The sequence below is a fragment of the Thioclava sp. F42-5 genome, assembly GCF_002213195.1.
Lineage (GTDB): Bacteria > Pseudomonadota > Alphaproteobacteria > Rhodobacterales > Rhodobacteraceae > Thioclava > Thioclava nitratireducens.
In genome coordinates, this window is record NZ_NBNZ01000005.1 from 54,946 (window position 1) to 165,417 (window position 110,472).

The 110,472-nt window shown below is 64.7% G+C and carries 115 protein-coding genes and 1 tRNA gene (1 of these 116 only partly in view); 63 read left to right on the forward strand and 53 right to left on the reverse strand.

Features of this window, described 5'->3' with window-relative positions; all coding sequences use genetic code 11:
- Positions 1–251: the 5' portion of a CidA/LrgA family protein gene (locus B6V74_RS13690; RefSeq protein ID WP_088719809.1), read on the reverse strand. The gene continues 106 nt to the left of window position 1, outside the view; the window shows 251 of its 357 coding nt (coding positions 1–251); its start codon is at positions 249–251; its stop codon lies off the left edge, out of view.
- A 261-nt stretch (positions 252–512) separates the two neighbouring features.
- On the opposite strand from B6V74_RS13690, the gene smc reads away from it, so the two are divergent.
- From smc to B6V74_RS13720, 6 genes are all read left to right on the forward strand, one after another.
- Positions 513–3,971 (forward strand): chromosome segregation protein SMC, encoded by a 3,459-nt coding sequence (smc, locus tag B6V74_RS13695; protein ID WP_088723102.1) that lies wholly within the window; start codon positions 513–515, stop codon positions 3,969–3,971.
- 173 nt (positions 3,972–4,144) lie between these two features.
- Complete coding sequence (locus tag B6V74_RS13700; protein ID WP_075775395.1) at positions 4,145–4,600, forward strand: RidA family protein; 456 nt, start codon at positions 4,145–4,147, stop codon at positions 4,598–4,600.
- Positions 4,597–5,364, forward strand: coding sequence for a glycerophosphodiester phosphodiesterase family protein (locus tag B6V74_RS13705; protein WP_075775394.1), 768 nt, complete (start codon positions 4,597–4,599; stop codon positions 5,362–5,364). Before B6V74_RS13700 ends, B6V74_RS13705 begins: the two co-directional genes overlap by 4 nt.
- Positions 5,365–5,421: 57 nt before the next feature.
- Positions 5,422–6,609, forward strand: coding sequence for a GNAT family N-acetyltransferase (locus B6V74_RS13710; protein ID WP_088723104.1), 1,188 nt, complete (start codon positions 5,422–5,424; stop codon positions 6,607–6,609).
- Between the two features lie 39 nt (positions 6,610–6,648).
- Positions 6,649–7,530, forward strand: coding sequence for a mechanosensitive ion channel domain-containing protein (locus B6V74_RS13715; protein ID WP_075775392.1), 882 nt, complete (start codon positions 6,649–6,651; stop codon positions 7,528–7,530).
- A gap of 57 nt (positions 7,531–7,587) precedes the next feature.
- A complete protein-coding gene (locus tag B6V74_RS13720; protein ID WP_088723105.1) occupies positions 7,588–7,959 on the forward strand; it encodes a 4a-hydroxytetrahydrobiopterin dehydratase in 372 nt (123 codons plus the stop codon).
- Between the two features lie 54 nt (positions 7,960–8,013).
- On the opposite strand, the gene B6V74_RS13725 is transcribed toward B6V74_RS13720, so the two are convergent.
- Complete coding sequence (locus tag B6V74_RS13725) at positions 8,014–8,502, reverse strand: peroxiredoxin (protein WP_075775390.1); 489 nt, start codon at positions 8,500–8,502, stop codon at positions 8,014–8,016.
- An 82-nt stretch (positions 8,503–8,584) separates the two neighbouring features.
- On the opposite strand from B6V74_RS13725, the gene B6V74_RS13730 reads away from it, so the two are divergent.
- From B6V74_RS13730 to B6V74_RS13740, 3 genes are read left to right on the forward strand one after another with little or no spacing between them, the layout of a single operon-like run.
- Positions 8,585–9,784 (forward strand): FAD-dependent oxidoreductase, encoded by a 1,200-nt coding sequence (locus B6V74_RS13730; protein ID WP_088723106.1) that lies wholly within the window; start codon positions 8,585–8,587, stop codon positions 9,782–9,784.
- Positions 9,781–10,344, forward strand: coding sequence for a 16S rRNA (guanine(966)-N(2))-methyltransferase RsmD (gene rsmD / locus B6V74_RS13735; protein WP_088723107.1), 564 nt, complete (start codon positions 9,781–9,783; stop codon positions 10,342–10,344). The genes B6V74_RS13730 and rsmD overlap by 4 nt, the downstream gene beginning before the upstream one ends.
- Positions 10,341–11,009 carry an HAD family phosphatase gene (locus B6V74_RS13740; protein ID WP_088723108.1) on the forward strand — a complete coding sequence of 223 codons (669 nt, stop codon included), beginning with the start codon at positions 10,341–10,343 and terminating at the stop codon, positions 11,007–11,009. The genes rsmD and B6V74_RS13740 overlap by 4 nt, the downstream gene beginning before the upstream one ends.
- A 143-nt stretch (positions 11,010–11,152) precedes the next feature.
- Here B6V74_RS13740 and map read toward each other — a convergent pair whose 3' ends face one another.
- Entirely contained in the window at positions 11,153–11,962 is an 810-nt protein-coding gene (map, locus tag B6V74_RS13745; RefSeq protein WP_075775386.1) for a type I methionyl aminopeptidase, read from the reverse strand.
- 117 nt (positions 11,963–12,079) lie between these two features.
- On the opposite strand from map, the gene B6V74_RS13750 reads away from it, so the two are divergent.
- From B6V74_RS13750 to B6V74_RS13760, 3 genes are read left to right on the forward strand one after another with little or no spacing between them, the layout of a single operon-like run.
- Positions 12,080–12,808 carry a molybdopterin-binding protein gene (locus B6V74_RS13750; protein WP_088723109.1) on the forward strand — a complete coding sequence of 243 codons (729 nt, stop codon included), beginning with the start codon at positions 12,080–12,082 and terminating at the stop codon, positions 12,806–12,808.
- Positions 12,805–13,518 (forward strand): GNAT family N-acetyltransferase, encoded by a 714-nt coding sequence (locus B6V74_RS13755; RefSeq protein ID WP_075775384.1) that lies wholly within the window; start codon positions 12,805–12,807, stop codon positions 13,516–13,518. Before B6V74_RS13750 ends, B6V74_RS13755 begins: the two co-directional genes overlap by 4 nt.
- Positions 13,515–14,483 (forward strand): OmpA family protein, encoded by a 969-nt coding sequence (locus B6V74_RS13760; RefSeq protein ID WP_088723110.1) that lies wholly within the window; start codon positions 13,515–13,517, stop codon positions 14,481–14,483. The genes B6V74_RS13755 and B6V74_RS13760 overlap by 4 nt, the downstream gene beginning before the upstream one ends.
- A gap of 42 nt (positions 14,484–14,525) precedes the next feature.
- Here the strand turns inward: B6V74_RS13760 and B6V74_RS13765 are convergent, their stop codons facing one another.
- The gene (locus tag B6V74_RS13765; protein ID WP_075775383.1) at positions 14,526–15,431 is read right to left on the reverse strand and encodes a LysR family transcriptional regulator; all 906 of its coding nucleotides are present in this window, start codon (positions 15,429–15,431) and stop codon (positions 14,526–14,528) included.
- A 225-nt stretch (positions 15,432–15,656) separates the two neighbouring features.
- Here B6V74_RS13765 and B6V74_RS13770 point away from each other — a divergent pair, with 225 nt between their 5' ends.
- Complete coding sequence (locus B6V74_RS13770; RefSeq protein ID WP_088723111.1) at positions 15,657–17,672, forward strand: NADPH-dependent 2,4-dienoyl-CoA reductase; 2,016 nt, start codon at positions 15,657–15,659, stop codon at positions 17,670–17,672.
- Between the two features lie 120 nt (positions 17,673–17,792).
- Here the strand turns inward: B6V74_RS13770 and B6V74_RS13775 are convergent, their stop codons facing one another.
- Genes B6V74_RS13775 through gatC form a run of 4 tightly spaced genes read right to left on the reverse strand, consistent with a single transcriptional unit; the run spans position 17,793 to position 20,959 of the window.
- Entirely contained in the window at positions 17,793–18,482 is a 690-nt protein-coding gene (locus B6V74_RS13775) for an N-acetylmuramoyl-L-alanine amidase (protein ID WP_240497110.1), read from the reverse strand.
- Positions 18,479–19,195, reverse strand: a complete 717-nt coding sequence (locus B6V74_RS13780) for a hypothetical protein (RefSeq protein WP_088723112.1) — start codon at positions 19,193–19,195, stop codon at positions 18,479–18,481. Before B6V74_RS13780 ends, B6V74_RS13775 begins: the two co-directional genes overlap by 4 nt.
- A gap of 1 nt (position 19,196) precedes the next feature.
- Positions 19,197–20,675, reverse strand: a complete 1,479-nt coding sequence (gene gatA, locus B6V74_RS13785; RefSeq protein ID WP_075775379.1) for an Asp-tRNA(Asn)/Glu-tRNA(Gln) amidotransferase subunit GatA — start codon at positions 20,673–20,675, stop codon at positions 19,197–19,199.
- On the reverse strand, positions 20,672–20,959 hold the full coding sequence (gatC, locus tag B6V74_RS13790; RefSeq protein WP_075775378.1) for an Asp-tRNA(Asn)/Glu-tRNA(Gln) amidotransferase subunit GatC: 288 nt from the start codon (positions 20,957–20,959) through the stop codon (positions 20,672–20,674). The genes gatA and gatC overlap by 4 nt, the downstream gene beginning before the upstream one ends.
- Before the next feature lie 181 nt (positions 20,960–21,140).
- Here gatC and B6V74_RS13795 point away from each other — a divergent pair, with 181 nt between their 5' ends.
- The 10 genes from B6V74_RS13795 to B6V74_RS13840 all read left to right on the forward strand — a co-directional run bounded on the left by B6V74_RS13795 (position 21,141) and on the right by B6V74_RS13840 (position 30,375).
- Complete coding sequence (locus B6V74_RS13795) at positions 21,141–21,833, forward strand: metal-dependent hydrolase (protein ID WP_075775377.1); 693 nt, start codon at positions 21,141–21,143, stop codon at positions 21,831–21,833.
- Positions 21,834–21,920: 87 nt separating this feature from the next.
- Complete coding sequence (locus tag B6V74_RS13800; protein ID WP_075775376.1) at positions 21,921–22,289, forward strand: MerR family DNA-binding transcriptional regulator; 369 nt, start codon at positions 21,921–21,923, stop codon at positions 22,287–22,289.
- A gap of 239 nt (positions 22,290–22,528) precedes the next feature.
- Entirely contained in the window at positions 22,529–22,924 is a 396-nt protein-coding gene (locus tag B6V74_RS13805) for a MerR family DNA-binding transcriptional regulator (RefSeq protein ID WP_075775375.1), read from the forward strand.
- A gap of 26 nt (positions 22,925–22,950) precedes the next feature.
- Positions 22,951–24,726: an acyl-CoA dehydrogenase C-terminal domain-containing protein gene (locus tag B6V74_RS13810; RefSeq protein WP_088719820.1), complete on the forward strand. Its 1,776-nt coding sequence runs from the start codon at positions 22,951–22,953 to the stop codon at positions 24,724–24,726.
- A 165-nt stretch (positions 24,727–24,891) separates the two neighbouring features.
- Positions 24,892–25,251 carry a DUF6404 family protein gene (locus tag B6V74_RS13815; protein ID WP_075775373.1) on the forward strand — a complete coding sequence of 120 codons (360 nt, stop codon included), beginning with the start codon at positions 24,892–24,894 and terminating at the stop codon, positions 25,249–25,251.
- 115 nt (positions 25,252–25,366) lie between these two features.
- Entirely contained in the window at positions 25,367–25,579 is a 213-nt protein-coding gene (locus tag B6V74_RS13820) for a hypothetical protein (protein ID WP_075775372.1), read from the forward strand.
- Positions 25,580–25,595: 16 nt separating this feature from the next.
- The gene (locus B6V74_RS13825) at positions 25,596–26,132 is read left to right on the forward strand and encodes a hypothetical protein (RefSeq protein WP_088723113.1); all 537 of its coding nucleotides are present in this window, start codon (positions 25,596–25,598) and stop codon (positions 26,130–26,132) included.
- A gap of 194 nt (positions 26,133–26,326) precedes the next feature.
- Positions 26,327–26,953, forward strand: coding sequence for a glutathione S-transferase family protein (locus tag B6V74_RS13830; RefSeq protein WP_088723114.1), 627 nt, complete (start codon positions 26,327–26,329; stop codon positions 26,951–26,953).
- A 9-nt stretch (positions 26,954–26,962) separates the two neighbouring features.
- Entirely contained in the window at positions 26,963–28,174 is a 1,212-nt protein-coding gene (locus tag B6V74_RS13835; protein WP_075775369.1) for an acetyl-CoA C-acetyltransferase, read from the forward strand.
- An 11-nt stretch (positions 28,175–28,185) separates the two neighbouring features.
- Positions 28,186–30,375, forward strand: coding sequence for a 3-hydroxyacyl-CoA dehydrogenase NAD-binding domain-containing protein (locus B6V74_RS13840; RefSeq protein ID WP_088723115.1), 2,190 nt, complete (start codon positions 28,186–28,188; stop codon positions 30,373–30,375).
- 180 nt (positions 30,376–30,555) lie between these two features.
- Here B6V74_RS13840 and B6V74_RS13845 read toward each other — a convergent pair whose 3' ends face one another.
- Together B6V74_RS13845 and B6V74_RS13850 are read right to left on the reverse strand one after the other, a co-directional pair.
- Positions 30,556–31,224, reverse strand: a complete 669-nt coding sequence (locus B6V74_RS13845; RefSeq protein ID WP_075775367.1) for a Hint domain-containing protein — start codon at positions 31,222–31,224, stop codon at positions 30,556–30,558.
- A 262-nt stretch (positions 31,225–31,486) separates the two neighbouring features.
- A complete protein-coding gene (locus B6V74_RS13850) occupies positions 31,487–32,134 on the reverse strand; it encodes a sulfotransferase family 2 domain-containing protein (protein WP_088723116.1) in 648 nt (215 codons plus the stop codon).
- A 97-nt stretch (positions 32,135–32,231) separates the two neighbouring features.
- On the opposite strand from B6V74_RS13850, the gene B6V74_RS13855 reads away from it, so the two are divergent.
- Positions 32,232–33,860, forward strand: a complete 1,629-nt coding sequence (locus B6V74_RS13855; RefSeq protein ID WP_088719825.1) for an AMP-binding protein — start codon at positions 32,232–32,234, stop codon at positions 33,858–33,860.
- Positions 33,861–33,910: 50 nt separating this feature from the next.
- Here the strand turns inward: B6V74_RS13855 and B6V74_RS13860 are convergent, their stop codons facing one another.
- The 8 genes from B6V74_RS13860 to B6V74_RS13895 all read right to left on the reverse strand — a co-directional run bounded on the left by B6V74_RS13860 (position 33,911) and on the right by B6V74_RS13895 (position 42,167).
- Positions 33,911–34,261 carry a hypothetical protein gene (locus B6V74_RS13860; protein WP_075775364.1) on the reverse strand — a complete coding sequence of 117 codons (351 nt, stop codon included), beginning with the start codon at positions 34,259–34,261 and terminating at the stop codon, positions 33,911–33,913.
- An 11-nt stretch (positions 34,262–34,272) separates the two neighbouring features.
- Positions 34,273–35,046, reverse strand: a complete 774-nt coding sequence (locus tag B6V74_RS13865; RefSeq protein WP_088723117.1) for a DUF6478 family protein — start codon at positions 35,044–35,046, stop codon at positions 34,273–34,275.
- 150 nt (positions 35,047–35,196) lie between these two features.
- On the reverse strand, positions 35,197–35,856 hold the full coding sequence (locus B6V74_RS13870) for a hypothetical protein (RefSeq protein WP_088723118.1): 660 nt from the start codon (positions 35,854–35,856) through the stop codon (positions 35,197–35,199).
- 73 nt (positions 35,857–35,929) lie between these two features.
- The gene (locus B6V74_RS13875; RefSeq protein ID WP_088723119.1) at positions 35,930–36,565 is read right to left on the reverse strand and encodes an ATP-binding cassette domain-containing protein; all 636 of its coding nucleotides are present in this window, start codon (positions 36,563–36,565) and stop codon (positions 35,930–35,932) included.
- A complete protein-coding gene (locus tag B6V74_RS13880) occupies positions 36,562–38,217 on the reverse strand; it encodes an ABC transporter permease (protein ID WP_088723120.1) in 1,656 nt (551 codons plus the stop codon). Before B6V74_RS13880 ends, B6V74_RS13875 begins: the two co-directional genes overlap by 4 nt.
- 7 nt (positions 38,218–38,224) lie before the next feature.
- Positions 38,225–39,424: an ABC transporter substrate-binding protein gene (locus B6V74_RS13885; protein WP_088723121.1), complete on the reverse strand. Its 1,200-nt coding sequence runs from the start codon at positions 39,422–39,424 to the stop codon at positions 38,225–38,227.
- A gap of 11 nt (positions 39,425–39,435) precedes the next feature.
- Positions 39,436–40,041, reverse strand: a complete 606-nt coding sequence (locus B6V74_RS13890; RefSeq protein WP_088723122.1) for a CDP-alcohol phosphatidyltransferase family protein — start codon at positions 40,039–40,041, stop codon at positions 39,436–39,438.
- Entirely contained in the window at positions 40,038–42,167 is a 2,130-nt protein-coding gene (locus B6V74_RS13895) for a bifunctional TVP38/TMEM64 family protein/FAD-dependent oxidoreductase (protein WP_088723123.1), read from the reverse strand. The genes B6V74_RS13890 and B6V74_RS13895 overlap by 4 nt, the downstream gene beginning before the upstream one ends.
- 134 nt (positions 42,168–42,301) lie before the next feature.
- On the opposite strand from B6V74_RS13895, the gene B6V74_RS13900 reads away from it, so the two are divergent.
- Together B6V74_RS13900 and nagA are read left to right on the forward strand one after the other, a co-directional pair.
- On the forward strand, positions 42,302–43,123 hold the full coding sequence (locus tag B6V74_RS13900; RefSeq protein ID WP_088723124.1) for a BadF/BadG/BcrA/BcrD ATPase family protein: 822 nt from the start codon (positions 42,302–42,304) through the stop codon (positions 43,121–43,123).
- Entirely contained in the window at positions 43,111–44,253 is a 1,143-nt protein-coding gene (gene nagA / locus B6V74_RS13905) for an N-acetylglucosamine-6-phosphate deacetylase (protein WP_088723125.1), read from the forward strand. The genes B6V74_RS13900 and nagA overlap by 13 nt, the downstream gene beginning before the upstream one ends.
- On the opposite strand, the gene serB is transcribed toward nagA, so the two are convergent.
- Entirely contained in the window at positions 44,229–45,101 is an 873-nt protein-coding gene (serB, locus tag B6V74_RS13910) for a phosphoserine phosphatase SerB (RefSeq protein ID WP_088723126.1), read from the reverse strand. The two genes, nagA and serB, sit on opposite strands and share 25 nt — an antisense overlap.
- A gap of 122 nt (positions 45,102–45,223) precedes the next feature.
- Positions 45,224–46,282 carry a glycosyltransferase family 2 protein gene (locus tag B6V74_RS13915; protein WP_088723127.1) on the reverse strand — a complete coding sequence of 353 codons (1,059 nt, stop codon included), beginning with the start codon at positions 46,280–46,282 and terminating at the stop codon, positions 45,224–45,226.
- A 305-nt stretch (positions 46,283–46,587) separates the two neighbouring features.
- Between B6V74_RS13915 and B6V74_RS13920 the strand changes: the two genes are divergently transcribed.
- From B6V74_RS13920 to B6V74_RS13930, 3 genes are all read left to right on the forward strand, one after another.
- Complete coding sequence (locus B6V74_RS13920; protein ID WP_088723128.1) at positions 46,588–47,733, forward strand: phosphoserine transaminase; 1,146 nt, start codon at positions 46,588–46,590, stop codon at positions 47,731–47,733.
- A gap of 70 nt (positions 47,734–47,803) precedes the next feature.
- A complete protein-coding gene (gene serA, locus B6V74_RS13925; RefSeq protein WP_088723129.1) occupies positions 47,804–49,399 on the forward strand; it encodes a phosphoglycerate dehydrogenase in 1,596 nt (531 codons plus the stop codon).
- A gap of 68 nt (positions 49,400–49,467) precedes the next feature.
- Entirely contained in the window at positions 49,468–50,202 is a 735-nt protein-coding gene (locus B6V74_RS13930; protein ID WP_088723130.1) for a metallophosphoesterase family protein, read from the forward strand.
- Between the two features lie 3 nt (positions 50,203–50,205).
- Here the strand turns inward: B6V74_RS13930 and B6V74_RS13935 are convergent, their stop codons facing one another.
- Positions 50,206–51,078, reverse strand: a complete 873-nt coding sequence (locus B6V74_RS13935; RefSeq protein ID WP_088723131.1) for an MBL fold metallo-hydrolase — start codon at positions 51,076–51,078, stop codon at positions 50,206–50,208.
- Between the two features lie 164 nt (positions 51,079–51,242).
- Here B6V74_RS13935 and B6V74_RS13940 point away from each other — a divergent pair, with 164 nt between their 5' ends.
- On the forward strand, positions 51,243–52,418 hold the full coding sequence (locus B6V74_RS13940; RefSeq protein WP_088723132.1) for an acetyl-CoA C-acyltransferase family protein: 1,176 nt from the start codon (positions 51,243–51,245) through the stop codon (positions 52,416–52,418).
- Between the two features lie 143 nt (positions 52,419–52,561).
- A complete protein-coding gene (locus tag B6V74_RS13945; protein WP_088723133.1) occupies positions 52,562–54,775 on the forward strand; it encodes a response regulator in 2,214 nt (737 codons plus the stop codon).
- Here the strand turns inward: B6V74_RS13945 and recQ are convergent.
- Both recQ and B6V74_RS13955 read right to left on the reverse strand, forming a co-directional pair.
- Positions 54,772–56,835, reverse strand: coding sequence for a DNA helicase RecQ (recQ, locus tag B6V74_RS13950; protein ID WP_088723134.1), 2,064 nt, complete (start codon positions 56,833–56,835; stop codon positions 54,772–54,774). The genes B6V74_RS13945 and recQ overlap by 4 nt on opposite strands.
- Entirely contained in the window at positions 56,835–57,134 is a 300-nt protein-coding gene (locus B6V74_RS13955) for a YggT family protein (RefSeq protein WP_075775346.1), read from the reverse strand. Before B6V74_RS13955 ends, recQ begins: the two co-directional genes overlap by 1 nt.
- A 127-nt stretch (positions 57,135–57,261) precedes the next feature.
- On the opposite strand from B6V74_RS13955, the gene B6V74_RS13960 reads away from it, so the two are divergent.
- From B6V74_RS13960 to dxs, 9 genes are all read left to right on the forward strand, one after another.
- Entirely contained in the window at positions 57,262–57,795 is a 534-nt protein-coding gene (locus B6V74_RS13960; protein ID WP_075775345.1) for an acyl-CoA thioesterase, read from the forward strand.
- A 103-nt stretch (positions 57,796–57,898) separates the two neighbouring features.
- A complete protein-coding gene (locus B6V74_RS13965) occupies positions 57,899–59,254 on the forward strand; it encodes an MFS transporter (protein WP_088723135.1) in 1,356 nt (451 codons plus the stop codon).
- Positions 59,251–60,147 carry a penicillin-insensitive murein endopeptidase gene (gene mepA, locus B6V74_RS13970; protein WP_088723136.1) on the forward strand — a complete coding sequence of 299 codons (897 nt, stop codon included), beginning with the start codon at positions 59,251–59,253 and terminating at the stop codon, positions 60,145–60,147. The genes B6V74_RS13965 and mepA overlap by 4 nt, the downstream gene beginning before the upstream one ends.
- On the forward strand, positions 60,120–61,049 hold the full coding sequence (locus B6V74_RS13975) for an esterase-like activity of phytase family protein (RefSeq protein WP_075775342.1): 930 nt from the start codon (positions 60,120–60,122) through the stop codon (positions 61,047–61,049). Before mepA ends, B6V74_RS13975 begins: the two co-directional genes overlap by 28 nt.
- An 87-nt stretch (positions 61,050–61,136) precedes the next feature.
- Positions 61,137–61,769, forward strand: coding sequence for a queuosine precursor transporter (locus B6V74_RS13980; protein WP_075775341.1), 633 nt, complete (start codon positions 61,137–61,139; stop codon positions 61,767–61,769).
- A 347-nt stretch (positions 61,770–62,116) separates the two neighbouring features.
- A complete protein-coding gene (locus B6V74_RS13985; protein WP_088719848.1) occupies positions 62,117–62,512 on the forward strand; it encodes a cytochrome c in 396 nt (131 codons plus the stop codon).
- A 125-nt stretch (positions 62,513–62,637) separates the two neighbouring features.
- On the forward strand, positions 62,638–62,874 hold the full coding sequence (locus tag B6V74_RS13990) for an exodeoxyribonuclease VII small subunit (protein ID WP_088723137.1): 237 nt from the start codon (positions 62,638–62,640) through the stop codon (positions 62,872–62,874).
- Positions 62,875–63,741: a polyprenyl synthetase family protein gene (locus B6V74_RS13995; protein WP_075775338.1), complete on the forward strand. Its 867-nt coding sequence runs from the start codon at positions 62,875–62,877 to the stop codon at positions 63,739–63,741.
- 19 nt (positions 63,742–63,760) lie between these two features.
- Complete coding sequence (gene dxs, locus B6V74_RS14000; protein ID WP_088723138.1) at positions 63,761–65,683, forward strand: 1-deoxy-D-xylulose-5-phosphate synthase; 1,923 nt, start codon at positions 63,761–63,763, stop codon at positions 65,681–65,683.
- 42 nt (positions 65,684–65,725) lie between these two features.
- On the opposite strand, the gene B6V74_RS14005 is transcribed toward dxs, so the two are convergent.
- The 5 genes from B6V74_RS14005 to mbfA form a co-directional block, all read right to left on the reverse strand.
- A complete protein-coding gene (locus B6V74_RS14005) occupies positions 65,726–66,343 on the reverse strand; it encodes an HAD family phosphatase (protein WP_088723139.1) in 618 nt (205 codons plus the stop codon).
- Positions 66,336–66,794, reverse strand: coding sequence for a YaiI/YqxD family protein (locus B6V74_RS14010; RefSeq protein WP_075775335.1), 459 nt, complete (start codon positions 66,792–66,794; stop codon positions 66,336–66,338). The genes B6V74_RS14005 and B6V74_RS14010 overlap by 8 nt, the downstream gene beginning before the upstream one ends.
- Entirely contained in the window at positions 66,791–67,621 is an 831-nt protein-coding gene (fghA, locus tag B6V74_RS14015) for an S-formylglutathione hydrolase (RefSeq protein WP_088723140.1), read from the reverse strand. The genes B6V74_RS14010 and fghA overlap by 4 nt, the downstream gene beginning before the upstream one ends.
- A 10-nt stretch (positions 67,622–67,631) precedes the next feature.
- A complete protein-coding gene (locus B6V74_RS14020) occupies positions 67,632–68,549 on the reverse strand; it encodes an AEC family transporter (RefSeq protein ID WP_075775333.1) in 918 nt (305 codons plus the stop codon).
- Positions 68,550–68,676: 127 nt separating this feature from the next.
- Positions 68,677–69,654, reverse strand: a complete 978-nt coding sequence (gene mbfA, locus B6V74_RS14025; protein ID WP_075775332.1) for an iron exporter MbfA — start codon at positions 69,652–69,654, stop codon at positions 68,677–68,679.
- Between the two features lie 155 nt (positions 69,655–69,809).
- Here mbfA and B6V74_RS19020 point away from each other — a divergent pair, with 155 nt between their 5' ends.
- Positions 69,810–69,974: a hypothetical protein gene (locus B6V74_RS19020; protein WP_157771528.1), complete on the forward strand. Its 165-nt coding sequence runs from the start codon at positions 69,810–69,812 to the stop codon at positions 69,972–69,974.
- On the opposite strand, the gene B6V74_RS14030 is transcribed toward B6V74_RS19020, so the two are convergent.
- A complete protein-coding gene (locus tag B6V74_RS14030) occupies positions 69,971–70,876 on the reverse strand; it encodes a rhodanese-related sulfurtransferase (protein ID WP_088723141.1) in 906 nt (301 codons plus the stop codon). The genes B6V74_RS19020 and B6V74_RS14030 overlap by 4 nt on opposite strands.
- 98 nt (positions 70,877–70,974) lie before the next feature.
- On the opposite strand from B6V74_RS14030, the gene pncA reads away from it, so the two are divergent.
- Together pncA and pncB are read left to right on the forward strand one after the other, a co-directional pair.
- Positions 70,975–71,574, forward strand: coding sequence for a bifunctional nicotinamidase/pyrazinamidase (gene pncA / locus B6V74_RS14035; RefSeq protein ID WP_088723142.1), 600 nt, complete (start codon positions 70,975–70,977; stop codon positions 71,572–71,574).
- Positions 71,575–71,577: 3 nt separating this feature from the next.
- Entirely contained in the window at positions 71,578–72,885 is a 1,308-nt protein-coding gene (pncB, locus tag B6V74_RS14040; RefSeq protein WP_088723143.1) for a nicotinate phosphoribosyltransferase, read from the forward strand.
- 4 nt (positions 72,886–72,889) lie between these two features.
- Here pncB and B6V74_RS14045 read toward each other — a convergent pair whose 3' ends face one another.
- The 7 genes from B6V74_RS14045 to dapF form a co-directional block, all read right to left on the reverse strand.
- Positions 72,890–74,371, reverse strand: coding sequence for an inorganic phosphate transporter (locus B6V74_RS14045; RefSeq protein ID WP_240497111.1), 1,482 nt, complete (start codon positions 74,369–74,371; stop codon positions 72,890–72,892).
- 88 nt (positions 74,372–74,459) lie between these two features.
- Positions 74,460–74,903 (reverse strand): NUDIX hydrolase, encoded by a 444-nt coding sequence (locus tag B6V74_RS14050; RefSeq protein WP_088723144.1) that lies wholly within the window; start codon positions 74,901–74,903, stop codon positions 74,460–74,462.
- Positions 74,900–75,877, reverse strand: a complete 978-nt coding sequence (locus B6V74_RS14055; RefSeq protein WP_088723145.1) for a phosphotransferase — start codon at positions 75,875–75,877, stop codon at positions 74,900–74,902. The genes B6V74_RS14050 and B6V74_RS14055 overlap by 4 nt, the downstream gene beginning before the upstream one ends.
- Positions 75,874–77,136: an aminotransferase class III-fold pyridoxal phosphate-dependent enzyme gene (locus B6V74_RS14060; RefSeq protein ID WP_088723146.1), complete on the reverse strand. Its 1,263-nt coding sequence runs from the start codon at positions 77,134–77,136 to the stop codon at positions 75,874–75,876. The genes B6V74_RS14055 and B6V74_RS14060 overlap by 4 nt, the downstream gene beginning before the upstream one ends.
- Positions 77,126–77,548 (reverse strand): alternative ribosome rescue aminoacyl-tRNA hydrolase ArfB, encoded by a 423-nt coding sequence (gene arfB / locus B6V74_RS14065; RefSeq protein WP_075775325.1) that lies wholly within the window; start codon positions 77,546–77,548, stop codon positions 77,126–77,128. Before arfB ends, B6V74_RS14060 begins: the two co-directional genes overlap by 11 nt.
- A 42-nt stretch (positions 77,549–77,590) precedes the next feature.
- Positions 77,591–78,853 (reverse strand): tRNA (N(6)-L-threonylcarbamoyladenosine(37)-C(2))-methylthiotransferase MtaB, encoded by a 1,263-nt coding sequence (gene mtaB / locus B6V74_RS14070; RefSeq protein WP_088723147.1) that lies wholly within the window; start codon positions 78,851–78,853, stop codon positions 77,591–77,593.
- Positions 78,850–79,650 carry a diaminopimelate epimerase gene (dapF, locus tag B6V74_RS14075; RefSeq protein ID WP_346425922.1) on the reverse strand — a complete coding sequence of 267 codons (801 nt, stop codon included), beginning with the start codon at positions 79,648–79,650 and terminating at the stop codon, positions 78,850–78,852. Before dapF ends, mtaB begins: the two co-directional genes overlap by 4 nt.
- A 142-nt stretch (positions 79,651–79,792) precedes the next feature.
- Between dapF and B6V74_RS14080 the strand changes: the two genes are divergently transcribed.
- A tRNA-Lys gene (locus B6V74_RS14080) sits at positions 79,793–79,868 on the forward strand.
- A gap of 75 nt (positions 79,869–79,943) precedes the next feature.
- On the opposite strand, the gene fliP is transcribed toward B6V74_RS14080, so the two are convergent.
- Genes fliP through fliF form a run of 4 tightly spaced genes read right to left on the reverse strand, consistent with a single transcriptional unit; the run spans position 79,944 to position 83,232 of the window.
- Positions 79,944–80,735 carry a flagellar type III secretion system pore protein FliP gene (gene fliP, locus B6V74_RS14085; protein WP_088723149.1) on the reverse strand — a complete coding sequence of 264 codons (792 nt, stop codon included), beginning with the start codon at positions 80,733–80,735 and terminating at the stop codon, positions 79,944–79,946.
- 1 nt (position 80,736) lies between these two features.
- The gene (locus B6V74_RS14090; RefSeq protein ID WP_075775273.1) at positions 80,737–81,015 is read right to left on the reverse strand and encodes a FliM/FliN family flagellar motor switch protein; all 279 of its coding nucleotides are present in this window, start codon (positions 81,013–81,015) and stop codon (positions 80,737–80,739) included.
- Positions 81,008–81,604: a flagellar biosynthesis protein gene (locus tag B6V74_RS14095; RefSeq protein ID WP_088723150.1), complete on the reverse strand. Its 597-nt coding sequence runs from the start codon at positions 81,602–81,604 to the stop codon at positions 81,008–81,010. Before B6V74_RS14095 ends, B6V74_RS14090 begins: the two co-directional genes overlap by 8 nt.
- Entirely contained in the window at positions 81,604–83,232 is a 1,629-nt protein-coding gene (gene fliF, locus B6V74_RS14100; protein WP_088723151.1) for a flagellar basal-body MS-ring/collar protein FliF, read from the reverse strand. The genes B6V74_RS14095 and fliF overlap by 1 nt, the downstream gene beginning before the upstream one ends.
- A gap of 121 nt (positions 83,233–83,353) precedes the next feature.
- Here fliF and B6V74_RS14105 point away from each other — a divergent pair, with 121 nt between their 5' ends.
- The 10 genes from B6V74_RS14105 (at position 83,354) to B6V74_RS14150 (ending at position 93,205) form a co-directional block, all read left to right on the forward strand.
- On the forward strand, positions 83,354–83,845 hold the full coding sequence (locus tag B6V74_RS14105) for a flagellar basal body-associated FliL family protein (RefSeq protein ID WP_088723152.1): 492 nt from the start codon (positions 83,354–83,356) through the stop codon (positions 83,843–83,845).
- Positions 83,846–83,856: 11 nt separating this feature from the next.
- Complete coding sequence (locus tag B6V74_RS14110) at positions 83,857–84,210, forward strand: hypothetical protein (protein WP_075775269.1); 354 nt, start codon at positions 83,857–83,859, stop codon at positions 84,208–84,210.
- 134 nt (positions 84,211–84,344) lie between these two features.
- Positions 84,345–84,809 (forward strand): hypothetical protein, encoded by a 465-nt coding sequence (locus tag B6V74_RS14115; RefSeq protein WP_146694557.1) that lies wholly within the window; start codon positions 84,345–84,347, stop codon positions 84,807–84,809.
- 76 nt (positions 84,810–84,885) lie between these two features.
- The gene (gene motA, locus B6V74_RS14120; RefSeq protein ID WP_075775267.1) at positions 84,886–85,755 is read left to right on the forward strand and encodes a flagellar motor stator protein MotA; all 870 of its coding nucleotides are present in this window, start codon (positions 84,886–84,888) and stop codon (positions 85,753–85,755) included.
- Positions 85,752–88,058: a hypothetical protein gene (locus B6V74_RS18795; protein WP_146694558.1), complete on the forward strand. Its 2,307-nt coding sequence runs from the start codon at positions 85,752–85,754 to the stop codon at positions 88,056–88,058. The genes motA and B6V74_RS18795 overlap by 4 nt, the downstream gene beginning before the upstream one ends.
- 84 nt (positions 88,059–88,142) lie before the next feature.
- Positions 88,143–88,892 carry a transglycosylase SLT domain-containing protein gene (locus B6V74_RS14130; protein ID WP_088723155.1) on the forward strand — a complete coding sequence of 250 codons (750 nt, stop codon included), beginning with the start codon at positions 88,143–88,145 and terminating at the stop codon, positions 88,890–88,892.
- The gene (gene flhA, locus B6V74_RS14135; RefSeq protein ID WP_088723156.1) at positions 88,892–90,976 is read left to right on the forward strand and encodes a flagellar biosynthesis protein FlhA; all 2,085 of its coding nucleotides are present in this window, start codon (positions 88,892–88,894) and stop codon (positions 90,974–90,976) included. The genes B6V74_RS14130 and flhA overlap by 1 nt, the downstream gene beginning before the upstream one ends.
- Positions 90,973–91,761 (forward strand): flagellar biosynthetic protein FliR, encoded by a 789-nt coding sequence (locus B6V74_RS14140; protein ID WP_088723157.1) that lies wholly within the window; start codon positions 90,973–90,975, stop codon positions 91,759–91,761. The genes flhA and B6V74_RS14140 overlap by 4 nt, the downstream gene beginning before the upstream one ends.
- A complete protein-coding gene (locus B6V74_RS14145; protein ID WP_088723158.1) occupies positions 91,758–92,849 on the forward strand; it encodes a flagellar type III secretion system protein FlhB in 1,092 nt (363 codons plus the stop codon). Before B6V74_RS14140 ends, B6V74_RS14145 begins: the two co-directional genes overlap by 4 nt.
- Positions 92,837–93,205, forward strand: a complete 369-nt coding sequence (locus B6V74_RS14150; protein ID WP_075775261.1) for a hypothetical protein — start codon at positions 92,837–92,839, stop codon at positions 93,203–93,205. The genes B6V74_RS14145 and B6V74_RS14150 overlap by 13 nt, the downstream gene beginning before the upstream one ends.
- Before the next feature lie 48 nt (positions 93,206–93,253).
- Here the strand turns inward: B6V74_RS14150 and B6V74_RS14155 are convergent, their stop codons facing one another.
- From B6V74_RS14155 to B6V74_RS14195, 9 genes are read right to left on the reverse strand one after another with little or no spacing between them, the layout of a single operon-like run.
- Positions 93,254–93,784: a flagellar basal body-associated FliL family protein gene (locus tag B6V74_RS14155; RefSeq protein WP_075775260.1), complete on the reverse strand. Its 531-nt coding sequence runs from the start codon at positions 93,782–93,784 to the stop codon at positions 93,254–93,256.
- A gap of 9 nt (positions 93,785–93,793) precedes the next feature.
- Positions 93,794–94,519, reverse strand: coding sequence for a flagellar basal body L-ring protein FlgH (gene flgH / locus B6V74_RS14160; protein WP_075775259.1), 726 nt, complete (start codon positions 94,517–94,519; stop codon positions 93,794–93,796).
- Between the two features lie 24 nt (positions 94,520–94,543).
- Positions 94,544–94,969, reverse strand: a complete 426-nt coding sequence (gene flgA, locus B6V74_RS14165) for a flagellar basal body P-ring formation chaperone FlgA (protein ID WP_088723159.1) — start codon at positions 94,967–94,969, stop codon at positions 94,544–94,546.
- Positions 94,969–95,754: a flagellar basal-body rod protein FlgG gene (flgG, locus tag B6V74_RS14170; protein WP_088723160.1), complete on the reverse strand. Its 786-nt coding sequence runs from the start codon at positions 95,752–95,754 to the stop codon at positions 94,969–94,971. The genes flgA and flgG overlap by 1 nt, the downstream gene beginning before the upstream one ends.
- A gap of 14 nt (positions 95,755–95,768) precedes the next feature.
- Complete coding sequence (locus B6V74_RS14175; RefSeq protein ID WP_088723161.1) at positions 95,769–96,485, reverse strand: flagellar hook-basal body complex protein; 717 nt, start codon at positions 96,483–96,485, stop codon at positions 95,769–95,771.
- 1 nt (position 96,486) lies between these two features.
- On the reverse strand, positions 96,487–96,753 hold the full coding sequence (locus B6V74_RS14180; RefSeq protein ID WP_088719873.1) for a flagellar biosynthetic protein FliQ: 267 nt from the start codon (positions 96,751–96,753) through the stop codon (positions 96,487–96,489).
- Entirely contained in the window at positions 96,753–97,043 is a 291-nt protein-coding gene (fliE, locus tag B6V74_RS14185) for a flagellar hook-basal body complex protein FliE (RefSeq protein ID WP_088719874.1), read from the reverse strand. The genes B6V74_RS14180 and fliE overlap by 1 nt, the downstream gene beginning before the upstream one ends.
- 18 nt (positions 97,044–97,061) lie before the next feature.
- Entirely contained in the window at positions 97,062–97,454 is a 393-nt protein-coding gene (gene flgC, locus B6V74_RS14190) for a flagellar basal body rod protein FlgC (protein WP_088723162.1), read from the reverse strand.
- A gap of 2 nt (positions 97,455–97,456) precedes the next feature.
- On the reverse strand, positions 97,457–97,843 hold the full coding sequence (locus B6V74_RS14195) for a FlgB family protein (protein WP_088719876.1): 387 nt from the start codon (positions 97,841–97,843) through the stop codon (positions 97,457–97,459).
- Positions 97,844–97,923: 80 nt separating this feature from the next.
- Between B6V74_RS14195 and B6V74_RS14200 the strand changes: the two genes are divergently transcribed.
- The gene (locus tag B6V74_RS14200; RefSeq protein ID WP_088723163.1) at positions 97,924–99,249 is read left to right on the forward strand and encodes a FliI/YscN family ATPase; all 1,326 of its coding nucleotides are present in this window, start codon (positions 97,924–97,926) and stop codon (positions 99,247–99,249) included.
- 3 nt (positions 99,250–99,252) lie between these two features.
- Here B6V74_RS14200 and B6V74_RS14205 read toward each other — a convergent pair whose 3' ends face one another.
- Entirely contained in the window at positions 99,253–100,011 is a 759-nt protein-coding gene (locus tag B6V74_RS14205; protein ID WP_088723164.1) for a TSUP family transporter, read from the reverse strand.
- Positions 100,012–100,179: 168 nt separating this feature from the next.
- Here B6V74_RS14205 and B6V74_RS14210 point away from each other — a divergent pair, with 168 nt between their 5' ends.
- The 4 genes from B6V74_RS14210 (at position 100,180) to B6V74_RS14225 (ending at position 104,562) form a co-directional block, all read left to right on the forward strand.
- Positions 100,180–101,073: a type II CAAX endopeptidase family protein gene (locus B6V74_RS14210; protein ID WP_088723165.1), complete on the forward strand. Its 894-nt coding sequence runs from the start codon at positions 100,180–100,182 to the stop codon at positions 101,071–101,073.
- Positions 101,074–101,139: 66 nt separating this feature from the next.
- On the forward strand, positions 101,140–102,084 hold the full coding sequence (gene accD / locus B6V74_RS14215; protein WP_075775248.1) for an acetyl-CoA carboxylase, carboxyltransferase subunit beta: 945 nt from the start codon (positions 101,140–101,142) through the stop codon (positions 102,082–102,084).
- A gap of 91 nt (positions 102,085–102,175) precedes the next feature.
- Complete coding sequence (locus B6V74_RS14220) at positions 102,176–103,447, forward strand: folylpolyglutamate synthase/dihydrofolate synthase family protein (RefSeq protein ID WP_088723166.1); 1,272 nt, start codon at positions 102,176–102,178, stop codon at positions 103,445–103,447.
- 92 nt (positions 103,448–103,539) lie between these two features.
- On the forward strand, positions 103,540–104,562 hold the full coding sequence (locus B6V74_RS14225) for an LLM class flavin-dependent oxidoreductase (RefSeq protein ID WP_088723167.1): 1,023 nt from the start codon (positions 103,540–103,542) through the stop codon (positions 104,560–104,562).
- On the opposite strand, the gene zapE is transcribed toward B6V74_RS14225, so the two are convergent.
- Entirely contained in the window at positions 104,559–105,650 is a 1,092-nt protein-coding gene (zapE, locus tag B6V74_RS14230; RefSeq protein ID WP_088723245.1) for a cell division protein ZapE, read from the reverse strand. The two genes, B6V74_RS14225 and zapE, sit on opposite strands and share 4 nt — an antisense overlap.
- Before the next feature lie 77 nt (positions 105,651–105,727).
- Between zapE and B6V74_RS14235 the strand changes: the two genes are divergently transcribed.
- From B6V74_RS14235 to lpxK, 4 genes are all read left to right on the forward strand, one after another.
- On the forward strand, positions 105,728–106,549 hold the full coding sequence (locus tag B6V74_RS14235; RefSeq protein ID WP_088723168.1) for a sugar phosphate isomerase/epimerase family protein: 822 nt from the start codon (positions 105,728–105,730) through the stop codon (positions 106,547–106,549).
- Between the two features lie 87 nt (positions 106,550–106,636).
- Positions 106,637–106,894 carry a DUF4170 domain-containing protein gene (locus B6V74_RS14240; protein WP_075775244.1) on the forward strand — a complete coding sequence of 86 codons (258 nt, stop codon included), beginning with the start codon at positions 106,637–106,639 and terminating at the stop codon, positions 106,892–106,894.
- A 7-nt stretch (positions 106,895–106,901) separates the two neighbouring features.
- Positions 106,902–108,140, forward strand: a complete 1,239-nt coding sequence (locus B6V74_RS14245) for a glycosyltransferase N-terminal domain-containing protein (protein ID WP_075775243.1) — start codon at positions 106,902–106,904, stop codon at positions 108,138–108,140.
- Complete coding sequence (gene lpxK, locus B6V74_RS14250; protein WP_088723169.1) at positions 108,140–109,129, forward strand: tetraacyldisaccharide 4'-kinase; 990 nt, start codon at positions 108,140–108,142, stop codon at positions 109,127–109,129. Before B6V74_RS14245 ends, lpxK begins: the two co-directional genes overlap by 1 nt.
- A 48-nt stretch (positions 109,130–109,177) precedes the next feature.
- On the opposite strand, the gene B6V74_RS14255 is transcribed toward lpxK, so the two are convergent.
- Together B6V74_RS14255 and B6V74_RS14260 are read right to left on the reverse strand one after the other, a co-directional pair.
- Entirely contained in the window at positions 109,178–109,855 is a 678-nt protein-coding gene (locus B6V74_RS14255; RefSeq protein ID WP_088723170.1) for a DsbA family protein, read from the reverse strand.
- Positions 109,856–110,404: a DUF721 domain-containing protein gene (locus B6V74_RS14260; protein ID WP_075775240.1), complete on the reverse strand. Its 549-nt coding sequence runs from the start codon at positions 110,402–110,404 to the stop codon at positions 109,856–109,858.
- Between the last annotated feature and the right edge of the window lie 68 nt (positions 110,405–110,472).

The following is a 110,472-nucleotide window of genomic DNA, read 5'->3' on the forward strand; positions in this document are numbered from 1 at the left end:
ACCCCATGCTCGCGCAGCGCGCCGAGATGCGCGACGATCCCCACGCCCGCCGGCACGAAGAGAAGCGACAGGTGCTGCAACACGAACTGGGCCGTGGGGCGCACGATCTGCTGCACCTTGCCCGAGACGCTCATCACGATCAGCAGGAAGATCATCCCCAGAACCGGGCCGGGAAGCGGTAGCTGCAAGGCGCGGGACAGGATCTCGCCGGCGAGTTGGCAGGCGAGGATCAGGGACAGGGCTGGGATCATCGGTCGGCTCCTTGGGTCGCTTTCGATGCTAAGCCTGCCCGCACAAAAGGAAAAGACGGACTATTCAAGAGCTTCAGGCGAAACACGCTTCTCCCGGCTTCGAGGATCCGGAGCGCAAATTGCGCGAAACACCGGCGAGAATACGCCAATATCTTGTGGATAATGCCGCCATCATCTCCAGATGAAGTGTCTTCCCATTGACTCGCAGGCCTGCTCTACGGACACTTCTCAGTACTCATTCAGATTCGGAAAGTTCGGCAATTGCGCTTCTCTCGGCTACGTCTCAATGGTTTCAAGAGCTTCGTGGACCCCACGGATCTCGTGATCCATGACGGGCTGACCGGCGTCGTCGGGCCCAATGGCTGCGGCAAGTCGAACCTCCTGGAAGCGCTGCGCTGGGTGATGGGCGAGAACCGCCCCTCGGCGATGCGCGGCGGCGGGATGGAAGACGTGATCTTCGCGGGTGCCTCGTCGCGGGGCGCGCGCAATTTCGCGGAAGTCGCGCTGCAGATCGACAATACCGAGCGGCTCGCGCCCTCTGGGTTCAACGACAGCGACGGGCTGGAGATCGTGCGCCGGATCACCCGCGATGCGGGCTCGGCCTACAAGGTGAACTCCAAGGACGTGCGGGCCCGAGACGTTCAGATGCTGTTCGCGGACGCCTCGACCGGCGCGCATTCGCCCGCACTCGTGCGGCAGGGCCAGATTTCCGAGCTGATCAACGCCAAGCCGAAGAACCGTCGCCGCATCCTCGAGGAAGCGGCCGGGATTTCCGGGCTCTATCAGCGCCGCCACGAGGCGGAGCTGAAGCTGAACGGCGCCGAGCAGAATCTGACGCGCGTCGATGACGTGATCGAGCAACTCGCCTCGCAGCTGGCTACCCTCGCCCGGCAGGCCCGCCAGGCCGCGCGCTACCGCACCATCGGCGAAGAGCTGCGCCGCGCCGAGGGGATGCTGCTGTATCGTCGTTGGCGCGAAGCCGATCTGGCCCGCACGACCGCCGAAGAGGCGCATCGCGAGAAGGTCACCGGGGCCGCGCAAGCCGAGAGAGCCTCCCGCGAGACGGCGAAAGCCCGGCAGGGCAAGGAAGACGCATTGCCGCCGCTGCGCGAGGAAGAAGCCATCGCAGGCGCAATCCTGCAACGCCTCACCGTACAGCGCGACGCGCTCTCGGATCAGGAAGATCAGGCGATTGCGCGGATCGAGACGCTGAAGGCCCGGATCGACCAGCTCGTGCGCGACATGGAGCGTGAGGCGGGCCTCAATCGCGATGCGGGGGAGACGATCGGGCGGCTCGAATGGGAGCAGGCGCAGATCGCGAAAGCCTCCGAGGGGCATGAAGACAAGCTGGCCGCAGCGGTCGATGCCGCCCATGAGGCCGCGCAGATTCTGCAGGAGCGCGAGGCGCAACTGTCGGAACTGACCGAGGATGTCGCGCGGCTCGCGGCCCGCCACCAGTCGTCGCAGCGTCTGGTGACCGACAACCGCGCAACGGCCGAGAAATCCGAGGCCGCCGCCGCGCAGGCGAAGGAAGCTGCCGAGGCTGCTGCCGCCGCGCTTGCGAAGGCGAATGCGGAATTCGAGGCGGCCGAAGGCGCACAGACACAAGCGCAAGCTGCCGCCGAAGCTGCCGAAGAGTCGTTGGCCGCCGCCGATGACGCGCGCGCCGAGGCGCAGGGCCGCGAAAGCGCAGCCCGGGCAGCGCGCTCGGAGGCCGAGGGCGAAGCGGGGGCCTTGCGCGCCGAAGTCTCGGCACTGGCTCGTCTGGTCGAGCGCGAAGCCTCCAACGGTCAGCAAATTCTCGACCGTGTCCGGGTGGATCGTGGCTACGAGGCGGCCCTTGGTGCCGCCCTCGCCGATGACCTGCGCGCGCCGGAAGTCGGCGAGGATGACGCGACCGGCTGGCAAGCCCTCTCCGACTATCCCACGCCGCAACCCCTCCCCGCCGGGGTAGAGCCGCTCTCGGCCCATGTCGACGTGCCCGACGTGCTGGTCCGCCGGATTTCGCAGATTGGTCTGGTAGAGGATTATGACGAGGGCGCGCGGCTGCAGGATCAGCTGGCCCCCGGTCAGCGGCTGGTGTCGACCGAGGGCGACCTGTGGCGCTGGGACGGCTATCGCGCCGGCGCCGAGGATGCCCCGACCGCCGCCGCGCTGCGCCTGCAACAGCTCAACCGTCTGGTGGAATTGAAGCGCGATCTCGAAGAGGCCGAGGCGCGCGCTTCGGGCGCGAAATCCGCTCATGAGGCGCTGACCGCCGCGCTGGCCGAGGCCACACGCGCCGATGCCAGCGCCCGCGAGGCGCGCCGCGAGGCCGATCGCCGTCTGGCCGAGGCGGGCCGCGCGCTCAGCCGCGCCGAGGCCGATCGTTCCATCGCCAGCTCCAAGCTTGAAAGCGCACAGCTCGCCGTCGCACGCCACGAGGAAGAAGCTAGCAGCGCGCGGATGGCGCTGCGCGAGGCGGAGAATGCGCAATCCTCCCTGCCCGATCTGGACGCCGCGCGCGGCGACGTCGAGGCTGTGAAGATGACCGTCGAAGCGGCGCGGATGACGATGATGACCAAGCGCTCCGCCCATGACGAAATACGTCGCGAGGGCGAGGCGCGGCTGAAGCGTCGGCAGGAGATCACCAAGGAAATCTCCGGTTGGCGGCACCGGCTGGAGACCGCAGAGAAACGCTCCGCCGAGCTGGAAACCCGCAAGATCGAGAGCGAGGCGGAGTTGAAAGACGCCTCCGCCGCCCCTGAGGAATTGGCCGCGAAACGCGCCGAGCTGTCGGAAGCCATTGCCACCGCCGAAGCGCGTCAGGCCGAAGCGTCGGAAAAGCTGTCGGGCGCGGAAACCGCCCTGCGCGAGGCGCAGCTGGCTGAGCGCGAGGCCGAACGTCTGGCTGGCGAGGCGCGCGAAGCCCGCGCCCGCGCCGAGGCCCGCGTCGACGCGGCGCGCGAAACCGTCGCCTATGCCGCCGAACGCATCCTGGAAGAGACCGAGAAGTCGCCGCAGGATCTGCTGGAAAGCCTCGATACCGATCCCGAGAAGATGCCCGACGCGGAGAAGCTCGACGCGGAAGTGAACCGGCTCAAGCGACTGCGCGAGAGCCTCGGCGCAGTCAACCTGCGCGCCGAGGAAGATGCGCGCGAGGTACAGGAAGAGCATGACGCGCTGGTGCAGGAGAAATCCGATCTCGAAGAGGCGATCCGCAAGCTGCGCGCCGGGATTTCGGGACTCAACCGCGAAGGGCGCGAGCGTCTTCTGACCGCGTTCGAGCAGGTGAACGAGAACTTCCGCACGCTGTTCACCCACCTCTTCGGCGGTGGCTCTGCGAACCTGCAACTGGTCGAAAGCGACGACCCGCTGGAGGCCGGTCTCGAGATCATGTGCCAGCCGCCGGGCAAGAAGCTGTCCACGCTGTCGCTGTTGTCGGGCGGGGAGCAGACGCTGACCGCGATGGCGCTGATCTTCGCGGTCTTCATGACCAACCCCGCGCCGATCTGCGTGCTTGACGAGGTCGACGCGCCGCTAGACGACGCCAACGTTACGCGCTTCTGCGACCTGCTCGACGAGATGACGCGGCGCACCGATACGCGCTTTTTGATCATCACCCACCACGCAGTGACGATGGCGCGGATGGACCGGCTGTTCGGGGTGACGATGCAGGAGCAGGGCGTGAGCCAGCTCGTCTCGGTCGACCTGAAGAAGGCCGAGGCGCTGGTGGCGTAACAGCAAGGGGCTCCGCCCTCGTCGCCGTAGGGCGACAAAACTAAAGGGTGAAGGGGCTCCGCCCTGCGCTATCGCGCCCCGGGATATTTTCATCAAGAAGAAGAGAAGCGATTCCGCTTGCGGGAGAAAAGGCGCGCGCCTAGCCTCGCGTCGAATTTCACATGGAGGGCGCAATGGCCAAGATCGAAGCACGTCTCGAAGAGTTGGGGATTCAGCTTCCCGATGCCCCGGCACCGGCCGCGAATTACGTGCCCTTCGTGCGCACCGGCAATCAGCTGTTCGTCTCGGGGCAAATCTCGAACGGGCCCGAGGGTCTGATCCGCGGCAAACTCGGCGACGGCATGGACGTCGAAGAGGGCGCGATGGCGGCGCGTTTCTGCGGGCTGGCTCTGATCGCCCAGGCGAAAGCCGCCATCGGCGATCTCGACAAACTTCGCGTGGTGAAGCTGGTGGGATTCGTGAACTCCACCACTGATTTCACCGATCAGCCCAAGGTCATCAACGGCTGCTCCGACCTGATGGTCGAGGTCTTCGGCGAAGCCGGGCGTCACGCGCGTTCGGCGGTCTCGGCGGCTTCGCTGCCGATGGGCGTCGCAGTCGAGATCGAGGCGATTTTCGAGGTCGCGTGATGGCATTGCATCCTGATTTTCTCCGGCTTCCGATCGCGCATAGGGCTTTGCACGACTACACGCTGGGCCGCCCTGAGAACAGCCGCGGGGCGATCCGCGCGGCAATCGCCGCGGGTTACGGAATCGAGATCGACGTGCAGCTCTCCGCCGATGGCGTGCCGATGGTGTTTCACGACTACGCGCTGGACCGGCTGACCGCAGAGCGCGGCCCGGTACGCCAGCGAACGGCGGCGGAGCTGGGTGCGATCCATCTGAGCGGCACGGAGGAAGGTATTCCGACCCTCGCCGAAGTGCTGGAGATCGTGAAAGGCCAAGTGCCGCTTCTGGTCGAGATCAAGGATCAGGACGGGGCTCTCGGTTCGCAGATCGGCGCGCTGGAGGAGGCGACGGCGCTGTTGCTGCGCGATTACGAGGGCCCGGTCGCAGTGATGTCCTTCAACCCCCATGCGGTGGCGGCTTTCGGCGAATTGGCCCCGGACGTCGCTGTCGGTCTGACAACCTCGGCCTACCAGCCCAATGACTGGGCTCTGCTGCCCGCGGCGCGCGGCGACGAGCTGCGCCACATCCCCGATTTCGATCGCGTCGGGGCGGCCTTCATCTCGCATGAGGCGAAGGACCTGAACGCGCTTCGGGTGACCGAGCTGAAATCGCTCGGCGTGCCGGTTCTGTGCTGGACGATCCGCTCCGTCGACGAGGAGGCGCTGGCGCGGCGGGTCGCCGATAACGTGACCTTCGAAGGCTACCTCTCGGCGCTTCCGGCTTGACGCGGAGCGCGCGGGGCACAGATTCAGGCAAAGGATCGCCTAACCTCCCGGGATGAAATGGATCAAAGCGTTGAAATCACGCTTTATTCGGATATTTCCGAAATAAGTGAAGAAGAGTGGAATGCCTGCGCCTGCCCCGAAACCGGGGATGGGGAACGGGCGTTCGACCCGTTCACCACGCATCGGTTTCTTGCCGCCCTCGAGGCCTCCGGCTCGGTCGGGCCGGGCACGGGCTGGGATGCGCGGCATCTGGTGGCGCGGATGGGCGATCGGATCATCGGCGTCGCGCCGCTCTACGTGAAATCGCACAGTCAGGGCGAATATGTCTTCGATCACGGCTGGGCCGATGCGTTCGAGCGCGCGGGCGGGCGCTATTACCCCAAGCTGCAATGCGCGGTGCCCTTCACCCCAGTGGCCGGGCGGCGTCTGCTGGTTCTGCCGGGGCTGGAAGAGGCCGGGGGCCGCGCGCTTCTGGCTGGCATGGCGCAGATCGCGGAAGGGGCCGGGGTTTCCTCGGTCCATATGACGTTTTGTACCGAGGACGAGGCTGAGCTTGCCGCCGAAGCGGGCTGGCTGCCACGGATCGGGCAGCAGTTCCATTGGTTCAACGAGGGGTATGAGAGTTTCGACCAGTTCCTCGGCGAACTGAGCTCACGCAAGCGCAAGGCTTTGCGGAAGGAGCGTCAGCGGGCGCAGGCCTTCGGCGGCGAGATCGTGCAGCTGACTGGCGACGACATACGGCCCGAGCATTGGGACGCGTTCTGGCAGTTCTATCAGGACACCGGCGCGCGAAAATGGGGCCGCCCCTACCTGACCCGTGCCTTCTTCGATCTTCTGCACGAGATGCGCGACGACGTGCTTCTGGTGCTTGCGATGAACGGCGACCGCCCGATCGCCGGTGCGCTGAACCTGATCGGGCGCGAGGCTCTGTTCGGGCGCTACTGGGGGTGTATCGAGGATCACCCCTTCCTGCATTTCGAGCTTTGCTACCATCAGGCGGTCGATTACGCGATCGCGCACAAGCTGAGCCGGGTCGAGGCCGGCGCGCAGGGCGAACACAAGCTGGCGCGCGGCTACCTGCCCGTCGCCACCCATTCGGCGCACTGGATTGGCCATCAAGGTCTGCGCGGCGCGGTCGCGGAGTACTTGGAAGCCGAACGCGCCGCCGTGGACGAAGATATCGAGATACTGACCGAAATGGGCCCGTTCCGGAGCCCCTCGGGTGGCAGCGATGAGCAGGCGTGATAAGTAGCAGTGTTAAAGGACGTATGACGGGAGCGATGAATGAATTTCAATGACCTGACCGATGTCAGCGCGTGGCTGACGCAGGATCGGATCGATGCGGCCATCATGGTTGCGGTGAATGTGGTGGCTGCGCTGGTGATCCTGCTGGTCGCAATGGCGATCTCGGCCTGGGCCAAACGGCGCATCGTGGCGCTGTCGCAGCGCTACAAGCGGCTGGACGACACGCTCTTCGGCTTCCTCGGGAACATGGTGAAATACCTGATCCTCGCGATCGGGGTGATCTTCATCCTAAACCGCTTCGGCATCCAGACCACGTCGCTGGCCGCCCTCGTCGGTGCTGCCGGTCTGGCCATCGGTCTCGCGCTGCAGGGCACGCTGTCGAACCTCGCCGCCGGGGTGATGATCATCCTGTTCCGCCCGTTCCGCCAAGGCGACTACATCGCCGCGGGCTCGGAAAGCGGCACGGTGACCGAGATTCAGCTCTTCTACACGGTTCTGACGACCTATGACGGCATCCAGATCATCGTGCCCAACAGCGACATCTGGTCGAGCGCGATCACCAATTACTCCGCCAATCCGACACGTATGATGGATCTGACGATCGGCGTCGCCTATGACGCGGATCTCAAGAAAACGCAGGAAGTGCTGGAGAAGATCTCGCTCTCCGATCCGCGCGCCCTGCCGGAGCCCGCGCCGGTGATCCGCGTGAAGCAGCTCGGCGACAGCTCGGTCGATTTTACCTTCCGTGTCTGGGCCACCACCGCCGACTTCTGGGGGCTTCAGGCGGAATATACCCGCAAGATCAAGGAGGAGTTCGACGCGAACGGCATCGGCATCCCCTTCCCTACGCGCACGCTCGAAGTGGTGCAGGTGCCGAAGATCGAAACCCGCAGCGTGACACGCGAAAGCGGCGCCGCTTGAACTGGCGGCCCGCTGCTGCAAGGCTGCGGGCCAGCTTAACGTATCAGGGAGTAAGCGATGACTTCGAAGCTCGAACCCGAGGAACGCAGGGCGCTGCTGAACGCGCTTGAAGATACCGGATGGCGCGCGGCCGATGGACAGGATGCCCTGATCAAGCGGCTCCTGTTCAAGGACTTCTCCGCCGCGTGGGGCTTCATGAGCCAAGCCGCGCTCTGCGCCGAAAAGATGGATCACCATCCCGACTGGCGCAACGTCTACAACAAGCTCGAGATCACGCTGACGACCCATGATTGCGGCGGCATCAGCGTGCTCGATATCGAGCTAGCCGGTGCGCTGGACTCGCTGGCCGAAGGCGTCGCCGAGGTCGATCGCGACATCGGACGCCCGTTGATGCGACTGGCCGAGCCGGTTCCGAAAGACGAAGACTGACGAAAAACGCCCGGCTCCTTGGCCGGGCGTTTTCCTTTGCACTTGGGCCGCGGATCAGATCTCCGCGAGAAGTCCTTCGCCTGCGGAGGCTTCACAGGTGCCGGGGCTTTCCTCGACATTCAGCTGCTTGACCACACCGTCCTCGACGAGCATCGCATAGCGCTTCGAGCGGTTGATGAGACCCGCGGGCGGCGCCGTGAAATCCATCTCGATCGCCTGCGTGAATGCGGCTTCCGGGTCGGCCAGCATGGTCAGCCCCGCCTCGGTCGCGCCCGTCGCCTCGCCCCACGACTTCATCACGAAGGGGTCGTTGACCGAGACGCAGATGATCTCATCCACGCCCTTCTCCGCAAATTGGTCCTTGGTGCGGATGAAGCTCGGCACATGGGCGGTCGTGCAGACGCCGGTATAGGCGCCCGGCACCGCGAAGATCACGATCTTGCGGCCCTTCATCTTGTCGCCAAGGCTCACGGGTTGCGGCCCTTCATCGCCCATCGCGAGGAGAGTCGCGCCAGGAAGAACGTCGCCGGTCGAAATAGTCATGAAAAGCTCCGATTTGTTCGCGTTGCACTTGTTCCGCCCGTCGATATAGGGTCATGCGCGAGCCGGGCCAGTGGAGAAAGATATGGGTGGAATAGTGATCGTCGGCGCGGGACAGGCCGCAGCCTCGATGGCCGCGAAACTGCGGGCACTGAAATATGACGGCACGATCACCGTGATCGGCGCAGAGCCGGTGCCCCCCTATCAACGCCCACCGCTGTCGAAAGCCTATCTGCTGGGCGAGATGGAGCTGGAGCGGCTGACCCTGCGCGCCCCGGACTGGTGGCAGGAAAACGACATTACGCTGCGGCTCGGCACCTCGGTCACCGCAATCGACACCGAGGCGCGGACGGTGACCCTGTCGGATGGCGAGACGCTGGATTATGCCGAACTGGCGCTCTGCACCGGGGCCACGCCGCGCCGCCTGCCCGCCGCGATTGGCGGCGATCTGGGCAATGTCTTCACCGTGCGCAACCTCGCCGATGTCGACCGGATGCAGCCCCTTTTCACCGCCGGCAAACGGCTGGTCGTGGTGGGCGGCGGTTATATCGGGCTGGAGGCGGCCGCGGTCGCGCGCAAGCTCGGCCTCGAGGTGACGCTGGTCGAGGCGGCGCCGCGCATCCTCGGCCGCGTCGCCTGCAAGGAGACCGCAGACGCGATCCGCGCGCTGCACAGCGAGCGCGGCGTGGAAATCCTCGAAGGGGTCGGCCTGACGCGACTGACCGGCGAGGGAACCGTCACCGGCGCAATCCTCGAGGACGGGCGCGAATTGCCCGCCGATTTCGTGATCGTCGGCATCGGCATAACCCCCGACGAGGAAGTCGCCCGCGAAGCCGGTATCCATTGCGAGAACGGCATCGCTGCCGACGAACAGGGCCGCACCTCCGCGCCCCATATCTGGGCGGCGGGGGATTGTGCCTCCTTCCCCGGCACAGAGGAGCGGATCCGCCTCGAATCCGTCGGCAACGCGATCGACATGGGCGAGCTGGTCGCCGAGAACATGCTGGGTGCAGGTCGTCCTTACACCCCGAAAGCGTGGTTTTGGTCGGACCAGTTCGACGCGAAGCTGCAGATCGCCGGGCTCAATGCGGGCTACGATGAGGTCGTCACCCGCCGCGATGAGGGCAGCAGCTTCTGGTATTTCCGCGACGGCCGCCTGATCGCGGTGGACGCGATCAATGACGCGCGCGCCTACATGGTCGGCAAGCGCCTGATCGAAGCTGGCAAACCCGTCACGTCCGAGGCGGTCGAGACCACGGCAGAGCTGAAAGCCCTGATGAAATGAGAATTATCGGAGGCGCGAAACGCGGGCTGAAGCTGGCGGATGTGGGTGTAGGCGATATGGATGCCCATCTGCGCCCCACGACCGACCGCGTGCGCGAGTCGATCTTCAACCTGCTGACCAATGGCGGGCACGGCAATCCGGTGCCCGAGGCGCGGGTGCTTGACCTCTTCGCAGGTACCGGCGCACTGGGGCTGGAGGCGCTGTCGCGCGGCGCGGCCCGGGTGGCTTTCGTCGATGACGGCACCGCCGCCCGCGCGCTTCTGCGCCGCAACATCGAGGCTATGCGCGCGATGGGCGTGACGGATGTCTGGCGGCGCGATGCGACCAATATGGGCCCCAATCGCGGCCCCGGCTATGATCTGATCTTCCTCGATCCGCCCTACGGGATGGGCTTGGGCGAACGCGCCCTCGCCTCCTGTCTCGAGAATGGATGGATCGCTCCGGGTGCGATGATCGTTTGGGAAGAGAACACCGCGCCGATCCTGCCCGCCGCCCTCGAACAGCTCGACCAGCGCCGCTATGGCGACACGCTCGTAACTCTTGCCCGGATGCCCGAATGACGCAACACCACCCGATCCCGCACGCCGTCCTGTTCGATTGCGACGGGGTGCTCGTCGACAGCGAGCCCGCGACCTTCGATCTGATTCAGGAAGAATTCGCCCGCTACGGCGTGCACAAGACGATCTCCGAACTGGAAGACGCCTTCATCGGATCCACCATCGAGAACGTCTATCAATGGGGCCGCGAGCATGGGGCCGATCTGCCCGCCGGCTGGGTCGACAGCTATTACAAGGCGCTCTACGCGCGGTTGCGCGAGGGGACCGAGCTGATGCCCGGCATCCCGCGCCTTCTCGCGCGTCTCGATGCAGAAGGCATTCCCTTCGCGGTCGGCTCGAACGGCCGGAAAGCGAAGATGGAGGCGACACTGGGCCAGCACCCGGATATCCGCACGCGGCTGGAGGGGCTGCTATTCTCGGGTCAGGACATGGGCATGCCAAAGCCGAAGCCCGATCTCTACATCCATGCCGCGCGCCATCTGGGCGCCGATCCGGCGGCCTGCGTGGTGATCGAGGACAGTCCTACCGGGGCGCGTGCGGCGAAAAACGCGGGGATGCGTTGTTTGGGCTACTCGCCGAAAGGCGACAATCCGCGGCTCGCGGCGGAAGGCGCGGAGCTCTTCACCGACATGCGTCAGGTGCCGCGGCTCATCGGCCTCGACCCCTGATCTTCGGCTTGGCTAAAATATCCCGGGGGGTGAGCCGGGATCAGCGGCCTTCCGGTGGAGGGACGCCCCGGCGAACGCCCGAAGCGCAAACGTAGGGCTTTGACGCAGCCAGCGGGGGCAGCGCCCCCACTAACGCCTGAACCTTAGCGCCAGGTCGGGTGGAAGCGCCCCGCCGGCGAGGTGGTGAAGATCTCGCAGCCATCGGCGGTCACACCCACCGAATGCTCGAACTGCGCCGACAGCGATTTGTCCCGCGTCACGGCGGTCCAATCGTCGGCCAGAACCTTTGTCTCGGGGCGGCCGAGGTTCACCATGGGCTCGATCGTGAAGATCATGCCCTCTTCGAGCATCGCGCCGGTACCCGCGCGCCCGTAATGCAACACGTTCGGCGGCGCGTGGAACACCTTGCCCACGCCGTGACCGCAGAAATCGCGCACCACCGACATGCGGTTGCTTTCGACGAATTTCTGGATCGCGTGGCCGATATCGCCAAAGGTGTTTCCGGGCTTCACCTGCTCGATGCCGACCATCAGCGAGTCATGGGTGACCTGAATCAGACGTTCGGCCTTGCGGCTCAAATTACCCGCGACATACATGCGCGAGCTGTCCCCGAACCAACCGTCGAGGATCACGGTCACGTCGATATTGATGATATCGCCGTCCTTCAGTTTCTTGTCGCCCGGGATGCCGTGGCAGACGACATGGTTCACCGAGATGCAGCTCGCGTGCTGATAGCCGCGATAGCCGATGGTCGCCGAGGTCGCGCCCAACTCGCCCACGCGGCGTTCGATGAAGGCGTCGAGTGCTGCGGTCGTGACCCCCGGCTCCACCAGGTCGGCGACCTCGTCGAGGATCTGCGCCGTCACCTGCGAGGCGGCGCGCATTCCTGCAAAATCGCTCTGATCGTAGATCCGGATCCCGTCCTTCGTGGTGCGGCCCTGAGTATCGTCCAACGGTCTGCTCCTTAAGGGTTTCGGCCTTTAGATAGTCACAAAAGCGGGGCTTGGCCAGTGCCCGGGCTTTTCGCGCCCCGTTCCGCGCCCTATACCAAGTCGAAAGGAGCCTGATACATGCCAAATCCCACTGCAGCGATCCTGATCATCGGCGATGAAATCCTCTCGGGGCGCACCCGCGAGGGAAACGCCCATTATCTGGCCGGACAGCTGGTCGAGCGCGGAATCACCTGCCGCGAGATCCGCGTGGTGCCGGACGACAATGACGTGATCGTTGCCGCGGTGCGGGAGCTTTCGGCAGCCCATGATCACCTTTTCACCAGTGGCGGGATCGGCCCGACCCATGACGATATCACCGCCGATGCGGTAGCCGAGGCGATGGGGGCAAAGCTCGACGTGCGCGAGGATGCCAAGGCGATCCTCGCCGCGCATTACGCCGCGCGCGACGCTGAGTTCACCTCCGCGCGCCTGCGCATGGCGCGGATCCCCGACGGGGCCGAGCTGATCGAGAACCCGGTCTCTGCCGCGCCGGGTTTCTCGCTGGGCAATGTCCATGTCATGGCGGGCGTGCCGAACATCTTTCAGGCGATGGTCGAAGGGCTTTTGCCGAAGCTCACCGGTGGCGCGCCGATGCTCTCGCGCAGCCTGCAGGTGCTGCGCGCGGAATCCTCGGTGGCCGACGATCTGCGCGCGCTGGCTGGCCGCTTCCCCGACCTTTCGATCGGTTCTTATCCTTTCGTCCAGAAAGGCCGCTACGGCACCAATCTCGTGCTGCGCGGCACCGATCCCGATCAGGTCGAGGCGGGCTTCGCCGCGCTGAAGGCCGCCTTCCCGGAGGGCACATGATCGACGCCTACGCGATCATCGACGCGACCTGGCCAGCCGCCGAATATCGCCGCGCAGGCGGGTTTCTGATCCGCGACGGGCAAGGCGGCGGATCGCGCGTCAGCTGCGCGACGCTGGAAGTCCCGCTGGAGCAGGCCGACATTCCCGCCGCCGAAGCTGCGCATCGCGCTTTGGGCCAGCGTCCGCGCTTCATGATCCGCGCGGGAGACGAGGCGCTCGACGCGGTTCTGGAGGCGCGCGGCTACGAAGCTTATGACCCGGTGCGGATCTGGTCCGCGCCGATCGCCGCGATGCAGGGCGAGGTCCCGCCCGTGACCGCTTTCGCCCATTGGCCGCCGCTGCAGATCGCCCGCGACCTCTGGACCGAGTTGGATGTCGGGCCCGAGCGGCAGGCGATCATGGACCGCGCAGAGGTACCGAAAACCTGCGTTCTGGGCCGCAAGGACGACCGGGCCGCGGGCGTTGCCTATATCGCTCTCTACGAGGACGCGGCGATGCTCCACGCGCTCGCCGTTGCGCCGAAATACCGCCGCATGAGCCTCGCGCGCGAGATGATCTACGAGGGCGCTCGCTGGGCCGTTGAGGCCGGGGCAGAGCGGTTCGAGATGATCACGACGCTCGCCAATGACGCCTCGAACGCCCTCGCCGAGAGCTTCGGCATGGAAGTTCGCGCGCAGTATCACTATCGCCGCGCGCCGGAGGTGGCATGATCCGCCGTGCGCCACTCCTGCTGGCCAGTCTGCTCGCCGCCAGCCTGCCCCACGCCGCGTGCGCCGCCTCGTTAGATCTGACGTTGCCCGCCGGCGCCACCCAATCCGCGCAGGAAACGAGCCCCGCCACCAGCTACCAATTGGCGGTCGGTCCGTGGCAGGACGGCAAGCTCGAGACCCGCGATCTCGAGGGTGCGCGCTCCGACACGGCCTATCAACTGCGGGCCAATCAGAATACGACGCTACAGATCCTCGCGCCGCTGCGCGATCAGCTCAAGCAGGCGGGCTACGACATCCTCTATGAGTGCGACACGCGGGCCTGCGGCGGCTTCGATTTTCGCTACGCGCTCGACCTGCTGTCCGAGCCCGCGATGCATGTCGATCTGGGCGATTTCCGCTACATCGCGGCGCGCAAGGATGCCGATTACCTTGGGATCACCGTCTCGCGGTCGTCCGAGTCGGGCTTCATTCAGGTGACCGAGCTGCGGGTGCAGGACGTCACCCCCGCTCGGCCCGACGACCCGCTCGGCGCGCCGCAAACCGCGCCGGTTCTGCCGCGCGCCGATGCCCCGGCCGTCGCCCGCTCCGCGCTTGCGCAGACGCTGGAGTCGCAGGGCTCGGTCGCGCTCGACGATCTCGACTTCCCATCGGGGGCATCCGCGCTCGGCGAGGGCGATTTCGCCTCGCTGCAGGCGCTGGCCGAGTTCCTCAAGGCCAACCCGGATTATCAGGTGATGCTGGTGGGTCATACCGATGCGGTCGGTTCGCTCGCGGCCAATATCGCGCTGTCGAAGAAACGCGCGCAATCGGCACGGCAAAAATTGATCGGTGATTACGGGGTGGCGGCGTCACAGGTCAGCGCCGAGGGGGCGGGCTTCCTCGCCCCGCGCGCAAGCAATCTGACCAAAGAGGGACGTGAGAAAAACAGACGGGTCGAAGCGGTTCTCACCTCGACCCGGAGTTAGCGCCAGCCGGCGGAATGGCCCGGCGCGGGAGGGAGTTCGGTCTCACCAGTTGTCGGGGCCCTTCTCGGCGAAGGTCTTGGCGAGGAAATCGATGAAAGCGCGCACTTTCGGCTGCGTGAAACGCCCCGGCGGATAGATTGCGTAGATGCCCAGCGTTTCCATCGGCAGATCGGGCATCGCTTCTTCCACGAGGCCCTCGCGCATCGCGTCGGCATAGAGGAACGAGGGCAGGTAAGCGATCCCGAGACCGGCCGTCGCGGCATGCAGCAGCGACTGACCGTCATTGACCGTCAGCCAGCCCGCCGAGCGGACCTGACGCCGTTCGCCCGAAGGCGCGGTCAACTTCCAGACATTGCCCGCCGACTGGTTCGAATAATGCAGCAGTTTGTGGTTGTTGAGATCGTCGATCCGCTCGGGGCGGCCGAATTTCTTGAAGTAGTCTGGCGAGGCGATCATCCGGCGCGAAGTCTCGGTCAGCTTGCGCGCGCGCAGGCTCGAATCCTCCAGTTCGCCGACGCGGATCGCCATGTCGAACCCTTCGGAAATAAGTTCGACGTAGCGGTTGTTCAGCACCATATTCACGGTGATTTCGGGGAATTCCTGCAGGAATTCGCCCAGAACGGGAGAGAGAAGGTTCACACCGAAATCGGTGGCGACCGAGATGCGCAGCAGCCCCGAGGGCGCCGTCTGCATCGAAGTCACCAGCGCATCGGCCTCGCCCGCATCGTTGAGAACGCGACGCGCGCGGTCGTAATAAGCCAGCCCGATTTCCGTCGGCGAAACGCGACGCGTGGTGCGATTCAGAAGACGTGCACCGAGGCGCGCCTCCAACGCCGAGACATGCTTCGACACAGCCGATTTGGAGATGCCCATCTTCTTGGCTGCATCGGTGAAGCCCCCCTGATCCACAACCGTGGCAAAGGCTTCCATTTCAGTCAGGCGATCCATCCCAAACACCCTTCGGCTTGTAATTTCTGTTTCTTATTTTCCGCTTATCGAGACGAAATCGGGCGCAATTTAGACTTCGCGGCGACAATACGAGGGTAACAATGGGAGAGAATCCCGCAGGTTGGTGACCTCTGCGAAACGGTGGCGCGTTCGCTCTGACGCCGCGTTTGACGTGACAAGCCTGGCCTTGCGCCGCAGAGTGCGGGCCAAATCAGGGAGGGTTACATGAGCCAATATCCGCATATCTTCACGCCGCTCGATCTGGGCCACGTGACGCTGCCGAACCGCGTGCTGATGGGCTCGATGCACACCAATCTCGAAGAGCGCGGCGACTGGAATGCGGTGGCCGAGTTCTATGCCGAACGCGCGCGCGGCGGTGTCGCGCTGATGGTGACGGGCGGCATGGCCCCTAATAACGAAGGCGGCGTCTTCCCCGGCGCGGCGGGGCTGTTCACCCCCGAGGACATCGCGCATCACAAGATCATCACCGACCGCGTTCACGAAGCGGGCGGCCGCATCGCGATGCAGATCCTGCACGCCGGGCGCTATGCCTATGGCCCCGATTGCGTGGCGCCCTCTGCGATCAAGTCCCCAATCTCGCCTTTCCCGCCGAAAGAGCTCGACGAAGCCGGGATCGAGAAGCAGATCGCCGACATCGCCACCGCCGCCGCGCGCGCCCGCGAGGCGGGTTATGACGGCGTCGAGGTGATGGGCTCCGAGGGCTATTTCCTCAACCAGTTCCTCGTACGCCACACCAACAAGCGCGAAGACGGTTGGGGCGGCTCGTTCGAGAACCGGATGCGCCTGCCCGTCGAAGTGGTCAAGCGCGTGCGCGAAGCGGTCGGCCCCGATTTCATCGTGATCTTCCGCATCTCGCTGATCGACCTGATCCCCGACGGCTCGACCTGGGAAGAGGTCGTCACCCTCGCGAAAGCCGTCGAGGCAGCGGGCGCCACGATGCTCAACACCGGCATCGGCTGGCACGAGGCGCGGGTGCCGACCATCGTGACGTCGGTGCCGCGGGCGGCCTTCACCTGGCTCACCGGGCGGCTCAAGCCCGAGGTCTCGATCCCGGTCATCACGTCCAATCGCATCAACACGCCTGAAGTCGCCGAAGAGGTGCTGGGCGACGGCTGCGCCGACATGGTGTCGATGGCGCGCCCCTTCCTCGCCGATGCGGATTTCGTGGTGAAGGCGAAAGAGGGCCGCGCCGCCGAGATCGCACCCTGCATCGCCTGCAATCAGGCCTGTCTGGACCACACCTTCCAGGGCAAGGTCTCGAGCTGCCTCGTGAATCCGCGCGCCGCGCATGAGACCGAGATCGTCATCACCAAGACCGAGGCGCCGAAATCCGTCGCCGTCGTCGGCGCGGGCCCGGCGGGCCTGTCTGCCGCGATCACCGCGGCCGAGCGTGGCCATGCCGTGACCCTGTTCGACCGCGCCTCGGAGCTCGGCGGGCAGCTGACCATGGCGCGCGCGATCCCCGGCAAGGAGGAATTCCACGGGCTCACCGACTGGTTCAAGACCATGATCGAGAAGACCGGCGTGACGGTGAAGCTGGAGACCGAGGCCACGCCCGATCTCCTCGCCCCCTTCGACGAGATCATCATCGCAACCGGCGTGCAGCCGCGCGACCCGGAAATCCCGATCGAGGGCGGGCAGGTCGTGAGTTACATCGACATCCTCAAAGGCCGCGTCACCGCCGGCAAGCGCGTCGCGGTGATCGGCGCGGGCGGCATCGGCTTCGACGTGGCCGAATTCCTGACGGTGACCGAAAGCCCGACGCTGGATCTGGAAGAGTGGAAGCGCGAATGGGGCGTCGGCGATCCGGCGCAGACGCCGGGCGGGTTGACGAAGCCCGAGCCCGAAGCCCCAGCCCGCGAAGTGACGCTGCTGCAGCGCAAGAAGGAAAAGCTCGGCCGCCGCCTCGGCAAGACCACGGGCTGGGTTCACCGCGCGGCGCTGCATATGAAGGACGTGAAAATGATCGGCGGCGTGAATTACGAGAAGATCACCGCCGAGGGGCTGCATGTCACTTTTGGCGAGGCGCGCGAGAACCCGACGCTGATTGAGGCCGATACGGTGGTGCTCTGCGCGGGCCAACTCTCGGACCGCTCGCTGGCCGATCAGCTGATCGCGGCGGGTCGCAGCCCGCATGTGATCGGCGGCGCGGATGTGGCGGCGGAACTCGACGCGAAACGCGCCATCGATCAGGGCACCCGGCTCGCCGCCGCGCTCTGATCAACTCTTCGGATTGGAAGAAATATCCCGGGGGGCTCGCATCGCGAGCGGGGGCAGAGCCCCCTCCGTCTTCAAATCTGTCGCCGTCCGGCGACCGGGGGGCAGAGCCCGCTCCCGGCCTCAGCTTGATCGCCACGCCCCGCCATCTGCGCCAAAGCGCATCGCCAGATCGGCGACCAGCGCCATGTCCACCGCATCCAGCGGCCCCTCATGGCGCGGGCGGAAGCGCAGGCGGAAGGCGGGCAGGATCGTCGCGAGCGGCGCTTCCGGGTAGCCAAGGCTCGAGGCCAGCGCGAGGAAACTCTCGGGGTCGACTGCGGGCGCAGCAGCGCCCCGCTCCGGCCAGATCGCCAGGCCCTGCCGCGCGAGGCGCTGCCAGTCGAAACGCGGGCCCGGGTCGATCTTGCGCTCGGGCGCGAAATCCGAATGGCCAATGACGTTCTCGGGTGCAATTGCCCAGCGGCGCATGATCTGCGGCAGCAGCTCTTCCAGCGCGGCCATCAGCGGCTCGGGGAACGGACGATCGCCTTCGTTATCCAGTTCGATCCCGATCGAGCGCGAATTCACATCGCCCAGCCCCTGCCAGCTTCCCAAGCCCGCATGCCAGGCGCGCATCTCCTCTGGGACGAGCTGCTCGACCGAGCCATCACGCCCGATCAGCCAATGCGCGGAGACCTCCGCCTCGGGCAGGCAAAGGCGCGTCCGCGCGGCCTCGCAGGACCACATCGCGGTGTAATGGATAATGATCAGTTCCGGCACCGCCCCCTCGCGGCGCGGGCCGTAATTGGGCGAGGGCCAGTCGGCGCTCACTGGCGCGCGGTCTGGAACGGCGTCGGATCCCAGTCGCAGGCGAAACCGTCGCCATCGGGATCGAGGTTCAGCCGGTCTTTCTGCGGCCCGCCTGCGGAGAGGAAGGCGCGTTGCGCCTGATCGGCAGAGACGTATTTCGCGCAGGCCTTGCTCGACGAGGTCAGCTTGATGCCCGAGCGCTTGTAGACCGAGTCGCCCGGACGGTTGGACACCGACAGCGCATAGGCAGCGAGGTTCGGCCCCGAGCTGTCCTGATTGCTGATCGTGTTCTGCGCGGGCGCGCTGCTCGACGCGGTGGTGTCGAAGTTCGGCGAGCTGGCCATGGTGCTGGAACCGGCAGTGCTGTTCGACGCGTCGGTCTCCTGCAGCGCGGCCATCGCATCTGCCCCGATCGCGGCGCCGCTATTGTCGCTGCTGTCGGAGCTGGAGGTCGAAGGATTGTCGCCGATGGTGCCGCCCGCATCGATGGTCGGTGCGGAAAGCGCGTTGGTCGTGCCGGGCGTCGCCGTGCCGGTCGCGTCCAGCGGCGCGCCGGGCGCATCGGGGTTGGTCGAGCCGTTGTCGGTCGGCAGGACGCTTTGTGCCGAAGGCGGCACGATGGGCTGGCCGCGCAGTTTGGCCTCGCGACGGGCTTCGGGGCCGCTGTCGGGGATCGAAGAGATACAGCCCGAGAGGGCCAGAACGCCGCCGAGGATCGCGAGTGCCTGTTTCATGTTACCACCATTTCTCCGGTTTGGCCGAGAAGCCCGCGGCCTGTTCGAGGACGTGGGCGTGGTTCAGCAGATCGCCCTCTTCCCAGGGCCGCCCGATGAGTTGCAGCCCCAGCGGAAGGCCCTTGCTGTCCAGCCCGCACGGCACCGAAACGCCGGGAAGGCCTGCAAGGTTCACCGTCACGGTGAACACATCTTGCATATACATCTCGACCGGATCGGCGCCGTCCATCTCGCCCAGACCGAAAGCGGCAGACGGGGTGGCAGGCGTCAGGATCGAATCGATGCCCTGCGCGAAAACTTCTTCGAAGTCGCGCTTGATCAAGGCGCGCACTTTCCGGGCGCGGTTGTAATAGGCGTCATAGAAGCCTGCCGACAGCACATAGGTGCCGATCATCACGCGACGCTGCACCTCGGGGCCGAAACCTTCGGCGCGGGTCTTCTCGTACATGTCGACGATGCCCTCGCCTGCCGCGAGCTTGGCGCGGTGGCCGTAGCGCACGCCATCATAGCGCGCGAGGTTCGACGAGGCTTCCGCGGGAGCCACGACGTAATAGGCGGGCAGCGCGTATTTCGTATGGGGCAGCGAGATATCGACGATCTCGGCCCCCGCATCTTTCATCATCGCGATGCCGTCGTCCCAGAGCTTCTGGATCTCGGCGGGCATACCATCGATGCGGTATTCTTTCGGGATACCAATCTTCTTGCCGCGAATGTCGCCGGTCAGCGCGGCCTCGAAATCCGGGACCGGAATATCGGCGGAGGTCGAATCCTTCGGATCGTGCGAGCACATCGTGCCAAGCATGATCGCCGCGTCGCGCACCGATTTGGTCATCGGACCCGCCTGATCAAGCGAAGAGGCGAAGGCCACCACACCCCAGCGAGAGACCCGGCCATAGGTCGGCTTGATGCCGACGATGCCGGTGAAGGCGGCGGGCTGGCGGATCGAGCCGCCGGTATCCGTGCCGGTCGCGGCAAGGCACAGGTCGGCAGCCACAGCCGCGGCCGAACCGCCCGAAGACCCGCCCGGGGTCAGTTTCCGGTCATCGATCTTCCAGGGGTTCACCGCAGGGCCGTAGCAGGCGGTCTCGTTCGATGAGCCCATCGCGAATTCGTCCATCGACAGCTTGCCGAGCATCACCGCGCCCGCGTCCCACAGGTTCTGCGTGACGGTGGATTCGTATTCCGGCTTGAACCCGTCGAGGATGTTCGACGCGGCCTGCGTCGCCACGCCCTTGGTCGCGAAAAGATCCTTGATCCCCAGCGGGATGCCGCACATCGCGGGCGCGTCGCCCGACTTGATGCGCGCATCGGCGGCCTTGGCCTGCTCCAGCGCGATCTCAGGGGTCTTGTGCACGTAGGCGTTCAGCGCGCCTGCGCCTTCGATTTCGCCCAGGCAGGCCTCGGTCAGCTCGACCGAAGTCACATCGCCCTTCTTGAGCGCATCGCGCGCGTCGGCAATCGTCAGTTTGTTCAGGCTCATTCGACCACCTTCGGCACGGCAAAGAAGCCCTCGCGGGCATCGGGGGCGTTCTTGAGGATTTTCTCGGGATAACCGCCATCGGTCACCTCGTCGACGCGGCGCTTGAGGCGCATCGGCGTCACGGAGGTCATCGGCTCGACGCCCTCAACGTCGACCTCGTTGAGCTGCTCCATGAAGGTCAGGATGCTGGAGAGTTCCTGCGCGAGCTCGGGCAGATGGTCTTCGGGCACCCGGATCCGGGCCAGATGCGCCACTTTGCGGGCGGTGTCGATATCGATGGACATGTGCTTCTCCGCTTGTCTTGGAAGGCGGTTTAGCCCGAGCCACTGGGGCTTTCAAGCGCCGCGCCCCGGCATCGGCGCGCCCCTGCCCTGTCCCACGCGAATTTGCGCGCTAATCTTGGAACATGCGCAGGGCTTATACGTCACCCTGTCACAACCGAAGTGCCTAACGGAGGAAATCCATATGAAACTCATCTGGCTCGGCCATTCCGGCTTCCGCATCGAAACCGGCGACGCCGTGATCCTGCTCGATCCGTTCCTCACCGGCTCGCCGGTCTTTCCCGACGACAAGCGCGGCGAGGCGATCGAGGGTGCGACGCATCTGCTGCTGACCCACGGCCACGGCGATCACGCTTCGGACGCGGTGCCGATCGCGAAGGAACTGGATATCCCGATCTACTGCATCCACGAGCTGTCGATCATGCTCGGGGCCGAGGGGGCCGAGACGGTCGGTTTCGGCAAAGGCGGCACGGTCGATCTGGGCGGTGTGAAGGTCACGATGGTGAACGCGACCCATTCCGCCTCGGTCGATTACAAGGACGGCAACCCGGCCTATGCGGGCCAGCCCGCGGGCTTCATGATCGAGGCCGAGGGCCACACGATCTACGTCAGCGGCGATACCGACATCATGGCCGACATGGACTGGATGGGTGAACTGCACAATCCCGATATCGGCATCCTCGCGGCGGGCGGCCATTTCACGATGGACATGAAGCGCGCGGCCTGGGCGTCGAAGAAGTATTTCAACTTCAAGACGGTCATCCCCTGCCACTACAAGACCTTCGATGCGCTGGAGCAATCCGCGCAGGCGCTGATCGACGGTCTGCCGGGGGTGGATGTCATCGAACCCGAGATGCTCAAAGCGATCGAAATATAAGCTGCAGCCCGCCGGGCGAGGGCTGGCTTTGCTTGCAGCCTGAAGCCCGGCGCGCTAGCTTCTCGCCCGGATCGGGAGGCCGAATAGATGTCAGACTTACTGTCCTTCAAGGAGATGTGCGAGCGGTTCGACGTGACCCCGCGCACGCTGCGCTATTACGAGTATATCGAGCTTCTCAATCCCCAGAAGGAAGGCCGCTCGCGCTATTACGGCCCGCGCGAAATCGCGCGGATGACGTTGATCTTGCGCGGGCGTCGATTTGGCTTCTCGCTCGAGGAGTTGCGCCAATGGCTGCTGATCTATGATCAGCAAGGCACCGAAGAGCAGAACCGCGTCTGGGTCGAACTGGCCGACCGGCAGCTTGACGTGCTGACGCGACAACGCGAAGAATTGGACGCGGCAATCGACGACCTCCGACAATTGCGTGATCAGGTTCAGGACACTCTTGATTCTTGAGCCTGAAATGCATTCCTTAACGTCAGCGAGGTCGTGTGAACGCCTTGTGAGCTTGACGATTATGGCCAGTTTCGACGAAAGAAACTTGCTTTACCGTACGGTAAAAATTCCCTGACATTACGTCATTGGATTCGTGACGCCACGTTACGGTGACGCGAACGTAAAGAAGTCTTGTATTGTGACTGCGGACAGACGATCTGCCGCGTCGCATTACGCAAAGGAAACGCGAGGCAGAGAGTATGACCGACACAGTAATGACGATCCGCGAGATGTGCGATGCCTTCGAGGTGACCCCGCGCACCCTGCGGTTCTACGAAAGCAAGGAGTTGCTGTTTCCCATTCGCGAGGGACAGAAACGGCTGTTTACGCGGCGCGACCGCGCCCGGCTGAAACTGATCCTGCGCGGCAAACGTTTCGGGTTTTCGCTGGAGGATATCCGCCAGCTGCTGGACCTCTACGAGATGGGCGACAAGCAGAAGACGCAGCTGAACGAGACGATCAAGCTCGCACAGCAACGTCTGGAGGAAATGACGCGCCAACGCGAGGAACTGGGTCAGGCGATCGACGAACTGGCCAGTCAGATCGAGTGGGCGGAGAAGGAACTGGAGAAGGCGCGCCACGACGACGCGGCCTGATCCGCGACGACTAAAGGGAGCGAACCATGTCGAGCTTTATCGCCAACACCAAAGACATGCAGTTTGTGCTGCATGACCTGCTCAAAGTTTCGGATTCGGACGTGCCGGGTTACGAAGAAATGGACCGCGACTTCACCGAGGCCGTTCTCGACGCTGCGGGCAAGGTCTCGTCCGAGGTGCTGGCCCCGCTGAACGAGGTGGGCGACAAGGAAGGCTGCGTGCTCGAAAACGGCGTGGTCCGCACGCCCAAAGGGTTCGACAAGGCATTCGAGGCAATGAAAGAGGGCGGCTGGACCGCGCTCGACTGCGATCCTGAATTCGGCGGTCAGGGCATGCCCTACCTGCTGAACTGCGCGGTGGGCGAGATGTTCGTCTCGGCCAACATGGCCTTCAATATGTACCAGGGCCTGACCCACGGCGCCTATTCGGCGATCCACACCCACGGCACGGACGAGCAGAAGCAGACCTATCTGCCGAAGATGGTCACCTGCGACTGGACCGGCACGATGAACCTGACGGAGCCCCATTGCGGCACCGATCTGGGTCTCATGCGCACCAAGGCCGAGCCGCAGGATGATGGCTCCTACGCGATCACCGGCACCAAGATCTTCATCTCGGCGGGCGATCACGACCTGTCGGATAACGTGATCCACCTCGTGCTGGCGAAAGCGCCGGGCGGTGGCGAAGGCACCAAGGGCGTCTCGCTCTTCATCGTGCCGAAATTCCTCGTCAACGAGGACGGCTCGCTGGGCGAGCGCAACTCGCTCTCGGTCGGCAAGCTCGAAGAGAAGATGGGCATCCACGGCAACGCGACCTGCGTCATGAACTACGACGGCGCGAAGGGCTGGCTGCTGGGCGATCTCCACAAGGGGATGCGCGCGATGTTCACCATGATGAACGAAGCGCGTCTCGGCGTCGGTCTTCAGGGCTATGCCGTGGCCGAAGCCGCCTATCAGGAAGCCGTGGCTTACGCGAAGGACCGCATTCAGGGTCGCGACGTGACCGGCGTGAAAGCGCCCGAGAAGGCCGCCGATCCGATCATCGTGCACCCGGACGTGCGCCGGATGCTGATGGACCAGAAGAGCTTCGTAGAGGGCGCCCGCGCCTTCACCTTCTGGGGCGCGCATCTGATCGACCGCTCCCATGCGCTCAACGACGCCGAAGCCGAAGGTCTGATCTCGCTGATGACCCCGGTCATCAAGGGCTTCCTTACCGACAAGGGCTTCGAGACCGCCGTCTCCGCGCAGCAGGTCTTCGGTGGCCACGGCTATACCGAGGACTGGCCGATGTCGCAGCATGTGCGCGACGCGCGCATCGCGATGATCTACGAGGGCGCCAACGGCATTCAGGCACTCGACCTCGTGGGCCGCAAGCTCGCAGCCGACGGTGGCAAGCACGTCATGGCCTTCTTCGAGATGGTCAAGGCAGAGTGCAAGTCGCATGACGACGATGAGCGGATGAAGCCCTTCACCGATGCGCTGAAGAACGCCTCCAAGCAGCTTCAGACCGCGGGCATGTTCTTCATGCAGAACGGCATGAAAAACCCGAACGCGGCGCTGTCGGGCAGCTATGACTTCATGCACCTGATGGGCCACGTCTGCCTCGGCCTGATGTGGACGCGGATGGCGAAAGCCGCCTTCACCGCGCTCGACAACGGGGCGTCGGACACTGCCTTCTACGAAGGCAAGATCGCGACGGGCCGCTACTACATGGCGCGTCAGCTTCCCGCCTGCGCCATGCATCTGGCGCGGATCGAGAGCGGTGCGGACCCGGTCATGGCGCTGACCGACGACCAGTTCTGAGACGAACGGATCAAACGAAAATGAACGGCGGGCCTCGGCCCGCCGTTTCAATTTTCGATCACCGCCATGTCAGGCGAAGTGTAGCGCCGGGCGATTGTTTTGCGGCCATGCAGGTCTAACCTCGGAATCTCAACCGAGACACGATTCCCGCCGAGCCCCGCCGCCATGTATCTCAATAACGCAGAAACCCACCGCCGATACGATGCCGCGCTCGCAGAGCTGCGGGCGCGGGGCGTGTTCCGCTCGACCCGTCCTTCCATGGGCGCGCGGGTACTGCATTGGCTGGGCTTCGAGCCGCGCCCGATTCCCTATCTCGACTGGAAGCAGAACCTGCTGATCTTCGGCGCCGGGTTCGCGGTGGCGCAGCTGCTCGTGGATCATCTGCTGAGCGCGACGGAGGGCATGTCCTACGCGCCGCATCTGGTAACGCTGGTGATCTCGGCGCTCGCCTTCGGGGCGCTGATGGCGCTGTGGCAGATCCACCGCAAGAACAAGCTCGGGCTGAGCGATTGGGACGACCTCTAGGCGCGGTCCCGGTGCTTGGCTTCGGAGCAAGGGCGGTCTGGCCAGCGCGCAGGTTTCTTCCTAAGCTGCGCGCAACCTGACGCGCCTTCCCGCGCTACATTGCCCCGGAGCCTGAATGCCCAAACGACTGCGCCTGACCCGTCGCTTTCCCGTCGCCATGACCAATGACGCCTATCGCAGCCTCAACCGCTTCGCGCAGGAGGCGGAAATCACGCCCGACGAGGCGCTGACCTTCCTGTTCGAGCATTTCAACTCCGTCACCCACGAGGAAAATCTCAACCACCGCCTGCGGCTGTTCAAGGCCGAGCTTGGCGAGCGCAAAGCCTGATTTCGAAAGGACATCCATGACCCGCCTGTCTCTTGCTTTCGCTGTCGCATCCCTTGCCGTCTCGGCCCTGCCCGCCTTTGCCTTCGACTCCGCCGACCGCAACGCTGTCACGCAGGAGGTCGCGGGCTTCACCAAGGCGGTGGAAGAGAAGGACTACTCGGTCTTCTTCGACACGGTGCCGCCGAAGATGATGCAGGCCATCGCGGATCAGACGGGCGTACCGAAAGAACAGCTCGAAGAGATCATGCGCAAGCAAATCAACGACGCGATGGCCTCGGTCACGATCGACGAGTTCGAGATGAACACCAACGAAATGAAAACCGGCGAGACGTCTTCGGGCCGGGCCTATGCGCAGATTCCGACATCGACGGTGATGGAGGTGCCCGATATGGGCAAGGTGCGCTCGACCAATACCACGCTGGCGCTGCAGGATGGCGAGGAATGGTATCTTGTGCGCATCGACAGCCCGGCGCAGATCGCGGTATTGCGCAAGGTGTATCCCGATTTCGAAGGAATCGAGTTTCCCAAGGGAACGATGCAGGCGGTGCGCTAACCGCGCCGCTCCTCTCGCTTTTTCCGTGCTTTCCGTTCACGTCCGTTCACCTCTCGCAACGGAACGTCACCCTCTCCCTCGCGTTGGACGCAACGTCGTGATCGAATGACGTTGCGGCGGAATGCCCACGAGGGGCTTACGTTCGCGTCACTTAGGGGCCAGATTGGCATCGTGATCAGGGAGGACCGCAACGAATGGCGGCACAACTTTATTGCTTCGGAGAGTCGGGGAACGCTTACAAGGCGGCGCTGACGATGGAATTGGCGGGCTACGACTGGGAGCCGGTCTATGTCGATTTCTTCAACGGCGAGGCGCGCAGCGCCGAATACCAGGCGCTGAACGAAATGGCCGAGGCGCCCGTCTTCAAAGAGGGCGACCTGACCCTGTCGCAATCCTGCGTCATCCAACTTCACATCGCGGAGCAGACCGGCAAATTCCTCGCCGAGGACCGCAACGAAATGCTGCGCTGGATGTTCTGGGATGCGCAGAAAGGCTCGGGCCAGCAAGGCGGGTTGCGCTTCCTGATGAACTTCCTGCCCGAAGAGAAGCGTCCGCAAGAAGCGATCGGCTGGCTCAAGGGCCGCGTGCTGACCGCGATCAAGACGCTTGAGAAACATATGGAGGGTCGCGACTGGGTCGTCGGCGACCAGCCCAGCTTGGCCGATTTCGCCTGCTGCGGCTATCTCTACTACCCCGAGCCCTTTGGGTTCGACCGCAAGGAATTCCCCAATATCGACCGTTGGCTGGATGGCATTGCTGCCCTGCCCGGTTGGAAACACCCCTATGATTTGATGCCCGGCAATCCTTCCGACCGGGCGTGAGGAGGAACCATGACGGAAGCCTATATCTATGACGCAGCCCGCACTCCGCGGGGCAAGGGCCGCAAGGACGGCTCCTTGCACGAGGTCAGCTCGGTCGCGCTGTCCGCGCGGCTGCTGAACGCGGTGGCCGAGCGCAACAACCTCGAAGGCCATGCGGTCGAGGACGTAATCTGGGGCAACGCGACCCAGGTGATGGAGCAGGGCGGCTGCCTTGCGCGCTCGGCGGTGCTTCTGTCGGATCTCGACGAGCGCATCCCGGGCCTGTCGATCAACCGCTTCTGCGCCTCGGGCATGGAAGCGGTGAACCTCGCCGCGAACCAGGTGCGCGGCGGCGCGGGCATGGGCTATATCGCAGGCGGCGTCGAGATGATGGGCCGTGTTGCGATGGGCTCGGACGGCGCGGCAATCGCCGTGGACCCGTCGCTCGCGATGAAGACCTATTTCGTCCCGCAGGGCATTTCGGCTGATATCATCGCCACCGAATACGGCTTTAGCCGCGAAGACGTCGACGCGCTCGGCGTGGAATCGCAGCGCCGTGCGGCGGAGGCGATCAAGGAAAACCGTTTCGCAAAATCCATCGTGCCGGTGAAGGACCAGAACGGTTTGACCATTCTCGAGCAGGACGAATTCCCGCGTCCGGGCACGACGATGGAATCGCTCGGCAGCCTGAAGCCGTCCTTCAAGGAAATGGGCGAGGTCATGCCCGGCTTCGACAAGGTCGCGATGCTGAAATACCCGCACCTCGATCACATCAACCACGTCCATCACGCCGGCAACTCCTCGGGCATCGTGGACGGGGCCGCCGCCGTGCTGATCGGCAACAAGGAATTCGGTGAGGCGCATGGCCTCAAGCCGCGCGCGCGCATCCGCGCCACCGCGAAGATCGGCACCGATCCGACGATCATGCTGACCGGCCCGGTGCCCGTGACCGAAAAGATCCTCGCCGATTCGGGCATGTCGATCTCCGACATCGACCTGTTCGAGGTGAACGAGGCGTTTGCTGCTGTCGTGCTGCGCTTCATGCAGGCCTTCCAGGTCGACGCATCGAAGGTCAACGTCAACGGCGGCGCGATCGCGCTTGGCCACCCGCTCGGCGCCACCGGCGCGATCATCATCGGCACGCTGCTGGACGAGCTCGAACGCCGCGACCTGAACACCGGTCTGGCCACGCTCTGCGTTGCGTCCGGCATGGGCGCTGCGACCATCATCGAGCGCGTGTGAGGGAGGAACAAATGGCTGATTTCAAATACGAACTTGGCAGCGACGGCGTTGCCGTCATCACTTGGGACGTGCCCGAGAAGTCGATGAACGTGATGAGCATGGAGGGCTTCGCGCTTCTCGACAGCTTCATCGACAAGGCGCTGGCGGATGACGCCGTGAAGGGTGTCGTCATCACCTCCGGCAAGCCCGATTTCGCGGGCGGCATGGATCTCAACGTCATCGCGCAGATGCGCGAAGGCGGCGCTCAGGCGATCTTCGACGGGGTGATGCAGATGCACCATGTCCTGCGCAAGATCGAGCGCGCCGGCATGGACCCGAAGACCAACAAGGGCGGCAAGCCGATCGCAACCGCGATCCCCGGCACCGCGCTCGGCATCGGCCTGGAACTGCCGCTATCGACGCACCGCACTTTTGTCGCGGACAATCCGAAGGCGAAGATCGGCCTGCCCGAGATCATGGTCGGTATCTTCCCCGGCGGCGGCGGCACCACCCGCGTCTCGCGCAAGCTCGGCGCGATGGCGGCGGCGCCCTTCCTGCTGGAAGGCAAGCTTTCGGACCCCAAGAAGGCGAAAGCTGCGGGCCTGATCGACGAGGTCGTCGAGGATCCGCTGGCCTCCGCGAAGGAATGGGTGCTGAACGCCAAAGACGCCGATCTGGTCAAACCGTGGGACGCGAAGGGCTTCAAGATGCCCGGCGGCGCACCCTATCACCCGGCGGGCTTCATGACCTTCGTCGGTGCTTCCGCGATGGTGCATGGCAAGACCGCGGGCGTCTATCCGGCGGCCAAGGCGCTGCTCTCGGCGGTCTATGAAGGCGCGCTCGTGCCCTTCGATCAGGCGATCAAGATCGAGGCGCGCTGGTTCACCAACGTTCTGCTGAACCCGTCGTCGACCTCGATGATCCGTTCGCTCTTCATCAACAAGGGCGCGCTGGAGAAGGGCGCGAACCGTCCCGACGTGTCGGACCAGAGGGTGAAGAAGGTCGGCATCCTCGGCGCGGGCATGATGGGCGCAGGCATTGCCTATGTCTCGGCCAAAGCCGGTATCGAGGTCGTGCTGATCGACAACAGCCAAGAGGCCGCCGATCGCGGCAAGTCCTATTCCGAAGGCATCCTCGACAACGGCATCTCGCGCAAGAAGGTCACCGAAGAGGGCAAGGCGAAGACGCTCGGCCTGATCAACGCGACCACCGATTACGCCGCGCTGGAAGGCTGCGACCTGATCGTGGAAGCGGTGTTCGAAGATCCGGGCGTCAAAGCCGAGGTCACCAAGAAGGCCGAAGCCGTGATTCCGCAGGATGCGATTTTCGCGACCAACACCTCGACCCTGCCGATCACCGAGCTGGCCAAGGCCAGCGCACGCCCCGAGCAGTTCATCGGCATCCACTTCTTCTCGCCCGTTGACAAGATGATGCTGGTCGAGATCATCAAGGGCGCCGAGACCGGTCCGGTGGCCGTGGCCAAGGCGCTCGACTTCGTGCGCCAGATCCGCAAGACGCCGATCGTGGTGAACGACGCGCGCTTCTTCTACGCCAACCGCTGCATCATCCCCTATATCAACGAGGGGATTCGCATGGTGGCCGAAGGGGTGAACCCGACGCTGGTGGAACACGCCGCGACTATGGTCGGCATGCCGCTCGGACCGCTGCAGCTGGTAGACGAGACCTCGATCGACCTCGGCGTGAAGATCGCGAAGGCCACCAAGGCCGCGATGGGCGATGCCTATCCCGATGAGGCGGTCGATGACGTGCTGTTCTGGATGGCCGACGAAGGCCGGATGGGCCGCAAGTCGAACGCGGGCTTCTACGACTATGACGACAAGGGCAAACGCCAAGGCCTGTGGGATGGGCTCGACGCCAAGTTCCCGCGCGCCGACGAGCAGCCCGACGTGCATCACGTCCAGCATCGCCTGCTGATGGCGCAGGTGCTGGAAGCCGTGCGCGCCTTCGAGCAGGGCGTGCTGGAAGACATCCGCGAGGGTGACGTGGGCGCGATCCTCGGCTGGGGCTTCGCCCCTTGGTCGGGTGGCCCGTTCTCGTGGCTCGACATCCTCGGCGCCGGCAAGGCGGTGGAAATCTGCGAGGCGCTCACCGCGCAATACGGTCCGCGCTTCGAAGCCCCCGCCCTGCTGCGCGACATCGCAGCCAAGGGTGACACCTTCTATGGTCGTTTCGGCGACGGTCAGGCCGCGAAAGCCGCCTGATCCGACGGCGCCAGAAAAACCAGAACGCCGGGACCGAAAGGCCCCGGCGTTTTTCTATGCGCGCGCCTTCCTCTGCGCCGAAGCGTTCGCCTATTCCCCGGGCAAAGGAAAACGCCGCACCCTGGTCTGGGGTGCGGCGTTCGGCCTGTCAGAATTTCAGGAGGGGATCAGGCCGGGCTATCACTCTGCCGCGTAAGCATGTGCGGTCAGATCTTCGTCGATCAGCCCCGCGACGATCGAGCGCGCCATCTCGAGCGACAGCGTCTCGTAGTTCGGGCCTGCATCATCGTCGAAGAGCGCTTCGAGCCGGTGGCTGTTGACCGAACCGCAATGGACCATGCCAGAACCATTAGCGTAGACGATCTCCTCCTCCTCAAACTCCAGCACGATCACGTCGATCGGACGGTGGGGTGTAATCCGATCGATCCCGCGATAGCCTTCAAGTGCCGAAGCGGGGATCACGGCGAAGGGGTCACCGTAAATTGCCTCGGCCATGTCGCTTTCCACCATCATGTTCTGTTCAGGCAAAAGCAGCATCGGGGTTTTGTTGCCCAACGCGCCGACCGGCACGGCGAGCGGCTTGCGATGGTCCGGGCAACGCCCGTGACCGAGCCAGAGTTGAGTCCGTTTGACGTCCGCGACGGGACGCAGGCCACTGTCGAAAGTCATGACCATGTCACCGGCTGCGATCGCTTCCACCGGGCGCCAGCCCATGGCGGTGGCGATGCGCGTTCCGGCGACGATTCCCGACGCAGCTCCGTTGTCGAGCATTCGCCCGGAGGTTGCGCCCGCCAGAGCGGTATCAAAGGCGCAATCGTCGTCCCAGGTCGTCGTTGCACTGCGGGTCATGTCGGTCTTCCTTCTGAAAGTCGGCGAGGCCATTTCTTGGTCCTACCCAGATCAATTGATTCCTAGGGAGTTTCCGGGGCCGAAAGGTGACCGAAATGTGGCAAACCTATACTTTCGGACAGTAAGTTGCTCACGGACCCGTGATTGACCTATCTTTTTGGATAGGGGACACGCTCGATTGACCTATCTTTTTGGATAGGGGCGCGTTCACCGGCCGTAAGAATGGCCCAAAATGCGTCGCAATCTGCAATCGCGCGAAAATTTAGAATCGGTAATCGAACCGCGCGATGTCTTCGGCACAGAGTTTTGAAACCACTTCAGCGTCGACATCCGAAAAATACTCGCGCCAGTTGCGCTTCCGCGCGGAAATGTTGGATCGCGCGAAAGGCGTCACGGAAAACCCCAGATGCGTCGCGAGGGGTTCGGCATCGGCCTCTACATCTTCAAGGCGAATATAAAGGTCGCAAATCTCCTCCCCGTCCGGCAGCCGCATGTAGCTGCCATAAGGGGCCGCCGCGAGCGATGCCTGGGTGTGCGGATGGTTTATGAAGTCCGAAAAGCTGAGTGACTTTGCTAATGCCACGGCCGGATGCGTCATCTGCTGCTCGCGCAACCAATGGTAGTAGCTGACGACCCGATCCCACGGGTTCCGCACAAGTGTGAAAGTGAAATAGGCCCGAGCCTGCTCTTCTGTATAGAGCCCCAGCCCGTCGCTCAGCGTGGAATGCTTCCAAAGCCGCCCTCGCGTCTCGCGGCCCGCCAGCCTGCGTTTGCGCCGCTGCGCCTTGGGCGTGTCTCCGATCAGAAGATCGTCCGCCATGGCGCGGTCCTCCAGCGCGAGCGTCAGCGCCGTGCCGCCCGTCTTCGGGATGTGAACGAAGATATAGCGACGGCCATGCGAAACGATCATGCGCGAGACACTATCTCTGACGAAAGATGACGCAAACCCTCTTTCCTTTCGCGCGGAGCCGCCTGAAGATGCCCGAACAATTGAGGAGGAGGTTTTCATGGGCTGGCTTGCCGACGAGACGGGTTTGGAGAAATGCGCGGCGAATTACGCCCCGCTTACACCTTTGTCGCATCTCAACCGCGCGCTGGAGGTCTTCCCCGAGCGACCGGCGGTGATCTACGGCAGCCGCTCTTATAATTACGTCGATTACCACGCGCGCGTGAGCCAGCTCGCCTCGGCGCTCAAGGCGCGCGGCGTGAACTCGGGTGACGTGGTAGCGACGATCCTGCCCAACACCCTGCCGCAGATCGAAGCGCATTTCGGCGTGCCCGCCTGCGGCGCGGTGCTGAACGCGATCAACACACGGCTTGATGTCGATACCGTCGCCTATATCTTCGAACATGGCGGCGCGAAGATCGTGCTCTGCGACGTGGCCTTCCTGCCGGTGGCCGAAGAAGCCGTGAAGAAGATGAAAGGCCCCGCGCCGCAGATCGTGGAGGTGGCCGACCCCGATCACGGGTTCGAGCCGACCGGGCATTACCTCGAATACGAGGCGCTGGTGGCCGAGGGCGACCCGATGTTCGACTGGATCATGCCGGAGGACGAATGGGAGAGCATCGCGCTCAACTACACCTCCGGCACGACCGGCAAGCCCAAAGGCGTCGTCTATCACCACCGCGGCGCCTATCTCTCGACGCAGGCGAACGCGATCTCGTGGCGGATGCAGCTTTACCCGGTTCTGCTGACCATCGTGCCGCTGTTCCATTGCAACTCCTGGACCCATAGCTGGATGGCCCCGATGATGGGCGGCACGGTCGTCGGCTGCCGGGATGTGACCGCGAAGAACATCTATGACGCGATCGCCGATCACGGGGTGACGCATTTCGGTGGCGCGCCGATCGTGCTCAACACCATCGTCAACGCCAAGGACGAGCATCGCCGCCCCTTCGATCACGTGGTCGAAGTCTTCACCGCCGGCGCCCCGCCGCCCGCCTCGACGCTGGCCGCGATCGAGCCTCTGGGCTTCAACGTCACGCAGGTCTACGGGCTGACCGAAACCTACGGGCCAGCCGTGGAATGCACCTGGAAGCCATCCTGGGACGGCGCAACCGGCGAGGAACGTGCCGAACTGAAGGCGCGCACGGGCGTGTCGATGCCGATGCTCGAACAGGTCACCGTTCACGATCAGGGCAAGGAGGTCGCCCGCGACGCTCAGCATCTGGGCGAGATCGTCTTCCGCGGCAACATGGTGATGAAGGGCTACTTCAAGAACCCGCAGGCGACGCGCGAGGCCTTCGAGGGCGGCGTGTTCCACTCCGGCGACATCGCCTTCATGCATCCCGACGGCTACATCAAGATCACCGACCGCGCGAAGGACATCATCATCTCGGGCGGGGAGAACGTCTCCTCGGTCGAGGTGGAAGGCGTGATCTGCGCCCACCCGGCGGTCTCGCTCGCCTCGGTCGTGGCGAAGCCCGACGAGACCTGGGGCGAGGTGCCCTGCGCCTTCGTCGAGCTGAAGGAGGGCAAGGAGGCGACGGAAGAGGAGTTGATCAAGTTCTGCCGCGAGCGGCTCGCGGGCTTCAAGACGCCCAAGCGCGTGGTCTTCTCCGAACTGCCGAAAACCTCGACCGGGAAGATCCAGAAATTCGAGCTGCGGGCCGTGGCCAAGCTGCTCGACGCGTAGGTCTTTCTTCTACGCGTGCGCGCGCCCGCGCGAGGGCGCGCGCAAAAGGCTCAGCTTTCGCTCTCGGCGCAATGCTGGCGGAAGGCGCGCGACAGCATGTCCAACTCGGTGCGCAGCAGGTCGATCTCGGCGCGCAGATCACCCGCGAGCGGCGCGCCTGCGACCAGAGAGAAGCGGTCGATCACCTCGCCATCCGATTTGCGGCAGACGAGGAAGGTCAGCACCCCCTCACTCAGCAACTCCGCCGGGATCGGCTGCGAGAGGCGCCAGTCGCCCGGCTCGCCAGTCAGCAACAGCCCTTCCAGCACCTCGCCCTGATGGCGCACCTCAAGATCGGGCGCCTCTTTCTCGTGGCTCACCGCCTCCCAGCGCCCGGCCTTGATCCGTGAATTTTCCAGCATCCTCGCCTCCGTCACAGCTCGGCGCGCGGGTAGCGCGCGAAGGTGAGATCGCGGATCACCACCTCGTTCATCCGTGGGTTTTCGAAAATCAGGTCGACCCATACCTTTTCCAACCGCCGCTCGTTCATCCGCGTATAGGCCAGATCGAATTCGACATAGCGCGCGCCCTCGCCTTGGGGCAATTCGCGCACCAGCTGCTCCGAATTGGGGCCGTGCTTGATGTTGAGACGGCAGAACACCTCCAGTTCCCGCTCGCACTCCAGCTGCATCTCCAGCCGGATGAGATGGTTGAGTTGCAGCCCGCCAAGCGCCGCATCGGGTAGGTCGAGCACCAGCGACAGGAACGAGCCTTCGAAGCGCAGCACATCGAGCCGCAGCCCGAACGGCGCGAGCGTCTCGCCCTTGGTATTACGGATCTGGCGCAGCGTTATCTCGGACCGAGGGCAGTCATGGAACAGGGTGAGGTCATCGCCAAGCTTGTCGCGACTTTGCGCCCCCGCGATCCCATGCGGATGCGCCTTCACCCGCCAGAGCAGCGGACGCCACGCCCAGTCACTGCCGGCGGGCTTGCGGACCGACGTATCACCGGGAAAGGCCGTCAGCCGCTGCTCGGTCGCGCGGAGCACCGTGTCGAGCTCGTTGCGCAGCGCGCGCGCCCGGGCGCGCAGACTGCGCAGTCCATCAGGCCCAAGCGTGGGCACCGTGGACGCCGCATCGCGCCAGCGCCGCAAGCTGCGCCGCTCGGCAATCCGTTGCAACAGCGATCCGCCGTTTCGCCCCGCCATGTCCCCGCCCTTCTTTCCCGTCCTGCCGTTGCCGCTTGCGGCATCACAGCAGTTATTCCTTATCAGCGGATTCTGAGAAAGGGAAATTTCCGGGCGAAGTCATCATGTTCCGGCGTGGCGACGCGCGCTTGGAGCGTCACGTCCGCACGGTCAGTTCGCGGCGCGGATCGCGGCGATGAATTTCTCCAGCAACTGGCGCTGCTGGGCGTAGCTCAATTCGCCTTCCTTCAGCGGCATAACCGACAGCGCGGTGATCCGCCCGCCAAGCGCGGTGACGCCCCGCAGATAGGTCTTGGCGATCGGCGGTCCGCCGGTGCCGGAGCGATCCTCGACCCGCAGCAGCAAGGTGCCATCGGCGATATCGGTGCCCTTGATAGTGACGTCGCCCGCCTCGCCAGATCGCGACAGCGCCGCCCGCCCAATCTCGGAATGGAAGAAATCGCCGATCTTCTTGAGCCGATCCCGTGACAGCTTGCCGGAGCCATCCTCCAGCGCGGGCGGCCCGACGGTGACGCTCAGCAGCGCGGGCTCTGGCGCATGGGCATCCTCGGCATTGCGCGAGATTGCAGCGCAATTGCCGAACAGCGCGAACCCCCCCGCACCGGAATTGCGCAGGCTTTTCGGATCGACGCACCAGCCCTTCGGCGCGGCTACCGTCAGCGCGCCATTCGCGAGCGTGGTGCGGGCCTTCGCGACCTGCGCCGAACCGAAGGCTGTCGGCTGACACCCCGCCAGCAATCCGGTGACCCCCAGCGCGAGGGCGAGGGGGGCCAAAAGACGCGACGAGCGGTGTTTGACAGCAGAAATCATGAGTTTTGAGATAGCCTCAGGGCCCTCAACGCGCAAGTCTGCCGGGGCTCGCCGCACTGCGGCTGCGCGGGGTTCAGCCCAATGTGATCCGGCGCGCAGCTGCCGCGCCATCCTCCGGATCGTGGCTGACCATCAGGCAAGGGATCCGCTCGGCCGCGAGATGCTGCAGGGTGAAACTGCGGATCTCGGCCCGCAGCTCCGCGTCGAGCGCGGCGAAGGGCTCGTCGATCAACACCGCGCGGGGCCGGGCAAGCAGAGTGCGCATCAGCGCCGCACGGGTGCTCTGCCCGCCCGACAGCGTCGCCGGATCGCGATCAGCCATGCCCGCAAGCCCGGCCTGTTCCAATGCCACCTCGACCGCCGCGCGCCGGGCCGCCTTGCCCTTCACCTGCCCGGGCAACCCGAAGGCCAGATTGTCGCCCACCGAGAGATGTGGGAAAAGCTGCGCCTGCTGAAACAGCATCCCGATGCCGCGTTTCTCGGCGGGCAGCTGCGTGACGCTTTCGCCATCGAGCAGCACATCGCCCGAGGCCGTGAACCCACGCGACAGGTGCCCGCCGATATGGGCGAGCAGGCTCGACTTGCCGATCCCGGACGGCCCCATCAGGCAGACGGTCTCGCCGGGCGCCACGACCAGCGACAGCGACGCGAAGAGCGGCGCGGATGTGCCGGGCGCGGTCAGGCTCAGATCGATCAGCTCGAGGCTCATGCCACCCCTCCGCGCAACCCGCGCCGATTGCGATGCCACCATGCCGGCACGGCGATCGCCAGCGCGAAACCCAGCCATGGCAGCGCCGCCTGCATGAGCGCGAGGATCGCGGCCAGCCGCCGATCCGCCCCCGAGGCCAGCGCGACAGCTTCAGTCGCCAGCGCCTGAACGCGCCCCGCCCCGGGCAGCAGAACTGCGAGATATTGCGCGACCGACACCGCGACCCCGATCGCCGCCGCCGCGCAGATCGGGCCCAGCAGCATCGGCAGCTTGATCCGCAGCAGGCGTCGCGTCGGCCCGGCCCCGAGGCTCGCCGCACTGGCGAGATGCGCCGGGTCGAGCGCGCGCCACGGCCCGGCCAGCGCGATCATCACATAGGGAAAGACGAACAGCAGTTCGGCCCATGTCACCGCGACCGGCCCTGGCGGCAGGCCGAGCCAGAGGAACCCCGTCGTCAGCCCCTGCAGAAACCCGATCTGCGGCAGCAAAAGCGGCAGGACGATCAAGGCGCCGAGCGGCAGGCGCTTGCCGGAGCGATCCTCGCTTTCCAACCAGAGCATCGCGAGGATCACCGCCAGCCCGGTCGAGACCAGCGCAAGGGACAAGCTGGTCAGAGCGGGCCCTGCCCAATCCGCGCTGGCCCAGCGTTTGAGCGTCAGATCGGCGGGCATGGCATCGGGAAAGCGCCAGAAGCTCGCGAGGCTCCACAGGATCAGCGCGCCGAGCGATCCGATCGCCAGCAGACCGCCCGCCCCGATCAGGCCAGCGCCGCTCCAGTTTCGCCGCGAGGTGCCGCGATTCCCAGTGCGGATCGCCGTCTTGCCCAGCCGTGCCACCGCGCGCTCGCCGGCCATCCAAAGCGCCGCACTCGCACCCATCACCGCCAGCAGGATCACCGCCAGCGCCGAGGCGGGCACCGCCTGCGCGGGATCCGGCGCGCCGTAGAGCCGCAGGATCCGCACCGCCAGCGTCGGCGGGTTCGACGGCCCGAGGATCAGCGCCATGTCCACGACCGACAGCGAAAAGGCCAGTACGATCAGCGCCGGCAGGCGCAGTGCCGGGTAAAGCTGCGGCCAGACGATCCGCGCCCAGACGCGCCCCGGCGCATAGCCAAGCGCGCGCCCCGCCGCCATCTGCGCCGCCACCGGTCGCTGCGCGACGGCCACCAGCGTCATCAACGTCAGGAACGGCACCTCTTTCAGCATCAGCCCGACGATCAGCGACAGCCCCCACGGATCGCCCACCGTCACGATCTGCGGCGGCAAGTCCCAGCCAGTCGCCCAGGGCGAGATCAACCGCGCGGCCCAGCCCGAGGGCGCGATCAGGAAGGCCAGCCCGATCGCCAGCGCCGCATGGGGCACCGCGAGCAGAGGCGTCAGCCAGCGCGACGCCGATTGCCGCGTCACCAGCCAGCGCGCGAGCGGGATCGAAGCCGCAAGCGACAGCAGCGTAGCCCCCAAACCGATCACCAGCGTCAGCCGCAGCGAGGTGAGGATACCGGGCGCGGCCAATGCCTCAGCGAAACCGTTCCAGCCCAGCGCGACGCGCCCCAGCCCCGGCTGCCAGCCAAACGCGGTCGCCAGCGTCAGCGCCGCGCCCAGCAGCACCGGCGCGCCGATCACCAGCGTCAGGATCGCCCCGGCGAGCCGCATCGGAACCTCACTTCGTGTAGCGCTGCGCCCAGTCCTCGGTGAGCTTGGTCATCCAGCTCGGGTGCGGCTCGGGCAGGGTCGGGCCCAACTCCTCCAGCGTCGGCAGCGCGGGCGCGGTGGGCAAATCAGCGAAGGCCTGTTTCGCCGCCTGGTCCAGCTTCGCCGGATCGAGCACCGAGAAACTTCCCAGCACGCGGATGTCCTGCATATGCGCCTGCGTGGCCGGATCGAGCAGGAAATTCGCGACCAGCTCCGCCCCCGCCTGATGCGCCGCGTTATAGGGAATCGCGACGTAGGAGATATTCCCGATCGTGCCGCCCTCGGGCACCCAGACGCGGACAGAGGGCGGCAGCACGCCCTGCTCGATCATCGCGGCGGGCGCGGCGGGATCGAAGAACATCGCGAAATCGACCTCGCCATCGGCCAGCAGTTGCGCCTGCGCGCTTTCGTTCTCGGGGAAGGATTTGCCTTCGCGCCACATCAGCGGGCGCAACGCATCGTACCACGCCCAGAGCGGCGCGGTTTCCTTGGTATAGGCCTCGTCCGTCACGGGCTGCGACAGCGCCGCCGGATCGGGCGCCAACTCGACCAGCGCCTGCTTGAGGAAGCTCGCCCCCATGAAATTCGACGGGTTGGGATGGGTGAAGCGGCCCGGATGCGCCTTGGCCCAATCCAGAAGCCCCGCCATATCCTTCGGCGGTTCGTTCACCCGCTCCGCATCATAGGCGAAGGCGAATTTCGCAAGCCGCCACGGGCTCTCATAGCCCTCGGTCGGCACGGTGAAATCGGTCGTGGCCGCCGAGCCTTCCGACAGGTCGAGATATTTCGCATTGGGCAGATCGCTCACGAACGGCCCATGCAGCAGCCCCGCTTCCTTCATCGCCAGAAAGTTCGGCCCGTTGATCCAGATAAGGTCCACCGCGCCGCCGTCATCCTTGCCTGCCGCCTTCTCGGCCTGCACGCGCGAAACGGCTTCGGCAGTGTCGGACAGTTTCACCTGCTCGACCGTGACACCGTATTTCTCCTGCATCTGATCGGACACCCAATCGATGAAAGCGTTGGTGCGCGGATCGCCGCCCCAGGCGTTGAAATAGACCGTCTGGCCCTTCGCCTCAGCCTGCGTCTGCGCCCAATCGGCGAAGGCGGGCGCAGCGAGCGGCAGCGCGAGACTCGCGGCAAGAACCGGGGCGGCAAGAAGGTTTCTCATACTCTCTCCGTTCAGGAAAACGCCCGCCAGCCCATCAGCCAGCGGGTCACGGTGGTCACGAAACAGGCGGCGGCGAAGATCCCGGCAAGGATCGGGAAGGCTTGCGGAAACAGACAGATCGCCGCGAAGAACAGGATCGTCTCGGCGCCTTCGGTCAGCCCGCCGAGGTAGTAGATGCCCTTGGTCGGATAGGCGTCGGTGCTCATCCCGCGCTTGGCGGCGATCGAGGCGAAAGCGAGGAAGCTCGACCCGGTGCCGACGAAGGCCGCGATCAGGATGGAAGCGGCGAGCGCGTTACGGGCCGGATCAGCCAGAGCGAAGCCCACCGGGATCAGCGCGTAGAACAGAAAATCCAGCGCGATATCGAGGAACGCACCGCGATCGGTCGGCCCCTTGATGCGGGCAATAGCCCCGTCGAGCCCGTCCGCGACCCGGTTGATCAGGATCAGCGCCAGCGCCAGCCAATAGGCGTGCAAGGCCAGCGCCGGAATCGCGAGCAGACCCAGCGCGAAGCCCGCCACCGTCACCTGATCGGCGCGGATATCGCGCGCGGCCAGCGCCTCGGCGGGAGGCTGCATCATGGCACGTTGCAGCGGCAGGAGAGCAGCATCGATCATCCGCGCCTCCAGGTCATGAAACGCTCGGCGATCCGCAGCGTGCGCGGGTTCACATGAGCCTGCCGCCAACGCCCGGCGGCGTTCTTCGCGGCCTCCGACCAGCTCGGATAGATATGCGGCGTCGAGAGAATCTTGCCCAAGCCCAGCCCGTGCCGCATCGCCAGCGCGAATTCCGCCAGCACCTCGGCCGCATGCGCCCCGCAGACCGTGGCACCAAGGATCTTGTCGGAGCCTTTCGCGGTGACGATCCGCACGAAGCCGCTCCCCGCCCCTTCGGCCAGCGCGCGGTCGAGATCGCCGAGCGGATAGGTCGTGACTTCGTGATGCACGCCCTCGGCCTCGGCCTGAGTCGCCGTGATCCCCACCCGCGCCAGTTCGGGCGTGGTGAAGACCGCATGCGGGATCGGCGCGGCATGGGCCTTGAACCGCCAGAAGGGCGACGCCAGCGAATTCGCCGCCGCGATCCAGCCCTGATGGCCCGCGGCGTTGGTAAGCTGCAAGGGCCCGGCCGAATCGCCTGCGGCGTAGATATTCGGCATCAGCGTCTCGAGGTAGTCGTTCGTCTCGATCACTTTGTTTGCCGGAATGCCCAGCTCCTCCAGCCCAAAGCCTTCGAGCCGCGCCTTGCGTCCGACCGCGACCAGCAGCGTGTCGAACTGAATCTTGGAGCCGTCTTCCAGCTCCAGCCATTTACGTCCATCCGTGCTGGACTCGTCCCGCCCGAAGCGGATCGCCTTCGCACCAAGCTTCAGATCGGCCCCATCGGCGCGCAACGCGGCCGCGATGGCGTCCGAGGCCTCGGTATCTTCACGGATCAACAGCCGCTCCGCCGCCTCGACGACCGTCACGCCCGCCCCAAGACGCGCCAGCGCCTGCGCTATCTCGCAGCCGATCGGGCCACCGCCAAGGATCACCATCCTCTCGGGTGGCGCAGGCATCGCAGCGAGCGCCTCCCACAGCGTGTCCGAAGTCAGGGGCTCGACCGATCCGATCCCCTCGATCGGCGGGATCACCGGAGCCGCGCCGGTCGCGAGCACGACGCCGCGCGTCGTCAGGCGCTGGTCGCCCACGCGCACGGTCCACGGGTCTTCCAGTCGCGCATGGCCTTCGATCACCTCGACGCCCAAACCTTCATAGCGCTCCACGGAATCATTCGGCTCAATCTGCGCGATCACCTCGGATATCCGCCGCGTCATGACGGACCAATCGACCGAGACATCCGCGCGCACGCCCAGCGCCTCGGAACCGCGTGCCACACCCACAGCCCTCGCCGAGGCAATCAGCGCCTTCGACGGCACGCAGCCGAAATTCAGGCAATCGCCGCCCATCGGGCCGTCCTGCACCAGCGTGACTTTCGCCTTCGCTTGGGCCGCGACATAAGACGCCACAAGCCCCGCCGCCCCTGCGCCGATGACGATCAGGTTGCGGTCGAACTTGGCCGGGCGCTCATAGCCGCGATAAGCGCGCTTGCGCGCCCAGAATCGTAGCGCCGCGCGCGCCACCCACGGAAACACCGCCAGCGCCGCGAAGGCACCGAGCAGACCCGGCGAGACGATCCCCGACAGGCTGTTCAGATCGCCCAGCTGCGCCCCCGCCGCGACATAAACGGCAGTGCCGGGCAGCATGCCGAGCTGCGAGACGGCATAGAACTTCCACGCCTTCATCCGGGTCAGCCCGAAGGCGAGGTTGATGACGAAGAACGGCACGACCGGGATCAGGCGAAGCGAGAACAGGTAGAACTCGCCGTCGCGCGCGGCGCCTTTCTCGATCTTCGCAAGCCGTGGGCCAAGCCGCCCGCGCACCCAGTCGCGCATCAGGTAGCGCGCGACCAGAAAGGCCAGCAGCGCCCCGATGGAAGACGCGAAGGAGATCAGCACCAGCCCCTGCCAGAACCCCAAAAGCGCGGCACCCAGCAGCGTCAGCCAGACCGCGAAGGGCAGCGACAGCGCCGTAACGACAACGTAGGTGACGAAGAACCCGGTGGGCAGCGCCAGCGGATGCGCCTCGCGCCACGCCGCGAGACTGTCGCGCAGGGCGCGCAGCCGTTCGGGGTCGGGATCGGCCACCAGAAAGGTCGCGATCACCGCCACAGCGATCAGGCCAAGGAATATCAGAGGTTTGCGCATGGTCCTCCCGTGGGTGACGCCCCAGTGATAGAGGCGATGCGATCTTTCCCCAAGTCGTTTCACGCGCGGATTTCGTTACGCGCTTTCTCTCGGGTTCGCTATTTGGCACTGTTACGCAGAAAACGGAGGCGGGGATGCATTTCATTGCAGTCGATGGCGGAGGCAGCGGATGCCGGGCGGTGTTCGCCGATGCGTCAGGCCGCGTCATCGGGCGCGGCGAGGCCGGCTCCGCGAATATCGCCTCCGACTACGACGCGGCGCGGCGGAATATCTTCACCGCCATCGAAACTGCGATGGGGCCCCTCGATGCACCGAAGATTCGCGCGGTGCTCGGGCTGGCCGGGGCGAACCATGCGCCCGCCGCCGAGGTTTTGGCCGCCGAGCTGCCTTTTCCCGCCCGCGTCGTACAGGATGTGACGACCTCGGTGCGCGGCGCCCTAGGACCGGAGGACGGTATCGTCGCGGCCATTGGCACCGGCTCGTTCTTCGCGCGGCAGCTGGGCGGTCAGCAACACGCGATCGGTGGCTGGGGCTTGCGGCTGGGCGATGAGGGCTCGGGCGCTTGGATGGGCCGGGCGCTCGGAATGCGGGCGGGGCGTGCGCTGGATGGTTTCTGCCCGGTGACGCCGCTGCTGCGCGACTTCCTCGACGAGATGAACGGGCGCAACGGGCTGATCGCGTTCAGTCTCGACGCCACACCCGCCGATTGGGCGCGGTTTGCGCCGCGCGTCCTGCAGTCGACCGACCCTGCCGCGGTTGCCGTGCGCGAGGCTGCGCAGACGGAGATTCGGGAGGCCATCGCACTGTTGCAACCCGAAGAGCCGCTGCCCGTGACGTGGCTCGGCGGACTTGGACAGGGTCTGGCGGTGCGAGATTGGCCGCAGCGGGCGGCGAAAGGCAACGCGCTGGACGGTGCCTTGGCATTGGCGATGGAGGATGCGTTTTGGACAAGTTGATCCTGACGGGCGCGCGCGTTTTCGATGGCGCCGCCTTCCACGAAAACTATGCAATCGTGCTGGAACAGGGTCGAATCTCGGCGCTCTGCCCGATCGCCGAGCTGCCAGAGGGCGAGGTGATCGAGTTTCCGGGAGGCACGCTCGCGCCCGGGCTTGTCGATCTGCAGGTGAACGGCGGCGGCGGCGTGATGCTCGACGGGCGCGCGACGCTGGAGACGATCGCGACGATCTGCGCCGCGCATGCCGATCTTGGCGCGACGACGATCCTGCCGACGCTGATCACCGACACCCGCGCCGCGACCCAGACCGTGCTGGCGGCAGGTATCGCCGCCGTGTCGCGAGTGCCGGGCTTCGGCGGGCTGCATCTGGAGGGCCCGCATCTCGACCCGAAGCGCCCCGGTTGTCACCCGCCGGGCTGCATCCGACCGATGGACGAAGAGGATATCGAGACGCTGCTGGAGGCGAAGACCGGGCTGCCCGCGCTGATCGTGACTCTCTCGCCCGCCAACGCGACACCCGAGCAGATCGCGCGCCTCTCCGATGCCGGTATCGTTGTCAGCCTCGGCCATTCCGATTGCAGCTTCGCTGAGGCCCAAGAGGCCATCTCGGCAGGCGCGCGGATGGTCACCCATCTCTTCAATGCGATGAGCCAACTGGGCGCGCGCGAACCCGGTCTCGTCGGCGCGGCGCTGTCGCAGCCGGTCTCCGTGGGGCTGATCGCGGACGGCATCCATGTGCATCCCGAGACGATCCGGCTGGCGCTGGAGGCGAAACGGCAGGGCGAGGTCTTCCTCGTCTCCGACGCGATGGCCTGCGCCGGGTCCGATCTGACCGAGTTTGATCTCGCCGGTCGCCGCATCCTGCGCCGCGACGGGGCGCTGCGGCTGGAGGACGGCACGCTCGCCGGGGCCGATCTGTCGCTGCCGCAGGCGGTGCGCTTCATGATCGAGACGGTTGGCGTATCACCGGAACAGGCGCTTGCGATGGCAAGTCGTATCCCGGCCGAGGCAATTGGCGCGCCGGTGGGCCGGATCGTCCCCGGTCTCGCAGGCGATCTGGTGCATTTCGATGACGATTGGCGCCTGACCGAAGTCTGGCAGGGCGGTCAGGCGAAATCTTCCACCGCATAGCCCTGAATGTAGAGCAGCGCGCTCAGATCACCGAAGTTGATCCGGATGTCGCATTCGGCGGCAACGGAGGGCTTGGCATGCAGCGCCACGCCCGCACCGGCGAGCTTCAGCATTCCCAGATCGTTCGCCCCATCGCCCACGGCCATGACCTGCGCATGATCCAGCTTCAGTTTTTCCGAAATTTCCAGCAAAGCCTGAACCTTGGCCTCGCGCCCGAGGATCGGCTGCGAGGGCACGCCCGTCAGCTTGCCATCCTCGACCAGCAGCAGGTTCGCGCGGTTCTCGTCGAAGCCCAGCGTCTCCGCGACATAGCCGGTGAAGGCCGTGAAGCCGCCCGAGACGAGCACACAGTAAGCGCCATTGGCCTTCATCGTCGCGACCAGATCGTGCCCACCGGGCATGAAGCTGATGCGGTTCGCGATCACCTCGGAAATCACGCTCTCGGGCAGCCCTTTCAGCAGACCGACCCGCTCGGTCAGCGCGCCTTCGAAATCCAGCTCGCCATTCATCGCCCGCGCGGTGATCTCCTTCACGCGTTCACCCACGCCCGCCACGTCGGCCAGCTCGTCGATGCATTCCTGCTGGATCATCGTCGAGTCCATATCTGCCAGCAGCATCTGCTTGCGACGCCCCTCGGCGGGCTGCACGACCAGATCGACGCCCAGCCCCTGCAGGCCCTCCCACGCCTCCCAACGATTCGACGGCACGCGGTTCACCATGAACTCGGCTGCGACATTCGGGTTGAGCCAACGCGCATCGCCACCGCCCCATGCGCCACAGAGCGCATCGAGCGTGCCTTGATCCAGATTGGCCTCTTTCGGGTCAGCGATCAGCGTGGCGGTAAACATGCGCGCTCCTTGGGGAATATCGGCTCCGAATTTTGATGCCGGAATTAGACCAATTTCCCGGCGCATGCCAGAGCGTCGCCACGGGGCAACCTGCGCCTCCTCCCCGGGTGTCGGTCGCCTCGCTATTTCTTGGCTTCACCCGTTCCGGAACGCTCCGCGCGCGTTGCTATCTCTGTCTGGCAGACTTCGCGGAACGTCTTCCAGACCTCCGCCATCTCGGGGTCGGCTTTCAGTTCGGCGATCCGCGCATGATGAGCGTCGATCGCCGCGGTGTGCAACGCGGACAACACCGGATCTTCGAGGAAGCGGCCCATCTCGCGCCGGATCGCCAATCCATAGCGCAGCATGGTCCGGTTTTCTTCGCGCGCAGAGCTGCGTTTGCGCGCATAATTGGCAGTCAGCCGGTCCGGCCGCACCGCGTCGCCGCGCTCCATTTTCAGTAACAGGCTTTCCGCCGAGCGTACCGAATAATGCGCGAGCCATGCCTGATCATATCGCCCGCGCACATCGTAGCCGCGATCCGTTCCGACACGGAATTTACGCGGCACCGGGACGCCGGCACCGTCGAGCCAACGAATGCCGCGCCGTCGCTCCATCTGCGGACGATGGTTGTTCCATTCGAGGACCGTCGGCGTGACCTTTGCGATCGTCTTCACGCCACGACGGGCACGGCGCGCTCCGGGTCTCATGTCGATCGCCCAGGTGAACCGCTCGGTAACGAGACCTTCTTCGAAGCTTTCTCGCCCTCCGAACCCGAAGAGCAGCTCGCCGAAGGAGATCGCATCGGGATAATCGTGCAATGCCAGAAGCCCCGGAAGGGTGCCATCCGCCACGTCGATGTGCAGAAATTCGTCGGTATCGCAGATCATCGTGTAATCGGCCTCGCGATGGCGCCGCAATTGCGACCCGTAAGCCAAGGCGTGTCGATGGAAGCGTTTGGTGTCCGCCAGATATGCTGGGTTGGGCAAGTGTTGCACGACCCCGAGAGCATCGAGCCGGTCAAGAATCGCATCCGTGCCATCGAAACAGTCGTTCGAAAAGACGATGAAATCGGTCACCCCGAGATTGCGCCAATGGGCCAACCATTCGAGGATGAAAGGCCCTTCGTTCTTCATCAGGGTGATGATGCAAATTCGCATCGGCGTGATCACGGCTGCCTCCGGGGCGCTGTCTTTAGTCATGTCTGAAAGCTCTTGGGTCGCCCAGTTCGAGCGGAGTGACGCGAACAAATGTCACGAACTGAACGATTTATCATACTGTTTATAATATAAAATTCTGCCTTGGCTCATATGCTCGCCGGCGCGTATCGTTGAAACGATACAACATCACGACCGCCGCACCAGTCTGCATCGAGATCCGGCATCATTTTGACGCAGGTGTGGCCTCGCGATGAATTCTCCCCTTGCACCAGAGCGGACCCACGCGTACATCCGGCGGCGGGACACCCTTCCCCAACGAAGGGCACATATCTGGAAGGATACCAGCAATGGCTATTCAAGCTCCGGCTACGCGGCCGGCAAACCCGCGTTTTTCTTCGGGCCCCTGCACGAAGATCCCTGGTTTCTCCCTCGACATGCTCAATGACGCGCCGCTGGGCCGTTCGCACCGTGCCGCTATCGGCAAGGCGAAGCTGAAAGAGGCGATCGACACCACCCGCGAAATTCTGGGCGTGCCCGCCGATTACCGCATCGGCATCGTGCCCGCCTCCGACACCGGCGCCGTCGAAATGGCGATGTGGTCGCTGTTGGGCGAGCGCAAGGCGACGATGGTCGCTTGGGAAAGCTTTGGCGCCGGCTGGGTGACCGATGTGGTCAAGCAGCTCAAGATCGAGGCCGAGACGAAGACCGCCGACTATGGCGATATCGTCGATTTCTCCACCATCGACTTCAACACCGACGTCGTTTTCACGTGGAACGGCACCACCTCGGGCGTGCGCGTCCCCAATGGCGATGCGATCCCGGCGGACCGCGAAGGCCTGACCATCTGCGACGCCACCTCGGCCGCTTTCGCGATGGACCTGCCGTGGGACAAGCTCGATGTCACCACCTTCTCCTGGCAGAAAGTGCTGGGCGGCGAAGGCGGTCACGGCGTGCTGATCCTGTCGCCCCGCGCGGTCGAACGGCTGGAGAATTACTCCCCCGCCTGGCCGCTGCCGAAGATCTTCCGCATGACCAAGGGCGGCAAGCTGAACGAAGGCATCTTCAAGGGTGAGACGATCAACACCCCCTCGATGCTCTGCGTCGAAGATTACCTCGTGTCGCTGAACTGGGCGAAATCGGTGGGCGGGCTGAAAGGCCTGATCGCGCGCGCCGATGCCAACGCGAAAGTCGTGTGGGATTTCTGCGCTGAAAAGCCGTGGATCGCGAATCTCGCCAATGATCCGGCGACCGCGTCGACCACCTCGGTCTGCGTGAAGTTCACCGACGATCGCATCAAGGATGGCGCAGCCTTCGCCAAAGCCGTGGCCAAGCGGCTCGAGAATGAAGGCGTGGGCCTCGATCTCGGTGCTTATCGCGACGCCCCGGCCGGTCTGCGCATCTGGTGCGGCTCGACCGTCGAGACGGCGGATGTCGAGGCGCTGATGCCTTGGGTCGAATACGCCTTCGAGGCCGAGATCGCCGCGCAAGCGTGATCCGTGACAGATTGGCGGGCCTCCGGGCCCGTCCTTTCCCGATATCCTGAAAATTCAAGGAGCCCAGAAAATGGCCCCCAAGGTTCTCGTCTCCGACAAGCTCTCGGAAACCGCCGTCCAGATCTTCCGTGACCGTGGCATCGAGGTCGATTTCGAACCCTCGCTCGGCAAGAACAAGGAAAAGCTCGCCGAGGTGATCGGCAAGTATGACGGTCTCGCCATCCGCTCGGCCACCAAGGTCACGGCGAAACTGCTGGAAAGCGCGACCAACCTGAAAGTCGTCGGCCGCGCCGGTATCGGCACCGACAATGTCGACAAGGAAGCGGCGAGCAAGAAAGGCGTGATCGTGATGAACACGCCCTTCGGCAACATGATCACCACCGCCGAGCACGCCATCGCGATGATGTTCGCCGTTGCGCGTCAGATCCCCGAAGCCGATGCCTCGACGCAGGCCGGCAAGTGGGAAAAGTCGAAATTCATGGGGGTCGAGCTGACCGCCAAGACGCTCGGCGTGATCGGTGCGGGCAATATTGGCGGCATCGTCTGCGACCGCGCGCGCGGTCTGAAGATGAAGGTCGTGGCCTATGATCCCTTCCTGAGCGAAGAGAAGGCGGCCAATATGGGCGTCGAGAAGGTCGAGCTGGACGAGCTGCTGCGTCGCGCCGACTTCATCACTCTGCACGTGCCGCTTACGGATTCGACCCGCAACATCCTCTCGAAGGAAAACCTGCAGAGAACCAAGCCCGGTGTGCGCATCATCAACTGTGCGCGTGGCGGCCTGGTCGACGAGCAGGCGCTGGCCGATCTGATCAAGTCGGGCCATGTCGCAGGCGCGGCCTTCGACGTCTTCGCCGAGGAACCGGCGACCGATAACGTCCTCTTCGGCCTGCCGAACGTGGTCTGCACGCCGCACCTCGGCGCCTCGACCACCGAAGCGCAGGAGAACGTGGCCCTGCAGGTGGCAGAGCAGATGTCGAACTACCTGCTGGACGGCGCCGTCGAGAACGCGCTCAACATGCCCTCGATGACCGCTGAAGAAGCGAAAGTCATGGGCCCCTGGGTGAAACTCGCGCAGCACCTCGGCGGCTTCATCGGCCAGATGACCGAGGACGCGATCAAGGCGATCAACATCACCTTCGACGGTGTGGCGTCCGAGATGAACCTCAAGGCGCTCGACGCGGCTGTCGTTTCGGGCATCCTCAAGGCCAGCCAGCCGGACGTGAACATGGTCTCCGCCCCGGTCATCGCGAAAGAGCGCGGCATCCAGATCTCGACCACCTCGCAGGACCAGACCGGTATCTTCGAGGGCTACATCAAGGTCACCGTCGTCTCGGAAAGCAAGGAACGCTCGATCGCGGGTACCGTGTTCTCGGATGGCAAGCCGCGCTTCATCCAGATCAAGGGCATCAACATCGACGCCGAAGTGGGCGAGCACATGCTCTACACCACCAACGACGACGTGCCCGGCATCATCGGCAAGCTCGGCACGATCCTCGGCGAGAAGGGCGTGAACCTCGCGAACTTCACCTTGGGTCGTTCCAAGCAGGGCGGCGAAGCGATCGCCATCGCCTATGTCGACGAGGCGGTCAGCGCGGACGTTGTCGAGGCGCTGAAAACCTCGGGCGGCTTCAAGCAGGTCAAGCCGCTGGAATTCGTCCTCGGCTGACTTAGCTGAACGGTTGAAACCGGGCCCTCCGCCGTGCGCGGGGGGCCTTTGCATTGGAAGGGGCACTCATGCGGACCTACGCGATCGGCGACATTCACGGGCATCTCGACAAGCTGCGCGGGGCGCATGACCTGATTGCGGCGGATCGCGACGCATATGGCGAGACAGAGGCCCCGATCGTGCATGTCGGCGATCTGGTGGATCGCGGACCGGACTCGGCGGGGGTGATCGACTACCTGATGAAAGGTCAGCAGAGCGGCGAGAACTGGATCGTGTTGCGCGGCAATCACGACCGGATGTTCCTGAGCTTCCTCGACGATCCCTATACCGAAGACCCGATCCTCAGCGCAGAGGTCTCCTATCTCAATCCGCGTGTGGGCGGCGAGGCGACACTGGAGAGCTACGGCATCCCCGACGCGTTCTCGCGCCCACTCGACGAGGTCACATCGGAGCTTTCCGCCATCCCGCAGGCCCATCGCGACTGGCTCGCTGGACAGCCCGCCTATTTCTCCCGCGGCGAGGCGATCTTCGTTCACGCCGGCATCCGCCCCGGCGTGGCGATAGAGGATCAGGTGGAGGATGATCTCCTGTGGATCCGCAAACCCTTCCTGACCGATCCGCGCGACCACGGGGCGCTGATCGTGCATGGGCATACAAATATCAAGGCGGCCACCCATTACGGCAACCGCCTCAATCTCGATTCCGGCGCGGGCTATGGCCACCCGCTCTCGACCGTGGTGATCGAAGGCCGCGACGCGTGGCTGCTGACCCCCGAGGGCCGGGCCGAACTGCCACGCGGCTAACGCTTACCGCGGCTCGAAATAGTCGAGCGGGATTTTCAGGTAAGACCGACCATCCCCCTCGGCCTCGGGCTTGCGCCCGCCGCGGATATTCACCTGCAAAGCGGCCAGCATCAGCTTGGGCAGCGGCAGGGTCGCATCGCGTTCTTCACGCGTCTTGATGTACTCCTCGCGGCTGATGCCGTCCTTGACGTGCTTGTTGTGCTTTCGGTGATCGGCCACGGTCGCGCCGGTCTGCGGCTCCTTGCCCTCGCCGGGATAGTCGTGCCCGATGAACAGCCGCGTCTCGGCGGGCAGATCGAGAATCGCCCGGATCGAATCCCACAGCTCGGCCGCAGAGCCACCCGGAAAATCCGCCCGGCTCGTGCCGCTTTCGGGCTGCATCAGCGTATCATGCACGAAGGCCGCATCGCCCACGACATAGGTGATCGAGGCCAGCGTATGCCCGGTCGAGAGCATCACCTTCACATCGAGATTGCCGATCCTGAACGTCTCGCCCTCGGCGAACAGGTGATCCCATTGCCGCCCGTCCTGCGGCAGCTCGGGCGTGTTGTAGATCTCGGCCCAGAGGCTTTGCACCTTGCGCACGCGCTCGCCGATGCCGCGCTTGGCGCCCAGTTTCTCAGCCAGCCAGACGGCGGAGGAGAAGTGGTCGGCATGGGGATGCGTATCGAGCACCCACTCCACGTCGATCCCCTCGGCCTTGACGTAATCGAGGATTTTCTCGGCATTGCCCAGCGTCGTGGCACCCGCCTGCGGGTCGTAATCCCAGACCGGATCGACCACCGCCCCCTTCATCGTATCGGGGTCGTGAAAGACGTATTGCCAGCTTCCGGTGGGACGATCCCAGAACCCTTTGACGATCGGGTTGGCAGTCATGTCGGCCTCCTAGTCATATTCGATTTCTAGAATGTGTTCCCTATGTCACGAGTTTCAACCCGGTGCCCTTGGCAAATGACGTCTCGTCATAACCATGCGGGCGCGCTGGCGCGGGGTCAGCCCATTCGCTACCCTCGCGCCGACCCAAACATTGGAGGCTACCCATGACCGGTATCGTCATTCTCTCCGGCACCCGCACGCCTATCGGCACGTTCGGCGGCACGCTGTCCGGCTTCGCGCCGATCGACCTCGCCACCCATGTCTCGAAAGAGGCGATCTCGCGGGCGGGCGTGTCGGCGGACAAGATCGGTCAGGTGGTCTTCGGCCATATCATCAACACCGAACCGCGTGACATGTATCTCAGCCGCGTGGCGGCGGTGAATGCCGGCGTCCCGGTCGGCACGCCCGCGATGAACGTGAACCGCCTTTGCGGCTCCGGCGTGCAGGCGGTCGTGTCCGCCGCGCAGATGCTGATGCTGGGCGATGCCGATTTCGCGCTGGCAGGCGGTGCCGAGGTGATGAGCAAATCGCCCTATATCCTGCCCGCCGCCCGCTTCGGTCAAAAGATGGGCGACACGAAGATGCTCGACATGATGACCGGCGCGCTGTCGTGCCCCTTCGGCACCGGCCATATGGGCGTGACCGCCGAGAACGTGGCCGCCGAGTGTTCGATCTCGCGCGAAGAGCAAGACGCCTTCGCGATGGAAAGCCAGGAGCGTGCGGCGAAAGCGATCTCCGAGGGCCATTTCAAGGAAGAGATCGCCCCCGTCGAGATCACCACGCGCAAGGGCACGACCGTCTTCGACACCGACGAGCACCCGAAACAGACGAGCCTCGAGAAACTCGCCTCGCTCAAGCCGGTCTTCCAGAAGGACGGCTCGGTCACCGCGGGCAACGCCTCGGGCATCAATGACGGTGCGGCGGCACTGGTTCTGGCCCGCGAAGAGGCCGCGAAAGAGGCGGGTCTGACCCCGCGCGCCAAGATCACCGGCTACGCCATCGCGGGCGTCCGCCCCGAGGTGATGGGCCTCGGCCCGATCCCCGCCGTGCGCGCGCTGCTGGAAAAGACCGGCATGCAGGCCTCCGAGTTCGACTGGATCGAAAGCAACGAAGCCTTTGCCTCGCAGGCGCTGGCCGTCTCGCGCGAGCTGGGTCTGGATGCGTCGAAGGTGAACCCCGATGGCGGCGCGATTGCGCTCGGCCACCCGGTCGGCGCCACCGGCGCGATCCTGATCGTGAAGGCCCTGCATGCGCTGGAGCGCACCGGCGGCAAGCACGGCCTCGTCACCATGTGCATCGGCGGCGGCCAAGGCATCGCGCTCTCGATCGAACGTCTCTGAGGCCCGGTCTTTGAGGGTCAAGCGGGCGGGCAATCCATAGCAATTTAAGGATTTTCCCGCCCGCCCATCATCGCGGTTAACCCGCCTTTCACGCAGCACTGCAACTCTGCCTCCCGGACCACACGGGGGGCTTTGCCGCGTCCATGCACAAGGCGATCGCAGAGAAACTGGCACGGGAACGCCGCGGGCGACTCGCGGCGGAAAAGCTGTTGGAGCAGAAGCGCCAGGAACTCTTCGCCGCCAACCAGAAGCTGGCCCAGCACGCAAGGATGCTCTCAGATCAAGTTGTGGAGCAGCGCGAAGGTCTTGCCCGCGCGCTTAGCGAACGCGAAACCCTGCTGGGAGAGAACAGCCGCGTGCGCAACGATCTCGAACGGGCCAATTCGCTCGCCCAGATCGCGCAGGCGCGGCTGTGGCACGCGGTCAATTCGATCTCGGACGGCTTCGCGGTCTTCGACAGCGATCTGCGCCTCGTCGCCGCCAACCAGTTGTTCCTCTCCTTCTTTGAAGGCGAAATCGCGATCGGCGTCGGCGTCGCCTATGACGAAGTGATGCGGATCGCGGCAGAGCGCGGTGTCTTCGACCTGCAGGGGCGCGATCCGCACGATTGGCATTTCGAGATGTGCGAACGCATCCGTCGCACCGAGATCCCCCCGATGGCGCTGCGCACGCAGGATGGCCGCTGGTTCCGGCTCAACGACACATGGGGCGCGCAGGGCGATCTCGTCACCTTCGCGCAGGACATCACCGGCGCCGTCGCGCGCGAAGCGGAGTTGCGCGACGCCCGCGACCGGGCGGAGGCGGCGAACCGCGCGAAATCCGCCTTCCTCGCCAATATGAGCCACGAGATCCGCACGCCGATGAATGGCGTCGTGGGCATGGCGGACCTGCTGGCCGAGACCGATCTGTCCGAAGAGCAGCGCTTGTTCGCCGAGACCATCCGCTCCTCCGGCGAAGCGCTTCTGACCATCATCAACGACGTGCTCGATTACTCGAAGATCGAGGCGGAGCGGATGCGGCTTTACCCCGAACCCTTCGATCTGGAACGCTGCCTGCACGAGGTGACGGTGCTCTTGCAGCCCTCTGCCAAGGACCGCGATCTGAAGCTTCTGGTGGATTACGACCTGTTCCTGCCCACCCGGTTCGAGGCCGATCCCGGACGGATGCGTCAGATCCTGACCAACCTTCTGGGCAATGCGGTGAAATTCACCGATGCCGGTCACGTCCTCGCCCGCGTCGTAGGAGTCGAACGCGAGGCCGGTCACTACGAGCTGCACATCACCGTCGAAGACACCGGCATCGGCATCGCGCCCGAACTGCTCGATCACGTCTTCGGCGAGTTCAATCAGGTCGAGGCCGAGAGTAATCGCAAGTTCGAAGGCACCGGGCTTGGTCTCGCGATCACCCGCCAACTGGTGGAGTTGATGGGCGGCGAGGTCTGGGTGGACAGCGCGCTTGGCGAAGGCTCGTGTTTCGGCCTCAAACTGGTGCTGCCCCGCGCCGAACCGGTCGAGGCGATCGACGCCCCCTCTCCGCCGATCACGCTGCGCGCGGCGCTGGTGGTCGACGATCTTCTGGTCAATCGCGTCATTCTGGAGCGGCAATTGCAGACCTACGGGCTGGAGGTGACGCTTTGTCGCTCGGGCGAAGAGGCGTTGCAGGTGATCGAGGATGGCAGCGCCTTCGACGTGATCCTGACCGATCATCGGATGCCCGCACTTGATGGGGTGGCGCTGGCGCAGAGGCTTCGGGCGGATGGCGGCGACGTGCCGATCCTGCTGCTCAGCTCCGATCCGGAAGCGGCGAAGGCCGCGATGGACGAGGGTGTCACCGGCTGTCTGCAAAAACCGGTGCTGCGCTCGGAACTGTTCCGCGCATTGCAGGACCTGTCGCGGGCCGCCGAAGCGACACCTGATCCGCCGCCTCCCAGCCCGCCGCCAGACCTGACCGAGCGGCGTGCGATGCGGATCCTCGCCGCCGAGGATAACCGCACCAATCAGCTGGTCTTTTCCAAGATGGTGAAGGATCTCGATATCGATCTGCGCTTCGCCAATAACGGACATGAGGCCGTCGCCCTGTGGCGCAGCTTCCAGCCCGATCTGATCTTCATGGACATTTCGATGCCCGGCATGGACGGGCGCGAGGCGGCGCGCGAAATCCGGGCGTTGGAAGGCGCGGCACATGTGCCGATCTGCGCGCTCACCGCCCATGCGATGGAGGGCGACAGCGAGAGCATCCTCGCCGCCGGGATCGACCACTACCTGACCAAGCCTTTGAAGAAACGAGAGATTACCGAACGCATCCAGTCGGATCGCCCCGCAGATGCACGCCCAACCGCGGTCGACCAACCCGCCTAGCGGTAGTCGGCCAGCACCGCCAGGAACGCCTCGGCAAAGCGGTCAAGCTTCGCCTCGGGCAGGTTGGAAATCCGGGCGAGATCGTCGCGGTTGCGAGGCTTCGTCTCCGCGATCTTGCGGATCGTCGAGGCCGAGCAGGAGAGCGGGCGATCATAGCCATCCGCGCCGCGTTCGAGATTTCTCTGCGCATCGGCCAACCGGTCGTAAATTTCCCCCTCGGTCGAACCTGCGAGCTTGCGGCGCAGCGGGTGCATCTCTTCCACCGCGCCGGCGATCACCTCCAGAAACTCCGCGCCGTAGCTTTCCAGCTTCTTCGCACCGACACCGCTGATCCCCGCCATTTCGTCGAGCGTTCCGGGGCGTTTCTCGGCCATCTCGATCAGGGTGCGGTCGGTGAAGACGACATAGGCAGGCACGCCCTGCGCCTCGGCCAGCGCGCGCCGCTTCGCCTTCAGTGCCGAGAGAAGCGGCGCGTCGTCGTCGCTCACCAGCGTCCGGACCACGTGTTTGGTCTTCGCCTTCGCCACCAGATCGCGGCGCAGCGTGATCGACTGCTCGCCGCGCAGGATCGGATGGGCAGTCTCGGTCATCACCAGCGCGCCGTGCCGCGATGCGTCGGGACGGATCAGGTCATGCCCCATCATCTGCCGGAATACCGCCTGCCATTGCGGACGGCTCAGATCGCGCCCGACCCCGTAGGTCGGCAGCTTGTCATGGCCCCATTGCTTGATCTTGTCGGTCTGCGAGCCCAGCAGAATCTCGATCAGATGCCCCGCGCCGAACCGTTCCTCCGAGCGCAGCGCGGCGGACAGCGCCTTGCGCACGGCCTCGGTCCCGTCGAACACCTCGGGCGGCGTATCGCATAGGTCGCAATGCCCGCAGGGCGCGGCCTCTTCGCCGAAATAGCGCAGCAGCTTCACCCGGCGGCATTCGGTCGCCTCGGCCAGACCCAGCAGAGCATTCAGCCGCCCGTGATCGGCCTCCTTGCGCTCGGGCGGGGCGAGCCCTTCGTCGATCTGGGACCGGCGCAGCTTGATGTCGTCGGGCCCATACAGTGTCAGCGTCTCGGCGGCGGCACCGTCGCGACCCGCGCGACCGATCTCCTGATAGTAAGCCTCGATGCTCTTGGGCAGATCGGCATGGGCGACCCAGCGGATATCGGGCTTGTCCACGCCCATACCGAAGGCCACCGTCGCGACCACGATCAGCCCGTCTTCCTGCTGAAAGCGGGTCTCCACAGCGCGGCGGTCATCGGCCTCCATCCCGCCGTGATAGTGACAGGCGAGATGCCCGGCCTCGCTCAGCGCCTTGGCCAAGCTCTCGGTCTTCGCCCGCGTGCCGCAATAAACGATGCCGGATTGCCCTTTTCGCGCGGCCGCGAAGCGCAAAATCTGTTGGCGTGGCTGATCCTTGGGCGAAAAGGCCAGATGGATATTCGGTCGGTCGAAGCCGCGCAGGAAGCTCTCGGGGGGCTGCCCGTCGAACAAGCGCGTGACGATCTCGGTCCGGGTTTCTTCGTCGGCAGTCGCGGTAAAGGCCGCAAGCGGTACGCCGAGACTGCGGCGCAGCTCGCCGATGCGCAGGTAGTCGGGGCGGAAATCATGGCCCCATTGGCTGACGCAGTGCGCCTCGTCCACCGCGATCAGACTGACGCCTGCGCGCTTCAGCAGGTGCTGCGCCCCGCCAGAGGCCAAACGCTCGGGCGCCATGTAGAGAAGCTTCAGCCGTCCTTGGTCGATCGCGGTGAAGACCTCCTCGGTCTCCTCCTCGGTATTGCCCGAGGTCAGCGCGCCCGCCTCGACGCCGGCCTGTTTCAACGCGCGCACCTGATCGCGCATCAGCGCGATCAGCGGCGAGACCACCACGGTCACGCCCTCGCGCGCCAGCGCAGGCAATTGATAACAAAGGGATTTTCCGCCGCCCGTCGGCATGATCGCCAGCACGTTCCGGCCCTCGATCACCGCGCGCACGATCTCTTCCTGACCGGGTCGGAAGGCGTCGAACCCCCAGACCCGCGCCAGTAGCTCTGCGGGGGCTTCGGCAGCCGCAGCCGCAGGCATCAGAAGCTGTTGCCGTAGAAGAAGGCCGCGTTGTTGAACAGCGCCTGACGGATGATGATCAGGATGATGAAGGCCACCAGCGGCGCCAGATCGAGCCCGCCCGTGTCGGGCAGGAAGCGACGGATGCGCCCGTAGATCGGCTCCAGCAGGTTATTTAGGCCGAACCAGATTTGCGCCACCAAGGGTTGGCGCAGGTTCAGTACCTGAAAATTGATAAGCCAGCTCATGATGATATGGGCGATCATGACGAACCAGATGACGTTCAGGATCAGCACCAGGGCCTGAAAGAGCGTGACCATCGAAACCTCCGCTTTGGATCGCAAAGACAGGTAAGCGAGGCGCCGCGGCATTGCAACCGCAGGCTCACGCGCATTTTCCGTAACGTCTCTCTTGACCGTCCCGCGGCGTCGCAGCACCAGTGCCCGCATGTACCCCGTTATCCGTATGGCCAAAGAGATCGTGAAGTTCCGCAACGCCCCGGCGCTGCCGATCACGGGCACGCATGTCAGCCAGCATATCTGCTGGCCGTGGGACATCGACCTCTGGATGGAGCTGAACAACGGGCGCACGCTGACGCTCTACGATCTCGGGCGAATTCCGCTTGCGATCCGCACAGGGCTCTGGGGCGCACTGAAGCGCAACAAATGGGGCATCGTGGTCGCCGGGAACACCACGCGCTATCGCCGCCGGGTGCAGGCCTTCCAGAAATTCGAGATGCGCTCGCGCTGTCTTGGCTGGGACGATCGCTGGATCTGGCTAGAGCATGCGATGTTCACCGAAAGCGGCGAATGCACCTCGCATGTGCTGATCCGTGGTGCCGTGACCTCGAAGAAGGGCATGATCCCACCGGCGCAGGTTCTGGCCGAGATGGGGCAGGACGCGACCTCGCCGCCGCTGCCCGAATTCGTGACCGCCTGGGCCGAGGCCGACCTCAAGCGTCCCTGGCCGCCGCAGATGTGACACTGCCGCGCCCGCGGCATGCCCCGACCGTCGAACCCCTTGCCAGACCGTCCCTTTTCGGGCTTGATCGCCGCAATTGCTGGCGCGGCGGGGAGAGGGCGACATGATCACGGCGAAGAAACGCATCTGGGGCTGGTGGTTCTTCGACTGGGCGAGCCAACCCTATAACACGCTGCTGATCACCTTCATCTTCGCGCCCTTCGTGAAAGACCTGATGGGCTCGGGCACCGCGGCGCAGACCGTCTGGGGCTATGGCGTGGGCATCGCGGGGATCATCATCGCGCTCGGCTCGCCCTTCCTCGGCGCGATTGCCGACCGATCGGGGCGGCGGATGCCGTTCATCTGGGTCTTCTCGGTAATGTACGTTCTGGGCGCGTGGGGGCTATGGTACGCGGTGCCGGGCGATTTCAAGCTGATGGCGATCATGATCAGCTTCGCCATCGGCATGATCGGTATGGAATTTGCGACCACCTTCACCAATGCGATTCTGCCCGATCTGGGGCCCCGCGAAGAAATCGGGCGCATCTCCGGCTCGGGCTGGGCGTTCGGCTATATCGGCGGGATGATCACGCTGTTCATCATGCTTTTGCTGCTGCAGGCGAGCCCGACGACCGGGAAAACCATGCTCGGGATCGAGCCGCTGTTCGGCCTCGACGTCGCCACGCGCGAGGACACCCGCGCGGTCGGGCCGCTCACCGCGATCTGGTACGCGGTATTCATGATCCCCTTCTTCCTCTGGGTGCGCGAGCCGCGCAAAGCCGATGCGCTACCCATCGGCACGGCTCTGCGCGGCGCATGGCCGGAACTGCGCGCGACGCTCCGCGCGCTGCCACATCGGCGCTCGCTGACCTCGTTCCTGCTCAGCTCGATGTTCTATCGCGATGCGCTCAACGGCATCTACACCTTCGGCGGGCTCTACGCGGCGGGCGTGCTGAACTGGTCGATCACCCTGATCGGCATGTTCGGCATCCTCGGCACGATCACCGGCGCGACTTTCGCATGGCTCGGCGGCAAGGCGGACGACCGCTGGGGGCCCCGCACGGTCATCATCACGACGCTCGTGATCCTCACGCTCGTGGTGCTCGGCATCGTGATGATCTCGCGCGAAAGCGTCTTCGGCATGGCCGTCACCCCCGACAGCAAACTGCCCGACATCGCCTTCATGGTACTTGGCGGCATGATCGGGGCCTGCGGCGGCGCGCTGCAATCGGCCTCGCGCACGATGATGGTGCGTCAGGCCGACCCGGAAAAGATCACCGAGCATTTCGGCCTCTACGCGCTGTCTGGCAAGGCCACGGCCTTCATCGCGCCGCTTGCAATCGGGATCACGACGCAGATAAGCGGAAATCAGTCGACCGGCATCACGCCGATCATCGTTCTTTTGCTTTTGGGCCTGGTCCTGCTAGGCTTCGTGAGAAGCCACGGAGACCCTGCGCCCGAAGGACCCCCCTCACCATGATCGCGAAATTACTCGCCGCCGCTCTTTCTTTCAGCCTGACTGCCGCCCCCGGATTCTCCGAACCGCTCGCCCGCCAGCTTTTTGGCGCGGAAGCGGTAGCCTCGGCGCAGGCGCCCTCTGCCATCGGCTTCTATTCGCGCGGCTGCGCCGCCGGGCTGCAACGGATGCCCGAGAGCGGGCCGACATGGCAGGCGATGCGCCTGTCGCGCAATCGCAACTGGGGCCAGCCTGCAATGCTGACCTATCTGCAGGACCTGTCGCGCTACGCCGCGACCCTGCCGGGGTGGAACGGGCTCTATATCGGTGACATTTCCCAGCCGCGCGGCGGCCCGATGACCGGCGGCCATGCCAGCCACCAGATCGGGCTGGATGCCGACATCTGGATGCTGCCGGCCACGAACCTCAATCTCAGCCGCGCCCAGCGGGAGAAGATCTCCTCGATCTCGGTGCGCACCGCCGACCAGCGCCATATCAACGGCAACTGGACGCGGCAGCATCTCGAGCTGATGCGCCATGCCGCCGCCGATCCGCGGGTCGACCGCATCTTCGTCGCCGCTGCGGTGAAAATCGCGATGTGCAACACGGTGCCGCGCAACGACCGCGCTTGGCTGCAGAAAATCCGTCCGATGTATGGCCACAACACCCATTTCCATGTCCGCCTGAAATGCCCGCCCGGTGCGCGCTATTGCCAGACGCAGAAGCCGACCGTGGCGCAGCTGTCGAAGGGAGGCGACGGCTGTGACGAGACGCTGAACTGGTGGGTGACGGATTACCTCAACCCGCCGAAAACCGCAGCGAAGCCCAAGCCGAAAGGGCCGCCGAAAAAGAACGCCAAGACCTACGTCATGTCGGACCTGCCTAGCCAATGCCGCGCCGTTCTGTCTTCGCGCTGATCGCGGGGGCGGGGCTGGCGGTTCTCGCGGGGCTCGCGCCGGCCGGACCGGAACCGCGCGCCCGCTTCCTGCAAAGCTATCACTGGACGATGCCGGGCGTGAGCGTCTTCGGCGGCTTCTCGGGGCTCGAGCTGGGCCCCGACGGGCGCAACTTCATCACCCAATCCGACCGCACGACGATCTGGCGCGGGCGGCTGGACCGGGACGCGCAGGGCCGGATCAGCGACGTCGAGATCACCAACGGGCCGAACTGGCTTCACAGTTCCAAGGGCCGCGTGCTCAACCGCCATCAGGGCGACAGCGAAGGCTTGGCCCTGGCGCCCGACGGCTCGGTCTACATCTCCTTCGAAGGGCTGGCGCGGGTGTCGCATTTCCCGACCGACGGCGGTCCGGCCGAGCTACTGCCGCGCCCGGATGCCTTCGCGAAGATGCAGAACAACTCCTCGCTCGAGGCGCTGGCGATCGACGATCAGGGCACGCTCTACACGATGCCCGAACGCTCGGGCGCGAAGGACAGGCCCTACCCGGTCTGGCGCTATCGCGATGGCAAATGGGATCAGCCCTTCGCCATCCCGCGCTCCGATAACTGGCTGCCGGTCGGTGCGGATTTCGGGCCCGATGGCCGCTTTTATCTGCTGGAGCGCGACTTCTGGGGCCTTCTGGGCTTCCGCTCGCGCGTGCAGGTCTTCGACATCAACGGCGATTCGATCTCGGGGGGCGAGGTTCTGCTGGAAACCGGCGCGGGACGACACGACAATCTCGAGGGCCTGTCGGTCTGGCGCGACGACGAGGGTGCGATCCGCCTGACGATGATCTCCGACGACAATTTCCGGTTCCTGCAGCGCACCGAAATCGTCGAATACGTCCTGCCCAACACGCGCCGCACCGCTAAGAAGGATTGACGCGCGCGTCGTGACGGCGTATCGCGCGCCCTTGCCCGGGCTGGTCCGGGCCATGTCTCCGCTACCATGTAAAAACGGTTGAACATCATGACCCGCTATATTCCTGGCATCATTGCCATGGCCGCAATCGTCGTGGCCTCGAACATCCTGGTGCAATTCCTCGTCGGCGACTGGCTGACCTGGGGCGCCTTCACCTACCCCTTCGCCTTCCTCGTCAATGACGTGATGAACCGTGTCTACGGCCCCGGTGCCGCGCGTCGCGTGGTCTTCGCGGGTTTTGTCGTGGGGGTGATCTGCTCGCTCATCGGCAGCCAGATCATGCTGCAGGGTGACGGCTTCACCTATCCGGCGGTGACGCTGCGCATCGCGCTCGGCTCCGGCGCGGCCTTCCTCGTGGCGCAGATGACCGACATCTTCGTCTTCGACAAGCTGCGCGACGGCGTCTGGTGGCGCGCCCCGGCGATCTCGACCCTGATCGGCGCCTCGCTCGATACGCTGATCTTCTTCTCGGTGGCTTTCTCGGCCGGGCTGACCTTCCTCGAGCCGGGCAACGACGTGTCCTGGGCGAATGAGACCCTGCCTCTGTTGGGCGTCGGGCCGACAGTGCCGCTCTGGGTGTCGCTCGCCACCGCCGACTGGCTTGTCAAACTTGCCCTGACTTTGATCGCACTGCTGCCTTTCAAGGCACTCGTCACGAAACTTTCTCCAAGACTTGCGTGATTTTTCTTGCCACACACAAAATCTGTGGCACGCTGTGGATAACGGCAACGCATGAAAGGAGGTGGTCCAGTGTCTAGAGTGATAGTGGAGAGAGGTGTCGGGACAGTGAGGGGGGCCGTGGCCTGAGGGCAAACCCTAGGGCAAAGAACCCTGACTGGGACGGCTGGATCCTTCGGACCCTAACCGGACCATCTCCGTAGATCTCGGAGGGTCATCTCGAATAGAGATGGCCCTTTTCGTGGGGCGCTCCGTAGCATACGGGGCGCCTTTCTTCGTTGACGCCGATCACAGACGTGATCACGTTTCGCGCCTAACCTTCCCCCGCGTCATCTTTGTGGGAGGATACAATGCGCTTCACTTACCTCATCGCCGCGGCATGTCTCGCCGCGACGCCGGCCATCGCTCAGAACGCCGATGTCGGCAAAGTTCTCTATGGCCAATATTGCGCCAGCTGTCATGGCGACGACGGCACCGGCACCGGGCCGATGGCCGAATATCTGACCGTGAAACCTGCCGATCTGACCGGGCTTGCCGCCGCGAATGACGGCGCGTTCCCGATGCTCAAAACGATCCACATCATCGACGGGCGCACGGGCGTGCGGGCACATGGCGGGCCGATGCCGGTCTTCGGCGAGGTGTTCATGGACCAGGGCGGGCACGGCGCGCCGTATTACACCGACGTGCTGGCCACGCGCGGGCGCGTCCTCTCCCTCGCGACATATCTCGAATCGCTCCAGAAATAGGCGACAAGACGTTCACTGCTGGGCCGGGTTCGCGGGGTGATCTCGACTCCGCGAGCCGGATATGGTTTGCAGGAAGCCGGGCGTCAGAGCCTTATTGGACGACATATCACCGGGAATGCAGATTGATGAGCGATATTAACGCGCTGAGCTTCGAAGAGGCGATGAAGGCCCTCGAGGAAGTCGTGGGCAAACTGGAACACGGCGACGTGCCCCTCGACGAGTCGATCAAGCTCTACGAGCGCGGCGCCAAGCTGAAAGAGCATTGCGCCAAGCTTCTGAAGGAGGCCGAGGCGCGGGTCGAGAAGATCACGCTCAATACCGACGGCGCACCGCAAGGCACGGCCCCCGCCGAAGGTCTGTAAATGTTCTCCTCCCGTTTGAAAGAGGTGCAGGCGGCCGTTCAGGTCGCGCTCGATGCCGCCGTGGCGCGCCAGCCGGAGGGGCCGTTGCGCGACCCGATGCATTACGCGCTGCAGGGCGGCAAGCGGCTGCGCGCCTTCCTCGCGATCGAAAGCGCCGCGATCTTCGGAATTCCCGAAGCTCAAGCGATGCCCGCCGCCGCCGCGGTCGAGGCGCTGCACGCCTACAGCCTCGTGCATGATGATCTGCCCTGCATGGATGACGACGATCTGCGCCGCGGCCAGCCGACGATTCACGTGAAATGGGACGAGGCCACCGCCGTGCTCACCGGCGACGTGCTGCAGACGCTTGCGTTTGAGCTTTGCGCCGATCCCCTCCTCGGCCCGGCAGAGCGGCGCATCGCGCTCAGCCTCGCGCTTGCCAAAGCCTCCGGCGCGGCGGGCATGGGCCACGGTCAGGCGCTCGACATCGCGGCGGAAAGTGCCACCAATCCCCTTTCGCTGAGCCAGATCACCGCGCTGCAGGCGGGCAAGACCGGGGCGCTGATCTCCTTTGCCTCCCGCGCCGGCGCGATCCTCGCAGGCGAAGACGAGGGCCCTCTGAGCGATTTCGCCGATGCGGTCGGTCTGGCCTTTCAAATTCACGATGACATCCTAGATGTGACGGGCTGCGAAAAGGCCGCCGGGAAGCGGGTCGGCAAGGACGCCGAGGCCGGCAAGGCGACCTTCGTTTCGCTGCTCGGCCTTGCTGGCGCGCGGCTCCGCGAGGGCGAGCTGATCGACCAGGCGATAGACGCGCTTTCACCTTACGGCGAGGAAGCGGAAAACTTGCGGGCCGCTGCGCGTTTCGTTATCTCCCGCGAAATGTAGCTCGCCTAGGGGGCAGCCAATGAGCGACAACCCGAACGACCAAACGGCCACGCCGCTCCTCGACAAGGTGCGACTGCCGTCCGATCTGAAAGGCCTTTCCGATGCCGAGCTGAAAACGCTCGCCAACGAGTTGCGCGCCGAGACGATCTCGGCGGTGTCGCAAACCGGCGGACATCTGGGCGCGGGTCTCGGCGTCGTCGAGTTGACGGTCGCGCTGCATGCCGTGTTCGACGCGCCGCGCGACAAGATCGTCTGGGACGTCGGTCACCAGTGCTACCCGCACAAGATCCTGACCGGGCGCCGCGACCGCATCCGCACGCTGCGCACCAAGGGCGGGCTGTCGGGCTTCACGAAGCGCTCCGAGTCGCCCTACGACCCGTTCGGCGCGGGCCATAGCTCTACCTCGATTTCGGCCGCGACCGGCTTCACGATGGGCCGCGAGCTGGGCGCTGAAACTGGCGACGCGATTGCCGTGATCGGTGACGGCGCGATGTCGGGCGGCATGGCTTTCGAGGCGATGAACCACGCAGGCCACCTGGGCAAGCGCATGTTCGTCGTGCTCAACGACAACGAGATGTCGATCGCCCCGCCCGTCGGCGCGCTGTCGAGCTATCTCACGCGGCTTTACTCCGAGGCCCCGCTGCAGGACCTGAAATCCGCCGCCAAGGGCGCGGTCGGTCTGCTGCCGGTGCCGTTCCAGCTGGGCGCGCGCCGCGCGAAAGAGATGCTGAAAGGCATCGCGATGGGCGGCACGCTGTTCGAGGAGCTCGGCTTCTCCTATGTTGGCCCGGTCGACGGACACGATCTCGATCAGCTTCTGCCGCTGCTGCGTACGCTCAAGGCGCGCGCGACCGGCCCGGTATTGATCCATACGCTGACGAAGAAGGGCAAGGGCTATGCCCCCGCCGAGAGCCGCCCCGATGGCGGTCACGCCACCGCGAAATTCGACCTCAACACCGGCGAGCAGAAGAAATCGCCCTCCAACGCCCCGAGCTACACCAAGGTCTTCGCCGAAAGCCTGATCAAGGAAGCGGCGAAAGACGAGAAGATCGTCGGCATCACCGCCGCCATGCCGGACGGGACCGGACTGAAGCAATTCGCGGGCGTCTATCCGCGCCGCTGTTTCGACGTGGGCATCGCCGAGCAGCACGCCGTCACCTTCTCTGCCGGTCTCGCGGCCTCCGGTATGAAGCCGTTCTGCGCGATCTACTCGACCTTCCTGCAACGCGGCTACGACCAGATCGTCCATGACGTCGCGATCCAGCGCCTTCCCGTGCGCTTCGCCATCGACCGCGCCGGTCTGGTGGGCGCGGATGGTGCGACCCATGCGGGCTCGTTCGACGTGGGCTTCATGTCCTCGCTGCCCGGCATGGTCGTGATGGCCGCCGCCGACGAGGCGGAGCTGGTCCATATGGTCGCCACCGCCGCAGCATATGACGACGGCCCGATCGCCTTCCGCTATCCGCGCGGAGAAGGCATGGGCGTCGACATGCCCGAAGAAGGCGTGCCGCTGGAAATCGGCAAGGGCCGGATGATCGCGGAAGGCGCGCGCGTTGCGATCCTCTCCTACGGCACCCGTCTGGCCGAGGTTCTGAAAGCCCGCGAAGCGCTGCAAGCCCGCGGCCTTGCGCCGACCATCGCCGATGCGCGTTTCGCGAAACCGCTCGACACCGATCTGATCGACCGGCTGGTGGCGGAGCACGAGGCGCTGATCTGCATCGAGGAAGGCGCGGTGGGCGGCTTCGGCAGCCATGTCGCGCAATACCTCTCGGATCAGGGCGTCTTCGATCACGGATTCAAGTTCCGCTCGATGGTGCTGCCCGACACGTTCATCGATCACGCCTCGCCGGAAGATATGTATCACTCGGCGGGCATGGATGCGCCGCAGATCGAGGCGAAGGTGCTCGAACTTCTGGGCGTTGCGGTCGCGAAACGCGCCTGAGATAAGTTTTCCTTATTTTCGAGGCGGCTGCATAAGTTCAACTTATGCGGCCTCCGCCTCCTCCAGCAGCCCTTCCTCGACCAGCCGCCGCGCCCAGCCTTCGGGCCCGTCGAAAAGATGCGTCTTCCAGCCGAAGGTATGCGCCGTCGCGATATTGTCGGCGCGGTCATCGGTGAAGATCAGATCCGAGCCGGACAGCCCCGACGCGTCCTCGACCATCTGATAGATCTTCGGATCGGGCTTCGTGACGCCCATATGGCCAGAGATGAAATCGCGGTCGAACTCGCGCAGGAACGGGTAATGCGTTGCCGCGAAATCGTAGCTTTCGATCCCGAAATTCGTCAGCGAGAAGACCGGTATCCCCTTGGCCTGCAGGGCTTTCATCAGCCGCTGCGAATGCGGGATACCCGGCGAGGCCATCTCGATCCAGTCGTCGTGCCAACGCCGGATCGCATCGCGCCAGCTCGGGTATTTCTCGGCCCATGCGTAGATCGTCTCGCGGAAGGGCGCGCCGCGGTCGATCTCGTCATTCATGCCGTGCAGATCGACCTCTGTGAACATCTGCTCGCGGGTCTCGCGCGGCATGATCCGGTCGTAATGCCGCTCGGGTTGCCATTCGATCAGCACGTTTCCGATGTCGAAGATAACTGCCTCAACCATTCTTAACCTCTCTTGCCGCCGCCCGCGCCACCCGGTCGAGCGCATCCGAGAACCGCGCCCGATCCGCCTTGGAGAACGGCTTGCCGCCGCCCTGCCGGAACGGATCGGCAGAGCGCAGATCCGCCATCAAATCCCGCGTTGCCAGAACGTTGCCGATATTGGCGGGCGTCAGGGCCTCGCCATCGGGGCGCAGGACGCGCGCGCCGGACTCGACGCATTTTGCCGCCAGCGGAATGTCATTGGTGATCACCACATCACCCACGGTCGCCCGCTCGGCGATATACATGTCGGCCACGTCCGGCCCCTGATCGACATAGACCATCTCGACCAGCGGATTGGGCGAGGGCCGCAACCCGCCGTTGGAGACCAGCATCAGCTTGATCCCGAGACGGGTCGCGACCTTCTCGGCCTCGGCCTTCACCGGGCAGGCATCGGCATCGACCCAGATCACGCCCAGAGCGCCTCGGCGTGGAACTCGATGTGGTCGGGAATGAAAGTTGAGACGAAATAGTAGCTGTGATCGTAACCTTCCTGAATCCGGAAGGTGCCGGGCTGACGGCGCGCGGCCATCGCCTCGGCCAGCGCCTCGGGCTTCAGCAGATCGAGGAACTGATCCGAGCCGCCTTGGTCGATCAGCACTTCGCCGTCGAACCCACGTTCGCGCATCAGAAGCGTGGCATCATGCGCGGCCCATGCGGCCTCGTTGTCGCCCAGATAGGCGCTGAACTGCTTGCGGCCCCAATCGCTTTGCGTCGGGTTCGCGATCGGCGCGAAGGCCGAGACGGACCGGAAGCGCTCGGGCTGGTGCATCGCCAGCGTCAACGCGCCATGCCCGCCCATCGAATGGCCGGTGATCGCCTGCCGCTCGAGATCGATCTCGAAAGCGGCGTCGATGGCGTTCGGAAGTTCCTCGGCGATGTAATCCCACATCCGGAAATGCGGCGCCCACGGATCCTGCGTCGCGTTGACGTAAAAGCCCGCGCCCTGCCCCAGATCGTAATCCTCATGGTTGGCGACGCCCTCGCCGCGCGGCGAGGTGTCGGGGAAAACGAGCGCGATCCCGTGCTCGGCCGCAAACGCCTGTGCGCCTGCCTTGGTCATGGCGTTCTCATGGGTGCAGGTCAGTCCCGAGAGATACCACAGCACCGGAACCGGCCCGTCCTCGGCCTCGCGCGGCAGGAACAGCCCGAAGGTCATCTCGCAATCGTTGACCTTCGAGGCGTGCGAGTAGACGCCTTGGACGCCTCCGAAACAGCGGTTTTCCGAGATCGTTTTCATCAGAGCCTCCTTAGCCGTGAACCCAGTGGATGACCGCCGGAACCGTGAGGATCGAGACGGCGGTCGAGACGAGGATGGACGCCGAGACGCGCTGCGGCGCCACCCCGAAATGCTGCGCCAGAATATAGACATTGCCCGCGACCGGAAGGGCGGCGGCGGCGATCATCACGCCTGCCGCGAAGGGATCGACGTCGAAGATCAGAAGCGACGTGATCGCGATGGCCGCCGGATGCAGGAAGAGCTTGCCGAAGGACAGCCAAACCGCCGGCGCGGGTTTCTCCGCCGATTTCCCCGCGAGCGACGCGCCAATGGCGAACAGCGCGCCCGGCGTGGCGGCGGCGCCCAAAAGCGTCATGAATTCCTCAAGCGGACCCGGCATCGGCAGCTTCAGCCCCGCCCAGGCGAGCCCCGCCACCATCGAGACGATCATCGGGTTCTTCACAAGCCCCAGCGCGATCGGCGCGAGAGAGACCTTCCCGTGCCGCGCGGCGGTGATGAAGATCGTGATGATCGAGGAGAACACGATCAGATCGCAGCTCAGCACCATCAGCACCGGCCCGACCGCTGCCGGTCCCAGCAGCACCACCAGCATCGGCACGCCGAGAAAGCCGGTATTGCCGGTCATCGAGGTATGCGCCTCCATCGCCGAGAGCGCGGTGGGCAGCTTGCGCGCCTTGGCGACTGCGAAACTGATCAGCCAGACCGCGCCCGAGCCGGTCAGATACGCAAGGATGAACTGCGGATCGACGAGCGCGTCCAGATCGAGATTGGCGGAGAATTTGAACAGCATCGCCGAGAGCGCGAAGTAGAAGACGAACTTCGTCAGCCACGCGGTCGCCTCGGCGGTGAAAAAGCGGATCTGTCCGGCGAACCAGCCAAGCCCGATCAGGGCGAAAAAGGGCAAGGTCTTCAGAAAGATCTCGAGCATGGCCAAGGGCTAGCATGCGCCTTTGGCAAGTGCCAGATACGGAATGTGACCCATGTACCCGTGGAAAGGCGGGGATGCCTCCGGCGGGGATATTTTCGCCAAGCCGAAGGCAAATCGCAGGTCGGCGTCAGCCGCCGCCGATCAAGACACCGGCCGCAAAGACCAGCGCGCCGCCGAGCACGACCTGGAAGGCCGCGCGCAGGAAGGGCGTTTCCATGAAGCGGTTCTGGATCCACGCGATCGCCCAGAGCTCGATGAACACGACGATGATCGCGATGGTGGTCGCGGTCCAGAAATCGGGGATCAGGTAGGGCAGCGCGTGGCCCAAGCCACCCAGCATGGTCATCACGCCCGAGGCGATGCCGCGCTTGATCGGCGAACCGCGGCCCGAGATCACGCCGTCATCATGAGCGGCTTCGGTGAAGCCCATCGAGATGCCCGCGCCGACCGAGGCCGCGAGGCCCACGAGGAAGGTGGTCCAAGGATTTTGGGTCGCGAAGGCGGTGGCGAAGATCGGCGCGAGGGTCGAGACCGAGCCGTCCATCAGTCCGGCGAGACCCGGTTGCACCCAAGTCAGGATGAACTGGCGATGGGCCTGACGGTCTTCTTCTTCCTTCTCGCTCTCGGGCAGATGCGTGCCGGTCAGCTCTTCGGCCTTCTTCTCGTGGCCGAGTTCGGCTGCGGCGAGATCGCCCAGCAACTCGCGCGTGCTGGCATCAGAGCTACGCTGGGCGGCGAGCGTATAAAACTTGCCCGCCTCGCGCTCCATCGCCTCGGCCTCGCCGCGGATCGTATCGAGTGATAGGTTCTTCGTCAGCCAGATCGGTTTGCGGTTGTAGAAGCCCGCGACATGCTCGCGACGGATCAGCGGGATTACCTCGCCGAAACGCTCCGTGTGCCGGGCGATCAAGAGGCGGCGATGCTCGTCTTCCTCTTTCGCCATCTCGTCGAAAATCTTCGCGGAGCCCGGAAACTCATCGCGCAGATGCTCGGCATATTGGCGATAGATGCGCGCGTCGTCCTCCTCGGAGGAAATCGCGAGCGCAAGCACTTCCTGTTCGGAGAGATCGTCGAAACGGCGGCGTGACGCGAAACCGGGAAGCATGGGAGGCCCTCTTTTTTAGAACGGTTCTAAAATAGGCGGCTTTGCCTCCAGTGCAAGGCAGTATTTTGAACCATTCAGTTCATTAGGTCTTGATTTCCGAACCGAACGGTTCATATTGCATTCCGAACCAAGTAGTTCAGTTATGGAGAACCGCTATGAAACGTCTCGCTTACGCCCTTGTTCTGTCCGTGTTTGGCGCGACTGCCGCGTCGGCTGGCGTCGGGGATTTCTCGCTGCCGCGTCTGGACTTCCCGACCACCGGGGCTCCGACCGTCACGCAAGGCTGCAACGATCTGACGCAGGTCTGCGCGGATAATTAATCGCGTCCAAGATGCGCTTCGCCCCGCTCGGCGGCGAGGCGCATCTGACGTTCGCGCTCGCGGAAGCGGTCGCGATCGGCATCGGAATACTCGCCGATGCAGCGGTGACAGGAGACGCCTTCCTCGTAATCGGGGTGGCGTTTGTCTTCCGCGGAAACCGGACGGCGACAGGCGTGACAGCTGTCGTAATCGCCTTGCTTGAGGCCGTGGCGCAGGCTCACGCGCTGATCGAAGACGAAGCAGTCGCCCTGCCAGAGCGAGCCGTCTTCGGGCATGTCTTCGAGATATTTCAGGATGCCGCCCTTGAGGTGATAGACCTCGGGCACCCCTTCCGAGAGCAGGAAATTCGTCGATTTCTCGCAGCGGATACCGCCGGTGCAGAACATCGCGACGCGCTTGTTATGGAAGCGATGCGCATTGTCGCGCCACCATTGCGGAAATTCGCGGAAGCTCTTCGTGCCGGGGTCGATGGCACCCTCGAAAGTGCCGATCTCGATCTCGTAATCGTTGCGCGTATCGATCACCACCGTGTCGGGCGAGGAGATCAGCGCATTCCAGTCCTGCGGCTCGACGTAATGGCCGACGCGGGCTTTGGGATCGATATCGGGCTCGCCCATCGTGACGATCTCGCGCTTGAGCCGCACCTTCATCTTGCCGAAAGGCATCTCGGCCGCCGCGCTTTCCTTCCATTCCAGATCGGCGCAGCCCGGCAAGCCGCGGATATGCGCCAGCACCGCATCGATCCCTTCACGGGTCCCGGCGATCGTGCCGTTGATCCCTTCGTGCGCGAGCAGGAGCGAGCCTTTCACACCTTGCGCGCAGGCAAGCTTCGCCAGCGGGGCCTTCAAGGCCTCGGGGGACTCGAACCGGGTAAAATGGTAAAGGGCGGCAACGGTGAACATGGGCCCCGCATTAGCGCCGTGCAGGGGCATTAGGCAAGAGCCGTTGACCATGTGGGGCCCGCGCCCTACCCATGGAGAGACCCTGCGGGAGAGACAAAATGACCAAAGCCCTGATCGTGATCGACGTGCAAAACGATTTCTGCCCCGGCGGCGCGCTGGCGGTAGCGGGGGGCGACGAGATCCTTCCGCGCGTGAACACGCTGATGACCGAGTTCGACACCGTGGTGCTGACGCAGGATTGGCACCCGGCGGATCACTCTTCTTTCGCGAGCCAGCACGAAGGCGGCGCGCCCTTCACGCAGATTCACATGGAGTATGGGCTGCAGACCCTCTGGCCGGATCATTGCGTCCAAGGCAGCAAAGGGGCGGAGTTCCACCCCGATCTCGCCGTGGACCGGGCGCAGCTGATCATCCGCAAGGGGTTCCGGCGCGGCGTCGACAGCTATTCGTCTTTCTTCGAGAACGACCACAAGACGCCGACCGGGCTTGCGGGCTACCTGCGCGACCGGGGCGTCGAAGATCTGACCTTCGTTGGGCTCGCTACCGATTTCTGCGTCGCGTGGTCGGCGCTGGATGCTGCGAAGCTGGGCTTCCGCGCGACCGTGATCGAAGGCGCCTGCCGGGCGATCGACCTCGACGGCTCGCTGCAGGAGGCGCACGGCGAGATGCGCTCTGCCGGTGTGAAGTTGGAGGCCTGATCCATGGTCGACATCGCGAGCCGCGTCTATAACCACAAGTGGAAGATCGACCCGATCGTGCGGTCTCTGATCGACACCGATTTCTACAAGCTGTTGATGTGTCAGTCTATTTTTCGCAATAAGCCGGAGACGCGGGTCAAGTTCAGCCTGATCAATCGCAGCAAGTCGATCCGGCTGGCGGAGTTGATCGACGAGGCGGAACTGCGCGAGCAGCTCGATTATGCACGCTCGTTGAAACTGTCGCGCGGGGAGAGCACCTGGCTGCGCGGCAACACGTTCTACGGCAAGCGACAGATGTTCCGCTCGGATTTCATGGAATGGTTCGAGGGCTATCAACTGCCGCCCTACCATCTGGAAAAGCGCGACGGGCAATATGAGCTGACCTTCGAAGGCAAGTGGCACGAGGTCATGCTCTGGGAGATTCCGGCGCTCGCGATCCTGATGGAGCTGCGCGGTCGGGCAGTGCTGAACACGATGGGGCGGTTCGAGTTGCAGGTGCTTTATGCCCGCGCGATGACGAAGGTCTGGGAGAAGATCGAGGCGCTGCGCGAGTTGGATCACCTGCGGATCGCGGATTTCGGCACACGGCGGCGGCACAGCTTCCTGTGGCAGGACTGGTGCGTGCAGGCGATGCTCGAAGGCTTGGGCGACATCTCCGAAGGGGGCGCGTTCACCGGGACCTCGAACTGCCTGATCGCGATGCGGCGCGACATCGAGGCCGTGGGCACCAACGCGCATGAGATGCCGATGGTCTATGCGGCGCTGACCAATAGCGATGCGGAGCTGGCAAAGGCGCCCTACAAGGTGCTCGCCGATTGGCACGAGGAGCATGACGGCAACCTGCGTATCATCCTGCCCGACACCTACGGCACGAAGGGTTTCCTCGATCACGCACCGGATTGGCTGGCGGGCTGGACCGGTATTCGCATCGATTCGGGCGATCCGGCGACCGGCGCGGATATCGCGATCGACTGGTGGAAGGCACGCGGCGAGGATCCGCGCCAAAAGCTGGTGATCTTCTCGGACGGGCTGACCGTCGACAAGATTCGCGAGTTGCACGCGCAGTTCGCCGGGCGCGTGAAGGTCAGTTTCGGCTGGGGTACGCTGCTGACGAACGACTTCCGCGGGCTGGTGCCGCATGACGCGCTTGCGCCGTTCAGCCTTGTCTGCAAAGCGGTCGAGGCCGATGGGCGTCCGACGGTGAAATTGTCGGACAATCCCGAAAAGGCGATGGGGCCGGAGGCGGAAATCGCCCGCTACAAGCGCGTCTTCGACGTCGGCCAGCAGCAGGCGATGAAGGTCATGGTCTGAGCGATCAGGTCATCGCGTTGAGGATCAGGTAGAACACCGCCGAGAGCGCGGCCGAGGCCGGGACGGTCACGATCCACGCCGTGGCAACAGTCATCATATGCGAGCGGCGCACCAGTAGGCGGCGTTTGCGCTCTTCCGGCGGGACGGGTTTGCCCTTGCGGGTGCCCAGCTCACGCGCGCGTTTCTCGGCGTGCCACTCGCGGTAGAAACCCACGCCGAAGATGCCGCCGACCGCGATATGCGTCGAGGAGACCGGCAGACCCAGCCAGGACGCCACGATCACGGTGATCGCCGCCGACAGCGCCACGCAATAGGCGCGCATCGGGTTGAGCTTGGTGATCTCGTTGCCGACGAGGCGGATCAGCTTGGGCCCGAACAGCAACAGACCGAAAGAGATGCCAAGCGCGCCCACGGCCATCACCCAGAACGGGATGTCGACCTGCGCCGCGATATCGCCCTGCTCCACCGTGTGCACGATGGCGGCGAGCGGACCCACCGCATTGGCGACGTCATTCGCACCATGGGCGAAGCTCAGCAGCGCAGCAGAGACGACGAGCGGCAGGCCGAACAGCGTCTTGAGGGACTTCTTGCGATTCTCCATTCCCTCGGATTGGCGGCGGATCATCGGGATCGTGATCAGCCAGCCCACAAGACCGGCGACGAGCCCGATCAGGACGGCCTCGACGATCGTGATCTTGAACAGGTGCTTCAGGCCCTTGAGCGCGAGATAGGCAGCGAAGGCCCCCGCCATGATCCCGATCAGGATCGGCACCCATCGCCGGGCGGCCGCGATCTTGTCGTCGACATAGATCACCTTGGACTTGATAAGTGCGAGGAAGGCCGCCGCGATCACCCCGCCGAGGATCGGCGAGATCACCCAGCTTGCCGCGATCATCCCCATCGACGCCCAGTCGACCGCGCCGAAGCCCGCGGCCACGATGCCCGCGCCGACGACGCCGCCGACGATGGAGTGCGTGGTCGAGACCGGCGCGCCCAGCCATGTCGCGAGGTTCAGCCACAAAGCCGCCGCCAGAAGCGCCGCCATCATCGCCCAGACGAAATGCCCGGAATCGGGCAAGACGGTGGGTTCGATGATGCCTTTCGCGACGGTCTTGACGACATCGCCGCCCGCGACGAGCGCGCCCAAGCTTTCGAAGATGGCGGCGACGATCAGCGCCCCGATCAGCGTCATCGCGCGTGAGCCCACGGCGGGGCCCATGTTGTTGGCCACGTCATTGGCGCCGATGTTGAGCGCCATATAGGCCCCGATCGCGGCAGCGAAGATCACCACCAGCTGGCCAGGCTGACCTCCCACCAGCACGGCGGCCACCAGTCCGGCGAGCACGATGAAGGCCAGCGCGACTCCCGGCGCAACCATGCCGCGCGCCACGAATTGCGCGGCGCTTTCGACACGACCGATCCGCTTGAGATCCTTGTCGAGCGTTTTCCACTGATTGACGCGGGACTCGTTGTCTTGATTGGCCACCGTCACGAACCTGTCATCTAATTGTCAGAACCCGCGCGGGGTAACGGGTTTGACCCGCTGTGACAAGGCGTCAGGCCCGTTTCGGCGCTCAGAGCTTGCGCAGAATTTTCTGCAGCTCCTCTTCCGCCACAAGCTTCGCGGCCTCCTTCGGCGCGAACCATTTGCGCTTGCGCTGATGTTCCTCGGGATAGGACTTCATCAGGGTCTCCACCCGCAGCGGGAAGACGACGACATCGGTGGGCGTCGCCAAGCCGCTATCAAGGATCTTGTCATAACGGAATGCCCCGGCGGGCTCCTTGTCGATCTTGCCGACCACTCCGGCCTCTTCCCACGCCTCCTGCTTGGCTGCGCCGGACAGCGAGCGTCCCCGCATCGGCCAGCCTTTGGGGATGACCCACCGCCCGGTATCGCGGGAGGTGATCAGCAGAACCTGGGTCTTTCCGTCACGGATGCGCAGACAGAGCGCGCCCACCTGCAAAGAGGCGGGACGATAGCCCAGCAGGCCCTTGGCGACGGATTTCGCCCATTTCATCGACTGGTCTCCCATGGCGGCGTACGGTTCTCCAAATGCTGTGCGAGATCAAGCGCACGTTCTACATATAGTTCTTGGCGCGGATCGGAAGGCAGGGCCCGGGTCACAATCCAGCCAGCGGAGGCGAAGGCCCTCAGCGCCACGAAAAGCGGCAGGAGTGCCTCCTGATCGGGCGGAAGCGGTCGCAGGCTGCGATAGCCCTCGACGAGCCCAGCCGCCTGTTCGCCCCAAAGCGGGTCGCCCCAGCCCTGCACCAGCGCCGTCGCGAGGTCGTAGAGCCGGTAGCCCGGCCCGCAATCGTCGAAGTCGATCAGGGCGAGCCCGTCCGGCGTCGACAACACGTTCTCACGCAGGCAATCGGCGTGGATCGGACCATAGTCCTGTGCCTGTGCCAAAAGCACACGCGCAAGGTCGCGGCCCGAGGACAGCGTTGTGGCCTCAACTTCCGAAAGCTGAGGATGTTCCCAGAAACGACCCCAAAGCGGACGCTCCCCCAGAAACCCCTCGCCATCCCACGGGTTCCGGTCGAACCCGTCGGGCGGGGCGGCATCGCTGCTGATGTGAAGCTGCGCGATGAGGCGACCCAGCGCCTGGGCCTCGGCGCGCACTGCTTCTGGCGTCCCGGCGAGGGGCTGATCGCCCGCGCCGATCGGCGTCCCATCCAGCCAACCCACGCAAGAGGTGACGCGGTCCTCCACGAGCCCTGTCAGAGCGCCCTCGCTCGTGCGCACCGGGCGCGGCACCGGCATCCCCTGATCGGCGAGGCTTTCGCACCAGCGCAACTCGGCCTCGACCCCTTCGCGGCCCTGATAACCGGGCCGGTGCAAACGCAACGCGACATGGCGTCCATCCTTCAGATGCGCCTCGAAGACGATATTCTCGCGGTTCTTCACCAGTCGCGGCGGCTCGGGCGCACCTCCCCATGAAGCGAGGGCAGACTCCGCCATCGCCCGTGCGGTCTCGTCCGAGATCATGCAGGAAGCTCCTCGAAACTCTGCGAAAGCTTCTCCAGAATTTCATCGGCATCGCTGCGATTGAAGACCATCGGCGGGCGGATCTTGAGAATGTGTTGCGCCCGGCCCACCCGGCCCATCAAGACATGGCGCTCGCGCATCGCCTCGACGATCCGGCCAGCAGCTTCGCTGGCGGGCTCGCCGTCCCGCGCCAGTTCGATCCCGAGGAACAGGCCAAGGCCCCGCGTGTCGGCGATCAGCGGATGGGACAGGTCGCGCAGCCCTTGCAGAAGGTAGTCGCCGACCTGTGCCGCGTTCTCCTGCAAGCCTTCGTCCTCGATCACCCGCAACGTCTCCATTGCGGCTGCGACCGAAACGGGATTCCCGCCGAACGTGTTGAAATAGCCGAAAGCCTCGCGGAAGGCGCCCATCACCTCGGGCGTCGCAACAAGGCCAGCGACCGGGTGCCCATTGCCCATCGGCTTGCCCATCGTGACCACATCAGGCGTGACGCCCAGCCATTCGTGCCCCCAGAAATGCGAGCCGATCCGGCCGAAACCCGGCTGCACCTCGTCGCACAGGATCAGCCCGCCCGCGCGGCGGATCGCCTCGACGGTCGGGTCTAGGAAACCGGGCGCGATGCCGGGCATCCCCTCATTGGCGAAGATCGGGCAGAGCATGAGCCCCGCGAAGCCGTGGCCGCTCTCCTCCAGCTCGGCAATCGCCTGCGCGACGTTGGCCGCAAAGGCTTCGGACTGTGCCTCGAGCGATCCGCCCAAGGGGGTAAGACTGTCGGGCGCCGGCACCCGGCGGATATGGTCGGGCCAGCCCCCGATCGGCGGGCGGCGGGTCGACAGATGCGCGACGGCGGTGGTGTTGCCGTGATAGGTGTTGTCGGTCGCGATGAAGCCGCGCTTGCCGGTCACCGCCTGCGCCATGCGCAAAGCGACGTCGTTGGCCTCGGACCCGGTGCAGGTCATCAGAAGCTGACCGTCGAAGGCGAACTTGCCCAGCAACGCCTCGGCATAATCCAGAATGCCCTCATGCAGATAGCGCGTGTGGGTGTTGAGCGTCGCAGCCTGTTCGCAGATCGCCTTCACGATGCGCGGATGGCAATGGCCGCAATGGGCGACGTTGTTATAGGCGTCGAGGTAGCGCTGGCCGTCGGCGTCGAAAAGCGAAGCGCCCTCTCCCCGCACGATCTCCACCGGGCGGTCGTAGAAGGTCGGCACGTTCGGCCCTAAAAGCCGTTCGCGCCGGTCCAGCAGATCACTCCCCATCCGAGACCTTCCCGCGCAGCGCTTTCTTCTCGCCGTGAATCGCCTTGGCCTTCAGACGCCGCTTCTTCGAGCCGAGCGTAGGTCGGGTCGGGATGCGTTTCTTGGGCTTTTCGCAGGCCTTTCGGATCATCTCGGCGAGGCGGTCGCGCGCGATCTCGCGGTTGCGCGCCTGACTGCGCGTGTCCTGCACCAGCAGCAAAAGCGCGCCGTCGCTGGTCCATCTGCGCCCCGCGATCCGGCGCAGGCGGTTCTTCACCGGTTGCGGCAGATGCGGCGAGCGTTCGGCCTCGAAGCGCAGCTCCACCGCGGTCGAGACCTTGTTCACATTCTGCCCCCCTGGACCTTGCGCCCGGGTGAAGGTTTCGGTGATTTCCCAATCCTCGATGGTTATCTGATCGTTGATCCGCAGCATGGGCCACAAGCTAGCTCACGCTGCGAAAAACGAAAGCCCCCTTTACCCCGCCAGCAACCGCGCCCCGTCATGGCCAGTGATGCGCACGCTCATCAGCGTGCCTTCGGGCTGGTCGATCTCGAATGCCACCTCGGCAAAGCCTTCGGTGCGCGCGACGCGCGGGGTCTCGGTCAGCACGCGCTGTTCGGTGCCGAGTTGCGCGTCGAGATGGGCGGCCAGCGCGGCCTCGCCCTTCGCGCGCAGCCGGGCCGCGCGCTCCTTGACGATCGGGCCTTTCACGGCGGGCATCCGCGCGGCGGGCGTGCCCTTGCGCGCGGAGTAGGGGAAGACATGCAGGAAGGTCAGCCCGCAATCGTCGACGAGCCGCAGGGAGTTTTCGAACATCTCCTCGGTCTCGGTCGGGAAACCCGCGATAATATCCGCGCCGAAGACAATCCCGGGGCGCAGCTTGCGCGCTTCCTCGGTAAAGGCGATGGCGTCGTCGCGCAGGTGGCGGCGCTTCATCCGCTTGAGGATCATGTCGTCGCCCGCCTGAAGGCTGAGATGCAGATGCGGCATCAGACGCGGCTCACTAGCGATCGCGAGCATCAGGTTCTCATCCGCCTCGATCGAGTCGATGGAGGAGATGCGCAGGCGCGGCAGGTCCGGCACGAGGCGCAGGATTCGCATCACCAGATCGCCCAGACGCGGCTCACCCGGCAGGTCCGCGCCCCAGGAAGTCAGATCGACCCCGGTGAGGACGACCTCGTTGAAGCCGCGATCCACGAGGCGCTTGATCTGCTCGACCACGACGCCCGCCGGGACGGAGCGCGAATTGCCGCGCCCGAAGGGGATGATGCAGAAGGTGCAGCGGTGATCGCAGCCGTTTTGCACCTGCACATAAGCGCGATGGCGGCCGAACCCATCGATCAGGTGACCGGCGGTCTCCTTCACCGACATGATGTCATCGACCATCACCCGCTCGGTCTCGCCGATGAAATCGGGGCCTTGTGGGGCGAGCTGCGCCCAGGTGTCGGCCTGCATTTTCTCGTGATTGCCGATGATCTTGGTGACCTCGGGCATCGCGGCGAAGGTGTCGGGCTCGGTCTGCGCAGCGCAGCCGGTCACGATCACCGGCACGTCCGGATTCTCGCGCGCGAGACGGCGGATTTCCTGCTTGGCCTTGCGCACGGCCTCGGCCGTCACGGCGCAGGTATTGACGACCACGGCCCCTTCGAGCCCGGCGCCTGCAGCCAATTCCTTCATCGCCTCCGTCTCATAGGCGTTGAGACGGCAGCCGAGAGTCGAGAAAACGGGCGGTTTCATATCGCGTCCAGAAAATCTTGGGTGAGGGTCGCATCGAACACATGCGCGGTGGGGCCGGTCATCCAGACGCCATCGTCGCGCCAGTCGATCTCCAGCTGGCCGCCATCGACATCGACGAGGACACGCTTGCCGGTGAGGCCACGCAGATGCGCAGCGACGGCGGTGGCGCAGGTGCCCGAGCCGCAGGCGAGCGTGATGCCGGTGCCGCGCTCCCAGACGCGCATCCGCAGATGGTCGGGGCCGATCACGCTGGCGAATTCGACATTGGTGCGCTCGGGGAACAGGGGATCATGCTCGATCACCGGGCCCTGGCGATCCACTTCGACCGCCTCGGCATCGTCCACGAAGAAGACGCAATGCGGGTTGCCCATGCCGACCGCGATCGGGTCGCCGCCCAGCGGCAGATGCGCGGGATCGATGCCGGGCAGAATCGGAATTTGCGCCGCTTCGAGAATCGGCGCGCCCATATTGACCGAGACCATCCCGTCCTCGCGCCGCACCGCGCTGAGGTGCCCGCGTTCGGTCACCAGCGTGACACTCTCCCGACCAAGCTGGCGCATCATGTAATCGCTCACGCAGCGGGTCGCATTCCCGCAAGCGCCGGCCCGCGTGCCATCGTTGTTCCAGAAATCGAGCGTGAAATCAGCCCCTTGGGCGGGGCGGATCACGGCGAGCTGGTCGAATCCCACGCCGCGATGCCGATCACCGAGCGCACGCGCGAGCGCAGGCGTGACCGGATCGTCGCCCGCGCGGGCGTCGATCACGACGAAGTCATTGCCGAGCCCATGCATCTTCATGAAGGGCAGTCCGCTCTGTATGCGCTTTGTATTCATGGCGCGCGATATACGCCTGCGCCAAGGTTTTTTCCAGATGTGCAATTTTTGTGAATTTTATGCCTTGACCCCCCCGGCGGGGGTTTGTAGAGACGCGCCCTGTGATGGGCCGTTAGCTCAGTTGGTAGAGCAACTGACTTTTAATCAGTGGGTCGCAGGTTCGAATCCTGCACGGCTCACCATCACCCTCAGAAACCCGGGCTTCGGCCCGGGTTTTTGCGTTTTGGGGTCTGCGGTTACGTGAGCCGCCCTCGGCGTCAGAAATAACTGCGCACCAAGGCCCCCGAGAGCAGCACCCAGCCGTCGGCCACCACGAAAAAGGCGAGCTTGAACGGAAGCGCCACGACCGCAGGCGGCACCATCATCATCCCCATCGACATCAGCACCGCCGAGACGACGAGGTCGATGATCAGAAACGGCAGGTAGACGAGGAAGCCGATCTGGAAGGCGCGCGTGACCTCGGACAGCATGAAGGCGGGCACGAGGGTCGAGAGCGGCGCGGCATCGAGGCTTGTCGGGGCTCCCGTCGCGGCGGTGCCGTTGCGCAGATCGGCCAAGGCCGCGAAGGTGTCGGGATTCGTGCGCCCTGCCATGAAGATGCGGAAAGGCTCTATCCCCTTCGTAAACGCCTCCTGCCAGTCGATCGCGCCTTCGACCAGGGGCTGGCCCGCGACGCGCCAACTCTCAAGGAAGACAGGCTCCATGATGAACCATGTCAGGAATAGCGCGAGGCTGATGATCAACATGCTTGGCGGCGACTGCTGAAGTCCGAGGGCTTGACGCAGAATCGACAGCACCGTGACGATGAACGGGAACGCAGTCACCATGATCGCGAGCCCCGGCGCGAGGCTGAGAAGTGTGATTGCCGCGATGATCAGCAGCGAGCGCCCGGCGAGGCTGTCGCCCTCCCCGACAGAAAGCGTGATGTCCTGGGCCTGCGCCGGCAGGGCCGCGAGGATTAAGGTTAAGGCTGCCAGCAGGACAAACCTTGGCGCTGGAGAGCGCGCGAGGCGGACGTCGGGAACGGCAAAGGGTAGGCGGCGAGGCATGTCACAGGCCGTTTTGCAGATCGGCTACCTCGGTGAGCCGTACCGCAAGCTGCCCGTCGCTGCCGTCAATCTCGGTCAGCTCGCCGCGCGCGATCAGCTTGTCTCCCACGTAGAGTTCGACCGGGTCGTCCACTTTCCGGTCGAGGGACAGCACCGCATCGCGCTTCAGGCGCAGCAAATCGCGCACCAGCGGGCGGGCCTTGCCGACTGAGATGGTGATCTCGATCGGCACCTGCGTGAAGGGATTGGCGGTCGAGGCATTCGGCGCGGTCTCATTCATCGGGCTTGTCCTTCGCGTTGGCGGTGAAATAGGTCGTGACCGCGCGCGAAATGGCGGCGATGACGGCGTCGAGATCGACGCGGGTCTCGGTATCGGCGAAGCGCAGATAGACCTGCCCTTCGCCAAGGCTGGGCTCCGCGACGAATGCGAGCGGCAAGTCTGCGCTCGGCGCCAGCGCCTCTTGGATCTGCGGCAATGCGGTCGGATTGCCGACCACCGTGATCGGCCTCGCGCAGAGATCCCCGGCAATCGGCATCAATTGCTCGGCCACGACGGCGCCAAGCGACGCACGCGCGAGCTCGGGCAACAGTTTTCCGCAGATCTCGAGCAGAAGCGGCTCGAGCGCACCGAGCATGTGCTGGCGCGCCTCGTTATAGGTGAAGCCCAGCGCCTGCAGGTTGCGCCCGAGATCGCCGTGAAGTCGCGCGGTTTCGGCGTTTTGCGCGGCGACCGCATCGTCCCAGCCTGCCTGGTAACCGGTCTCGAACGCGGCCAGCTTGGTCTCTTCCAACTCGGCCGGGTCGAGCGCGATTTCACCCGCCTCGCTCGCCTTCGGCTCAAAGGATTCGAGTTTCAGCCTTTGGCCCATCACGCTTTCTCCGACGGTTCTTCCATCCAGCTACGCAGGATTTCGACGGTTTCGGCCTGACGCTCCTCGATCATCTTCTTGAGGCGGTCAACCGGATCGGCAGGGCGGTCGAGATCGAAATCCGTCTGTCGCGCCATCGGTAGATCCCCGAGGTCGAAGTCGGACACCAGCTGCATGTTCATATCGGGCATCTCCCCATCGTCGATTTCACCGGTGAGCGTCGTTGAAGACCGGGAGTTCTCCTCTGACGTGGCATTTGGCGCCGGCAGTTCCGCGGCTCCTTCTCGGGTTTTCTGCAGCAGGATCGGACGCGCGACAAAGAGGCCGAGCACAAGCGCAACGATTGCGAGCACCGCGATCTGGATGATCTGCGTCAGATCGAGGGCCATGCTGTCGATGAACCCGGCGTCAGCGAGGGTCCCCGCTTCCGGCAGCGCCTCGAACTGCATGGAGCGCAGCGTGATCACGTCGCCCCGCGCCTCGTCGAATCCCACCGCGGAGGCCACGAGCTCGCGCAGATCGGCCAGTTCGGCATCGCTGCGCGGCGTCCAGCTAGGTGTCCCGTCGGGATTGGTGCCGCGCACCCCGTCGACCAGCACCGCGACGCTAAGCCGCTTGAGAGCGCCGGGCTTGCGAAGCAATTCACGACGCGTCTCAGAGACTTCGAAGTTGGTGCGCGCGCGCGTCTCGCTCGTACGGCTTTGCGACTTGCCGGTCGCGCCAGTCCCGTTGTCGGGCAGGTTGGAGGCCACGGTCGTCGCCGGGGGTGTCGTCGAATCGGAGGTTTTCGAGGTTTCGGACGTGTCGGTCGCGATCGCCACCCGGCCCTGCGGGTCGAAGCGACGCTCGGTGATCGCCTCGCGCTCTGTCACGGTGTCGAGCGCCACCTCGACCACGGCATCCCCGGGACCGACGCGCGCCTCCAGCAGCCGTTCGACGTTCCGCTTCAGCGCCAGAGCGCGAGTCTCCCCGCCGCCGGGCAGCGCGGGATTGTCGCTGAAGGGAATGAGCCCACGCGCCGAGTCGATTACCGAGACATCTTCGGGCGTCATGCCGGTTACCGCCGAGGCCACGAGATAGCGAACGGCCTTCGCCTGCGCAGCGCTCAGCCCCGCAAGAGCCGGCGTGATCGTCACAGAGGCCGTCGGCTCAGGCGTTCCGCGAAAAGGCGCATTCGTCGGATGCGCGATATGCACGCGCGCCGACCGAATAGACGGCACCGCAGCGATGGTTCGCGCCAATTCCCCTTCTTTCGCGCGCCAATAGGCGGCGTCAAACATCTGCGAGGTCGTGCCGAAGCCCGAGAGCGAATCGAGCAGCTCATAGCCTGCGCCACCGGTCGCGGGCAGACCTTGCGAGGCGAGAGTCATGCGCAATTCGTCCCGCTTCGGCGCGGCGACAAAGATCGAATCGCCACGCACCTCGTAGGCCACCCCGCGCTGTTCGAGCGCGGAGATCACCTCGCCCGCCTCCGCGCTGCCGAGGCCCGCGTAAAGCAAGGCCAGCGTCGGCTTCGACGCGATCGATCCGATTGCTAAGACCGTGGCGACCATCGCAATCACGCCGAAAACCGCGGCGAGTTTCCGGCGCATATCCAGGCCAGCCCAAGTGTCGATGAGTTGCTGCAAGACGAACCTCCAGAGAGCGGGCGTTCTGCCCGGCGTCACGGGCACCTTCCTTCATTGCGATTAACAATCGGTTAGTCCGACTCGGCTATTCCAAGCCTCGACCCGACACAGCGAGGCCCCCATGACGGAAGCCACTGCCGAGGCGGACGAGCCGCCTAAGAAGAAGACCAAGCTGATGCTCCTGATCGGCCTCGTCCTCATGCTTATGCTGGGGAGCGGTGGGTTCTACGCGGTCTATTCGGGGCTGGTTCTCGCGCCTCCAGAGGCCACGCATGCCGCCGCTGCGCCGGAGGCGCATACACCGGAGGCACTTCCCGACATCGCCTATGTCGCACTCGACCCGCTCGCAATTACGCTGAGCGGCGCCTCCGCGCGCCATCTGCGCTTCGCGGCGCAACTCGAAGTGCCGAGCGCCTATGAACATGACGTAGAGCTGTTGAAGCCGCGCGTGATGGACGTGCTGAATGGGTATTTGCGCGCCGTCGACGTCAGCCTTCTGGAAGACCCGAGCGCGATGATGCGCCTGCGCGCGCAGATGTTGCGACGGACTCAACTGGTCACCGGAGACGGGCGCGTGCGCGACCTTCTCGTCATCGAATTCGTGCTGAACTGAGGGAGAGGCTGATGCAATTCCTTGCCGAAATCACATCCGGACTCGCAGCCTTGGCGGCGGCGACCTATTGCTTCGTGCTCGCGCGCAGGCTCAAGCGTTTCAACCAACTCGAAACCGGGATGGGCGGGGCCATCGCCGTGCTGTCCGCGCAGGTCGACGACATGACTCGCGCGCTTGAACGGGCGCAGGCCACCGCGGGCACATCCGAGCGACAATTGCGCGCGCTGACCGAACGCGCGGAGGCGGGGGCGGAGAAGCTCGAGCTGCTTCTTGCCTCCCTGCATGATCTTCCCGAAGACGGTGAACCACGCCGCCGCGTGCTGCGCCGGCGGCAACGCGAAACGGATATCGAGGCCGCGCAATGAACCGCGCAGCCGAACGCAAACCCGGTAGGCGCAGGCCCCGCCCGGGCCGCGGTGCCCTCTGGATCATCGCTGCGCTTTTTGTCCTCTCCGGCGGCATGCAGCTTGCACAGAGCGGAGCTTGGGCGCGCGATACCGTGGAACCAGCGCACGAGACACAGGCGACAAAACCGCAGGACGGTTGTATCGACGACGCCGGGTTCACGGCGATGCTCGCCGATCTCAAGGCGCGGGAAGCGAAACTGGTCGAACAGGAAGGACTGCTTACTGACCGCCGCAATGCGCTCGCCCTTGCCGAAACCCGCTTGGAAAAGCGACTGAACGATCTCGTCGCGGCGGAAGAGGCGCTGTCCAGGACCGTCGCCGTGGCGGAAGAGGGTGCCGACAAGGATGTCGGAAAGCTCGTTGCGCTGTACGAGAACATGAAGCCGAAACAGGCCGCGCCGCTTTTCGCCGAAATGGACCCGAATTTCGCCGCCGGTTTCCTCGCGCGCATGCGCCCCGCCGCCGCCGCTGCGGTCATGGAGAGTCTCGAACCCAAAACGGCCTACGCGATCAGCGTGCTGATGGCAGGCCGCAACGCGGGCGCACCGCGCAACTGAGCGATGTTTGAGGCTCTTGGGCCTTTCTTAAACCGAATCATCCAAAGTCGCCCGAGAGAAACGGAAGAGGCTTTCCATGATCGGCGTCATCGGGATCGTGATCATCTTCGTGATGGTGTTCGGCGGCTATGTCGCGGCGGGCGGCAAGATGGGGATTATCCTCAAATCCCTGCCTTTCGAGATGATCATGATCGGCGGCGCAGCCGTGGGCGCCTTTGTACTCTCGAACGACCTGGCCTCGATCAAGCATACGCTGAAGGATGTCGGGAAGGTCTTCAAAGGCCCCAAATGGAAACCCGACGACTATCGCGATCTTCTGTGCCTTCTGTTCGAATTGATCCGGCTCGCCCGACAGAACCCCGTCGCAATCGAAGAACATATCGAAGATCCGGAAAAATCCTCGATCTTCGGAAAATATCCGAAAATCCTCCACGATCACGAGGCGGTCGACATCATATGTGACACGATGCGATCGGCTTCGATGAACTACGACGATCCCATGCAGGTGGAAGAGGTTCTCGACAAGCAACTCGAGGCAAATTACCACCATGCCATGCATTCGAGCCACGCTATGCAGTCGGTGGCCGACGCGATGCCCGCCCTCGGGATCGTCGCGGCAGTGCTCGGCGTGATCAAGACGATGGGCTCGATCGATCAGCCTCCGGAAATTCTCGGCAAGATGATCGGCGGCGCGCTTGTCGGCACCTTTCTCGGCGTGTTCATCGCCTACGGATTCATCGCCCCTTTCGCGAGCCGGATGAAAGGGGTGACCGACGAAGACAGCCACTTCTACAAGCTTATCCGCGAGGTGTTGATCGCCAACCTGCACAACCACGCGACCAATATCTGCATCGAGGTCGGTCGCCAGAACACGCCCCACCATATTCGCCCCAGCTTCTCCGACCTTGAGGAGGCCTTGAAGTCGGTGAAGTCGGAGGCGGCATGAGGCTCTGGTTCGCACTTCTATTTCTGCTGCCCCTCGCGCCGGCACATGCAACGGTGATTCCGGTCAAATCGGGGGAGCATGACGGCTTTTCCCGCCTTGTCGTCTATCTACCGGCATCGGCGAGCCGGGCGATTACGCCTGTCGATGGGGGGATACGGATAGATACTGACGCCCCCGAGCCGCAATTCGCGACCCAGAACGTTTTCGAGTTGATACCCCGTGACAGATTGCAGGCGCTCGCGGCACAAGCCGATGGCGGGTTGTTTCTGAAACTCGCGCCCGGGGTCGCGCCTGAAACCTTCTCGCTCGAGAGCGGCGCGTTTGTCATCGACCTCAAGGATCCTTCTCCAGGTCAAAACGTCCCCCCGGTAATTGCGACGGGTGAACATCGATCGCAGACCACGTCAACGAAGCCCCCACCAGCCTCTCGGCCCCGCCCGAAAACCGTTCAACCCGTGAGGATCGGAGACGACTACCTCGACCTGTTCTGGCGAGCTACGACTGCACAAGAGGAGCCTGCCAACGCGCCGGTGAATATCTCTGATGGCGCGCCCAAACCGCCCCTCCCCCCGAAACCCGATCCACGGCTCGATGGCATTGAAGAGCGCCTTCTACGCCAGATGTCGCGCGCGGCATCGCAGGGGCTCGTCTCGCCACAGATGACGCCGACCGAGGAAAAGCCCGCGCAAGGGCGACACGCTCCACCACCCACAGGCGACAGGGCCGCCGAAACGGCTGAAATTCCGCAGGCGCCTCCGGGCCCGAGACCTCCACCGCATCTTGCGATCGACTCGGTTACAGCGATCGACCGTGACCAACTTGCCACAGGCCTCCAGGCGCCTCCCGAGGTATCCGGGTGCCCGCCCGACCGATATTTCGAGCTCGCGAACTGGGTCGACGAGCGTCCGGCCTTCGCTCAGATCAGCGATGCGCGAAAAGGCCTCTTGGGCGAATTCGACGCACCCAATCCGCGTAAGGTGACAGCATTGGCGCGGCTTTACATCGCCTTCGGCTTCGGGACGGAGGCCCGCGCGCTGTTGCGCGATATGGGCAAGGATGGACCGAGCAAGAACGCGCTGCTCTTCGTGGGAGCGGTGCTCGACGCCGATCCTGCCGCCGCCACCTCGCCGCTTGCTCAGCTCACCGATTGCAATGGCGCGGTCGCGCTTTGGGCCTTCCTCGCAGCTGACCCGCTTCCCGAAAAACGCGATGTTGCCTTCGCGGCGCTTCGCCGACATTTCGAGGCGCTTCCAGCCGATTTGCGGCGGTCTCTGGCGCCAAACCTTGTGGCACGCCTCACGCAGATCGGAGCGGCGGATGTGGCACGATCGCTCGAGCCGGCTGTCAGCCGGATCACGACCGGGGATCGACGTGCGCTCGACACGATGGAAGCCGAAATCCAAGTGGTGGAGGGCGATCCGCAAGCTTCGGGGCGCCTTGAAGCGCTTTCGAAGACGAACTCGGCGCAAGGGCTGCGCGCGTTGATCTTGTGGCTCAACAGCCAGATCGACGCGGGTGGAGCGGTCGACCCGGCAGCTCTTGCGAATGCAGAGGCCTTGGCTTTCGAACTCGCCGACGCGCCGGAGGCTCCGGAATTGCGTCGTATCGCCGCGATTGGCCACGCCGCGAATTCCGAATTCGGCAAAGCCTTCGAGATTTACTCAGATGCGACCGAGATCGCGGATTCGAAGGGCACGCTCGAAGCGATATTCTCGCGGTTGGTTGGGCAAGCCGGCGACGGGGATTTCCTTCGAACCCTTTATGACCAATTGCCCCTAGCTGAGAAAGCCGCGCAGACCTCCGGGCTGCGACAAGAACTGGCCGGACGTGCAATATCTCTGGGAATGCCTGCCGTTGCCGTGCGCCTTCTCGGACAGGCCGATCCGTTGTCGGTGCAGGACAAGACTCTGCTCGCGCGGGCCGCGCTCCTCGAACTGGATCCAGCTGCCGCCGTCGCGCACCTGAAGAATTTGGAGGGTAAACAGATCGAGCAGATCAGAGCCGCTGCCTTGTCTCGACTCGGTCGCCACGACGAGGCGCGCGCCGCCTACCTTCGCGCGGGCAATCCGGAAGGGGCCCGCGCGCAATCCTGGCACAAGGGCGATTGGTCAAGCCTGGATGCCCCTCCAGATGCGGTAGAACAGCGTTTCCTGGAAACTTTCGGGGCGACGTCCTCACAAACGAAGGAGGTGAAAGGCGGGCCGCTCACGCGGGCCCGCAGCCTGTTGGAGCAAAGCCAGGCAGAACGCGAAACGCTGTCGAAAATGCTTGATCGCCTTGCTTTGCCCCCTGTTCAGCAGTGACGGGCAAAATCTTCGGAAACGGATTCTAAAGCTTTGCCCGCTAGGTCTGGGGTCGCAAGAATTGCACTGCAAAGGGAAAATCCCATGCCTTGGTTTCGGCGGGCACTTTATATCTTATGTCTTACCCTCACCCCGCTATCCGCGGCGGGGCAGCACCAGCGATGCGAGGCCGCCGCGAAACAAGCCTCGCGCGAAAGCGATGTGCCTTACACGGTACTCATGGCGATTTCGTTGAATGAGACGGGTCGCAAGGGAGCAGGTGGCTTCCAGCCCTGGCCCTGGACCGTGAATATGGAGGGGGCGGGACACTGGTTCGACTCCCGGGATTTGGCTCTGGCTTACGTATTCAAGGAATTCAAACGCGGCGCGCGAAGTTTCGATGTCGGCTGTTTCCAGATCAACTTCAAATGGCATGGGCAGCATTTTTTTTCGATCGAAGACATGTTCGACCCGCTGACAAATGCACGATATGCGGCGCGGTTTCTGAAATCTCTCTATGCCGAAACCGGGGACTGGACGAAGGCTGCCGGGGCCTATCATTCGCGCACGCCGAAATATGCGAGGCGCTATTCTGAACGCTTCGCGCGTCTTCATGCCAAGCTCGCAGGCAAGGTCGAACCTGAAAAGGTGGTGAATACCTCCGCCACGCGGGCAACCGCCGGGGCGCCTGAGATTCCGGAGATCGTATTGGCACGAACCGAACCGTCGGCGCAAAGCAGGGATAACCAATATCCCCTCCTGCTTCGCTCGGAAGGAACAGAGCCTCCAGGCGTGGGCGGTGCTCCGGGAGCCTCGCTCTTCATCCGAGCCGCGCAAAAAGCGCGAGGAATGTGATGGCGTCGCCGCTCGTGCACCGTGCGTTTCAACCCACCATCATGCTGGCGCTCGCACTGATGGCGGTCATCGCGATGATGATCCTGCCGGTGCCCTCCTGGATTCTCGACATCGGCCTGGCGACCTCCTTCGCCCTCGCGATCCTGATCTTCACTGTCACCTTGTTCATCGAACGACCGCTCGATTTTTCCGCCTTTCCGACGATTCTCCTCGCAACGCTGATGTTGCGGCTCTCGCTTAACGTTACCTCGACGAAACTCATCATCGGCAACGGCCATACAGGCACCGGCGCGGCGGGTGGTGTGATCGAGGGGTTCGCGAATTTCATCATGAGCGGCTCGGTCCTGATCGGGCTCGTCGTGTTCTGCGTGATCCTGATCGTGAATTTTATCGTGATCACGAAAGGCGCCGGGCGCATGGCAGAAGTCGGCGCGCGTTTCGCGCTCGACGCCATGCCGGGCAAGCAGCTTGCGATCGATAGCGACATGAATGCGGGCGCGATCGACCACGCCGAAGCGCGGGAGCGGCGCGAACGCGAACAGGCGGAAACCACTTTTTTCGGCTCACTCGATGGCGCGTCCAAATTCGTGAAAGGAGACGCGGTCGCAGGTTTGTTGATCACGTTGCTCAACCTCGTCGTCGGTCTGATCATCGGCACGGTGGTGCATGGAATGCCGCTCGATCGCGCGCTCGAAACCTATGCGATCCTCACGGTCGGCGACGGCCTCGTCAGCCAGATACCCGCGGTCATCATCTCGATCGCAGCGGCGATCCTGCTTTCGCGTGGCGGCGCGAAAGGCTCCACCGATCTGGAATTGTTTCGCCAGCTTGGTAAATATCCGGCCGCGCTGACCACCGTGGCGGTCCTGATGGCGCTGTTCGGTCTCGTGCCGGGGCTGCCTTTCGTGCCCTTCACCACGGGAGCCGTCCTCCTTGGCGGGGCTGCCTTCATGCTGCGGCGCGCAGAGCGGGCGCGCGCCCGGCGCGAGGCGATGAAGATGCCCACGCCCGACACCGGGCCGAAACAGAAGTCGATGGGCGACGTGCTCGACATCGACGACATCCATGTCGAATTCGCCCCCGATCTGGTGAAGATGGCGCTCGATCCCGCCACAGGTCTCGACGCGCGGATTTCGAACATGCGCAACCATGTCGCGGCGAGTTTCGGGCTGATCCTGCCGGAAATTCGGTTGACCGACGACGCGACGTTGCCGCCTGGACATTATCGGATCCGCGTTCAGGGGGTGGAGCAGGCGCGCGACCGGCTGATGCCGGAGCATGTGCTGGCACTGATCGCGGACAATCGCGATTTCCTGCCCGACGGGGAAGAGGTGCGCGAACCCGTCTTCCACGCCCCAGCCCTTTGGGTGCCCGCTCATCAGCAGGAGGATGCGGCGCTCGCAGGCTCGACGGTGGTCGGGCCGACGGAGGTGCTCGCGACGCACCTTCTCGAGGTAATCAAGGCGAATTTCTCGCGTTTGATGACGTTACGGGCGTTGCGGCGGCTGCTAGACGAGGTCGCGAACCTCTCCGATCCGACGCGCGCGCAGGCCAATCGGCGCGTCCTCGACGAGTTGATACCCGACAAGGTTCCGATCGACCTGCTTCTAGCGGTCCTGCGCTTGCTGCTCGATGAACGGGTCTCGATCCGAAACCTTCTGTTGATCGTCGAGGCGATCTCGGAGGCCCGCCACCTGCAAACCCCGGAGCAGATTTGCGAGCACGTTCGCCAGCGTCTCGGTTTCCAGCTCGTCGCCGATCTGCGGCGCGACGACGGCACGATCCCCCTGATTCAACTGGCGCCCGATTGGGAGGAGCGGTTCGGCAAATACACGATCGGCGGCGACGCGAGCGGCGATGTCGCTTTACCGCCCGATCTGTTCAACAAACTCGCTGCGAATATCGCCGAAAAACTTGCTGGCGCGGCACAGGCGGGCACGTTCCCGGCGCTCGTCTCTTCGGGACGCAGGCGACGGTTTCTGCGCACCGTCATCAACGCAAAAGGTCTGAACGCGCCGGTTCTGAGCTACGAGGAAATTGGCCTCGAGGCGCGGCCCGCGATGGTCGGGCAGGTTCCGGCATGAGCCCGCCGCTTCTAGATCAACTCGCAGAGATTCTGCAGAAAACGCAAAGTTTCTTGCTGATAGGTTTCGTCATCTTGCTTCGGGTCGGCGGGATCGTCGCAATGGCCCCGGGATTTGGCGAAACCAGCCTGCCGGCGCGGATCAAGACCGGCGTCGCACTCGCGATAACGCTCGTGATGATCCCGGCTCTCGTCCCCAGGCTCGCCACTGTCGATCTTGGGGCAAGCCCGCCGATCTGGCTGATCTCGGAAATCGCGATCGGCCTGTTCCTTGGGTTCGGCTTGCGCGCTTTCGTATTCGCCTTGCAGATTGCGGGCACGATGGCGGCACAGTCGAGCTCGCTTGCGCAACTGCTTGGCGGTATGAGCGGCGAGCCGCAACCCGCGATCGGAAACCTGCTGATGATCGCCGGAATCGCGGTGCTTATGAGCCTCGGGTTTCATGTCCGGCTCATCGAGTTCATGATCGGCACCTACGACGTTCTGCCCGTCGGCGAGTGGCCCAACCCCGAGGCATTGCGCAGCTGGGGCGTCTCAGGCATCGCGCAAGCGTTTTCGCTGGCCTTCACGCTTGCCGCCCCTTTCGCGGTCACCGGGTTGATCTACAACGTCGCGCTCGGCGCGATTAACCGTGCCATGCCGCAGCTCATGGTGGCTTTCGTCGGCGCTCCGGCGCTGACAGGGGGCGGCCTGATCCTGCTCGCGCTTTGCGCTCCGACCGCGATCGCGATCTGGCGCGAGGCGGTCATGGCCTTCCTCGCCAACCCGTTCGGAGCGGTGCGATGAGCGAGGACGAAGGCGGCGAAAAGGAATTCGCCCCGACACCGCACAAGCTGGAGGCCGCGCGTCGCAAGGGCGATCTGGTGCGCTCCTCCGATATTTCGGTCGCTGCCGTTTACGGCAGTTTTCTCGCGACGCTTCTTGGCCTTGGCATCTTCAGCCTCACGCGGTTCGGCAGCGGCGCGATGGCAATGCTCGATCGCGCCGATGAGATGGCCGCGCAGTTCTTCGGTGGCGGGACGGCCATGGGCGGGCGCGTGATCGGAGAACTCCTGCTGCCGCTCGCCCCGTTTTTCGTGGTGCCGATGGTCGCCGCGCTGGTCGCCTATTGGGCGCAACGCGCGGTCGTTGTCGCGCCTGACAAGATCCAACCGAAGCTCAACCGGATCAATCCGCTGAAAAATGCTGCGCAGAAATTCGGCCGCAGCGGATTGTTCGAATTCGCCAAGAGCGTGACGAAACTCGCCGTGATCGCGACGACTCTCTTTCTCTACCTCAGGGCGCGCGCGGAGCTGATCTTTCTGACGCAGCATCTCGAACCGGTGCAGATCGCGGGCGTGTTGTTTCGTATGATCGCCGAGTTCCTGATGATCGTAACCGCGCTCGCCGCAGCGATAGGCGTCGTCGACTATCTCTGGCAACGAGTGGAATTCCTGCGGCGCAACCGGATGACGCGCAAGGAACTGACCGACGAGATGAAGCAATCCGACGGCGACCCTCATCTCAAGGCGCAGCGGCGCCAGAAGGGGATGGAGCTTGCGATGCGGCAATCGGTTCCCGACACCGCCAAGGCCGACGTCGTGATCGTCAACCCGACCCACTATGCGGTCGCGCTGAAATGGAATCGCGCCTCGGGTCGCGCCCCGGTCTGCCTGTCGAAAGGGGTCGATGCGATCGCGGCGCGGATACGCGAAATCGCGGCGGAGAACGCGGTACCCTTGCATTCGGATCCGCCGACCGCGCGCGCGCTCTTCGCGGCAATCGAGATCGGAGAGGAAATCCGTCCCGAGCATTACAAACCCGTCGCGGCCGCGATCCGCTTCGCGGAGAAGATGCGCAAGGCGGCGGGTAGAGGCGCGGCATGGCGCAAATGAGCAAACTGCAGGTCGCGCGTCTAACGAAACTCGCCCGGTTGACGCGCATGCAAAGCGAGGCGGAACTCGCCGCGCTCGCACGGCTGAACGCCCAGGCCCGCGCGCTCGATTTGCGCATTGCGAGCCTGCAAGCAGAAGAGCGGTCGAGCCGGGCGACGCTCGCGCTGGACCCGACATTCGGGCAAAACACGCTCGCTTATCTCCGGTATCTCTCGCTGGAAGAAACGCGGCTTCGCGCTGCGCGTGACGAGCTGAATCCCGCGATCGCGAAGCAGCATGACGCGACTGCACGCGCGGTCGGCCGACATGACGTCGTCACGAAACTGGGTCGCCCGAAACGCGAAATGCCCCGCTGAGGCGCGGAGGCTCTGGTTTTTCGCGGTTCGCCGCTGGGCGGCCTGCGCTCAACTGTCCTGACGCACGATATCAGAAACCAGAACCGCAAGAACACTCGGGCCCAGAATGTTGCGGGCCGTCTCGGTCAGGGCCCGGCGCAAGCGCGACATGTTCGCAGAATCGGTGAACAGACCCTGAAACCCGCCGGTATTCGCGTGATCGAACAGCACCTGAAGGAACGCATCACGCAGTTTCGGCTCGGCGCGATAAACGGCTTCGGTTTCGCCCGCCTTCACCTCGAGGCTCAGCGAAAGGATAACCATTCCGGAGATGTGCGACTCGGTCACCAGCGGCACGATGAACTGGTTGTTGAGCTTGACGAATTCGGAGGTGACCTCGCCTCCGGCGCCATTAGCGACGGCGACCGGGTCACCATGCGAGTCGGTTGCGGCAGCAGACTTGCCCGCCTCCGCCTCCGCAGCGGCGGGGGCCGTCGGGGGGGCTGCGGGCGGCGGAGCGGGACGCAGAAAATAGCCAGCCGCGCCACCGCCGGCGAGGCCGATCAGACCAAGGAGAAGCGGGAGAAGTTTGCCAAGCATCAAGGCACCTCAGAACGGCAGAAGAACATCGGCGATCTGCTGGCCGTAACGCGGCTGCTGCACATCGGTGATCTGCCCGCGCCCACCATAAGAAATCCGCGCCCCCGCGATCTTGTCATAGGTGATTTCGTTCTGGCGGCTCACATCCTCGGGGCGCACGAAGCCGGTGACGATCAACTCTCGCACTTCGAAATTCACTCGCACCTCCTGGCTCCCCTGAATGCGCAGCACGCCGTTCGGGAGTGTCTCGATGATCGTGGCGGCCACGCGAAGGGTCAGCTTCTCGTTGCGCGACACTTGCCCGTCGCCGGAATAGGAGGAGTTCGAATTGGTCGCGACGGCATTGGCCATGTTCGCTCCCGCAGGCAGCCGCTTGTCGATGCGCTGCGGAATGCCCAGCATCGAAGGCACCCCCATCGTTTCGGAGCCGTTACGCGAGCGGCCTGTGGAATTCGAGATTTCAGCCTTGTCGTTAATCTCTATCACAACCGTGAGAATGTCACCGCGCTGGGCGGCGCGCTGATCGCCCAGAAGCGAGTTGCGCGCGCCCGACCAAAGCGAAGCTTCCTGCTCGGGCGTGCGGGCCACGGTCGTGGCGGGCAGCGGCGAGGAGGCCATGGCATAGAACTCGTTCCCGCCTTCGACCGGCGTGAAATCGGGGGCCTTACCGACCTGTTCGAGCCGCCCGCAGGCGACAAGCGCAATCGAAAGAAGCAACAGTGCAGGAGATTTCATCGCGAATTCCTCTTTCGGGTCCCGTCATCTCGCGACATGGGCGGTTCCATCCGCGCCAAGCGTTGCGGACACCACGGTTTTGGAGGCCGCGTTCATCACGCGGATCGTCTCTCCGATCCCGGCACGGTCGAGCGCGCGGCCTTCGGTACGGATCTCAAGCGATCCGAGGCGGAACAGCAGCGGGATGATCTGGTTACGCTCGACGATCGCGGGTTGGCGGAGATCGCGCGCGCGGATCGGGCGCCCGGCATAGATCACCGTGCGCGTCTCGAGGCCGACGGCCTCCTCCGACCCGCTCAACGCCCCGACCACTTCGCCCGGCCGCAGCCCGACATCCGCCCGCGTGACGATCGTGCGCGCGCGCAAAGTGTGGAGCGCGACGAGCGTGTCCGCCGAAGCTTGGCCTGTCAAAAGGCCGGCTAGCGCAATCAGGATCGCCCGAAACAGCATCAGCGCACCTGCGTCGTTGCGCCGAGCATCTGGTCCGCGGCCGAAATCACCTTCGCGTTCAGCTCGTAGCCGCGCTGCGCCTTGATCAACTCCGTGATCTCGCGCACCGGATCGACCGAGCTTTCCTCCAGATAGCCCTGCCGCAGCGTGCCCAATTCGTCCGCGCCGGGCGTGTTCACGTTGGGTGGCCCCGAGGCCCCGGTTTCGAGAAACAGGTTCGAGCCCATCGCCTCGAGCCCTTTCTGGTTCGAGAAATTCGCGAGGGTGAACTGCCCCAATAGTTGCGGCGCCACCTGATTGCTGAAATAGGCATAGACCTCGCCCTGAGCGTTGATGGCGATCGCCCGAGCATCGTTCGGGATCGTCATCTCGGGCATGACCGGGTAGCCGTCGGAGGTCACGATCTGGCCTGTGCCGTTGCGTTTCAGCCCACCATCGCGCGTATAGGCGGAGATGCCCGATGGCAGCATCACCTCCAGATATCCATTGCCATCGATCGCGACGTCCAGATCGCCGCCCGTGGCGCTGAGCGAGCCCTGCGCGACATTGACCGTCACCGCGGTCGGGCGCACCCCGAGGCCGAGCTGAACGCCGGCGGGAATGGTCGTCCCGTCGGTCGCGTTGATCGTGCCAGGGCGGGTCGCCTGCTGATAGAAGAGATCGGCGAATTCGGCGCGGCGCGCATTGTAGCCGGTGGTCGACATGTTCGCGAGGTTGTTGGAAATCACCTCGACGCGCATCTGTTGCGCGCTCATGCCGGTGGCCGCGATCTGAAGCGCTCTCATGTCATGGTCTCCTGTTAGCGGGCGAGCGTCTGGATGACGCTGCGAATTCGTTCGTCTTCGCGTTCGAGAAAGGCCTGTCCCATCTCGTAGGCGCGCTGGACCTCGATCATGCGTGCGATCTCGGTGACCGGATCGACGTTGCTGTCTTCGAGAAAACCTTGCATCAGCACTGCGCCCTCGACGGGTTCGGCGCCCGCCTCGGCGGTGAACCGCGTGCCGCCGACGTGGCGCAATCCGCTGGGATCTGTGGGAAGATAGACGCCGACCTGCGCGATCGGCTGGCCATTGTTGGACAGCGTGCCATCGGCCGCGAGCGCGACCGAGCTCGCCCCGGACGGGATCGCCACCGGGGTGCCGCCGGAATCGAGGAGGCGATAGCCGTCGGGCGTCAACAACTCGCCTGCGGCGGAAGGAATGAAGCTTCCCGCACGCGTCAGCTGATTGCCCTGCGGGGTCTCGATCATGAAGAACCCCTCGCCCTCGATCGCGAAGTCAAAGGCCCCCCCCGTCTGGGTCAGCCCCCCCTGGCTCCGGTCGATCATGCGGCCATGCGCGCGCGCCATCGACAGCGAAGGCTCGTTGCCCTCGAGCCCCGAAAGGTATTCGGAGAAAATCACCCCTTCGCGCCGGAAGCCCGTCGTCGAGACATTCGCGATGTTGTTGGCGACGGTGCGCATTTCGCGCATCAGGCCGGATTGCCGCGTCAGCGTGGCATAGATCGCGTTATCCATCTTAGCCCCCGGCGATGATCGGCAGGAGGGTGCGGGTGAAGAACTCCACCAGCTTTTCCGACATGAAACTCATCGACACCCAGAACACGACGAGCATCGCGCCCACTTTCGGCACGAATGTCAGCGTCATTTCCTGCACCGAGGTCAACGCTTGAAAGAGGCCGATCGTCACCCCGGCGACAAGGGCGACCGACAGCAGCGGCGCCGCGATCAGCACGGCGATCCACAGGCCCTGCCGGAGCGTGTCGAAGAAAATCGCGTCCTGCATCACACCGGCATCCTGAGAATTTCCTGATAGGCCTCGACGACCTTGTTGCGGACGGTCACCGCGGTCTCGATCGCGAGTTCACTCTGCGCGAGGGCCTGCACCAGCGCGTGCGGATCGGCCTTGCCCGTCATTGCAGATTTGGCGGCGTCTTCGCCTGCCTTTACCGCATCGACGAAAGAACTCGCCGCCTGTTCGAAAAGGGGGCCCGGCCCGGAACCACCCGTTTTCGGCGGGACAGCGGCCCGGGCCTGGGCGTAGCTTTGCGTTGCAAGGGAGGTGTTCAAATCCATTCTAGATCTCCTCGGTCCTTAGCGGCGAAGCAGTTCGAGCAGGGAGACCGACATTTGCCGGGCCTGATCGAACATGCGCAAATTCGCCTCGTAGCTGCGCTGCGCTTCGCGCGCGTCAGCGATTTCGACCACCAGATCGACATTCGAGCCGTCGTAGTAGCCGTTCTCGTCGGCCATCGGATGGCCAGGATCGTAAATACGTGTGAGTTCCGTACGGTCGAGCCGGACCGGGCCGAGCGCAACCTCCCCGGTTCGTCCGCCCGCCTCGACGACCTCCTCGAAGGCCGCCATCTTGCGGCGATAGCCGGGGGTGTCGGCATTCGCGATATTTTCGGAACTGTGCCGAAGCCGCATCGCCTGCGCTTTCATGCCCGAGGCGGAGAGCGCCATGGATTGAGTGAAATCGGTCATCCTCATCCCCTCCCAAGCGAACTGCGCAAGATGTTGAGTGAGGAGCGGTAGATCGCGAGCGACAGGTCATGCTCGCGCTTCACCTCGACCGAGCGGACCATCTCCTCTTCCAGCGAAACGGCATTGCCATCGGGCGAGGTCACCCCGGGGGAGGCGAGCGGTTCCGGTCCGGTCGTGATCGTCGACGCGGCGCCGATATGGCCGGGCCGCGTCGCGCGCAGGTCGCCGCCGACCTCGCTACGATAGAGGTCTTCGAAAGGCGGCAGATCCCGCGCCGCGTAGCCGGGCGTGTCCGCATTGGCGATATTTTCCGCAACCGCGTTCTGGCGGGCTGCTGCGTGTCGGGCCATCGCACTGGCCATTTTCATGATCTCAATCTTCTCGAACATCGGGGCTTCTCCTCCGAGCTATCAACCAAGCTTTAAGAGCGAATCGTTTAGAAAACCTTTCGAGAACATCGGAGGCCAGAATGGCATTTGCGGGATTCGACCTGTTGCACGCCGAAATGCGCGCTATCGCCAGCGCCCACGCCGTCGGGCGCGTGCGCGAGGTGCGGCGCGGGATGATCGAGGTCAGTGGTCTCGACCGTTCGGCGGCCCTAGGCGACCGCGCGACGATTCGCTGCCAAAGCGGGCGCGAGATCGGCGCGGAAGTTCTGTCGCTGACGCGCGGGGCGGTCACCGTGCTGCCAGACGGAGCCGCCGATGGCGTGGCGATCGACGACGAGGTGGAGCTGCTCGGTCAGGGCGGGATCGCTCCGCATGACAGCTGGGTCGGGCGCATCATCGACCCGTTCGGAAAGCCGCTCGACGGGCAACCGCTGATCCACGGCGCGCGCGAGCGCGAATTGCGCGCAAGCCCTCCGCCTGCCGCCCAGCGCAAGCGGTTGGGCGGCCGGTTGGAGACGTCACTCGCCGCTTTCGACACGATGCTGCCATTGGTCCAAGGCCAAAGGGTCGGCCTTTTCGCGGGATCGGGCGTCGGAAAATCCTCGCTATTGGCGAGTTTCGCGCGCGGGGTGTCTGCCGATATCGTCGTCATCGCGCTGATCGGCGAACGCGGCCGGGAATTGCGGGAATTCGTCGAAAAGACCCTTGGCCCGGAGGGGATGGCCCGCGCGGTGATCGTCGCCGCAACCTCGGATCAATCGCCGCTGGTGCGCCGTCGCTGCGCCTGGGCCGCGATGGCCGTGGCCGAGCATTTCCGCGATGCGGGCCAGCACGTGCTTTTCCTCGCCGACTCGATCACGCGCTTTGCGGAAGCCCATCGTGAGGTCGCTTTGGCCGGGGGCGAGCCCGCATCGCTGCGCGGCTATCCGCCCTCGACCTCCTATCAGATCATGGCCTTGGGCGAGCGCGCGGGCCCCGGCGCCGAGGGTCAGGGCGACATCACCGGTGTCTTCTCGGTCCTCGTGGCCGGTTCCGATATGGACGAGCCGATCGCCGATATCCTGCGCGGTGTGCTCGACGGGCATGTCGTGCTGGAGCGCGAGATTGCGGAGCGTGGGCGCTTCCCGGCGATCAATTTGCTGCGTTCGGTCTCGCGCTCGCTGCCCGACGCGGCGGATCCCGAGGAAAACCGGCTGATCGGCAAGGCGCGCAGCCTGCTCGGCGCCTATGACCGGGCCGAGATGATGGTTCAGGCGGGCCTATATGCGGAAGGCTCGGACACACGCATCGACGCGGCGATCAAGGTCTGGCCCGAGCTGGACGCCTTCGTTGCCGAACCCGCCCCCGACGGCATCGCGGGTAGTTTCGCGCGGCTGCGCACGATCCTGTCGCAGGTGCCGGGATAGGGTCTACATCAGGTCCCAAAGCAGCTTCGCGGCCAGCAACGTCGAGGTCGTCACCAGCAGCGGCTTGATCAGCCGCGCGCCCACCCGCATCGCAAGCCGCGAGCCTAGCCGCGCCCCGGCGATCTGCGCCAGCCCCATCGCGATGCCGAGCACCCAGAGCGGCGAGCCGACCAGCAGGAACCCCGTCAGCCCCCCGATATTCGACGAGAAGTTCAGCAGTTTCGTATGTGCCGTCGCCTTGAGCACGCCGTAACCCGCCAGCGTCACGAAACCGATCATGAAGAACGAGCCCGTCCCCGGCCCGATCAGACCGTCGTAAAAGCCGATCACCGGCACGAAGGCGGCGGTGAACAGGCCGGGCCGAATACGCTGCACCCGATCCGTGTCGTCCAAACCAGGCCGCAAAGCGAAAAACGCGGCGATTGCGACGAGGATGAACGGCAGGGCGATCTCGATCTTGTCGGTCGGGATGCGCGACACGAGAAGCGCCCCCGCGAGCCCTCCGAGGAACCCGATCACGGAGGCCAGTAACTGTTTTCGCAGCACCACATGGCCCGAAGCCGCGTAGGAGATCGCCGCCGTCGCCGCGCCGAACGTGCCCTGAATCTTGTTCGTCGCGAGCGACTGCACCGGCGGCACGCCCGCCAGCAAAAGCGCCGGCACCGTGATCAGCCCGCCCCCGCCCGCGATGGAATCGACCACCCCCGCCGCGAAAGCCGCGCCGATCAGCATCACCACCAGATCGAGAGGAAGTTCAAACATTTGCACCCCGGTCAGAAGACAGCCGCCTCTTGTCCTGCCCGCGCCGCGAAAAGTAAAGCCGTTGCCTCAACGGGGCCGCAGCCGCTATCACCGACCCATAGCCTTGCGGAAGACCCAGATGACCCACTCGCGCTCCGAAACCGTCCCCCCCTCCGCGAAGGCCGCGTCGTGATCGCGCGGACCCACCGATATGCGCCGCTCGACGCTTTTGCGGCCCCTGCGAAACCCTATACCCAGATCTGGCGCGGGATGCTTGGGCTGGGCGTGATCGTCGCCTTCTACCTGCTCAGCGGCTGGGCGATGATCCTGTTCTTCTCCTCGATGCTCGACGATTTTTCGATGCTCAGGCTGTTTCAGGAAATCGCCCATGGTTCGACCCCGCGCGGCCTCGCCATCCTGCTTGCAACCTTCGCGCCGCTTCTGATCGCGACCTTCCTCGTCAGCCGCCACTTGCACCACCGCGCGGCGGCGACGTTGTTCGGAAAGCAGAGCCTCTCGACATTTGCGAAGGTGCTGCCGACGCTGTTGCTCTTTGCTTTTTTCTCTTTCGCGCTCACCCAGCTCAGCGAATCCACGGCCCGCTCCAATTCGCTGATGAACGTGCTGGGCTGGGCGCCGATCGCACTGCCGCTTCTGTTCGTCCAGATCGCCACCGAAGAGGTCCTGTTTCGCGGCTACCTGCTACAGCAGCTCGCAGCGCGCTGGCGCAGCCCCCTAGTCTGGATGGTCCTGCCCTCGGCGCTCTTCGGGGCGCTGCACTATTCGCCCGGCACTTATGGCAGCAACGCGTTCTGGCCCGCGCTCTGGGCCTTCGGCTTCGGCTGCCTCGCGAGCGACCTGACCGCGCGCACCGGCAATCTCGGGGCCGCCCTCGCGCTGCATTTCGCCAATAACTTCGGCTCGCTTTTCCTTGTGGGCTTCTACGGTCAGCTCGACGGGCTGGCGCTCTACACGATCGTGATCAATACGCGCGACTTGTGGGACCTCTTGCCGTGGCTCGTTCTCGACATGCTGCACCTGTTGATCGCGTGGCTGTTGATCCGCCTCACCCTGCGCGTCTGATTGCAATTCACGCAGGGGCGGCGTATTTCAAGCCAAACCGACCCGCCCCAGCGAGAGGCTCTTACGATGAACTGGATCACCAATTACGTCCGTCCTCGGATTAACTCGCTGTTTTCGCGCCGCGAAGTGCCCGAGAACCTTTGGACGAAATGTCCCGAATGCGGGACGATGCTGTTCCACCGGGAGCTGTCGGACAATCTGAACGTCTGCACCAATTGCGACCATCACCTCGCGATTACGCCCCGCGTGCGCTTCGAGGCGCTGTTCGACGGTGGCATCTTCTCCGAAGTGAAAGTGCCCGAACCGATCGCCGATCCGCTGCATTTCAAGGATCAGAAACGCTATCCGGACCGGATGAAGGCGGCACAGAAATCGACCGGCGAGAAAGAGGCGATGCTGGTGGCCGAGGGCGAGATCGGGCGCACGCCGATCGTCGCGGCCGCGCAAGACTTCACCTTCATGGGCGGCTCGATGGGCATGTATGTCGGCAACGCGATCATCGCGGCGGCCGAGCGTGCGGTGAAGCTCAAGCGTCCACTGGTGCTGTTCTCGGCGGCTGGCGGCGCGCGGATGCAGGAAGGTATCCTGTCGCTGATGCAGATGCCGCGCACCACTGTCGCCGTGCAGATGCTCAAGGAAGCGGGCCTTCCCTATATCGTCGTTCTGACCCATCCGACGACCGGCGGCGTGACCGCCTCCTACGCAATGCTGGGCGACGTGCATATCGCCGAACCCAATGCGCTGATCTGCTTCGCGGGCCCTCGCGTGATCGAACAGACGATCCGCGAAAAGCTGCCCGAAGGCTTCCAGCGCGCCGAATATCTGCTCGATCACGGGATGCTCGACCGCGTGACGCATCGCATGAAGATGCGCGACGAACTGATCACCATCCTGCGCATGCTGATGAACCTGCCGCCTGCGGTGAAGGGCGATCTGCCCGCGCCGGAGAAGGCCCCCGAGGTAGCGGTCGCCGAGGCGGCTCCCGAGGCCGAGGCGAAGCCCAAGACCTGATCTTCGTATTGGCTGAAATATCCCGGGGGGCGGCGCCAGCCGCGGGGGCAGCGCCCCCTCCCCGGTCCGCCATCTGAGGCCGGAGGGGCCAATGACGCAAAGCTCCGATGACATTCTCGACCGCCTGATGGCGCTGCATCCCAAGGTCATCGACCTGTCTCTCGACCGGATGGAGCGGCTGCTTGAGGATCTCGACCATCCCGAGCGCGACCTGCCGCCGGTGATCCATATCGCGGGCACCAATGGCAAGGGCTCGACCCAGGCGATGATCCGGGCCGGGCTGGAGGCTGCGGGCAAGCGCGTCCACGCCTATACCTCGCCGCATCTTGCGCGCTTCCACGAACGTATCCGGATCGCCGGAGCGCTGATCTCAGAGGACGATCTCGCCGCGCTTCTCGATGAGGTCGAGGCGGCGAATGGCGGCAAGCCGATCACCTTCTTCGAGGTGACGACGGCGGCGGCGCTTCTGGCCTTTGCCCGGACGCCTGCGGACTACACGCTGCTGGAAGTGGGTCTCGGCGGGCGGCTCGACGCGACCAATGTGATCGACAAACCCGCGCTGAGCATCATCACGCCGGTTTCGATCGACCATCAGCAATTCCTTGGCGAGACGCTGGCCGAGATCGCGGGCGAGAAGGCCGGGATCCTCAAGCGCGGCGTGGCCTGCGTGGTCGGTCCCCAGCAGGAGGGGGCGCTCGACGTGATCGAGGCGCGGGCGGAAAAGCTCGGCGCGCCGCTTCTGGTGCATGGCCAGCATTGGCAGGTCTGGGAAGAGCGCGACCGGTTGATCTTCCAGGACGAGAACGGCTTGCTCGATCTGCCGCTGCCGAACCTGCCCGGCCCGCATCAGATCGCGAATGCCGGGGCAGCGCTCGCGGCGCTGCGGCACCTGGGCTTTGACGAAGCCGCCTGCGAGGCGGCCGTGACGAAGGCCGAATGGCCCGCGCGGATGCAACGGCTGCGCCACGGACCGTTGGTCGACGGCGCGCCCGAGGCCGAGGTCTGGCTCGATGGCGGGCATAACCCGGCGGCGGGCGACATGATCGCGAAGACGCTGGGCACGCTGCCGCAGCGCCCGACCCACCTGATCTGCGGCATGCTGAATACCAAGGACGTGACCGGGTATCTGCGTCCCCTGGCCCCTCACGCAGCGAGCCTTCTAGCCGTGTCCATCCCTGGCGAGGCGAACACCCTCTCGGCGGAAGACACCGCCGAAGCGGCGCGCGCGGTCGGCATCGAGGCACGCCCGGCGGCCTCGGTCGGCTCGGCCATCGCGGGGATCGTCGCGATCCATCCGCATGCCCGCATCCTGATCTGCGGCTCGCTCTATCTCGCGGGCCGGGTGCTGCGCGAGAACGGCTGAAGCTGCGGCCTTGCACGAGCTCTGTGCGAGTATGCCGGTGGCTCACCTGCGCCCGCGCCCCTATCTTCGCGTGAACAGGAAAGGAGACCACCATGCAGCTTGAGCTTGGGATCGACACGTTCGGCGATGTGACGCGCGGCGAGGACGGCCTGCTGCGCAGCCATGCCGAGGTGATCCGCGACACGCTGGCCGAAGGCGAGCTCGCCGATCAGGTCGGGCTCGATTACATCGGTCTGGGCGAACATCACCGCCCCGATTTCGCAATCTCCTCGACCGAGCCGATCCTCTCTGCGATCCTCGCGCGCACCGAAAAGATCAAGGCGGGCACCTCCGTGACGGTGCTGTCCTCGGACGATCCGATCCGCGTGTTCCAGCGCTTCGCCACTCTGAACGCGCTGGCGCCGGGGCGGGCCGAGATCACCATCGGGCGCGGCTCCTTTACCGAGAGCTTCCCGCTCTTCGGGCTCGACCTGAACGATTACGAGGCGCTGTTCACCGAGAAGTCGCAGATCCTGCATCTGCTTGCGACGCAGGAGAAGGTCAGCTTCGATGCGCAGATGCGCCCGCCGCTGAAGAACGTCACAGTCTATCCGCGCCCCGAGACGCCGCTGCAGATCTGGCGCGGGGTCGGTGGCTCGCCGCAATCGGTGGTCGAGACCGCCGCGATGCAGATGGATCTGATGCTGGCGATCATCGGCGGGGATTCGACCCGGTTCAAACCGCATGTCGACCTCTATCACCGCGCGCATGAGCAGCTGGGCACCAAGCCCGGCAAGATCGGTGTCCACTCTCCCGGCCATATCGCCGAGACCGACGAGATCGCGCAGGAAGAGTTCTACGAAGGCTACGCGCGGATGCATGACATGATCGGGCGCTCGCGCGGTTGGCCGCCATTCCGGCGCGAGGCCTACCTGTCGGAGATCGAGCATGGCTCGCTCTACGTCGGCAGCCCGGAAACCGTGGCGCGCAAGATCGCGCGGACGGTGAAAGCCTTGGGTCTGTCGCGATTCACGCTGAAATACAGCGGCGGGCCGCAGAACCCCGCGCATCTGCGCAAGACGATCGAGCTTTACGGCACCAAGGTGCGCCCGCTTCTGGCGGAGATGCTGGCTTAAGCCTCCGCCGCCCAGCCGTCTGCCTGCATCTCGCGCAGGCGGCTGGCGGTGCGCTCGAATTCGAACGTGCCTTCGCCTTCGACGTAAAGCCGCTCGGGCTCGTCCGCGGCCGAACAGATCAGCCGGACCTTGGCCTCGTAGAGCGCGTCGATCAGCGTGACGAAGCGCTTCGCCTCGTTGAAGTTGGAGGCCGAGAGCAGCGGGATATCATCGAGCAACAGCACCTTCACCGCATCCGCGATGGCGAGGTAATCCGCAGGACCCAGCGGCTGCGCGCAGAGATCCCAGAAGCTCGCACGACCGACCCCGTTGTGGAAATGCGGGATTTCGACCGTGCGTCCCTTCACCGGGATATCGAGCTTGCCGTGATGATCGCCCCCGGTCAGCTCGTCCCAAAGCGCATCCATCTTCGCGCGCGCCTCGCGGCCCGCCGGTGTGAAATAGACCTGCTGCCCGGCCAGACGGTTCTGACGATAGTCGTTTTCGGAGGCCAACTCGTAGACGTCGAGCTTCTCGCGGATCAGCCCGATGAAGGGCAGGAATAGCTGCCGGTTGAGTCCGTTCTTGTAGAGGTCCTCGGGCACGCGGTTCGAGGTGGTAACGATAGTCACGCCACGCTCGAACAGAGCCTCGAACAGACGCCCCACGATCATCGCGTCGGCGATATCGGTGATCTGCATCTCGTCGAAGCACAGCAGCCGCAGCGAGCCCGCCACCGCTTCGGCCACGGGGCGCATCGCATCCACGGTATTGGCGCGGCGCGCATCGTCGAGCTTGCCTTGGACTTCCTGCATGAAGGCGTGGAAATGCACCCGGCGTTTCGGCACGTCGGTCTGGCCGAAGAACAGGTCCATCAGCATGGATTTCCCGCGCCCGACACCGCCCCAGATATAGAGGCCGCGCACGCCTTCGACCGGCTTGATCTTGCGCTTGAAGAAGCCGCGTTTCACCGGCTCGGCGGCGGGGGCATTTTCCAGCGCGCGGCGCACGCGCTCCAGTTCGGGCAGGATGGCGCGTTGGGCGGGATCGGGGTTGAGGTCCCCGTTCTCCACCATGGACTCGTAAAACTCGGGCAGGCTGCGTTTCATGACGTTCCGATATAGCGCGCTCACGGGATTGAAAAGCCCCGCGGCTTGCGCGAGCATCCGATCCGGAGGAGGACCCCATGGCCAAGGAATTACCGCTGCTCGGCGCTGCGCTGAGCCTCGATATGCTCGCGCATCATCGCGACTGGATCGTCGCCGATCAGCGCGATCTGGAATTGCAGAGCTTCTGCTGGCCGAACGCGACGGATGCGGACCTGCGCAAGATGGTGGCACGCGCGAAAGACCTGCTCGACGGCTATACCGGACGGCTGGGGCTGCATGGGCCGTTCACCTCCTTCAACATCGACTGCGCCGACCCGGAGATCATCGAGATCATTCGCGACCGGATGCTGCGTGTGCTGGAGATCACGGCGGAACTGGGCGGCGATCAGATGGTGATTCACTCGCCCTACACCCTCTGGAAGGAGGCCGATCTGGAGCAGAACCCCGCGAACGCGTTCATTCAGGTCGAACGCGTGCGCTATGTCCTCACCCCGGTGATCGAAAGGGCAGAGGAACTGGGCGTGACGCTGGTCATCGAGAATTGCGAGGACATCACGCCGAACCTTCGCGTCGAACTGGCCGCGAAGATGAAGAGCGAAGCGGTGAAGGTTTCGCTCGATACGGGCCATGCGCAGTTCATGCATCGCCGCTGCGGCGCGCCGCCGGTCGATGTGTTCGTCCATGCGGCGGGCGCGGCGCTGGAGCATGTCCACCTGCAGGATATCGACGGCTATGGCGACCGCCACTGGCACCCGGGCGAGGGCACGATCGCGTGGCATTCGGTGTTCAAGGCGCTTGGCAAGCTGCCCAAGATGCCTCGCCTGATCCTCGAAGTGAATGACGAGATTGGGGTGAGAAAAGGCGCGGAATATCTGGAGTCTCTGGGACTGGCGCGGTAACGGCTACGTGCGGCCCCGGCCCTCTCCTTGTGAAGGGTGAGGGCAAAGCGTAATCTCTGCGCCGCAGAAAAGCCGACAGGAGTTCACATGGCCAAAAAGACCCCGCAACGTCTTCACCTCGTCTTCGGCGGCGAGCTGGTGACCCCGAGCCGCACCGAATTCAAGAATGTCGACGATATCCATATCGTCGGGATGTATCCGAACTACGCTTCCGCCTATGCCGCGTGGAAGGCCGAGGCGCAGCGTACCGTCGACGACGCCCACACCCGCTACTTCATCGCGCACCTGCATCGCCTGCGCGACGAAGAGCTCGAGGTTTCGACCACCGAAGAGCTCGGCAGCTAAGGCTGGCATGGCGGGCTCTCTTCCTCTCTGGCTCAGACTGCGGCTCTCGGCCCTGCGTCCTGCGGGACCCAAGGCGAAAGCCGCGGTCGAGGCCGGTCAGGGGGAAGATCGCGCCGACGCCCCGCTACTGTGGATCTGGGCTGCGGGGACATGCGCGGAGGCCGCCGGGCTGGTCGCGCGCAGGGTCGCGGCGCGGATGCCCGATATCCGCATCGCGATGACGGTGCGCGGCTCGGAGAGCGCGCCGGATGGGCTGCCCGATCAGGTTTTCCTGCGCGCCGCCCCCGAGGATCGCCCGGCCTCCGTCCGTCTCGTGCTGGATGCGTGGCGCCCCGATCTCGTGCTCATCATGGACGAAACGCTGCCCGCCGCCCTGATCGCGGAGACGCAAACCCGCGGTATCGCCAGCGTGCTGGCCGACGCGAAATTCGGCGGGCAGGACGGGCTGCGGCTCGACGATGTCTCGCTGGCGCTGCTGGGCCGAATCGACCGCATTTACCTGCGAGACGAGGCGAGCCTAGAACGGGTGGACGACCGATTGAGCGGCCCGGTAATCGTGGTCAATGATGGCGCGCTCGGCGAGCCACCGCAGCCGCTTCACGGGTCCGAGGCCGAGCGCGCCTCGATGGCCGAGTCGATGGGCGCGCGTCCGGTCTGGCTGGCCGCAGCCGTGCCCGAGGCCGAAGTCGGCCCGGTGACGGCGGCGCATCGCTACGCTCAGCGCCACGCGCATCGGCTGCTGCTTCTGCTCGTGCCGGATGATGAATCCCAAGGCGAAACCCTTGCCGCGCAACTGACCGCCGAGGGCTGGTCGGTCGCGCGCCGCTCTCTCGAGGGCGAGCCGGAACTGACGACCGAGATTTTCATCGCGGACGACGCGCAGGAATACGGGCTGTGGTATCGGCTCGCCGCGCTTAGCTACATGGGCGGCACTTTGTCGGGGACCGCACAGTCGCCGCGCTCACCGGTCGAGGCGGCGGCACTTGGCTCGGCGATCCTGCATGGCCCGAAACTTGCGCCTTTCCGCGAGGATTACCTGCGGCTCGAGGCCGCGAAAGCCTGTCGCGGCGTCGTGGTGCCGGAGGATCTGCCCGAAGTGGTGGCCGACCTGATCGCGCCCGAACGCTCCGCCCAACTCGCCCATAACGCCTGGGCCGTGACGTCTGGCGGGGCCGGTGCGGTGGAGACCATCGCCCGCGATCTTGCCGAGATCCTGTCGGGTACTCAGCCCGCAAGGGTGGCGTGATGGGCGCGCCCGGTTTCTGGTTCAACGCCCCCGATGCGCCAGGCCTGCGGGCGCGGCTGCTGTCTCCGCTTGGGGCAATCTACGCAGCGATGACGAAGCGGCGCGTGGCGCAGCCGGGTCTGAGGCTCGACGTGCCGGTGATCTCGGTCGGCAATATCAACGCGGGCGGGACGGGCAAGACGCCGACGGTGATCTGGCTGGTGCAGCGGCTGGCGGCACGCGGTGTGACGGCGCATGTAGTCACACGCGGCTATGGCGGATCGCTCGAAGGGCCGGTGCGGGTCGACGAGCGCAGCCACCGCGCCGAAGAGACCGGGGACGAGCCGTTGCTGCTTTCCGCCTTCGCACCGGTCTGGGTCGCGCGAGACCGCGCTGCCGGGGCGAGCGCCGCGGTCGCCGCCGGGGCACAGGTGATCGTTCTGGACGACGCCCATCAGAACCCCACGCTGGAGAAAGACCTCTCCATCGTGGTGGTCGACGCCCATAAGGGTTTCGGCAACGGGCGGTGTCTGCCCGCCGGACCGCTGCGCGAACCGATCGAGGCTGGGATGGCCCGCGCGGACTTCCTGCTGTCTATCGGACCGGAGACCGCACAGGCCGATTTCACGAATTTCTGGGGTTCCAGAATTTCTAAACCGCACCTGACGGGCCAACTCGCGCCGCTGCAGACGGGCATGGATTGGGAAGGGCTTCCCGTCCTCGCCTTCGCGGGCATCGGCCATCCCGAGAAATTCTTCGCCACGCTGCGCGGTCTCGGGGCTAACCTGCTGCGCGGCGAGGCGCTGGAAGATCACCAGCCTTTCACGACGCGCCTCTTGCAGCGGATCGAGACGGAGGCCGACATGCTCGGCGCGCAGATGGTCACGACCGAGAAGGATGCGGTGCGCCTGCCCGACAGCTTCCGTCCGAAGGTTCTCGCGCTGCCCGTGCGGCTTGCGATCGACAACTCCGCAGAGCTCGACGCCGCGCTCGACCAACTCGGGATATGAGAAAGGCCGGCCCCGCGGGACCGGCCTTCGCTTGATCTGTACAAAAGCTCAGTTGGCTTGCTTCGCCAGCTCGCCGTCGAGAATCTTCTTGAAGTCGTCCCAAGCCATGTTGGAATGCTTCTCGCCATCGATGATGAAGGTCGGCGTCGCGTCGATCTTGTCGTCGCCCGCGTTCTTCTGGAAGGTCGCGACCATCTTCTCGGCGCGCTTCTCGTCGTTCATGCAGGCGGTGACCTGATCGTTGCTCAGCCCGGCCTGCAGGCCGATCTTGCGCAGATTGTCCGCGATGGTCTGCGGCTTGCCGTCGCCGATCCACTCCTTCTGCTTGTTATAGATCATGTCCGAGATCGCGTAATATTTCGGGTCGCCGCCGCACTGCGCGATCAGACCCGCCCAGACGCCGAACTTGTCGAAATAGACTTCGCGCTGGATGAACTTCACCTTGCCGGTATCGATGTAGTTCTTCTTCAGTTGCGGATACTCGACCTTGTGCCATTCCGCACAGTGCGGGCAGGTGAAGGAGGCGTATTCGATCACCGTGACCGGCGCATCTTCCTGACCGAGAACCACGTCGGGCAGAGTCTCGACATCTTTGCTCGCCGTGGCTTCCTGCGCTTGCGCCGCAGTGATCAGGCTCGCTTCGCTATGCTGGCTGGCGTACCAGCCGCCCGTAGCGAGGAGGCCCATAACGGCCGCGCCGCCGAGGATCGAAAGAGTTTTGCTCATTTATCTGCCTTTCTTCTGTCCAGCCCGCTCTGCGGACTTCGATAGAACGTTTCTTGCCAGTTCTTCCAGCGCCGATTTCAGACCGGCATCGCTACATTCCGCAACGCGCGCCTTCGCTTCTTCGATGATACGGGGATCGGGCGCCTTGGGTTCAGGTTTCGGTTTCGGTGCGAATTGCGCCTGACCATCGGCAAAGCCGGTCGGCGCCGTCTGCGTCAGCGAGATACGCGAGATCGCGTTATAGCCGTAGCAGGCATTCACCTTGTCACGGATTTGCGGCAGCTGCATCTGCAGCATCGGCGCCGCCGCTCCGGTGGTCAGCAGGGTAAGGGTCGCCCCGAAGCCGCCTTTCGTGTAGCCGATCTTCACCGGGCGGCATTGCGCGGCCGTCTCAGGACCCACGACTTCGGCCCAATGGGTCAGCAGACGCGACACCGCGAAACCCCGCGCTTCGCCCGCGGCTCGGATCCGGTTGCGCAGCAGCCCGCCCGCGGCTTCAAAGCCACGCATCCGCCGATCCGGCGTCTTTTGCGGGTCGCTTTTACTCATTCGGGGCGGTTCCTCTTGATCCATCCCATTCTAGGCAGCACATCGGGCCGGGCCAACCGGTCGGCAAG

What these genes read in the sequence shown, in the direction of transcription:
- B6V74_RS13890 (WP_088723122.1), bottom strand. Translation starts at nt 40,041, where the DNA reads ATGATCGATGCTGCTCTCCTGCCGCTGCAACGTGCCATGATGCAGCCT.
- B6V74_RS13795 (WP_075775377.1), top strand. Translation starts at nt 21,141, where the DNA reads ATGAAACTCATCTGGCTCGGCCATTCCGGCTTCCGCATCGAAACCGGC.
- B6V74_RS14260 (WP_075775240.1), bottom strand. Translation starts at nt 110,404, where the DNA reads ATGAGTAAAAGCGACCCGCAAAAGACGCCGGATCGGCGGATGCGTGGC.
- B6V74_RS13870 (WP_088723118.1), bottom strand. Translation starts at nt 35,856, where the DNA reads ATGATTTCTGCTGTCAAACACCGCTCGTCGCGTCTTTTGGCCCCCCTC.
- B6V74_RS13975 (WP_075775342.1), top strand. Translation starts at nt 60,120, where the DNA reads ATGCCGCGCCGTTCTGTCTTCGCGCTGATCGCGGGGGCGGGGCTGGCG.
- B6V74_RS13980 (WP_075775341.1), top strand. Translation starts at nt 61,137, where the DNA reads ATGACCCGCTATATTCCTGGCATCATTGCCATGGCCGCAATCGTCGTG.
- zapE (WP_088723245.1), bottom strand. Translation starts at nt 105,650, where the DNA reads ATGAAACGCAGCCTGCCCGAGTTTTACGAGTCCATGGTGGAGAACGGG.
- B6V74_RS14255 (WP_088723170.1), bottom strand. Translation starts at nt 109,855, where the DNA reads ATGAGCAAAACTCTTTCGATCCTCGGCGGCGCGGCCGTTATGGGCCTC.
- B6V74_RS13885 (WP_088723121.1), bottom strand. Translation starts at nt 39,424, where the DNA reads ATGAGAAACCTTCTTGCCGCCCCGGTTCTTGCCGCGAGTCTCGCGCTG.
- pncB (WP_088723143.1), top strand. Translation starts at nt 71,578, where the DNA reads ATGGTCGACATCGCGAGCCGCGTCTATAACCACAAGTGGAAGATCGAC.
- B6V74_RS13780 (WP_088723112.1), bottom strand. Translation starts at nt 19,195, where the DNA reads ATGAAACAGGCACTCGCGATCCTCGGCGGCGTTCTGGCCCTCTCGGGC.
- flgA (WP_088723159.1), bottom strand. Translation starts at nt 94,969, where the DNA reads ATGCTGTTTCGGGCGATCCTGATTGCGCTAGCCGGCCTTTTGACAGGC.
- B6V74_RS13935 (WP_088723131.1), bottom strand. Translation starts at nt 51,078, where the DNA reads ATGACTGCCAACCCGATCGTCAAAGGGTTCTGGGATCGTCCCACCGGA.
- B6V74_RS13930 (WP_088723130.1), top strand. Translation starts at nt 49,468, where the DNA reads ATGCGGACCTACGCGATCGGCGACATTCACGGGCATCTCGACAAGCTG.
- rsmD (WP_088723107.1), top strand. Translation starts at nt 9,781, where the DNA reads ATGAGAATTATCGGAGGCGCGAAACGCGGGCTGAAGCTGGCGGATGTG.
- B6V74_RS13995 (WP_075775338.1), top strand. Translation starts at nt 62,875, where the DNA reads ATGTTCTCCTCCCGTTTGAAAGAGGTGCAGGCGGCCGTTCAGGTCGCG.
- motA (WP_075775267.1), top strand. Translation starts at nt 84,886, where the DNA reads ATGATCGGCGTCATCGGGATCGTGATCATCTTCGTGATGGTGTTCGGC.
- B6V74_RS13825 (WP_088723113.1), top strand. Translation starts at nt 25,596, where the DNA reads ATGACCCGCCTGTCTCTTGCTTTCGCTGTCGCATCCCTTGCCGTCTCG.
- B6V74_RS14150 (WP_075775261.1), top strand. Translation starts at nt 92,837, where the DNA reads ATGGCGCAAATGAGCAAACTGCAGGTCGCGCGTCTAACGAAACTCGCC.
- accD (WP_075775248.1), top strand. Translation starts at nt 101,140, where the DNA reads ATGAACTGGATCACCAATTACGTCCGTCCTCGGATTAACTCGCTGTTT.
- B6V74_RS13915 (WP_088723127.1), bottom strand. Translation starts at nt 46,282, where the DNA reads ATGACTAAAGACAGCGCCCCGGAGGCAGCCGTGATCACGCCGATGCGA.
- B6V74_RS13940 (WP_088723132.1), top strand. Translation starts at nt 51,243, where the DNA reads ATGACCGGTATCGTCATTCTCTCCGGCACCCGCACGCCTATCGGCACG.
- recQ (WP_088723134.1), bottom strand. Translation starts at nt 56,835, where the DNA reads ATGCCTGCGGCTGCGGCTGCCGAAGCCCCCGCAGAGCTACTGGCGCGG.
- B6V74_RS13755 (WP_075775384.1), top strand. Translation starts at nt 12,805, where the DNA reads ATGATCGACGCCTACGCGATCATCGACGCGACCTGGCCAGCCGCCGAA.
- B6V74_RS13760 (WP_088723110.1), top strand. Translation starts at nt 13,515, where the DNA reads ATGATCCGCCGTGCGCCACTCCTGCTGGCCAGTCTGCTCGCCGCCAGC.
- B6V74_RS13855 (WP_088719825.1), top strand. Translation starts at nt 32,232, where the DNA reads ATGGGCTGGCTTGCCGACGAGACGGGTTTGGAGAAATGCGCGGCGAAT.
- B6V74_RS13860 (WP_075775364.1), bottom strand. Translation starts at nt 34,261, where the DNA reads ATGCTGGAAAATTCACGGATCAAGGCCGGGCGCTGGGAGGCGGTGAGC.
- fliE (WP_088719874.1), bottom strand. Translation starts at nt 97,043, where the DNA reads ATGGATTTGAACACCTCCCTTGCAACGCAAAGCTACGCCCAGGCCCGG.
- B6V74_RS13985 (WP_088719848.1), top strand. Translation starts at nt 62,117, where the DNA reads ATGCGCTTCACTTACCTCATCGCCGCGGCATGTCTCGCCGCGACGCCG.
- B6V74_RS13875 (WP_088723119.1), bottom strand. Translation starts at nt 36,565, where the DNA reads ATGAGCCTCGAGCTGATCGATCTGAGCCTGACCGCGCCCGGCACATCC.
- B6V74_RS14205 (WP_088723164.1), bottom strand. Translation starts at nt 100,011, where the DNA reads ATGTTTGAACTTCCTCTCGATCTGGTGGTGATGCTGATCGGCGCGGCT.
- flgC (WP_088723162.1), bottom strand. Translation starts at nt 97,454, where the DNA reads ATGACCGATTTCACTCAATCCATGGCGCTCTCCGCCTCGGGCATGAAA.
- B6V74_RS14245 (WP_075775243.1), top strand. Translation starts at nt 106,902, where the DNA reads ATGGCGGGCTCTCTTCCTCTCTGGCTCAGACTGCGGCTCTCGGCCCTG.
- B6V74_RS14145 (WP_088723158.1), top strand. Translation starts at nt 91,758, where the DNA reads ATGAGCGAGGACGAAGGCGGCGAAAAGGAATTCGCCCCGACACCGCAC.
- B6V74_RS13740 (WP_088723108.1), top strand. Translation starts at nt 10,341, where the DNA reads ATGACGCAACACCACCCGATCCCGCACGCCGTCCTGTTCGATTGCGAC.
- dxs (WP_088723138.1), top strand. Translation starts at nt 63,761, where the DNA reads ATGAGCGACAACCCGAACGACCAAACGGCCACGCCGCTCCTCGACAAG.
- B6V74_RS14090 (WP_075775273.1), bottom strand. Translation starts at nt 81,015, where the DNA reads ATGAATGAGACCGCGCCGAATGCCTCGACCGCCAATCCCTTCACGCAG.
- B6V74_RS14030 (WP_088723141.1), bottom strand. Translation starts at nt 70,876, where the DNA reads ATGTTCACCGTTGCCGCCCTTTACCATTTTACCCGGTTCGAGTCCCCC.
- B6V74_RS18795 (WP_146694558.1), top strand. Translation starts at nt 85,752, where the DNA reads ATGAGGCTCTGGTTCGCACTTCTATTTCTGCTGCCCCTCGCGCCGGCA.
- B6V74_RS13725 (WP_075775390.1), bottom strand. Translation starts at nt 8,502, where the DNA reads ATGACTATTTCGACCGGCGACGTTCTTCCTGGCGCGACTCTCCTCGCG.
- B6V74_RS13965 (WP_088723135.1), top strand. Translation starts at nt 57,899, where the DNA reads ATGATCACGGCGAAGAAACGCATCTGGGGCTGGTGGTTCTTCGACTGG.
- B6V74_RS14195 (WP_088719876.1), bottom strand. Translation starts at nt 97,843, where the DNA reads ATGTTCGAGAAGATTGAGATCATGAAAATGGCCAGTGCGATGGCCCGA.
- B6V74_RS14220 (WP_088723166.1), top strand. Translation starts at nt 102,176, where the DNA reads ATGACGCAAAGCTCCGATGACATTCTCGACCGCCTGATGGCGCTGCAT.
- B6V74_RS13920 (WP_088723128.1), top strand. Translation starts at nt 46,588, where the DNA reads ATGGCTATTCAAGCTCCGGCTACGCGGCCGGCAAACCCGCGTTTTTCT.
- B6V74_RS13765 (WP_075775383.1), bottom strand. Translation starts at nt 15,431, where the DNA reads ATGGATCGCCTGACTGAAATGGAAGCCTTTGCCACGGTTGTGGATCAG.
- flgG (WP_088723160.1), bottom strand. Translation starts at nt 95,754, where the DNA reads ATGAGAGCGCTTCAGATCGCGGCCACCGGCATGAGCGCGCAACAGATG.
- B6V74_RS13805 (WP_075775375.1), top strand. Translation starts at nt 22,529, where the DNA reads ATGACCGACACAGTAATGACGATCCGCGAGATGTGCGATGCCTTCGAG.
- mepA (WP_088723136.1), top strand. Translation starts at nt 59,251, where the DNA reads ATGATCGCGAAATTACTCGCCGCCGCTCTTTCTTTCAGCCTGACTGCC.
- B6V74_RS13730 (WP_088723106.1), top strand. Translation starts at nt 8,585, where the DNA reads ATGGGTGGAATAGTGATCGTCGGCGCGGGACAGGCCGCAGCCTCGATG.
- B6V74_RS13900 (WP_088723124.1), top strand. Translation starts at nt 42,302, where the DNA reads ATGCATTTCATTGCAGTCGATGGCGGAGGCAGCGGATGCCGGGCGGTG.
- B6V74_RS19020 (WP_157771528.1), top strand. Translation starts at nt 69,810, where the DNA reads ATGAAACGTCTCGCTTACGCCCTTGTTCTGTCCGTGTTTGGCGCGACT.
- B6V74_RS14180 (WP_088719873.1), bottom strand. Translation starts at nt 96,753, where the DNA reads ATGCAGGACGCGATTTTCTTCGACACGCTCCGGCAGGGCCTGTGGATC.
- B6V74_RS14235 (WP_088723168.1), top strand. Translation starts at nt 105,728, where the DNA reads ATGGCCAAGGAATTACCGCTGCTCGGCGCTGCGCTGAGCCTCGATATG.
- lpxK (WP_088723169.1), top strand. Translation starts at nt 108,140, where the DNA reads ATGGGCGCGCCCGGTTTCTGGTTCAACGCCCCCGATGCGCCAGGCCTG.
- B6V74_RS14095 (WP_088723150.1), bottom strand. Translation starts at nt 81,604, where the DNA reads ATGGGCCAAAGGCTGAAACTCGAATCCTTTGAGCCGAAGGCGAGCGAG.
- serB (WP_088723126.1), bottom strand. Translation starts at nt 45,101, where the DNA reads ATGTTTACCGCCACGCTGATCGCTGACCCGAAAGAGGCCAATCTGGAT.
- gatA (WP_075775379.1), bottom strand. Translation starts at nt 20,675, where the DNA reads ATGAGCCTGAACAAACTGACGATTGCCGACGCGCGCGATGCGCTCAAG.
- B6V74_RS13960 (WP_075775345.1), top strand. Translation starts at nt 57,262, where the DNA reads ATGTACCCCGTTATCCGTATGGCCAAAGAGATCGTGAAGTTCCGCAAC.
- B6V74_RS13845 (WP_075775367.1), bottom strand. Translation starts at nt 31,224, where the DNA reads ATGACCCGCAGTGCAACGACGACCTGGGACGACGATTGCGCCTTTGAT.
- B6V74_RS13955 (WP_075775346.1), bottom strand. Translation starts at nt 57,134, where the DNA reads ATGGTCACGCTCTTTCAGGCCCTGGTGCTGATCCTGAACGTCATCTGG.
- B6V74_RS14105 (WP_088723152.1), top strand. Translation starts at nt 83,354, where the DNA reads ATGACGGAAGCCACTGCCGAGGCGGACGAGCCGCCTAAGAAGAAGACC.
- B6V74_RS13990 (WP_088723137.1), top strand. Translation starts at nt 62,638, where the DNA reads ATGAGCGATATTAACGCGCTGAGCTTCGAAGAGGCGATGAAGGCCCTC.
- B6V74_RS13750 (WP_088723109.1), top strand. Translation starts at nt 12,080, where the DNA reads ATGCCAAATCCCACTGCAGCGATCCTGATCATCGGCGATGAAATCCTC.
- fliP (WP_088723149.1), bottom strand. Translation starts at nt 80,735, where the DNA reads ATGCCTCGCCGCCTACCCTTTGCCGTTCCCGACGTCCGCCTCGCGCGC.
- B6V74_RS14110 (WP_075775269.1), top strand. Translation starts at nt 83,857, where the DNA reads ATGCAATTCCTTGCCGAAATCACATCCGGACTCGCAGCCTTGGCGGCG.
- mtaB (WP_088723147.1), bottom strand. Translation starts at nt 78,853, where the DNA reads ATGAAACCGCCCGTTTTCTCGACTCTCGGCTGCCGTCTCAACGCCTAT.
- flhA (WP_088723156.1), top strand. Translation starts at nt 88,892, where the DNA reads ATGGCGTCGCCGCTCGTGCACCGTGCGTTTCAACCCACCATCATGCTG.
- B6V74_RS13880 (WP_088723120.1), bottom strand. Translation starts at nt 38,217, where the DNA reads ATGCGGCTCGCCGGGGCGATCCTGACGCTGGTGATCGGCGCGCCGGTG.
- B6V74_RS14005 (WP_088723139.1), bottom strand. Translation starts at nt 66,343, where the DNA reads ATGGTTGAGGCAGTTATCTTCGACATCGGAAACGTGCTGATCGAATGG.
- serA (WP_088723129.1), top strand. Translation starts at nt 47,804, where the DNA reads ATGGCCCCCAAGGTTCTCGTCTCCGACAAGCTCTCGGAAACCGCCGTC.
- B6V74_RS13865 (WP_088723117.1), bottom strand. Translation starts at nt 35,046, where the DNA reads ATGGCGGGGCGAAACGGCGGATCGCTGTTGCAACGGATTGCCGAGCGG.
- mbfA (WP_075775332.1), bottom strand. Translation starts at nt 69,654, where the DNA reads ATGCTTCCCGGTTTCGCGTCACGCCGCCGTTTCGACGATCTCTCCGAA.
- B6V74_RS14155 (WP_075775260.1), bottom strand. Translation starts at nt 93,784, where the DNA reads ATGCTTGGCAAACTTCTCCCGCTTCTCCTTGGTCTGATCGGCCTCGCC.
- B6V74_RS13945 (WP_088723133.1), top strand. Translation starts at nt 52,562, where the DNA reads ATGCACAAGGCGATCGCAGAGAAACTGGCACGGGAACGCCGCGGGCGA.
- B6V74_RS13710 (WP_088723104.1), top strand. Translation starts at nt 5,422, where the DNA reads ATGGATCAAAGCGTTGAAATCACGCTTTATTCGGATATTTCCGAAATA.
- B6V74_RS13700 (WP_075775395.1), top strand. Translation starts at nt 4,145, where the DNA reads ATGGCCAAGATCGAAGCACGTCTCGAAGAGTTGGGGATTCAGCTTCCC.
- B6V74_RS13895 (WP_088723123.1), bottom strand. Translation starts at nt 42,167, where the DNA reads ATGCGCAAACCTCTGATATTCCTTGGCCTGATCGCTGTGGCGGTGATC.
- flgH (WP_075775259.1), bottom strand. Translation starts at nt 94,519, where the DNA reads ATGAAATCTCCTGCACTGTTGCTTCTTTCGATTGCGCTTGTCGCCTGC.
- B6V74_RS13720 (WP_088723105.1), top strand. Translation starts at nt 7,588, where the DNA reads ATGACTTCGAAGCTCGAACCCGAGGAACGCAGGGCGCTGCTGAACGCG.
- B6V74_RS13815 (WP_075775373.1), top strand. Translation starts at nt 24,892, where the DNA reads ATGTATCTCAATAACGCAGAAACCCACCGCCGATACGATGCCGCGCTC.
- B6V74_RS13820 (WP_075775372.1), top strand. Translation starts at nt 25,367, where the DNA reads ATGCCCAAACGACTGCGCCTGACCCGTCGCTTTCCCGTCGCCATGACC.
- B6V74_RS14175 (WP_088723161.1), bottom strand. Translation starts at nt 96,485, where the DNA reads ATGGATAACGCGATCTATGCCACGCTGACGCGGCAATCCGGCCTGATG.
- B6V74_RS13840 (WP_088723115.1), top strand. Translation starts at nt 28,186, where the DNA reads ATGGCTGATTTCAAATACGAACTTGGCAGCGACGGCGTTGCCGTCATC.
- B6V74_RS13835 (WP_075775369.1), top strand. Translation starts at nt 26,963, where the DNA reads ATGACGGAAGCCTATATCTATGACGCAGCCCGCACTCCGCGGGGCAAG.
- fghA (WP_088723140.1), bottom strand. Translation starts at nt 67,621, where the DNA reads ATGAAAACGATCTCGGAAAACCGCTGTTTCGGAGGCGTCCAAGGCGTC.
- arfB (WP_075775325.1), bottom strand. Translation starts at nt 77,548, where the DNA reads ATGCTGCGGATCAACGATCAGATAACCATCGAGGATTGGGAAATCACC.
- B6V74_RS13850 (WP_088723116.1), bottom strand. Translation starts at nt 32,134, where the DNA reads ATGATCGTTTCGCATGGCCGTCGCTATATCTTCGTTCACATCCCGAAG.
- B6V74_RS13770 (WP_088723111.1), top strand. Translation starts at nt 15,657, where the DNA reads ATGAGCCAATATCCGCATATCTTCACGCCGCTCGATCTGGGCCACGTG.
- B6V74_RS14200 (WP_088723163.1), top strand. Translation starts at nt 97,924, where the DNA reads ATGGCATTTGCGGGATTCGACCTGTTGCACGCCGAAATGCGCGCTATC.
- pncA (WP_088723142.1), top strand. Translation starts at nt 70,975, where the DNA reads ATGACCAAAGCCCTGATCGTGATCGACGTGCAAAACGATTTCTGCCCC.
- B6V74_RS13830 (WP_088723114.1), top strand. Translation starts at nt 26,327, where the DNA reads ATGGCGGCACAACTTTATTGCTTCGGAGAGTCGGGGAACGCTTACAAG.
- gatC (WP_075775378.1), bottom strand. Translation starts at nt 20,959, where the DNA reads ATGTCCATCGATATCGACACCGCCCGCAAAGTGGCGCATCTGGCCCGG.
- B6V74_RS14130 (WP_088723155.1), top strand. Translation starts at nt 88,143, where the DNA reads ATGCCTTGGTTTCGGCGGGCACTTTATATCTTATGTCTTACCCTCACC.
- B6V74_RS14225 (WP_088723167.1), top strand. Translation starts at nt 103,540, where the DNA reads ATGCAGCTTGAGCTTGGGATCGACACGTTCGGCGATGTGACGCGCGGC.
- B6V74_RS13800 (WP_075775376.1), top strand. Translation starts at nt 21,921, where the DNA reads ATGTCAGACTTACTGTCCTTCAAGGAGATGTGCGAGCGGTTCGACGTG.
- B6V74_RS13810 (WP_088719820.1), top strand. Translation starts at nt 22,951, where the DNA reads ATGTCGAGCTTTATCGCCAACACCAAAGACATGCAGTTTGTGCTGCAT.
- B6V74_RS14140 (WP_088723157.1), top strand. Translation starts at nt 90,973, where the DNA reads ATGAGCCCGCCGCTTCTAGATCAACTCGCAGAGATTCTGCAGAAAACG.
- B6V74_RS14060 (WP_088723146.1), bottom strand. Translation starts at nt 77,136, where the DNA reads ATGGGGAGTGATCTGCTGGACCGGCGCGAACGGCTTTTAGGGCCGAAC.
- dapF (WP_346425922.1), bottom strand. Translation starts at nt 79,650, where the DNA reads ATGAAGATGCATGGGCTCGGCAATGACTTCGTCGTGATCGACGCCCGC.
- B6V74_RS14020 (WP_075775333.1), bottom strand. Translation starts at nt 68,549, where the DNA reads ATGCTCGAGATCTTTCTGAAGACCTTGCCCTTTTTCGCCCTGATCGGG.
- B6V74_RS14050 (WP_088723144.1), bottom strand. Translation starts at nt 74,903, where the DNA reads ATGAAATGGGCGAAATCCGTCGCCAAGGGCCTGCTGGGCTATCGTCCC.
- B6V74_RS13715 (WP_075775392.1), top strand. Translation starts at nt 6,649, where the DNA reads ATGAATTTCAATGACCTGACCGATGTCAGCGCGTGGCTGACGCAGGAT.
- B6V74_RS14240 (WP_075775244.1), top strand. Translation starts at nt 106,637, where the DNA reads ATGGCCAAAAAGACCCCGCAACGTCTTCACCTCGTCTTCGGCGGCGAG.
- B6V74_RS14055 (WP_088723145.1), bottom strand. Translation starts at nt 75,877, where the DNA reads ATGATCTCGGACGAGACCGCACGGGCGATGGCGGAGTCTGCCCTCGCT.